Origin of the sequence: Corynebacterium sp. LK31, from assembly GCF_014335015.1 — a bacterium.
Classification (GTDB): Bacteria; Actinomycetota; Actinomycetes; order Mycobacteriales; family Mycobacteriaceae; genus Corynebacterium; species Corynebacterium jeikeium_D.
Map to the genome: position 1 here is coordinate 57,672 of NZ_PDGW01000006.1, position 115,343 is coordinate 173,014.

Sequence of the window (115,343 nt, forward strand, 5' to 3'; positions counted from 1 at the left end):
TGTTTTCCTTCAGCGCAAATGGCACACCTGCAAGCGGCAACTCCGAGAGTTTCTCGCTTTGCTCGAGTTCCCGCGCAGCCTGCAGAGCCCTATCCGCCCACACTTCGCGGAAGGCATGAATCCCTCCATCCAGTCTGGCGATAGCGTCGAGACTGCGCTGCACGCTGTCCACGGGGCTTAGCTTTCCCTCGCGGACCTGTGCGGCAATCTCGCGAACGGTTGGCAAATTCCTAATCGCGGAAGTGTGAGAGGCCATTGCGGATTCATCTCCTCAAATTATTTTCAGTGGCAAATGAATCTCAGTTTAGATATCCGCAAGGGCGCTCGCTGCCTTATCGGACGCAGCTCTTGCCGGCAACAGGCTCGCCTCGTTGGAAATCAGTGCGAACGTCAGCACCTGCCCCGACTTCGTCACCACATATCCCGCCAACGCCGAGGCTTTATTCAGCGTGCCTGTCTTCGCACGGACGATGCCCGCCCCGGACTGACCAGCAAAGCGCGTCGCCAGAGTGCCGGACACTGCCGCCACCGGCAGGCTGTCCAACAGTGGGCGCAACCGCAACGCAGTGCTTTCCGACGACTCCTGCGACTCCGCCAGTCCTCCCTGCTCAGCCGATTCCACCGGCCCCGCGGCGGAATTGAGCACCTCGGAGAGATGCTGCGGAGAAATACGGTTATCCGTGCTCAGGCCGCCGGAGTCCGACAGCACCGCACCATCGAGAGGAAAACCGTGCTCCGCGAGAGTGTCACGCACGGCACGTGCGGCCCCCTCAAAGGTCGGCGGCAGACCGCGAGAGATAGCCACCTCACGGGCAATGGACTCTGCGAGCACGTTGTCGCTGTAAATCATCATCTCGTGCACACGGGTAACTAGCGGAGCCGACTGCACGAGCGCAACAATGTCTGGGTCCAGAGGTAGTGACTGACCATCCTTGGCTGCATCCCTCAGGCTGCCTCCGTTTTCCGCACCAAGCGCCTTGGCCAGCGCATCAGCTGCATCCGCAGCGGGCGTGGCGCTGCGCTGCGATTCTTCATTCGTCGGATCGATACGACCGGCATCCATCATCACCGACTCCACCGGTGCGATGTAGCCGTCCTCCAACCCCTCGCGCTCCCAGGTCTCGTGGAAACTCTCGGTGAATAGAGAGTTGTCGAGATAAACCTTGCCGACCCCCTCCGGAATGACCACGGAAATCTTTTTCGCCAACTCAGCGATTGAAGCCGAGTCCTGGAAGAACCCTTCCCCGTCCTTGCTTAAGGTAGGGTCGCCCCCGCCGTGCAAAACGATGTCATTAGTCCCCGTAACCCGGGAGACGCGGGTGGAAACCCGATGATCTTCACCTAAGTCCAACAGTGCGGCAGACGCGGTGAGAATCTTCATGCTGGACGCCGGCAAGGCCACCGCGGTGTCATTGATCCCCCACAGTTTCTGGCCGGTAGTAGCATCGCTAACAATTCCATGCAGCTCACCGAAGGCTGGATCGGCCGCAGCAGCGTCCATGATGGCGCTGACTTTTTGGGCCAGAGCGCCGTCGTCAAGCGAAGACTGCGCCGCCGTCACAGGAGCAGAGACATGACTGACCGCGGGCGGTGCATCGACAACAATCTGACGATTGTTATTGACGACAACCGCTACGCCGCTGCCCGCTGCGATAACGAGAACACCGGCGATGGCACCGCCGATTTTCAGTCCGCGCGACTTCTTGGATTTGCCGGATTTTACGGAACTGGGCGATTTTTGCGTGCCCTTAGCGGCGGTTTTGGAGCTGTCAGAGTCGGTACTACCCACGGTCACAAACACCTTCTTCCTGAAAACAAAACCTCACTTAAGGTGCACAAATAAACGGTTTTGAGCGGGTTTCGCATAAGATAGCCGTCAGAGAAGTGTACACCGATTATAAGGAGTCATCGCCGTGAGCGTTGAGGTCACTATTGAGATCCCGAAGGGTCAGCGCAACAAGTACGAAGTCGACCACGAGACCGGCAAGGTCTACCTCGACCGCTACCTGTTCACCCCAATGGCCTACCCGGCCGACTACGGCTTCATCGATGAAACCCTCGGCGAGGATGGCGACCCGTTGGACGCTCTCGTGATCCTGCCGGAGCCGGTTTTCCCGGGCGTTATTGTCAAGGCTCGTCCGCTCGGCGTTTTCAAGATGACCGACGAGGCCGGCGGCGATGACAAGCTGCTGTGCGTCCTGGATGATGTCCGCTTCGACCACTACCAGGACATCGACGATGTTTCCCAGTTCACCAAGGACGAGATTGAGCACTTCTTCGTCCACTACAAGGACCTGGAGCCGGGCAAGGAAGTTTCCGGTTCGGGCTGGGGCAACAAGGCTGAGGCTGAGCGCATCCTGGCTGAGGCTATCGAGCGCCACAAGTAAGAGCCACAAGTAAGAATTGCGCTAGCCAATCTCCCTTCCTGGGGCTCGCACCTTTGACGCAGTTCCTGTGATTCAGCGCTACGGCCGTCGGAGTTTTCCTCCGGCGGCCTTTGTGCTTCCGGCGATAAGGTCAGATTGCGTATAGTGCGCACTATGGAAACCGTAAACGTATCTGAAGTACCCGAAGACGCACAGATCATTGATGTCCGCTCACAGATGGAGTGGGATGACGGCCACGCCACCGGCGCCGTTCACATCCCCATGGAAGAGATTCCGTCCCGCTACGGCGAGCTAGATTTGGATTCCGACATTTACCTGATGTGCCGCTCCGGTGGACGCGCCGCTCAGGTTTCTTCCTGGTTGGAGAAGAACGGTATCGACACCATCGTCATCACCGGCGGCATGATCGACTGGGAGCACTTCGGCCGCCCAATGGAGAAAGCCAACTAAATCAACTACAACTGCCCTGCCTACCTGCAGGGCAGTTTTTCATTTATTTACCCACCCCAAAGCACCGACCTTCTAACAATCCGCAGGCAAACATGGGCATTATTAGTTGGCCATGTCCCATTATTGATGGTTCCCCAGATTGTCTAGTATGGGAAGTATGTCTGATTCATCCGTACTTTCCTCGGCGGACTCAGCCGACACCAGCGGTGGTGTGGCAGCCGACGTAGACGCGAAGGTGCCTGCTGTCGACGCACAGAGCGGCACCAAGGCGAAGAAGGCTCGCAAGGGAGCGAAAGCCAAAAACAAGGCCAGCGCTAAGTCCAAGTGCAAGCCCGGCTCCGCAAGCGAACTCGCCGTCGCACCGGCCGCCCTGCGCAAATCCGCGTCCTGGTGCCTGGCGCAGCTCGATGCGGCTGTCCGCGCCAGTGTCAACGCGGCTCTTGGCCGCACTCAGATTGAGTCGATTTCCATCCGCGGTTATTGGGTTCTGGAGGCCATCGCCGATGGCGGCGACATGGCTCAAACCGAGCTGAGCGCGCTGCTCGGCATGGACCGCTCTGACATGGTTCGCCTGATTGACTCTCTGGAGTCGGCAAATCTAGTCGAACGCACCCGAGACTCCAAGGATCGACGCCGCCAGCTCATCGCGCTGACAGAAACGGGCAACACCACCCGCGCATCTCTGCGACGCTCACTCCGCAGAGCCGAACGCGCCGCCGTCGCCGAATGCGCACCCGAGGTACGCGCGCTGCTTGCATCGCTTGCCGACGACTCCGCTGCAAGCCCCGAAACCGATGCCGGCGCGAAGAACCCCGAGACCACTACCCCAGAGGTCACGGCCACTGAGACAGACACCAAGGACATGGCGGAGAATAAGACGCAGGCGACGTCGTCAAGCGATGCCCCGCGTCCTAAACGTAAGAAGTCGAAGAAGAAAAAGCGCAAGAAGAAGAATAAGAAGGGGTCTTCTAAGTGACAACCACTGAAGCGAAGTTCCTACGCGCTACGGAACAGCCGCTTGAGCGCACACTCATTGACATTGTCCGGGCGACCGCGCGAAGGTTCCCCGAGGCTGAGGCCATCGATGACGGCGAGGTTGTCGTCACGTATGCGGAGTTGATCAACGAGATTGATTCCACAGCTACGTGGCTCTACGAACAGGGCATCCGTCGCGGCGACCGCATTGGTGTGCGGATGCCGTCGGGAAGCCGCGAGCTCTACCTGGCAATCTTGTCCATCATGGCCGCCGGAGCCGCCTACGTTCCGGTGGATGCGGATGACCCCGACGAGCGTGCAGAAATGGTCTTCGGCGAGGCCGGTATCGCCGGTTACTTCGATGCTGAAGGCCTGCATTTGGCTGGCTCCACGGCACGTAATCGCCCCCGCCCGCTGGACTCCGATGCCGACTCCGACGAGGAAGAGACGGAACCGACACCGCCGAGCGCACGCGAGATCATCTCGCAGGAGCCCACTCCGGACGACGACTGCTGGATTATTTTCACCTCTGGCTCCACCGGCAAGCCCAAGGGCGTGGCGGTCACCCACCGCAGCGCCGCCGCTTTTGTCGATGCGGAGGCCCGCTGGTTCTTGGCGAACCACCCGGAAGGACCGCTCGGCCCGGATGACCGCGTTCTCGCCGGCTTGTCCGTCGCCTTCGACGCCTCCTGTGAGGAAATGTGGCTGGCCTGGCGAAATGGAGCTTGCCTGGTGCCAGCCCCGCGTTCACTGGTGCGCTCCGGCGTGGACCTGGGGCCATGGTTGATTTCCCGCCACATCACCGCTGTTTCCACGGTGCCGACACTGGCCGGCCTGTGGCCTGCCGAGGCGCTCGACAGCGTGCGCCTGCTCATCGTTGGCGGCGAGGCCTGCCCGCAAGAGCTGGTCGAGCGTCTGTCCACCCCAGAGCGCGAAATGTGGAACACCTACGGCCCCACCGAGGCCACCGTCGTGGCCTCCGGCATCGAGCTGAAGCCCGGCAAGCCCGTAACCATCGGTTTTCCTCTGGACGGCTGGGACCTCACCGTCATCGACGAAGAGGGCAACCCCGTCCCACCGGGCACCAAGGGCGAGCTGGTCATCGGCGGCGTGGGACTCGCACGCTATCTGGATCCGGAGAAGGACGCCGAGAAGTACGCACCGCTGCCAGCCCTCGGCTGGGAGCGTGCGTATCGCACCGGCGACCACGTCATCATGGACGAGGCCGGACTGTACTTCACCGGCCGCGTCGACGATCAGGTGAAAATCGGCGGTCGGCGAATTGAGCTCGGCGAGGTCGAGGCGCACCTGGCTGCCCTCCCCGGCGCTACTCAGGCGACTGTCGTGGTGCAGAAGACCGGTGCTGGCGATTCCATCCTGGTCGGCTACGTCGGCGCCGGTGGCGACGCCGCAGCCATGGACTATGACAAGTGCATGGACACTCTCCGCGATGCCATGCCAGCCGCGATGGTGCCACGCCTGCACATCATGGATGAGCTGCCGGTTCGTACCTCCGGCAAGGTCGACAAGGCGGCGTTGCCGTGGCCCCTGCCTGCGCGTGCGGGTGAGGGCGACGTCGACAAGCTGAGCCCTGTGGAGAAGTGGCTGTCCGACATCTGGGCGGACGTGCTGTCCGTACCTGCGCCCGGCGCGGCCTCGGACTTCTTCGCCCTGGGCGGCACGTCCTTGGCGGCGGCGAGCGTCATTGCGCGCATTCGCCAGCGCGCCCCACAGGTCGCCGTGCGCGATCTCTACGACCACCCGCGCCTGGGAAATCTCGCTGAAGAGCTGGTCGCGCGCGGTTTCATCAGCGACGACATGCTTGCCGACGACACCAGCGACCCCACCGCTCACCTGGAAAAGGTGCCCGAGCCGACGCCTGTCTCCCGCAAGACCCGTTGGGCGCAGGTCGGCCTCATGGTGCCTCTGCAGTGGGCACGTGGCATGCGCTGGGTAACGTGGCTTGCGATTATCAACTGGGTTATCGGCGGACCGCTGGCGCTACCAGGCTGGTTGGTGGCCGTACTGGCCGTGCTGTTCCTGACCCCGCTGGGGGTCATGCCCATCAACGCGGCGACGACACGCCTGCTCACGCGCAACATCACCGCGGGTGATTACCCGCGTGGCGGTTCGGTACACCTGCGGCTATGGGCGGCCGAACGCCTGGCGGAGAGCTCTGGCGCCCACTCTGTGGCGGGCGCTCCGTTCGTGCTGTGGTACGCCCGCATGCTGGGTGCCCGCATTGGTAAGGGTGTGAATCTGCACGCGCTGCCGCCGGTGACGGGTCTGGTCAAACTGGATGATTACTGCTCGATCGAGCCGGAGGTAGACCTGTCCGGATACTGGGTCGATGGCGATGTCGTCCACGTCGGCGAGGTCACTATTGGCAAGCACGCCCGCATCGGTGCCCGTTCAACGCTGCTGCCCGGCGCGCGTATTGGCAATGACGCTCACATCGAGGCGGGTTCCACCGTCACCGGCGAGAAGAAGGTCAAGGCTGGCGCGCGCTGGTCGGGTTCCCCGGCTCGCAAGGTCGGTCGGTCCAAGCACCGCTTCCCGGAGGAAGTTCCGCCGGCTCGCCGCCACTGGGTGGCTATCTACGGTCTCACCGCTGTCTTGCTGACATTGGTGCCGCTGTCCGCTGCGGTCGCGATGGCTGCTGTCATCGGTTGGGGCACGGGGCTTATCGACGGCACCACCGAGCTAGCCACCTCGAATCTCTGGTCAACGCTGGGCAGTGCCGTGCTGTGGACTATTCCCGCCACCTTCGTCGGTGTTGCGGTGTATGCCCTGCTGACGCTGATTCTCGTGCGCCTGTTCAGCATCGGTCTGAAGCCGGGAGTGTTCCCGGTGCGTTCGCGCGTGGGTTGGCAGTCCTGGGCGACAATTCGCCTGATGGACGCTGCCCGTCACGACCTATTTTTCATCTACGCCTCCATGCTGACGCCGCTGTGGCTGCGTGCACTGGGCGCCCAAATTGGTCACGACAGCGAAGTCTCCACCGCGATCGGTATTCCGAAGTTCTTGCACGTCAAGGACGAGTCCTTCTTGGCTGACGACACCATGGTCGGCAGCTACGAGCTCGGCGGTGGTTGGCTGCTGGTGGGCGACTCCCGCATCGGCAAGCGCGCCTTCCTGGGCAACTCCGGCATCACGCTTCCGGAACGCAAGCTGGCGAAGAACTCGCTGGTGGCCGTGCTGTCCTCTACCCCGAAGAAGACCAAGTCCGGCTCCAACTGGTGGGGTTCGCCGCCAGAGCGCATGCGCCGCGTGGGCACCGTCTCCAGCGATGAGTCGGCGCAGACCTACCGTCCGACTACGGGATTGAAGGTCGCCCGCGGCATCGTCGAGACACTGCGCGTCCTGGCACCGATGGTCTCTCTCATGCTGGCGACGATCACGCTGTTTAGCCTGCAGGGAATTGTTATGTTCACCGCGGAGCTGGTCACTGCAGGTGGCGTTGGCGCTGCCCTGCTCGGCCTGGTGGTTGCGTGGCTGCTCTCCCCTGCCGTGCTACTGATTGTTGGTGTGCTGGGGCTGCTCATCACGGTCGTGGCCAAGTGGGTGTGCGTCGGCAAGCACAAGCCGGGTGATCACCCGCTGTGGAGCAAGTTCGTCTGGCTCAATGAGCTGCAGGATACGTTCGTCGAAATGGTCGCCGCGCCGTGGTACCTGAACCCGGCGATGGCCACCGGCGGCATCGCACGCGCAATGCGACTGCTCGGCGCGAACGTTGGCCACGGGGTGTGGCTGGAGACGTACTGGCTGCCCGAGACCGACCTGGTCACCATCGCGCGGGGCGCCTCTGTCGGCCGCGGCTGTGTCGTCCAGACGCACCTATTCACCGACCGCGTGATGACGCTCGACACCGTCCACATCGGACACGGCTCCGTCCTAGGACCGCACTCAGTCGCACTGCCGGCATCTGTGCTTGACGACGGCTGCCGCGTCGAACCCGGTTCTCTCGTCATGCGCGGTGACCACGTTCCTGCGCACACCTCCTGGCGAGGTAACCCAATTGAGCCAGTAGTGGCCAAGAAGTAGCCCGGATTGAGTGGGGGGCTTAGGTAGGAGCCTGGTAGGCACAACGGGCTGCAAATGTGAAACTGTGAGAGTTTATGACACTTTCAAGCCATTTTTCGGGCAGTTTTTGCTATAAACGCAGTCAGTAACTCACATTGGCCCGCTGCCAGCCATAACCGAGGTCACTAACTCGCATTGGGGCTAAGTAGGGCTAAGTAGCAAAAGGTGCCCACCCGGCGACACGCCGAGCGGACACACTTTTTGCTACTTAACCCACTATTTATTTTGCGGCTATGCAGTTCGCGACTTACTCTGCTAGCTGCAACCGAGCCTGCTGAGCTGCGGCTACCAATACTTTCAGTGAAGCCGTAACCTCTTCCCAACCTCGGGTCTTTAGACCACAGTCCGGATTAATCCACAGCAGGTTGGGGTCAACGCTTTCAAGCGCATCTTCCACGAGCTGGTTGACTTCTCCGTCCGTCGGCACGCGAGGCGAGTGGATGTCCCAGACACCTGGACCAATCCCGCGAACGTATCCCTCATCTTTCAGCGCTGCGAGCACCTGCATACCGTTGCGAGCTGCTTCGATGGACGTGACATCGGCGTTGAGATCATCGACGGTGTCGATAAGCTCATTGAAGTCCGAGTAGCACATATGCGTGTGAATCTGAATGTCGTCAGCCACACCAGAGGTAGCCAGACGGAAGGAACCTACGGCCCACTTCAGGTAGGCGGGCTGGTCCGCTTCATTCAGGGGCAGCAACTCGCGAATGGCTGGCTCATCGACCTGCACGATTTGCGCTCCAGCGGCCACGAGATCTGCAATCTCATCGCGCAAAACCAGCGCAACGTTATCCGCAGTGTCACCGATGGGCTGGTCATCACGGACAAACGACCATGCCAACATGGTCACCGGCCCGGTGAGCATTCCCTTGACGGGAAGGTCAGTCATGTTTGCCGCTGCCTTGTACCACTGCACCGTCATTGGCTCTGGCCTGGTGATATCACCGTAGAGAATCGGCGGCCGCACGCAGCGGGAACCATAGCTTTGGACCCAGCCATTGGCGGTCGCGAGGTAGCCGTCCAGCTGCTCCGAGAAGTACTGCACCATGTCATTGCGCTCAGGTTCGCCGTGAACGAGCACATCGAGTCCCAATTCTTCCTGCTGCTCAATGGAGCATCGAATTTCAGCGAGCATTGCTGATTCGTAGTCGACTGGGGTGAGCTCTCCCGCGCGCAACTGCGCACGTGCACGACGAATGCTATTGGTCTGCGGGAAGGAACCGATTGTGGTGGTCGGCAGCGGAGGCAGGTTAAGGGCCTCAGCCTGAGCCGCCTGGCGAGCTGCAAACGAGGAACGAGTCCGGTCGCTCTCCTCGATTGCTGCCAAAGCTTCACGAACTTCAGGCTTAACAATCCGCTTCGATTCTGCCCTTGATGCCAGTGCTGCCCGGGACTCCCTCAACGCCTTCAAATCCGCGGCATCGAGTTGGCGGTCATTCAACCTGGCATCAAGCGCCCTCGCCAAGAGGGTCACCTCGCCGATTTTCTCATCCCCGAAGGCCAGCCACTGCAGCACCTCGGCATCTTCTTCGCTCGGGTTTTCCGAGGCCAGGGAGTACGGGACGTGTAGCAGCGAACAGCTAGTCGACACCGCGATGGGGCCTCGGACTGCCAGCTTCTCCAGCGTCGCCAGGGCTGCATCCAAGTCGGTGCGCCACACATTACGCCCATCAACAATGCCCGCAACCAGCAGTTCCTTGCCGGTCCAATGCGGCAACTCAAAGCTACCTGCTACCAGGTCGCAACCAATGGCCTGCACGCCTGTGCCAGAAAGGGTTTCCAGCGCCTGATCACCATCACCAAAGTAGGTCTGCACCCACAACTTGGTATTCGCAGACTCCGCCACGCCGGCCAACTTCTCGTAGGCCTGGCGAGTCCTAGCAAGAGTCACTTCATCGAGGTCAGTGACCAATACTGGCTCATCGAGCTGAATCCACTCAAAGCCCTTATCCCCCAGTTGAGCGATGATTTCCGCGTACGCATCGGTCAACTTTTCCAGCAGGCCGAGTGGGTTCGAACCATCGTCGGTACGCGACAGGCTCAAGTAGGTCACAGGACCAATCAAATGAGGGCGCAGCATCGTTGTGGCGCCATTGTTCAAGCTGCAGGAATCATCCAACCAGTCAGTGAGGTCAGAGGTAAATTCAGTATCGGCTGACAGCTCCGGAACGATGTAGTGGTAATTAGTGTCGAACCACTTGGTCATTGCGGATGCCGGTTGCGTCTTCGTACCGCGAGCGGTGGCGAAGTAGTGGTTGATCCATTCCGGCAGGTTGGAACCGTCCGTTTTCGGGACATCCTGAAAGCGAGCTGGAAGCACTCCGAGCAGCGCCGATGTATCCAGCATGGAGTCGTAGAACGAGCGCCCAATTGTCGGAACCGAGTCGATTCCTACCTTCAACGCTGCGCCAATGTAGCTATTGACAGTGTTGCGCGCCGTCGCGGCCAACAGGCCGCCGGTCGCCGGGTCGCGCCAGTAGTTTTCCAGAGCTCTTTTGAGCTCACGATTACGCCCTATCCGCGGAATGCCCGCGAGGGTTGCGTGAATTGCCATGATCTCGTGATTTCCTCGTCAGTCGTGATCAGCATCGGGTATGAAATTGCACAACCGGCAGGCATTCGGACTTGTCATCACTGAAAAGATTGGTTATCAACGCGTCGGATAAACCAAAGCTCTGGCAGTGATGCTTACCGTTGCGGGACAGTTCCGGACTTGCACCGGGATTCCCCTGCATAACTCGAAGGCCTTATGCGCGCTAGGCTCAAAACACACCTTGCGCGGAAAACGTGCGATATGCAGCACTTTCCTTAATGAACACCTTCGAGGCGGCTGTGGATGTGAAGTATATCGCAATATACAAATATCTCATTCACTTAGCCCCCTCCCCGAGCCTTTGCTTTGATGCTCTCCTGCTGGGACCAAAGTGATTAAGCTCGTAGTCATAAAAGCTATTTATTCTACCTCTTTTCAAGGAGTGACCTCGAGTGACACAGGCTTCCGGACCTTCCCTGAGGGGCGCCAAGATTCCGTTCGATGGCCCGGTCCAGTCAGGCGTTGAACAGCCCGGCCAAGCACATCTCCGCCTCGTCGCATTCGATTTGAAGGACGGCGTCGACGCAGCAGATCTGAAGGCACTGTTCTCCTCGCTTACCGACGTTGCCCGCCGCCTCACCCAAGGCCAGGACATCGAGGGGTATCTGGAACCGGAAATGGTTGCAGCCACTGCAAACCTGACCATTACCGCAGGTTTCGGTGAGCGCATCTTCGATGTGCTCGGCAAGCCAGAGCGCAAGCCGGCTGGTCTGCACGATATCCCGTCATTCCAGCATGACATGCTCCGCCCTGAGTGGGGCCAGTCTGACTTCGCTCTGCAGTTGTGTGGTGATGACCTCGTCACCGTTTCGGCCGCGTCCCGTCTACTGGAAAAGAAGGCGGCTCCGTGGGCTCGCGTGAAGTGGTTCCAGAAGGGCTTTTCCTACGCCTGGGGTTCGCAGCCTCACGGCGCTACCCCACGCAACCCGCTGGGCCAGCTCGACGGCACCGTCAACCCGTCCACTCCGGAGGAATGGTCCGAACAGGTGTGGATTGACTCCAAGGACAAGGCGATTAACAACTCCTGCGTGATGGTTGTTCGCCGTATTGCGCTCGACTTGAACAGTTGGGATGAGCTCAGCACCGACGAACGTTCCATCGTTATCGGTCGTGACTTCCACACCGGCGCTCCTCTTTCCGGCGGCAATGACGAGTTCGATGAAGAGGACATGGACGCCGTCGATGACCAGGGCGAGTATCTCATCCACCGCCAGTCTCACTTGGCGCTTTCCCGTGAGCAGGATGGTCAGCCTGACGACGCCCTGCGTCGCCGCGCCTATGCCTACGAAGACCAGCCCGGTGAGCCGGCCTTCCCGTTCGAAGGACCGAACGTTGGCCTGGTCTGGGTTGCATTCCAGAAGAACCCGGACAACCAGTTCAGCGCAATCCAGGCCCGTTTGGATCGCGGCGATTTGCTCAATGAGTGGAACCGTCACATCGGCTCCGCTGTGTATTGGATCGCCCCTGGCACTACCCCTGATTCTTACTGGGGACAGGAGTTGATTGAGGGGTAGCGGCTGCAAGCTGGCGGCGAAAAACTGACTTGGCGGGCTAAGGCCTGACGGACTAAAAGCTGACGGGCTGCAAATGTGAAACTGACCTAGTTTATGACACTTTCGGGCCAATTTTCTGGCCGTTTTTGACATAAACTCAGTCACTAACTTGCACTGGCCCGCCGTCGTCAGCCGTAAGGGCATCGCCCCGCCGCCGCCAGCCATAAGAAAACGCCCGCCGAGTGCCTGAGCACTCCTACGGGCGTTTCTTCTAGACAAGAACTTTGTCAGTCACGGACCACCGAGCTAGTCACCAATCTGGTCACGGCCACGCTTAACAATCTTCGGATCCGGAGTACCGACCAGCTCGTGGTCCTTCTCCGTGTACTCAAACTTGCTCAGCACATAACGCATCGCGTTGATGCGGGCACGCTTCTTGTCGTTGGACTTAATGGTAATCCACGGGGACTCATCGGTATCCGTGTAACGGAACTGCTCTTCCTTCGCGCGGGTGTAGTCACCCCAACGGTCCAGCGATGCGAGGTCCATCGGAGAGAGCTTCCACTGACGTACCGGGTCGACCTGGCGAATAGCGAAGCGAGTGCGCTGCTCCTTCTGGGTCACCGAGAACCACAGCTTGGTCAGCGAAATACCGGAGCCCAGAATCATGTTCTCCAGCATCGGAACCTCACGCAGGAACTCTGCATGCTGAGACTCAGTACAGAAACCCATCACGCGCTCAACGCCCGAACGGTTGTACCAAGAACGGTCGAAGAAGACGATTTCGCCAGCGCACGGAAAATGCTCAATATAGCGCTGGAAGTACCACGAGGTGGACTCACGCGGCGACGGCTTTTCCAGAGCCACAGTTCGAGCACCACGCGGATTCAGGTGCTCGTTAAAGCGCTTAATGGTACCGCCCTTACCAGCGGCGTCACGGCCTTCGAAGAGGATGATGTGCTTCTGACCAGTTTCCTTGGTCCAGTTCTGCCACTTCAGAAGCTCAATCTGCAGCTTCCTCTTAATAGACTCGTATTCCTTGCGCGTCATGCGCTCCTCGTACGGGTAGCCATCGCGCCAGGTATCAACCCGCTCACCGTCTGGAGTGACCAGTACCGGATCGTCCTCATCAGAATCATCGACGACGTAACCTTCGGTCTTCGCCAAATCGACGATGTGGAATTCCTCTTCATTCTTGTCAGCCATACCCCTTATCCTACTGAATTTCTCTACCACACGTCCCCCATGCGGGTGCCCTTACCTGCAATTTCCCAGCAGTTAACGTTCCGTCTTACCGAAATTGAGGGGGTGGGACTGCACGCAGCGACCGTCGATAAGCACTGCGCGTACAATAAATGCCATGTTGTTATCCGAGGCTCTTGCCGCACGATCCGAAGTTTCCGACCGGCTGGCTGAGATTAATCGCCGTCTCGCGCTGGTGGCGCAGGTGCAGGAAGGCGATACGCCTGATGAAGATCCGCAAGCGCTTATTGCCGAAGCCGAGCGTCTGATGGCGCGCTTCGAATGGCTGGTGCGCTCGATTAACGCAACGAATTCCGCTACTGCCTTCGAGGACGGAACGCTTAGCGACGCACTTGCGAAGCGCGACCACCTGCTAACACGGCGGCGGTTCTACACCTCCGCAGCCGATCAGGGCTCGGGTCGGCGGGATCGATACTCAGCTTCGGAGATTCGCTATGTCGCCACTGTGGATATCCGGTCGCTGCGCCAGAAAGCCGACAAGGCGGCGAAGGAATACCGGGACTTGGATACCCGTATTCAGCAGGCGAACTGGTCAACCGAGCTTATCGAGGCCGCGAATAAGCCGGCCGAATAGCAAAGTGGCAGGGTTCGGTAGCGAGACCAGAAGAATTTCACACTTTGATAAGTCGGTAGTTGCATCCAGATTGTCGGCGAGCGCGACGGCCTGTCCCTGGCCTTAAAGGGACTCCAAGGATCTCACCTCTGTACTGAGGCAGCAGGATTAATAACAGACAGTCCTCGGCATTGCGTACATGGGTACAGATCATCGGTTATTTTTCACTACCAAGCGCTGAGGCATCTGATGCGACGAGGGTGGGTTCGGGGACTTAAACTTTCTCAAGTTACAGAGCAAAATCGCCGCTGAGGGACACCCCTCAGCGGCGATTTTTAAGGCTAACTCAAGCAGTTGGGACCTCTTTTAGAAGCCCATGCCGCCCATCTCGTCGCCACCCGGCATTGCCGGCATAGCCGGTTCCGGCTTGTCAGCGACAACAGCCTCGGTGGTCAGGAACAGAGCCGCAATGGAAGCAGCGTTCTGCAGTGCGGAGCGGGTAACCTTCACCGGATCGTTGATGCCAGCTTCCATCAGGTCGATGTACTCGCCGGTAGCAGCGTTCAGACCCTCGCCCTGCGGCAGGGAAGCAACCTTCTCGGTGACGACGCCGGCCTCAAGGCCAGCGTTCAGAGCAATCTGGCGCAGCGGAGCTGCGAGAGCCGCACGCACGATGCGGACACCGGTTGCCTCGTCGCCGGTCAGACCCAGCTCGTCGTCAAGCACGTGCGAAACCTGCAGCAGTGCGGAACCGCCACCAGCGACGATGCCCTCCTCCACAGCAGCCTTTGCGTTGCGGACGGCATCCTCGATGCGGTGCTTGCGCTCCTTGAGCTCGACCTCAGTTGCGGCGCCAGCCTTGATAACTGCAACACCGCCGGCGAGCTTAGCCAGACGCTCCTGCAGCTTCTCCTTGTCGTAGTCGGAGTCGGAGTTCTCGATCTCAGCGCGGATCTGGTTGACACGGCCCTCGATAGCGGACTGCTCGCCAGCGCCCTCGACGATGGTGGTCTCGTCCTTGGTGACGACGACCTTGCGAGCGCGACCCAGCAGCGGCAGGTCAGCGGTCTCGAGCGACAGTCCGACCTCCTCAGAGATGACCTGGCCATCGGTCAGGATAGCCATGTCCTGCAGCATTGCCTTACGGCGGTCGCCGAAGCCCGGAGCCTTCACAGCGACAGACTTGAAGGTGCCGCGGATCTTGTTGACGACCAGGGTGGACAGAGCCTCACCCTCGACGTCCTCAGCAATAATCAGCAGCGGCTTGCCGGACTGCATGACCTTCTCCAGCAGCGGCAGCAGGTCCTTGATGTTGGAGATCTTGCCGGAAACCAGGAGGATGTACGGATCCTCCAGAACGGCCTCCTGGCGCTCCATGTCGGTGGCGAAGTAACCGGAGATGTAGCCCTTGTCGAAGCGCATACCCTCGGTCAGCTCCAGGTCGAGACCAAAGGTGTTGGCCTCTTCCACGGTAATGACGCCTTCCTTGCCGACCTTGTCCATAGCGGTGGCAATCAGCTCACCGATAGCCGGGTCAGCAGCGGAGATACCAGCGGTAGCAGCAATCTGCTCCTTGGTCTCGATGTCCTTAGCGGACTCCAGCAGCTTCTCGGTAACAGCCGCGACAGCCTTCTCGATGCCGCGCTTGATGCCCATCGGGTTGGAGCCAGCAGCAACGTTGCGCAGACCCTCGGAAACCAGAGCCTGAGCCAGAACGGTAGCGGTAGTAGTACCGTCACCAGCGACGTCGTCGGTCTTCTTGGCAACTTCCTTGACCAGCTCAGCGCCGATCTTCTCGTAAGGATCCTCAAGTTCGATTTCACGTGCAATGGAGACACCGTCATTGGTGATTAGCGGTGCGCCCCACTTGCGCTCGAGGACTACGTTGCGACCCTTCGGGCCCAGCGTAACCTTGACAGCGTCTGCCAGGGTATTCAGACCCGTTTCGAGACCGCGGCGGGCCTCCTCGTCAAATGCAATCATCTTAGCCATGAGGTTTGAAGAATCCTCCGTCTATTTATGTGGCACTTACATTGGAAGTTGACCCAGGCGCCCGCGACGGCATGTGATTCGAGGGAAGCGCCGCCCTCTCCATCACCGGAGTCAACACTGTACTTTTTAACGACTTTTCAACACTTGTTTCAGCACACGCATACACAAGGTGTGAAGTTGTTTTTATTAGCACTCAATTAGAGCAAGTGCTAATTCACTTTTCTAGCACTCAACCCCATCGAGTGCAAGGTTAAGCATTGTCACTCCTGGCGTCACTCCTTATGCCACTTCCAACGCCATCATGGTTGTGCGCCTACACTGTCGCACATGAGCATTATTAATAAGGAACTCACGGAGACCCTGCGAGACCACATCTCCAGCCAACGCGAGACCATCCGCACCCAGCTGACCGAGCTGGTGGCCTTCCCCTCCGTACACGGCACCGAAGAAACCAAGCAGGCCTGCATTGACGCAGTTAAGGCGGTTACCGACATGTACGCAGAGCTGGGCATCGAACTGGAGGCGCACCACACCGTCGACGGCTCGATTGCACTGTCGGGTTTCGTCCCCGGGTCGTCGGAAAGCGCGAAGACCGTACTGCTCTACTCCCATTACGACGTTCAGCCGGCGGGCGACGAATCCGCCTGGACCGCAGATCCATGGACGCTCGACGAGCGCGACGGTCGCTGGTACGGCCGTGGCACCGCCGACTGCAAGGGCAACGTGGTCATGCACCTAGCTGCGCTGCGCGCGCTGCGTGACGACGCGCTTGCGGGCCGCGTCGACATGCCAAACATCAAGCTCATCGTGGAAGGCTCCGAGGAGCGCGGATCGGCGGGCCTGAACAACCTCATCGCCACGCAGCCGGAGCTTTTCGACGCCGACGTCATCCTCATTGCGGATGTCGGCAATGCCGAGGTTGGCCAGCCGACACTCGTGACCACCCTGCGCGGCACCGCCGATGTGGAAGTTCGCGTCGATGCGCTGGAGCAGCCGGTGCACTCGGGCATGTTCGGCGGCGCAGCTCCGGATGCACTGGCGGCGTTGATTCGTATGCTCGACAGCCTGCGCGATGAAAATGGCTTTACCTCTATTGACGGCCTGGACTGCTCGCAGCGCTGGGAGGGGCTGGACTACGCGCCAGAGACTTTCCGCGCCGACGCAGGTGTACTCGACGGCGTGGACCTAATTAGCAACGAGGACGCTTCCGTCTCTGACCTGACCTGGGCTCGCCCGTCTGTGATTGTGACCGGAATCGACTGCCCACCAGCGACCAATGCTGTCAACGCAATTTCATCGACTGCTATGGCGCACATCAACTTCCGCATCCCAAGCGGCGTCGACCCGGCCGAAGCACAGGAGGCACTGGAGAATCACCTGCGCGCGCATGCTCCGTGGGGCGTGAAGGTGACGGTCGAGCGCGACGAGCTAGCGAACCCATTCCGGGCCAATGTTGAGGGCAAGGTTGTGCAGCTGGTTGCCGACAGCCTGTCGGCCGCCTACGGCAAGGAGACGGCAAGCATGGGCGAGGGAGCCTCGATTCCGCTGTGCGCCACTTTGCTGGAGGCCGTACCAGGTGCTGACATCGCACTCTACGGTGTGGAAGAGCCACAGGCCCGCATTCACTCGGCTGATGAATCGGTCGACCCGAACGAGATTCGCGACATCGCTATTGGCGAGGCGGTTTTCCTGGCCTCTGTCAACGGAATTTAACGGGGACAGCAAAGAATCCACCAAAGATATTGATTGAATGACTTGTGTCACATCTTTTACCTGTAGTAAGGTTCCACCCATGCAGCAGAACATTCTTATTCGAGTAGCGAAGGCTACGAACCCCGGTGGAGGCCGACAGGACTGACCCCTCCACACGGGGTCTCTGGCCGCAACTTCTCAAAGCACTTGGTTGGTCCGCCACTCACAGCAAAAGCAACTAAGCAAAGGACCAGAAAAGAATGTTTCCCACTCGCACCCAGAAGAACATGTCCACTTCGACGACGTTCACGGGCAAGCGCCCTTCGTTGGAGCACCAGGACGACGGCAATGTGCGAACTTATTCCGACGATCCATTTAGGGCTCGATTCGGACATCGCCTGCCTCGAGGCTTAAGGCAAGAAGCTCGTGGCATGAACTGGCAGAAGTTCAAGGACACCTACTCCCCCACGAGCGGCCCGGTTCAGATCAAGAATTTCGAGGCAACCCGCGGCACCCTGGGGCGCTGGAATTTCAACGCTGACTTAACACTGACCGACAAGGACGACCACACCCACACCTTCACCCAGGAGATTACCGCTATGGGGCCGGTGTCGGCTTGCACTAATCTGCTGGCTGATGCAGGTTACCGCGTGGAAATCGTGGAATTCCACCAGTTCGAAATCTTCGAAGCTACCGCTACCTTTGTCTATGCAGGTCACAACAATGACCATGTGTGGACCATGGGCTTCGGCCAGACTCCGGAGGCTTCCGTGCTCTCCGCTTTGGTCTGCGCTGCTAACCGCCTGCATGGGTAGGACGCGGATGCTGCTCGTTTAGTAAACGGGGGGTGTCCCTATGTTTTTGTCAAGTGCCAGACCGATGTTGACGAGCACAGTCTTGGGAGTAGTTTCTTAGGCGTGCCTAGGAGCCGGCCAGCGTGTGCTGGTCGGCTTCGTCTTTGGGGCTTTATGCGGCGACGGGGCGTGGCGGGATTTCGCGGAAGAACTCCTTGTTTTTCAGCATCGCGTAGATGACATTGCATCGGCGTCGTGCCAGGCAGATGACTGCTGCGTTGTGGCGTTTTCCTTCAGCGCGTTTGCGTTCGTAATACCGCCGTGACGGTTCGTGGCTGCGGATAACTGCGAATGCGGAGTAGAACAAGGCGTTTTTCAGTCGTTTATTGCCTGACCGTGCCGGGAATTCACCTCTGATCGACGAACCGGATCGTCTAGTCACGGGTGCTATTCCAGCATAAGCAGCTAAGTGGCCAGCACTAGCGAAGTCGGAGCCATCACCGATCGCAAGAAGGATCTGCGCTGCGGTCTTGATGCCGACTCCGGGCATACTCATCAAGACCTCACAAAGAGGGAAATCAGCGAGCATCTCTTCAACCTGCTCAGCAATGGTGTTTCGTTGCTCTTTGAGGGCCTGGATGTTTGCAGCCAGTTGAGGAATTACTAACTCGGCGGCATCGCTTCCAGGCACGGTGACTGTTTGAGCTTTCAGCGCTGTAAAAATGTCGTCTACCAGCGGGGTGGGGTCTTTACGTGTGCGCTTGATCATCCAGTTCAACACTCGTTGGTATCCGGCTCTTTTTAGCCCCTGCGGTCCCTTGTAATGGATCAATAATTCCAGGATCGGCGTGCGAGTCAGGGTGCTACCAGCAAAAACTCGTTCCAGGCTGGGGTAGATCTGGGTGAGGACACTGCGAAGCCGATTGACAGTGCGAGTGCAATCGCGGGCGATGTCATCATCGAAGCCGGACAGCATCTTTAGGGCGGAGAGTACCTCATCATTGCGGTCGACGGCACGTAGCGTGTGGGGCATTGTGCGGGCGGTGTCGGCGATGATGAATGCGTCGCGTTTGTCTGTTTTTGCACGTCCCGGATAGAGATCTGCAGCTTTGCGCATCGCAAGACCTGGCAGGTATCCGACTTCGCAACCGCAGTCCCGGGCTACAGCAATCGGTAGTGCGCCGATGGTGTTGGGTTGGTCGACGATCACGAGCACGGTGCCAAGCTTCTGAAGCTGGTGAAAAACGCCTGCTAGTTCGGATTCGAGTTGAGGCAACGGTTTGTCGAAGACCTTGTTGCCATCACGGTCTAAGGCGCAGGCGTGGTGTTCAGATTTGCCGACGTCTAACCCAAGGAATATGTCGATGGAATGCTCCGGAGACATGATGAGCTCCTAGAAAACGAGATGGGTATGGCGTTGTTCCAGTCGCTGGTGTCATGACCTTCGTTGCAAGCACCCACGTTACAAAGAGACCTAGTTTAAAACTGGCCGTGTCCCTATCAGCTGTCATCGAAAGTCCTGGCACCCGGCGGCAACACCCCCCCGGATTATGGAAACTACAGGGCAGGTAAGCCATACCGGGACCAGCGACTATCCCCATTATCGGGGACACTCACAAGGTAACGGGAATGCGACCGGGGAAGCCCAACGCATGTGGGCCTCGAGCATTCGCGTTTTAGCGCTTCAGCCCCGCGATCATGGTCTTCAAGTTGCTGCGCAGGAAATCCTCGTAGGTTCCCGCGACCGTGCCCGGCTTGCCGAGCTCATCGGAGTGCAGTGGCTCGTCGAAGATCGGAATCCCGGCCTCCTTCGAGACGGTCTTCATGGGGCGCGTATCCACGTTCGACTCCACGAACAGGTGCTTCGGGCGCTTGTCCTTCAGCTGGCGCACGAGGTGTCCGATCTGCGCGGGGGAGCCGTTTTCATCCGTGTCGATCTGCCAGATATACAGCTGCTCCATGCCGTAGGTGTCGACCATGTATTGGAAGGCATGTTCACTGGCCACGAGCACACGATCCTCCTTCGGCAGCGCACCGATCTGCTCGCGGTAGTCGGCGTCGATGCTCTCCAGCATGGCCTTGTACTCCGCCCCCTTCTCCTCGATGTGCTCGGCACGCTCGGGCAGGGCCTCGGCCAGCGCCGCGGTCACGTTCTCGGCCATCGCGATGCCGACGGTCGGGTCCAGGAAGGCGTGCGGGTTGATCTCCTGATTGCCCTTTTCGTCCTTGAGGTACTTCGGTTCCACGCCCTTGGTGGCCTCGACCATCTGGGAATCGTCCAGGCCCGCGGTGTTTTTCAGTTTCGCGAGCCAGCCGTGCTCACCGCCCTCGAGGTTCAGCCCGTTGTAGAACAGCAGGTCGGCGTCGCTCGTCGCATCCAGGTCCGCGGGCAGGGGGTCGTAGTCGTGCGGGTCCGTGCCGGTCGGCACGAGGTTATGGACGTCCACCGCCTCGCCGCCGATCTCCTCCACCAGGTCCGCCAGCAGCGTGAAGGTGGTGACGACGTTCAGCTGCTCACCGTCTGCCTTCTCCTCCGTCGAGAAGGTCACGGCCCCGAACACGAGGGCACCGCCCACCAGGAGGGCCAACAGCGCGGCCAGTGGCTTATTGCCCAGCGAGCGAGCAATCAGTCCCTTGCCTGGCGCGAAGAGGAAAGCCAGCAGGAACAGCGCGCTGGCGGTCAGCACGATCGTCACGCCGGAGGACACGTTGTAGCTATAGCTCAGGAACAGCCCCACTACGGAGCTGAGCGCCGAGATCGCCACTGAAAGCCCGATCATCACTCCCAGCCGGTTCGTCAGCAGGTACGCCGCCGACGCCGGAGTGATCAGCAGGGAGACCACCAGGATCACGCCCACCGTCTGCAGGGAAATGACCGTCACCAGCGTGAGCACCACCATCAGCCCGTAGTGGATTGCCCGCACGGGCACGCCAGCCGACTGCGCCATGACGGGGTCGAAGGTGCTGAGCTTGAGCTCCTTGTAAAAGACCAGCGTGAGAATCAGCACGGCAGCGGCAATACCGATCGAGAGGTTGCGGTCGGCGTCCTGAACGGTCAGGACGTTGCCGAAGAGGATCTCCGTCAGATCCGTCGCCGTCTGCGCTTTCGCCATGAGCAGCACGCCGATCGCGAAGAAGGTGGAAAAGACGATGCCGATCGCCGAATCGTTCTTCACAGTGGAGCGTTCGCTGATCAGCCCGATCGCCAGTGTGGCGAGTAGACCCGCGACCACCGCCCCGAGGAAGAGGTTCGTGCCGAGCAGGTAGGAGGCCGCGACCCCCGGTAGTACGGCGTGCGAGATGGCGTCGCCGATCAGGGCCATGCCGCGCAGCACGATGAAGCTGCCGACGATGCCGCAGGCCACGCCCACGATCACCGAGGTGATCAGCGCTTTTTGCAGGTAGCCGTGGCTGAGTAGTGAGTCGAGGAACTCCGCGATCATGCTGTCTCCTCCTGGAGGGCTGCCTGCCGTGGCGTGGGGTGGGCTGGTGCTGACGGCTCGCGGATGACGAGCGCGCCGAAGGCCTTCTGCAGCACGTCGGGGACGAAGACCTCCTCGGTGGGACCCGCCGCGACGAGCTCGCCGTTGAGGACGATGAGGTCGTTGTAGTAGCCGCGCACCGTGTTCATGTCGTGGTGCACGACGACGACGTGCTTGCCCGCGTCCGCCATCTGCCGCAGCAGGGTCACGATCGTCTTCTCGCTGGGGACGTCGATGCCGACGAAGGGCTCGTCCAGGAAGATGTACTCCGCGTCCTGGACGATGGCGCGGGCAAAGAGGACGCGCTGGAACTGTCCGCCCGAGAGTTCGCTGATGTGGCGGTGGCGAAAGTCCCACATGTCGACGTCCTTGAGAGCCTGGGTGGCTGCTTCGCGTTCGGCCTTGCCGGGGCGGTGGAAAAGACCCAGGCGCGGGTAAGTGCCCATCAGGACGGTGTCGAAGACGCTGGTGGGGAAGTTGCGGTCGAGGTCAGAGCGCTGCTCGATATAAGCGATTGCGCGGCGCTGCTCGGCGGGGGCCTTGCCGTCGAGGGTGACGGGGTAGCCGGCGGGGGCGCCGGTGGGGCCTGTGCCGTGGACGTTGTGTTTGTCCAGGATCTGGAGCATCGCCTTCATGAGGGTGGATTTGCCTGAGCCGTTGGGGCCGATGATGCCGTGCATGCCGGGGGAGTCGAGGGTGAAGCTGATGTTCCGAATCGCGGTGTTCGCGCCGTAGCTCACGCTCAAGTTCTGGACGCTAATACTCATGGCAGCCAAGAATAGTGGTCAGTTCAATGAATCACCAAGTTCAATGTATTGACCTTTGGGGTGGGGTGGTGTTGGGGGCAGTAATGGCACTGATTTGGGGCTTGAGCAGTCAGCCGCTCAAGCCCCAAAAAATGCCCAACTTCCGCCCCCCCACAACTCACCCCCAAATTTTCACTTTCCCAGAAACAATTGACCGTTTTCACACACTCGGTTAACACCGCTTCAAATGCTTAAGTCCCTAAAACGGGGTTGCATGAACTGGCGTGTTCCAATCATTATGGAATAGTGACTTCTCTCCTGTGCATCCTGTTCGTTACGGCAGCGCTTGCACCATGGACGATTAAGTGGCTCGGAACCCGCGGGTTCCTCGTACTCAGCCTCCCGCTGGCAGGCGGTGCCATCTACACCGGCACCCATCTCGTTCGCTTAGCTCTAGACAATGGCAACGGGGAAACTTCCGCACTCACGCAACCCGCCGTCACGCATTTTTCGTGGATGCCCATTATCCACTTGGATGTAAACCTGCGATTAGGTCCTATTGAATCGCTCTTCGGCACGCTGGTTTTGACCATCGGCTTTCTCGTACTGGTGTACTGCTCCGGTTACTTCATCAACCCGCCACTCGGCAAACGTCGCCGCGTAGGTTCCTTCGCAGCCCAAATGATCGCCTTCGCTGCGGCGATGTACGGCCTGGTCATCAGCGACAGCATCATGCTGATGTTCGTCTTCTGGGAAATTACCTCGGTTCTGTCCTTCCTCCTGGTGGGCTACTACGCCGAGCGCGCCTCCTCCCGTCGCGCAGCAGGCCAGGCGCTCCTGGTCACGACGCTGGGTGGCCTCATCATGCTGGTCGGTATCGTTCTGATGGGAGTGACCACCGGTTTCTGGAACTTCTCCGAACTCACCGCGCCTGGCGCTCTGACAGCGGCACAGCTGGACTCCACGGCAGTATCCACGGCCGCAATCCTGCTGGTCGTTGGTGCGCTGTCGAAGTCCGCTATCGCGCCCTTCCACTTCTGGCTACCCGGTGCAATGGCCGCCCCTACCCCGGTTTCTTCCTTCCTGCATTCGGCAGCGATGGTCAAAGCCGGTGTGTTCCTGGTTGCCCGGCTCGCGCCGACCTTCAATGACACCAACGCGTGGCAGCCAATCATCATCCCGCTCGGCCTCTTGACCATGATCATGGCCGGCTGGATGGCCCTGCGCCAGAAGGATCTCAAGCTGATTATGGCGTATGGCACTGTCAGCCAGTTGGGATTCATCATCACAGTCGCGTCGATAGGCACGCGTGCGACGATGCTGGCAGCCCTGGCACTGACGCTCGGCCATGCCATGTTCAAGGCCGCGCTGTTTATGGTCGCGGGCACAATTGACAGGCTGACTGGTACGCGCGATATCCGTGAGCTCTCTGGGCTCGGTAGAAAGTCGCCGCAGTTGCTGGTGATTTCGATTCTCGCCGCTGCATCGATGATGGGTGTGCCGCCGTTCTTCGGCTTCGTCGCCAAGGAAGCTGCGCTGGAGGCCACGCTCAATGCTGATCCGCTGCATGGGATGCCGTCGGTGTTTACCACCATTGGCCTCGTCGTGGGTTCGATTCTGACCGTAGCGTACTCGCTGTACCTGCTGCGCGCCGCGTTTGCGACCAAGTCCAGCACCCACGCCAGCGGCGGTGGCACTTCCCCTGCCGTGGCAGAGATGGATTCCCCGACGTGGGATCAGATTGGCCCGGCTTGGCTGTTGGCGCTGGCAGGTTTGGTTTTCGGCCTGGTTCCCCGCGTCCTCGACTCGATTATCTCGCCCTACCTCACCAGCGCATTCCCGAATACGGAAGCAGAAACGCACCTGGCGCTCTGGCACGGATTCACCCTTCCGCTGGCACTGACGGCCACAATTCTACTCGTGGGTGCCATCATGCATTGGCAGCGTAATCTGGTGCGTCAGCTGCAGTTTGATCAGCCGGCTCTCGGTAGTGCCGATGCGCTTTACGACGGAATCCTGGACTTGGCCCGCCGTCTTTCTCTCCGTGTCACTGCTGCGACCCAGCGTGGTTCCCTCCCGTTGAATGAAGCGGTCATTTTGCTGACCCTCATCGTGCTGTCCATCGGTGCGTTGTTGCTCGGCGAGCGCGATGAGCTGCGAATGGAACTGTGGGACTCTGCTCCGCAGGGTGCAGTTGCGCTCATCATGATTATCGCGGCGCTGGCCGCTACCCGGCAGAAGAACAGGCTTTCCGGGGTCATCCTGGTAGGCGTGACAGGCTACGGCTTGGCCATTATTTTCGCCATGTACGGCGCTCCTGACTTGGCCCTGACGCAGCTGCTGGTCGAGACGGTCTCAATGATTATTTTCGTGTTGGTGTTGCGTACGCTCTCCCCGCGGGCACCGGCATCGAACCCGAGGTGGACACGACACCGTGCTTGGTTGGCCATTGCAGTCGGTGTCACGGTTCCCGTGTTGGCCGCCTACGCCATGGGCTCCCGTCGTACTGAGCCAATCTCGGGCGACATTCCGCCGCTGGCGCACGATATTGGACACGGCCAGAATGCAGTCAACGTACTGCTTGTCGACATCCGCGCCTGGGACACCTTCGGTGAAATCACCGTGCTGGTGATGGTGGCTCTGGGGATTACCTCACTGGTCTTCCGCACGCATACCATGCATATGCGTTCAAAGATTAAGCCGCAGCGGAATCGAGCTCGCCGCACCAACCGTTGGTTGAACACTCTCGATGAGTCCGGTGAAGCCGAGCGGTTGCGCTACCCGATCATGGTGCTGGTGGCATCGCGCGTGCTCTTCCCCGCCATGATGGTGGTTTCCTTCTATCTCTTTTTTGCCGGCCATAACGATGTCGGCGGTGGCTTCGCCGGTGGTCTCGTGGCTGCGCTGGCACTGACCATGCGTTATCTCATCGGTGGTCGTCGTGAGTTGGCGGCAACTCTGCCGATTCCTAACGAGATGCTTCTCGGCGGCGGTTTGCTGGTGTCGGCACTCAGCGCGTTGTGGCCACTGTTTGTGGGGTGGGCACCGCTAACTTCTACGTATGGCTCGCGGGAAATTCCGCTGCTCGGAGATGTCACTGTTGTCTCCCCGATGCTCTTTGACCTGGGCGTATACATGATCGTGGTTAGCACGATTGTCTACATCCTCCGCAGTTTGGGCGGTGGCATCGACGCTCAGATAAACCTTCGCGCTGAGCGTGATCGTTCACGTCGTGTGAATCGAGCCGCACTCGGCCAGTCCCGCCAGCTGCGCAGCAAGTTGGCGGCGGCTAAGCCCGCAGGTGTTAAGTCCGCAGGCGCTAATCCCGCAAGCGTTAAACCTGCCGGCACTAAACCCGCAGACTCTGCCAACACAGCCACCTCAGAGGCTTCAGAACCGACAGCCCCAGCTAGGACCGAAGGAAAGGACACACACCCGTGATTCTCAATTTTGTTCTGCTAGCAACTGTCGGCACGCTGATTGCTACAGGGGTGTACCTGTTCCTCGATCGTTCGTTGACCAGGATGCTCATGGGACTGTTGCTGATGGGCAACGGTATCAACCTGCTCATCCTGCTTGGCTCTGGTTCGCCGGGACGGCCACCAATTTGGGATAGGGAATCGCTGGTCAGCGATGCTCAGGCAGACTCACTGCCCCAGGCCTTTATCCTCACCGCAATTGTTATTTCCATGGGCATGACCGCATTCCTGTTGGCTCTGCTCTATCGCCAGCACCGCTACCGCATCGGCGATCACGTGCAAGATGACCACGAGGACCGCAGCCTGGCAATGCGTCGGGCCAGCGACCCATCAGCTGCTCCGGACCACGACAAGTCCGACGATCCCACCACCGGTCGTCCCACAGAGGCCGGCGATAGCTTCGGTCCGGCCAGTTTCGAAAAGCCCGTGACCCCGCCATCAAACTCCCCAGGAGGTGACGACGATGACGACTGAGCAAATAATTCTGGCACTAATTCCGCTGCCTATCATCGTCCCCGCCGCCACCGCCGCAATTGCTCTGCTGCTGGCACGTTTTCCCAAAGCACAGCAGGCGATCGCGCTAATCTCGCTCGGCAGCCTGCTGGGAGTCGCCAGCGCCTTGGTGTATCTCATCTACGCGCACGGCGTCCACACGGTCCAGGTGGGCGGCTGGGACGCACCAATCGGCATCACGCTCGTAGCCGACAACCTCGCAGTGTTGATGATCACCGTCTCTCAGCTGGTCCTCTTTGCCGTGATGTGGTTCGGCATCGGCCAGGGTATTAGCGATGGTGACGAAGATGAGCCGATCTCCGTCTTCGTTCCGACGTACATGCTGCTCAACATGGGCGTCTCCATGGCCTTCCTGGCCGGCGATCTGTTCAACATGTACGTCGGCTTCGAGGTTCTGCTCGTAGCCTCCTACGTGTTGCTCACGCTGGGGGCATCGTCGTCACGCATTCGCGCAGGCGTGTCGTATGTGATGGTCAACATGTTGTCCTCGATGGTGTTCCTGCTGGCGATTGGCCTGGTTTATCAAGCGGTCGGCACGGTGAACTTCGCACACATTTCCCTGCGCATGGAGGACATCCCCGATGGCACCCGCACCGCGATCTTCGCAGTGCTGCTCGTCGCCTTCGCAGTGAAGGCGGCGGTGTTCCCGCTGTCGGCGTGGTTGCCAGACTCCTACCCCACCGCACCGTCGATGGTTACCGCGGTCTTCGCGGGGCTGCTGACGAAGGTGGGTGTCTACGCGATCATCCGCACGCGCAGTGTCGTTTTCCCAGACGGCAGGCTTGACGACGTCCTGATGTGGGCTGGCCTAGCGACAATGCTCATGGGCATTCTCGGTGCCATGGCCCAAAATGACATTAAACGTCTCTTGTCTTTTACGCTGGTATCCCACATCGGATACATGATCTTCGGTATTGCCGTCGGCAATACGCTGGGACTCGGCGGCGCGATTTTCTACATCGTCCACCACATTCTGGTGCAGACGGCATTGTTCCTGGTGGTCGGGCTTATCGAGCGCCAGGCGGGCTCGTCCTCCCTGCGCAGCCTCGGTAGCCTGGCCAAGACGTCGCCGCTGCTGGCGTTGCTATACCTCGTGCCCGCGCTCAACCTCGGTGGTATCCCACCGTTCTCAGGCTTCCTGGGCAAGGTCATGCTCATCGAGGCCGGCGCACAGAACGGATCCGCCACCGCATGGATTCTGGTTGCGGGATCTATCATCACCAGCCTGCTGACCCTCTACACCATGATTCTCGTCTGGTCGAAGGCCTTCTGGCGCGACCGTTCCGACGCCCCCGAGGGCGACACTGTGCTTGCGCAGCCAGCCGCGCTCCGGGAAAGGACTCAGATGGTTGCTATCGCAGAGCGTGACGACGTCGGCAAGATGCCACTCGGCATGGTGATGCCGACGGCTCTGCTGGTGATTGCTTCTGTGGGGGTTACCGTTCTGGCCGGGCCACTGTCCAATGTGGCTACCGAAGCGGCAAGCAACGTCGCGAATGTTGATGAGTACCGCGCAGCGGTCCTCGGTATCGACTCGGCCGATGACAAGGGCCTGGAGCAGCTGGAAAACCCAGGCCGCACCAAGAGCCCATGGAAGTCGGATTCGGCGACCGAACGTGCCACCAGCACGCTGGAAGGAGCAGGTGAAAGCTGATGAGTAAAACGCGCGCCAAGGTGGCTGCAAAGCGACCACCACGTATTTCAATCCTGCTCTTTTTATTCACAGTGATTATTTGGGTCATGCTGTGGGGCGAGGTGACATTTGCCAATGTGCTCTCGGGAATCCTGGTAGCCACGTTGCTGAACCTCGCCATGCCTATCCCGCCAAACAGCGCGCTGGATATCAACTTCGGTGGCATGGTGCGACTGTTCGGTTCTTGGACAATCGACTTTGTGAAGGCCTCTATCAGTGTCGCCTGGCTGGCCATCCGACGAGATGATCCGCCACCGACTGCCATTATCAAGGTCCCCATGCGGACCAATGACGATATTTCGCTCACGACTGCAATGGCACTAATTAATCTGCAGCCGGGCGGCATCATCGTGGACATCGATAAGCGAAAAAAGACGCTGACCATGCATCTTCTCGACGCTTCGTCGACAGGCAAGGTAGCTGAACAAATCAACCAGTTGACCCGAATCGAGCGACGGGTGATTCGCGCGTTTGAGAACCGCGATGTACATGAGCAACCGACTAAGCCAGGCTCTGGCGAAGAGCAGCCGAGCAGTGCGAAAAGCGGCGAGCAAGGCGAAACGAGCAGCGAAAAAGGGGAGAAAGGAGTAGCCGATGAACCCGGAAGTTTTTAACATTCTGCTCGGAGTGGCTGCCGCAGGCTATTTCATTGCGGTGATGATTACCCTCGGGCACATGATCGCAGGACCAAACTCGCTGGACCGCCTGGTGGCGCTGGAGTCCATGACTGCAATGTTGCAGGGCATGCTCGCTGCGTTCATGGCATGGAGTTTGGACACTTCGGTGGTCTACCCAATGCTCATCATTGCGCTGCTCGGTTTCCTGTCTTCGCTGGCAGTCGCCAAGTTCCGTGTCCCAGACGAAGGAAAGAAACCCGCGAAGAGCGCTCGGAAGGGCACGGGGAAAGCTGCAAGCAAGGTCGCCACAAAGAAAACCGCACAGAAAGCAGCGCCTAAGGCAACGCCAACAGCAGCTCCGACAACCATAAAGGGAGAGCCCAAATGATTCTCGTGGCAGGCATTATCGCCATCGCACTCATTATCACCGGAATGCTACTGTGCGTTGCAGCGTCCGTGGGATTAATACGCTTCCGCGACACCATCAGTCGCATGCATGCATCCTCCAAGCCACAAACGCTGGGGCTAATTCTGACGCTGTCGGGTTCGCTTTTGCACGTCGCCACGCACGCGTCAGCTCACACAACTACTAGTAGTGACTTGGCTCTGTTGACCCTGATTATCCTGTTTGCTCTGGGTACATCGCCAATTGTTAGTAACCGCGTTGGCCACGAGGCGTTCAAAGAGAGGCTCGTCGACGAGGACAGCCTCGCCCGCGATGACAGCCGGGAATAACGAGAGGACACTCCCCGTCAAGATTGGACCCCGACCTGGAGCGGAACCGGGTTCGACCGGGGCCGCCCAGGGGGGGCGCCTTTCTTCAGTTAGTGGCTAGGTTTATGCACCCCAAAAGTGCTATAGGCCTAGTCACTAATTTTTGTCTGGGCACACACCGCTTAACGACGGCTAGTCGTCTACTTGCTCGTGGAAATCTGCAGGCGCTATCGGATGCCCGGCGCGCAGTTCCTGCACCGCAAGATCCACGGCGGCACGCCACGGGGTGTGGCCAATGCGCTCTTCGTTCGCCCGTACGTCGTCCTCGGTAGCCATGGAAGGCAGCGCCCCGGCCGCATCCGCCACAGTGCGCTGCCGCTCGTATGCCGCGCCCATTTCCACGATGTTGTTGACGAATTCCAGTTCGGCTCGGCAACCCAGTTCGTCGGCAAGCGGGGCGAGTTGAACCACAAGTTCACGGAGTTCGTCGCGAACCCACCGCTCGTCGGTATCGCGATTGACGATGACCAGCGCGTCCATGCCGTAGCGGGCGGCGCGCCACTTGTTTTCGGCGATGTGCCAGGACTGCAGCGACGGTAGCTCCTCGCCAGCCTCCCACATGCGGTCGTAGTAAACCGTCAGACAGTGCGTCAATGCCACGATAGCGGCGAGTTCCTGCAGGTTAGAGGTAGCGTCAGCGACACGAATCTCAATGGTGCCGTACTTTGATGCCGGGCGAATGTCCAAGTGCATCGAGCCGGTGTGATTGATGACGCCGGAGCGGGACTGGTCGTGCATGTAGGACTCCCACTCGGGCCACGTGTAAATCGCCGGCGGCTGACCAGCGGTGGGAAGCTGCTGGTAGAGCAGGCTTCGGTTGGAAGCGTAACCCATGTCCTCACCGTTCCAGGCCGGTGAGGAGGCAGACAGCGCCAACATGTGCGGCAGCTTCGTTGCCAGGGCCTGAATGATCGGCCAAACGCGTTCGGAGTCCTTAATGCCAACATGGACGTGGACTCCCCAGATGATCATCTGGTTACCCCACCACTGAGTGCGGTTGATGATTTCGGAGTAGTGCCCCTTAGCGCTGACCTGCTGAGCAGTACCGCGGGCGAACGGATGCGAGCCCGATGACCACACATCCACCCCAACGCGATCAGCGGCCTCGAGAACCATGTCCAGCTGGCTTTGGAGCTCCGCTACGGCACCGGGCACGTTCGTGTGCACACCGGTGACGAGCTCTACGGTGTTGGCGAGGAACTCTCGCTGGAGCCCATGTCCGGGATGCTCCGCATCGATGATGTCGAGCACCTCGGCGGCAGCGGGGGCGGTGTCGCGCGTTCGTCGGTCAACGAACGCCACTTCCCATTCCACTCCCAGTGATGGCTGCGCCGATCCGGAAAATTGCTCAGTCATACCGCTATTTTTTCACACTAGGAGTCGTTTTCCTCAGTTGGCTCCGTCCAGGTGACGGTTTTTGCGCAGGAGGCAAGGTCACCGTTGGAATCGACAAGCGCAACTGTGGTGAAACTGTCTTCATCCACCTTGGACGGAACGTTCCAGACATCTGCATTCCGTTTGTCATCGACGTGCACTTCGCCGATGACACCCAACCCTTCGGTTGCGGGGCTGCCGATGCCACTGCAGCCAGATGCACCGCGCGCCTGCACTGTGTACTTGCCCTTATCCAAGGTAGTGAACTGACCTTTTTCGTCGGAAAGGCCCATCCATCCCTTGGCGCTCATGACCTGTACAGTTGCCAGCATTTTCATTGATCCGTCGTCGTTTGTTCGGATGAAGTTATAGGCGCTGACTCGCTCGGTCAGCTTCGGTGCAGCCGGATCTACGCTCACTGGCGCAGTGCTTGTCGACGCGCCTGCGTTCCCGTCCTTGTCGCTGCTGGATTCAACCCCCGAGCAGGACACCAACAGTGTTGCAGCACAACCCAACGCGGTGGCGACAGCAACACGACGACGCTTTACGGCGAACATAAAAACCTCACAGACCTCACTGGCTACTAGCAGAATACTAGTACCCCTTTTTCAGCCGTGATCTGTTTGAGACTGCAAAATATGCAAAAGCCCCGCGTAGGCCATGAAATGTGTGGCTTACGCGGGACTTGGAAAGCTATGGGGCTTCGCACCACGGCGGCAGGTTTTGAGACTTAGGCCGCAAACCTTAGTGAGAGACCAAAGCCTGGTGGGCCGGGAGTCTAGTGAGCCGGGTCAGTGGCGACCACGACGATTCCCGCCGGAGCGTCCCGGAGGCGGTCATCGCGAGGTGCGGCTTCCCAACCGTTGTCATGCGCGATCTGCTCAGCGGCGGCCTTTTCCTCTTCGTTCCTCGGGTCGAAGTAGACGGTGGTCTTCTCCCACACACCCATCTTCTCTTCAGGAGCATTGCCGGTCTCGCCGGCGCCCCAGCCCTGCTCGCCCATCTGCTTGGACAGGTCATCGGCGAGGCCCACGACCTCAGAGTTATTCAGGACACTGACCTTGACAGTCTTGCGGTCAATCTGGGGCGCTTCGTTGGCCTCATCCTGTGCCGGCGGATTCTCAGCGGGAGGAACCGGTTTGCCTGGCTCATTTGCCGGTGGCGGCGGCGGAACCTCGCCGTCACCATCTCCAACAGCACCATCCTTTGCCGGATCACTGCCGTTGGCCGAGTCAGCAGGCGCACCAGAGTCAACCGGAGCGGATGCCGAGGTGTCATTCTGGCCGGTGTTCTCGGCATCGTCGCCACGTGTGCTGAGTGCATAGGCACCGTAGGCGACCAGGCACACGCCGATAGCGAGCAGCACGATAGCGAGAACGCGCATGTAGCGGCCATCACCGGCACCGTCGCCGATGTCGCCGTCATCAACACCATCAGCAGCTGCGGAATTGCTAGCAGCCCCAGCGCTGGCACCGGTCGAGGCGGCGGTGGCACCAGCAGCAGCTGCACCAGCGGCGGGAGCCGCAGATTTTGGCGCTGTGTGTTGAGCATCCGACGGCTCGGAGTACGCATGGGCGCCGCCAGCGGCGGGAGCCTCCGCGTAATCGCTGTACTCATCGAAGTCGTCGAAGTCGTCATCGAGTCGATGACGGCCCGGACGCGGCGAATTCTGAGGGTTTAGTTGGTCAGACACATCCCACATCCTATATGTTCTGCCGCCGAACCGTGAAGTGAAACTTGAACCTTATGCGTCTTGGTTGTCCCGCACGGCGCGCAGCCGATGAACCAACACGGGTTCGGCCGCTTCGGCTGCCGGAGAATCGAGAAGTCGCGAAAGTACCTGGTGGTAACGGATTGTGTTGTTGCCGAAGTCCTCGGCAAAGCGACGCCGAATTGCCTCCTGCCGCGCACCGGCCATACGCGGCCCACGGCGGGCAACTTTCAGCCATTCCTTCTCAAAATCCAGCATTTTCTGCGCCAAAATGGGCTCAATGCCGCCGGTATCGCCCGCGAGTCCGGGATGCTCGGATGAGTCAGGCCGCAACTCAGTCTCAGGTTCGTGGCTGCCGCCTATGGGCTTCTTGCTCACCATTTTTCTGCACCCCGCTTTCCTTCTCAGTCGCCCTGATTTTCTATTCTGCACGACACTGCTTATGCAGATACTTAGTGAAGATACATAGTAAGGCTCAGCCACCCAGCCCTACATACCACTTCCGACATCGCCCAACGTCTCCAAGACCCCTGACATCACCAGGCGATTTAGAAAAGATGGACGCCGAGTAGAATCAGCGACATGACTATCCGTCCCATTGTGATTGCCGGAGACCCCGTTCTCCACACTCCTACCCAGCCGGTGACCGAGGACATCTCCGAGCTGCGTGAGCTCATCGAGGACATGTACGAAACCATGGACCGCGCCCACGGTGTGGGGCTGGCTGCCAACCAGGTGGGCGTCGGCAAGCGTCTGTTCGTCTACAACTGCCCCGATGATGACGACGTCTGGCACCGCGGCTGCGTCATCAATCCGGTGCTGACCACCAGTGAAATCCCGAAGACCATGCCTAACGACGACGGTTCCGATGACGAAGGCTGCCTCTCTGTACCCGGCCTGTCCTTCCCCACCAACCGCGCGGAGAAGGCTGTCGTCACCGGCCTGGATGAAAACGGCGACGAGGTCCGCATCGAGGCCACCGGTTTCCTCGCTCGCTGCATGCAGCACGAGGTCGGCCATCTGGATGGGTTCCTTTACACCGACTGTCTCACGGGCCGCTGGAAGCGCATGGCCAAGAAGGAAATCAAGCGTGCCGGTTGGACCGAGGGCGGCCTGACCTGGATGCCGGGCGTGGATCCCGATCCGTTCGGCCACGAGGATTAGATCGTGGCGGATAGGCAATTGGAGTCGTCGGCAAGCGAAAATGCAGCACAGAAGCTACCGATTTCCCGCTGGGGCGTCGGTGAAGTGGCGGTGGGACGTCGTGTCATTGTGCGGCACGCGCTGACCGATGAAGAAGCATTGGCCAGCGGCAAGAAGACTACGGACGTCATTGGGCATGTGCTCAGCATGGATCCGTTCGTCGTGCGTCCGCAGGTTCGTGCTGGCGTGCGTGCCGACGAATCCGTGGCAGCGGTGGACTTTAGCGATAAGCACATTTTGATTGTGAAGGCCCTGCCGGATCATCCGGTGCGCAATTCGGATATTCGCGCCGTGGAAACTGCGACAGCGAAGGCCTTCCCGGGTATCGCGCATGTGGTGGAGTCGGGCTGGCTGCTGCGAGCCGGCGATGGCATTACGGAGCGTTCCAACTCCGCGCTGCCGCTCGAACCCGGAGCCAGCACTCAGCCGGTGCCGTTGGAGAAGATTAAGTCGTTTTACGATTCCCACGATTTGCCGGTGCGGATTGCGATTCCGGATAGAATCGCCAAACCTGCACAGGCGCTGGTCGCGGGGCCGGAGTGGACGGTCGGGCCGGACATTGTGGTTATGACGCGCTCACTCGATGGGGATTTGCCGCCTGCTGAATTGGCAGCTGAATCGCACAGCGCCGTACAGGTGCTTGATGAGCACAGCGCCGTACAGGTGCTCGATGAGCACAGCGTCGAGCTTGCAGACGTGCAGGTGGATATCGCTGATCAACCTGACGACGACTGGCTGGGGCTCTACCATTTCCGCGGTACCACGCTGCCCGAGCATGCACTACAGCTTCTGCGCAATGAAATTGATGGCCGCATGTGCTTCGGACGCCTGCAAGTGCCTGACAACAATGCGCCTGAAGGCATACGCACGGTAGCCATTACGCGCGGCACGCTGACCGAATCGGACGACGGCCGTGTGTGGCTCGGGTTCTCCGCTGTGGAAGTCGCAGCCGATATGCGCCGCCGAGGACTTGGCACCCTACTGGGAATTCACATGATGCACTGGGGCACACAACACGGGGCAGATTCTGCATATCTGCAGGTATTGGGCTCAAATGAGGCTGGCATTGCGCTGTACCGGACACTCGGTTTTACCGAGCACCACCGGCACCGCTACGCGGAGCTGACAGGGGCTTAGGGGCCGGGGGTTACGTTTCGGCCCTGCGCTGCTCGCCCTGATTGCCCTACTTCCCGCGCTTAACCCTTTTAATCCGCTTCAGCTGCTTGCCCTGCTGCTCTTTGCTACCCATGCGATTGCCCATGCGGCGCTGCCCACGCGGCAGCTCGCGCGTCTCCGGCTTTTCCACCACACGGGTGTGGACCGAGAGTTCATGACGACCTCTCCCCAGCGGATCGCGTGAGGCAGCCATTGCAATCCAGCCGGCCAGGCCCGCAGAGACAAACCAACCGGCGACCGGAATCATCGACGGCAGAATCCAGGCATTGCGCACAAAACCATCGCGGGCTGAGACTGGCATCCCGTGTGCACCTTCGATTTTCATGCCCATGGCGTGTTTACCCGGCGACCCGTCGAAGATGGAGTCCCCCGCCACGCGGTAGAGGTAAAAACCACCGGGACCGAGGAAGAGGCTGATCAGCATCACCATTACGCCGCTGTCCGATGTCCCCACGATGCTAGTGAGAACTGCAATGGAGGCAATCAATGCAGTGTAGATGACAGAATCCACCAACAGCGCACCACCACGACGTGCCACTGAGCCATTGGCCAGATTGGGGTCAAAGCCCAGGTGTACTGCCATTTGAGCGGTCAGCGGCGCGACTTTGGGATTGGCACTGAGCTCACCGAAGGAAGACACCCCATAGCTAGCGGGGTACCCGCTTTCATAGCCGACCGGAATGTTTGCTACCGGATATGGCACTTCCTGATACGGCATTGCCGCATCGTACGCCGCATATGCGTCGTGTTCCCGATAAGCGTTCCTGCCACTACTACCCAGGTAATCCGTCGGACTGTACTCGCCGCCGTAACGGCGATCGTCCCAGTTAGCCAACCTCGAAACTCCCTTTCCTACCGGGCTTCCGCCCACCTTATCCGTTTTTGTCCGCCTATTTTGTCACTGCTTTGTTCAACGCATGAGGCCGCCGTTTCGTTCCCCTTTTACAATCGTTGATATGCGAATCTGTGTCTGGAACGTCAATTCGGCTCGAACTCGCCTCGACCGAATGGTGGAAATGCTGCGCCGGAATGACATTGATGTCCTGGCCGTCCAGGAAACCAAGTGCAAGGACGACCAATTCCCCACCGCTGCTTTTGAAGAGCTGGGATACCAAGTCGCCCACCACGGCCTGAATCAGTGGAATGGCGTTGCCATCATCTCCCGCGTCGGCCTTGAGGACATCCAGGCAGAGTTCCCCGGTCAGCCGGGTTTCAACAAGGACCCCGACGCAACTCCCGCATTGGAGGCCCGCCATATCGCCGCTACCTGCGGTGGCGTGCGCGTCCATAGCCTCTACATCCCGAACGGCCGCGACATCACCGACCCGCACTTCGAGTACAAGCTCGAATTTCTGGAGCGGCTCCGTCAGCACATCATCGCCACGCTTGACGACGACCCGGAGGCCACCTTCATGATGGGCGGCGACTTCAACATTGCCCCGACCGACGGCGATGTCTGGTCAATGGCAGCCTTCGCAGGGAAAACACACGTCACACCGCCTGAACGCGCAGCTTTCTATGCGCTGGAGCAGGCGGGCATGAAGGAAGTAACTCGCCAATTCACCCCAAACCAGTGGACCTACTGGGATTACAAGGCTGGCCGCTTTTTCAAGGATGAGGGCATGCGCATCGACTTCCAGCTCGCCTCCCCCGACCTCGCGGCAAAGGCGTCCGCCGGATTCATCGACATCGAAGAGCGTCAGGGCAAAGGCGCATCCGACCATGCTCCGGTGATTGTGGATTACGAAGTGTAGATAAACGGGCGGAAAAGCGCGTAGGCCTAGTTCCTACTAGGGGGTGTCGCTGGGGCCGTCGTAAAGCGGAGTCTTTGCTGCCAGCCCCTAAAATCAGGGGCAGAAATGGGCGATAAAGCACCCGCACAACACTTATGAGTCTAACTTTTTGTTCAATCTACAAATTTTCACCACAGAAAGTTATTTCGACGATATAAGGTGTTTATTCAGAACATCAATTCATTACGTCGGGAAGGAAGATCATGACTTCTGCACGCTCCCCTCAGCGCACCACTACCCCGGAGCCAGCGAGCGGCTTCCCCACCGCGGATGACTCAACTGAGTCCGATGAATCCCTGCGCGAAAGCGTGCAGAAGATTTCCATCGGCCTGTATGACTTCCTTGCGTCGACTCGCCGCCTCGGTGAGCGCCCGAATGCCAGGATGGACATTTCCCAGTCGGAAATGGAAGTACTGCACTTTATTTCGACCCACCCGGGCTGCGGCGTATCCGACATTGCACGCCTGCGTTTCCTGCGCCCGTCCAACGTTTCGGCAACAGTCCGCCGCCTACTCGACAACGGGCTGATTGAACGCGAGAACAATGCAAAGGATCGCCGTGCGCAGAACCTCTATGTCTCCAGCGATGGCGAGACCCTGCTGGAGCAGCTTATCGACCACTGGGGTGCGCTGGTGTACGAAATTGTGCGGACAATGTCGCAAAAGGACGTGCGTGCGCTAATTAAGGCACTGCCTTCGCTGCTGAAGCTGGCGGAGCACTCGGAAAGCTATGTTGAGGAGCACCAGCGCCGCCAGGAGCCGTTCTAAAAGCGCGCCGCTAAACCCTTCTTACTAGGTACGATGATGCTCATGGCTATTACTTTGAAGAAGGCAAAAGACGTAAAGACCGCTCCATTGGTGGCCACCGGCCTCATCGGCGGCTGGCTCACCGCTCGCGAAACAGGCATTCGCCCGCTCGGTGGCGTCATCTTGGGCGCCGCCGGCGCATATGCAGCACGCACCTGGAACGCAAAGACCGGCGCCCTGGGAGCCACTGGTCTGGTGGCCGCCTACCTCGGCGCTTTCGGCCTCTCACACCCGCTGGCTAAGAAGATTGGCGCATGGCCGTCCGTCCTGACCGTCACCGCGCTGGCTGCTGGCGCAGCAGCAGTTGCCGACTCCAAGTAAGCAACAAGTAGACAAGCCGCTCTCCCGACTTAAAAGTCGCGCCGGGGAGCGGCTTTGGTGTGCCAAATCTCAGCGTGCAGCCTCAATGGTCGGTGTTAACCTCAGACCTTAGCCACCTAGCCAAGGGCCTCCAACAATTTCTCGAGGTGCGCGCGCACCCGGGGCCACGATTCCACGAAAGGCGGCAGCAGATTGAGGCTGTCGACGTCGTCAAGCGGAATCCAGCGCAGCTCTAGAGACTCTTCGTTCGGATTCGTCTCCAGCTCTTCGGCAGCTAGTGCGTAGACCGTGTGGTACTTCCAGCCGCCGGCGAGCTCGGGGCGGTCCGGATCGGCCGGGAAGGGCCCGGTGGTGACCTGCGTGTCGAGGATGCGAAGCTGATGCTCCAGCAGCCCAGTTTCCTCAGCCGTTTCACGCAGCGCGGTCGCCTCAGGAGTCTCATGAGAATCACAAGCCCCACCAGGAACACCCCACGTTAGGGGGAACGATGTCCAGTCAGCTCGATACTGCATAAGCACCGTGCGCTGAGGGCTCACAATCAGCAGCCCTGCAGCTCCGAAGCGTCCCCAGCAGCGCGTACCGTTGGGGCCGGCTGCCCAACCATTTCCATCCTGAAGCATGTCTCCACCCTACGCCAGATACCCTTGTGTTTTCCGTCACAAGCCCGAGCGACTAAGATTTGCAAGGAACTAACGTTGCTCTGAGCGGAGAGATCGTCGCAGGCGACTTCGGTCACGTCGGAAGGACACGTGCACATGGGTGAAACCACTTCAAGTGCGCCTCATTCCCGTGCCCACGACAAAAACCGAAACCCATTCCACCGCAAGAATCGTGCTCCACGCCGAACTCGTTTCAGCGGTCGCACCACTCCCGGTGGCGAAAGCTTAGACATACACACTGCGGCTCAGGCGGCAAAAGAATCGAAAGATACTCCCGACACCACCCCGGCTACCGAGAGTGCGGCACCATCAACTGCTCTGGAAACTACAGAGTCCTCGGCTAATGCCCCAGCAACGGCCACAACCCCAACAGCCCTAGCAGACTCTCCGCGCGATACAGACTTGCGCGTGGATGCCCTGGAGATTGGCCCGCGCAACCGGAGATTGACACGTTTTCTCGGTGAGCGCCTCTACGACAAGCTCGGCCCGTCGGCCACGTATGTGCGCCGGTCAGCGTCATTTTTGATAACGTCGCCGGGCCGATTGACCATAGTCGCCCTCATCCTCATCGTCGCAATCCTGGCCGCCGGCCTATCCATGTGGCAAACAACCTCGCAACGCCAGCAGCAGCTCACCCGCATTTCGCAGCTGAGCGAGCCGATGGCCAATGCCTCGCAGAATCTCTATGCCTCGCTGACGATTGCCGATGCGTCGGCCAACACCGCTTTTTCCCGCGGCACGCTCAACAGCAGCCAGGACTTGGTCAGCAACTTCGACGATGTCATCGCACAAGCATCCATGTCCGCTACCCGCGCAGCTACGGGCATTGAAAACGTCGATGATCCAGAGATGAAGGATGTCGCGACTGTACAGCGACTGTTGCCGGTCTACACCGGCATGGTCGAGACAGCTCGCGCGAATGCGCGCCAGGGCAACCCCGTCAGTGTCGCGTACCTCGCCTCTGCCTCAAACTTGATGCAGGTCCAGATTCTGCCAGCTGCAAAATCGCTCTACGAACGCACCAGTACCACCACTAATGAGGAGCAGCGCGAACTATCGAAACCACCTCTTTTCCCGATGTCAGGCCTGGCAGCGGCAATTTTGATGCTGCTAATCACACAGTGGTGGCTGACTCGCCGCACCGGTCGACTATTCAACGTCGGCCTGTTTGGTGCAACCATGCTGATGGCCATCGCACTTGTCGGTGTGGGAATCGCCACCACTCAGCCGTGGCAGTCTAACTCCCTCTTCGGAGAGCAGCGCCCGGACGTTCATGCCCTAACCCAAGTACGCATTGATGCCCAGCAGCTACGCGCCAGCGAAACCCTCGGCTTAGTGCGCCGTCAGCCCGCGGATGCGGAGTCCTTCTCGCAGTCGGTGCGCACCCTGGTCGGCGAGCTGGAAAGAGTGGACGCCAACGCGCCGGACGACGATGTCAGAGCCGCCATCCACGGTATCTACAGCTGGGAGTCCGGCCACAACCTGATGATGGGGCACTTGAGTTCAGGAGACTACGCCGGTGCGGTTCGCATCGCGACCGATGTGGATAATGCCAGCTCGTCGGCGACTGCGTTCAACCAGGTCGATGAGTCGCTACAGAATTCCATCGCCGAGTCCCGCCTGACCGCCCGTGAGAACCTCGACCAATCCCGTCGCGCTATCGCGGCACTGTCCCTCGCCACGGTTACGCTGACCGTCATCGCGGCAGTTCTGGTTGTTTTCGGCTTCCGACACCGGCTTCTGGAGTACCTATGATCGTTTCGTTCTCCCCGTCGCTCCACAGTCTCGCCGGTTGGCGGCGCAGGGCCGTCCTTGGTGCACTCGCCATCGCCGGGCTCACCGTCAGTGCCTGCGCGACCGATTCGCTTGCCGACGATCCCTACTCGCGCACAATCCTGGAGGCCACCGGTGACTTCCCCCTGCCACCGGGCGCGTTCTACGACAAAGCCTCCTCGAGGAAGCCTGCGGCAGAAGCCAACACCCCAGATCTGTCCACACTCGCCCCCGATGACCAAACACCGGAAGAGCGAATCCCGGAGATTTACCAGCGCGGCCGCATCATCGTTGGTGTTGACCAATCATTGAACCTGCTCAGCTTCCGCGACTTCAGCAGCGGAGAGCTCTCGGGGTTTGAAGTATCCCTGGCACAAGAGATTGCCCGGGACATCTTTGACAATCCCGATGCTGTCGAGTTTCGGTTCGTCGACAGCAACGAACGCACTGCCGCACTCGAAGACGGCACTGTCGATGTCGTTTTGCGCACTATGACGGTCACCGATGCCCGGCGCGAAAGGGTGCTGTTCTCCACACCGTATTTGACAGCACGAGCTGGAGTTCTAGTCTCTTCGCCGGGTGGCGATGCTTCCCCCGAGGACGTCGAGGACGGTCGCATCTGTGTCTCCCGGGGATCCACTACCGAGGATTTGATTCGACGGCTCTCGCCGAACAATACGCTGCTGTTGGTCGGTAACTGGTCGGATTGCCTCATTTCACTTCAAAACAGCCAGGCAGAGATTGTCGTTGCCGATGACACCATCCTCGCTGGTATCAACGACCAAGATCCGGCTACCGCCATTGTCCAGCGGGGCTTGAACGAGGAAAGCTACGCGGCCGGTGTATCCAAGGGGAACCCAGGCCTAGTTCGCCAAATCAACGCGACCCTGGAGCGTATGGCGAGCGACGGCACCTGGCAGTCCCTCTACGACACTTGGTTCGGCCCCTTCCTGCCAAGCGGTACACAGCCATCGCCACAGTACAGCGACGACGAAGACATACTTGGAATCTCCCCCACACCGGAAGCTGCTCCAGAAGGCGAGGTGGATAACCGATGAGCGACGAAAACCAGTACTCCGAGCATGCCCAGCAAGCCCAGCATCCCCAGTACACGCCGGAGCCCCAGGAGGATGCTCACGCAGAGGCAGAGGCAGCTGCCACTCAGGCCGTCGCCTTCGACCCATTCGCCGATGAAGACGACGAACAAGAGCCCGGCACTGCCGCTGTCGCCTTCGACCCTTTTGCGGACGATGATGACGATGACGAAGAGTTCGATATCGCCGAATTGTTGGGGCGCGGGGGCTCGTCGTCAAGCGCGACGACCCAACCCGGCGCCCAGACGCCAGATCCGTCGATGGCCTCGCACCGGAAAGCGTTGGAGGACTTCCGCCGGAGGCGATCGAATGCACACCGCGGACGCACTGTCGCCGACGGCATGGTGCACCTGCCGTACATCACAACGCAGGATCCGCGCGATGCAGTAATGAGTGATGAGAAGATTCGAGCGACGAATAAGCCGGCGCCGAGCCTGAAAGCCGGCGATATCGTGGCGGATCAGTACGAGATCGTGGGCCCGATTGCCCACGGCGGGCTCGGCTGGATTTACCTGGCGATTGACCACAATGTCTCGGATCGTTGGGTCGTGCTCAAGGGCATGATGGCAGCGAAAAACGAGAAGGATTTCGCCGTAGTCCAGGCGGAACGCGAGTTCCTCGCGGAAATCTCGCATCCGGGAATTGTGAAGATTATCAACTTCATCGATGAGACGGACGCCAACAGCGCCACCGGCTTCATTGTGATGGAGTACGTCGGCGGCCCGTCGTTACGCAAGCAGCGACGGAGCTACCCAGACGGCGTCATGCCCTGTGACCTAGCGATTGGCTACATCCTGGAGCTGCTCCCCGCGCTGGATTACCTGCACTCGCGCGGCGTTGTCTACAACGATTTGAAGCCGGACAACGTGCTGCTCAGCGAAGACCACGTCACGCTTATCGACGTTGGCGCGGTCACCGGCATCGGCGCCTACGGCCATATCTACGGCACGCCCGGTTTCCAGGCGTCGGAGATTGCCACGACGGGACCAACGATTGCCAGCGATATCTACACAGTCGGCCGCACGCTGGCCTCGCTGATTCTGAAGTTGCCGGCGACCAACGGCATCTACGACCCGGGGCTACCCTCACCTGTCGAAGAGCCTCTATTCCGCCGTTTTTACTCGCTCTACCGCTTCCTACTACGCGCTTGCCACGAGAACCCGGAGGCTCGCTTCGGTTCTGCCGAAGAGATGAGTGTGCAGCTCATCGGCGTATTGCGCGAGATTCTGGCGGTGCGCGACGGCGTGCAATTCCCGCAGGCGGTGTCGAATTTCTCGCCGCAGCGTTCCACGTACGGCACCAAGCACCTGGTGTTCCGCACCGATCAGCTTGTCGACGGCATCACCCGCGGCGTGGAAATCACTCCGCAAGAAGTGACCTTCGCGCTGCCTGTACCACTGATTAACCCGACAGATCCGGGTGCGCGCATCTTGAGTGCCTCGTCGTTTACAGAGCCCAACGAACTTATCGAAACACTGACCAATGCGCTGTCCGAACCCGAGTATGGCTCTTCCGTGGAAATTCCACTGGGCATCGTGCGTGCGAAACTGGACCTCGGATTAATTGATGAGGCCCGCGACAGCCTCCGCGATGTCTCTGAACGTTTGCAGCGCGATTGGCGTTACCACTGGTACGAGGGCGTGACTTATTTGCTTCTCGACCAATTCAACGATGCCCTCGCCTCGTTCCACCACGTGCTGACGATGCTGCCCGGCGAGCCCGCCCCGAAGTTGGCGCTGGCAGCGACTCTCGAGTTGATTCAACAGCGCTTGGGCATCGCCAACGCATCTCTCCTCGAGCCCGCTGTCGCCCGCGCCGCCGCGAACTTGAGCAGCGCGCTGGATAATGTCGCTGCCGATACGCCCGAGATCTTCTCCCCCGCCTGGGCCAGCGAGTCCCTGTCGCCTCAGACGATTCGTTTCAACACCCTGCGTCTCTACGCCGTCGTGTGGGCGGCCAACCCGACGACGGTATCCTCCGCCTTCGGGCTAGCTCGTCAGCTGGCCTCTGAGCGCCAACACGAAATGGCTATCTCCCAGCTTGACCGCGTACCCGGTAACTCCCGTCACCATCGCATGGCACGTTTGACGACGATTCTGATGCTCACCTCAGGGATGCCCTCCGAGTTAACTGAATCGAGAATTCGCCGTGCTGCGCGTCGTCTGGTGGAGCTGCCGACGAATGAACCGCGCATGCCACAGCTGCGCATCGCCGTGATGGCGTCCGCGCTGAACTGGTTGCGCAGCTCGAACCTCGACCATGCAGCTAGCTCCAATGGTCTTTTCGATGCGCCCTTTACCGTGGCCGGCCTGCGTGAAGGATTGGAAAAAGACTTACGGATGCTGGCACGCTCTTCGCAGTTTCCGCGACACCGCTACAACTTGGTGGATATCGCAAATCTCATTCGGCCACGGACTTGGCGTTAGCTCTCTAACAGCTCCTTACCGAACCTGGTCAAACATGCTGTTGTGGGCCTGAGCGCCACCCCAGAATTGGTGAATAAAGAGAGAATTGCCTTTCGTGGTTTAAGATATCCTCTATGTTTGCCTCTTCGAAATCCTCTCTCCGCAGCGCTAAGCGCGTAATTATCAGCGCTGCAGCCCTCACCACCGCCTTTGGTATTGGGGCCGGCACTGCCGTTGCCCTGCCGGTTTCTCCAGACCTGCAGTCGCTTAGCCAGAGTGTTCGGGACCTCAAGCTGCCGGAGATCTCGACTCTGAATTCGGGCGACCTTGCCCCTGAGCTCTCTGAGGTACTGGATTCCTCTTCGGTGAAGCTGCCGGATTCGGTCGTCGCTCTGATTAATGAAAACTTCAAGTTCGCTGAAAACAACAAGCAGGTGGCGGACAAGGTCAAAACTCAGCTGCTGAACGCCATCGACAGCCTGCCGTTGCCAGCTGCACAGAAGGCCGAAGCCACCCGCGTCGTCAACGAGATTTTCGGTTTGCTGGGGGGCCAGGACGAGCCGTCGCAGCCTGAGCCGGCGCCTGCCCCTGCTCCACAGCCAGAGCAGAAGCCACGCCCTGAACCACGCCCAGAGCCAAACAACCCGTGCCCGCCGAGCGCCCGCGCATGCGTTGACCTGGCTAACCAGAAGACCTGGCTGCAGGAAAATGGCAACATCACCTACGGTCCGGTGCCAATGTCCTCCGGTATGCCAGGTTACGAAACCACCCGTGGCCACCTGAGCGTTACCCGCAAGGTCCGCGATGAGTGGTCCCGTCCTTACAACGGTCCGATGCCGTTCTCGGTGTACTTCACCAACGACGGCGAAGCTTTCCACGAGGGCTCTGTTAATCAGATGTCCCACGGCTGCATCCACCTGAACCACGATGATGCTGTGAAGTACTTCGATACCCTGCAGGTCGGCGACGGCGTCTACATCTGGTAGTTAGCTGCGCTGATGCGTTGAAACGATGACCGGGTGACTGAGCCTGTTGAGGCATAGGCGCAGTCGCCCCGGCGGTGAAAAATGAGCTCGCCCCACTAGGTTCTTCCAGTTTGGAAGACAGTGGGAGCGAGCTCATTTTTGTTGGGTCACAGCTGCGGATTCAACAGATGGGGCATCTAGCAGCCGTCGATTACGGAGGGTTACAGGGGGTCCTGCCTACTCGCCAGGGCCCCTGCCCCAAAACCTACTCCACGAAGCTCATTGCGTAGCGAGCAATGGCCAGTTCCTCGTTGGTCGGTACCACGAAGACCTTGACCTTCGAGTCCTCCGCCGAAATCAGACGCGGGCCGTCATTCGGCTGGGAGTTGAGCTCGTCATCAATCTTGATACCGAAGTTCTCAAGCTCAGCCATCGAATCACGGCGGATACCGACATGGTTCTCACCGACACCGGCGGTGAAGGTGATGGCATCGAGGCGGCCGAGAATCAGCATGTAAGAGCCAATGTAGCGGCGCAGCTGGTGGACATACATCTGGTACGCAGCCCAAGCATCCGGGTCGTGGTCATCCATGCGCTCCTGCAGGACTCGGAAGTCATTGACACCAGAGACACCCTTCAGACCGGACTGGCGGTTACACAGATTGTCGATCTCGTCGATGCTCATGCCGTTGCGGTAGAGGTGGAAGATGACGCCCGGGTCAATGTCACCGGTACGGGTACCCATCATCAGACCAGCCAGCGGGGTCAGCCCCATCGAGGTATCCACCGCCTGGCCACCTCGGATAGCCGCACACGACGCACCATTACCCAGGTGCAGCGTAATCTGGTTGATTTCCTCTGCCGGCTTATTCAGAAGGTCCGGCACCTGCTTGGAAACAAACTCATGCGAGGTGCCGTGGAAGCCGTAACGACGGATATCAAACTTCGATGCGACCTCTGCGTTGAGCGGGTACAGAGCAGCAGCTGGCGGCATGGTGTGGAAGAAACCAGTGTCGAAGACGGCGACGTGAGGCACGTCCGGAAGCAGCTTGCGAGACTCTTCGATGCCTACGATATTGGCCGGGTTGTGCAGCGGCGCCAGCGGAATAAGGTCGCGGATCATGCCGACGATTTCGTCGGTAATCAGCTCCGGTCCAGAGAACAGGCGACCACCGTGAACGACGCGGTGACCGACGGCCGCAATATCCACCGACTCCGGACCAACACCGTGCTCATCCATCAGCTCGAACGCGCGGTCAAGACCACTGGCGTGGTCAGCGATCGGCTCAGTGATTTCAATCTTCTGTCCGGAGAACTTCAGATTAATAATGCCGTCTTCTTCACCAATGCGCTCCACCAGACCTGAGACATACGGCGGCTGCGTTGAGTCCTTCTCCGGATCTACCAGCTGAAACTTGATAGAGGAGGAACCGGAGTTCAAAACAAGTACGTGACGGGACATAATAATTAGTTTCCTCCAGCCTGAATAGCGGTAATTGCAACCGTGTTGATGATGTCCGGCACCGTGGCGCCACGGGAAAGGTCGTTGACCGGCTTGTTCAAGCCCTGCAGAATCGGGCCGATTGCCAATGCACCACCACAGCGCTGGGCAATCTTGTAACCGATGTTACCGGCGTCCAGATCCGGGAACACGAAAACAGTTGCCTTACCCGCAACGGAGGAATCCGGCATCTTCTTCGCAGCCACAGACGGGTCAATAGCAGCATCGAACTGCAGCGGACCATCGACAGCGAGCTCCGGAGCCAGCTCCTTGGCCTTGGCCAGACCCGCCTTCACACGGTCCACATCCTCACCTGTGCCGGATGCTCCAGTGGAGTAGCTCAGCATGGCGACGCGGGCGTCGATGCCGAAGGAAGCTGCAGTCTCGGCGGATACTACCGCGATTTCACCCAGCTGTTCCGGAGCAGGCTTCGGCAGCACCGCACAGTCCGCAAAACCCCACAGCGAGTTGTCCATAACCATGAGGAACAGTGACGACACCGTGGAAGCCGACGGCTTGGTCTTAATGATTTGCAAGGACGGACGAATGGTGTGCGCAGTTGTGTGGGCTGCACCGGACACCATGCCGTCGACAAGCCCATTGTGAATCATCATCGTCGCGAAGTAGGAGATGTCCCGCATCGTCTCACGGGCCTGCTCCAGCGTGACCCCCTTGGCCTTGCGCATCTCTGCGAACTGTTCCGCGAACTGCTCAACATATTCGGAGGTCTGCGGGTTCCAGAGATGGGCGGCGTCGATGTCAAAACCCAGTTCGGCGGCGCGTGCCTTCATCGCATCCGGGTCGCCGAGGATAGTGAGCTCACAGATGTCCTCGCGCAGGAGGTAATCAGCGGCTTCAAGAATGCGGTCATCGTCCCCCTCTGGCAGCACAATGTGGCGTTTATCAGCCTTGGCGCGCTGCAATAGCCACCACTGGAAACGCTGTGGAGTCATCACTGCGGTGACCTCGCGGCTTACGACCTTGCGCAGCCCCTCAGCATCGTCAACGGCAACAACGGGAACGTCGAGCTCGAGAGTCTTAGCAGCCTCAGCTGCCTCCTCCCCTGTAAGGACAACTGCGAGTACCTCGCTGTGACGCTGAGCTGCACTGCTGAGAGCCAAACGAACGCGAGCCTTTGCGGCCTCTGTGTGGCAGCCCTCGCCGCCAGCGACAACGATGACACCGGCGCCGGCGACGGTGGCAATGCGGAAGTCAAAATCGAGGTTGCCGGAGCCGGTCAGAACAGCCGCCCCCTCGTTAGCAGCGCGGTCAGCCTCAACAGCACTGACGATGGTGTCAAGCGCGGATTCCGGATCCACAACAACCTGATCCACGGTGGCGCCGTGCGCCCCACCGACAGTGTGGAGGCAACGTGCCCCACCCAGTGCCTCAGACAATGCCGTAATGACATCTTGCAGATTGTCTGCGCGGTCCACTGAAGTAATCAGGACTGCGGAGTTGTTGGTGGACGCTTGGGCGTTCTTATCGCTCACCGACGTTCCTTTCTCGCACTGCGCTTAATCGTTGACTTATTTAAACGTTGACTTGGCTCGAGCCGTTGGACTGCCGGAGGCTCAAGATCATGCTGAGCTTCTAATCCTGCTGAATCTAATCCCGCTGAGTCCCAAATCATTATTTTCATCTTATTGTGAGTCACCTTACATCTCACGGCGGACTCAAACCTCTTTGGTTACCCCTGGTAGCCACACTTTTCCCCGCAGATTCCAACAATTTTCCCGCATAATCGCGGGTTTTATGCGGTTTTTCTAGTGAACTAGCCCAAATTCCCACATTAGACGTGACTAAGGTCACATTTAGTTTTGTATGCCTTCAAAAGCATCTCACCGATGATGTGATGCTCGCCTCTCGATTTTTCGTAAGTTATCGCTACGATTGGGGGCGCTACCATTGGGAATGTCGAATAAACCGATAGCTCACCAATAACTCCTTTCCCCCACGAGGTCACCGCTGGCAGCTACTTACGCCGCGGCCTCGTGGCCGTCGTAAAGCATTAGAGAAAGAAGGACACACTTCATGAATCGCCCGCTCCGCGTTGCCGTAATTGGCTCTGGCCCGGCCGGTGTTTATGCTTCCGATGCACTGATGAAATCCAGTACTGACGTGGAAGTCGATCTGTTTGAAAAGATGCCGGCTCCATTCGGTCTAATCCGCTACGGCGTCGCCCCCGACCACCCACGCATCAAGGGCATCATCATGGCCTTGCACCGCGTGATGGAAAAGCCGGAGCTGCGCCTATTTTCCAACGTTGAGTTCGGCAAGGACATCACACTCGACGAATTAAAGGAGCATTACGACGCCGTCATCTTCGCCACCGGTGCCGTCGGCGACCGCGCACTGCCAACGCCGGGAGCGGACCTGCCGGAGCACTTCGGCGCAGGCGAATTCGTGGGCTTCTACGACGGCAATCCACTCTTTGAGCGCACCTGGGACCTTTCGGCGGAGTCCGTGGCCGTCGTCGGTGTCGGCAACGTCGCGCTGGATGTCTCTCGAATCCTGGCGAAGACCGGTGAGGAACTGCACGTCACAGAGATTCCGGACAATGTCTACGAGGTTCTGAAGACAAATAAGGCCAAGGAAGTCCACGTCTTCGGCCGCCGCGGCCCGGCACAGGCAAAGTTCACTCCGCTGGAGCTCAAGGAGCTCGACTACTCACCGAACGTCGAGGTCGTTGTCGATCCGCGCGATATTGATTACGACTCCGCATCCGAGATTATGCGTCGCAACTCCAAGATCACTGACCAGGTCTGCACCATCCTGGAGAACTACGCCATCCGTGAGCCAAAGAACGCACCGCACAAGCTCTACATTCACTTCTTCGAGTCGCCAGTGGAAATCCTCAGCGAGGAGGGTACCGACGGCCAGCAGCATGTGACAGGCTTGCGCACTCAGCGCATGGAATACGACGGTGCTGGCGGGCTGCGGCCGACCGGCGAGACCACCGACTGGAAGGTCGGCGCTGTCTACTCCGCCGTGGGCTACCGCTCTGATGCGCTGCCGGGTATCCCGTTCGACAACGTGAAGAATGTCATTTCCAACGTCGGTGGTCGAGTCATCGAATCCGACAACACCGAGGATGAAGCAGCCGAGGCCATCACTGGCCTCTACACCACCGGTTGGGTTCGCCGCGGACCGGTCGGCCTGATTGGTAATACCAAGGGCGATGCCAATGAGGCCGTAGCCAATCTGCTGGCCGATGCCGCTGAGGGCAAGAAATTCAACCCGTCGAAGCCGGAGTTGTCCGCTGTCAACGAGCTGCTGGAGTCCAAGGGTATCGACTACCTGGACTGGGAAGGTTGGCACAAGCTCGATGCTGCCGAACGCACCGCCGGCGAGGCCGAGGGTCGCGAACGCAAGAAGTACGTCGAGTGGGATGAGATGGTCACCCACTCCAAGGGCGAGTAACGGCGAGTAACTAGGACGGATAAAAAGCGTCGGCTACGCCACTACCTTCACGTCCGTGTACGCGGCGCGCGAGTCCCAGCGGCAGCACACAATCGGCGCCAACAGCTCGGCCAATGGCTCACCAAAAGCCACCTGACCAGCACCGTCGGCAGCGCCTGCATCGATGACTCGATCCCACAATAGGCCCGGCGCGGTAAACAGCGGCACCACTACGAGTCCGCGTCCGCGCTTGGCCGCGCGCTCCTGCGCCGCGGCCACAGCATCGGCTCCCTTGATTTTCTCAGGACCGACCACGAATGCCGCGCTCACATGTCCCGGCAGCATCCCGCCAAGGTTTGCCGCAAACTGGTGCACCGCCGCATTGGCATCCTCATCAGAGGAGCCGACCCCCATCACCAGCGCATCGACCGGCCAGGAAAAAGATGCATTCTCCGCCGCTTCGATGATTCGCTTTACGACGGCGCGCTTCGTGCCGTCGCCAAGCCCGAGTCCTTCAGCCACTGTGATGTCAACACCATGCCGATCGCAGAGTCGAACCTGCTCGGGAACGTCGACTCGCGAGTGGAACGCATCGGTGAACAGCAGCGGTACGGCCAGTGCCTGAGTCTCGCCGGCAGCGGCGAGCTCGGCACAGACGGTATCCAGTGAGGGCTCGTCAAGGTCCAGCCAGGCGAGGCGAATCTGAGAGGGCGCATCCAGACGGGTGAGCGGCATCTTCTCGCGCACGAGCGCGACCACGTCTTCGAGCACCGGTTTGGTCTCTGAGTGCCGAGAACCGTGCGCAAGCAGAATCAGTGCGGTCATCGATGGTCTCCTCAGGCTCGCTAGCTGTGCTTTCTGGTTTCTCTACCTGGCAGCTCTACTGGGCAGCGCCACGCACGAGGCCTGCGGTGAGGGTGTCACCGGTGCCCGGCTCGATGAGCAGGAATGCACCGACACGGCCACCGACGCGGTAGGCATCGACCGGCAGCGGCTGTGCGACCTCGACGGTGATCTCCGCGACGTCGTTGACTGCAAGCTGATCAGCCACACCGGTGGGCTCACCGGTTTCGATATCGATGAGCGCATCGACGGAAGCGATACGACCACGCACCAGTGCGGCACCATAGCGCACCTCTACGACGCGACCGACTGCCAACGGCTTGTCTGCAAGGTGGACGGCCACGGCGGAGAAACGGCGCACGTCTTCCGGGCGCGTGCCACTGATGAGGTCGCCACGGGCGAGGTCGAACTCGGCATCCAGGCTGATGGCCACCGACTGGCCGGCCACGGCCTCAGTGACATCCTCAGCTGCCACGGTGATCTTCGTGACCGTAGCCTGACGGTTGGCGTCTACGGAGACAACATCGCCCACACGCACGCTACCTGCGGCGATACGGCCGGCGTAACCACGGTATTCAGTGGCGTGATCGCGAATGACATAGTCGATGGGCAGGCGCAGGTCAGCCTCGGCATCGGTTTCCAGGTCGGCACCGATGTTGAGGTTTTCCAGCAGCTCCAGCACGGTCGGCCCCTCGTACCACGGAGTGTGCTCAGAAGAATCGACAATGTTGTCGCCGACCAGAGCCGACACTGGAACAACGAAGGTGTTCTGCAGACCCAGGCGCTCTGCTAGTGCTGCCACATCCGACTCAATGGCGCGGAAGGCCTCTTCGCTGTAGTCCAGTAGGTCAATCTTGTTGACTGCGAAAATCACGTGGCGAACGCCCAGCAGACCGGCCACCGTTGCGTGACGCTTGGTCTGCGTCACGACGCCGTTGCGCGCGTCGATAAGCAAAACGACGGCCTCGGCGGTGGACATACCGGTGACGGTGTTTCGGGTGTACTGCTCGTGACCTGGGCAGTCGGCGAGGATGAAGGAGCGGACGTCGGTGGCGAAGTAGCGGTAGGCGACATCGATGGTGATGCCCTGCTCACGCTCGGCCCGCAGACCGTCGACCAGCAGCGACAGGTCCGGGTTTTCCTGACCGCGCGCCTGTGAGGAGGCGACGACGGCCTCGTACTGGTCAGCGAGGATATTCTTCGTGTCGTGCAGCAGGCGACCGACGAAGGTGGACTTACCGTCGTCGACGGAGCCAGCGGTGCACAGGCGAAGAGTGCGACGAGCGCGAGTGGCGCGGTCAGCGGAAATCAGGGTAGCTGGGGAATTTGGCTGGCTCATCAGAAGTAACCTTCCTTCTTACGGTCTTCCATGGAGGATTCGGACAACTTGTCATCTGCGCGGGTAGCGCCGCGCTCGGTGAGCTTGGATGTGCGAAGTTCCTCCATGACCTCCGCAATAGTGGTGGCAGTCGATTCGACAGCGCCGGTGCAGCTCATGTCACCGACAGTGCGGTAGCGGACAGTGCGAACCTCGAGGGTCTCGCCGTCGCGGGGGCCACCCCACTCGCCCGGTGCCAACCACATGCCGCCGCGGTTGAACACCTCACGCTCGTGGGCGAAGTAGATGGGAGGCAGTTCGATGTCACGGGCTTCGATATAGGCCCAGACGTCGGCCTCGGTCCAGTTCGAGATCGGGAAAACGCGAACGTTCTCTCCGGCGGCGTGGCGACCGTTGTAGAGGCCCCACAGCTCAGGGCGCTGACGGCGTGGATCCCAACCGCCGAAGGAGTCGCGGACGGAGAACACGCGCTCCTTTGCGCGGGCCTTCTCCTCATCGCGGCGGGCGCCACCGAGAACGGCATCGTAACCGCGGTTGGCAATGGTCTCCACCAGCGGCACGGTCTGCAAGGGGTTGCGGGTGCCGTCGGCACGCTCGGTGAGCACGCCGCTGTCGATCCAGTCTTGGACCTTGGCTACGTGCAGCTTGATGCCCGGCTGAGCGGCAATCTTGTCGCGGAATTCAATAACTTCGGGGAAGTTGTGGCCGGTGTCGACGTGGAGCAGCTCCAGCGGGATACCCGCCGGTGCGAAGGCGCGCTTGGCCAGCTCGAGCACGACGACGGAATCCTTTCCGCCGGAGAAAAGTAGTGCCGGACGCTCGAACTGACCGGCGGTCTGGCGAATAATGTCGATGGCCTCGGCTTCCAGCTCGGCAAGCCGCGGGTCGAGGCGGTTTTGTACGGAAACGGTGGTTGAGCTAGTCATGGGGGTTCTTTCTGTTGGGGCTGTGTTGGCTGTTGTAACTGCGCTGTTTTAGCTGATATCGGTTATCGGCGGGCGGCTAGTGGCTGGCGGCAAGTAGCTGTCTGCTAGCCGCTCGAACTAGAGGTGCAATCCGCACTCAGTCTTCTCGGAGCCCGCCCAGCGACCCGAGCGCGGATCCGCGCCCTCTGCCACTCGCGCGGTGCATGTCGCGCAGCCAATCGACGGGAACCCCTGTTGCGTCAGCGGATGCACAATGAGGTCGTTGTCCTCGATGTACTGGGCAACATCCTCATCTGTCCAGGTGGCCAACGGGTTGAGCTTGATGCGACCAGTCTTGTCGATTTCCAGTACCGGCGTGTGTGCGCGGGTCGGCGCGTCGACGCGCTTCAGACCTGTGACCCAGCCCTCGTAGGGGCGCTTCACGGCAGACAGCGGCTCGACCTTCCGCAATGCGCAGCATCGCGTCGGGTCGGTCTTGTACAGATCGACGCCCTCTTCGGCGTCCTGCTCGGCGCGGGTGCGCTTCGGCTCAATCGACAGCAGTCGGTTGTCGTAACGCTGTGCGACCTGCTCTGCCACGTCGAGGGTCTCCGGGAAGTGGTAACCCGTATCCAGGAAAACCAGGTCGGCTTCCGGCGCGTGCCGAGCAGCCAGTTCCGCCAATACCGTGTCCTGCATCGACAGGGTCACAGCCAGTGGCGTGTGCAGGTGCTCCGCACCCCATTCCAGTACTTCCCCGGCAGTGGCAGTCTCCAGCTTGGAGCCCCACTCCAGCGCGAGCTCGATCAGACGACGAGCGGTCTCCGGATTGTCCAGCACATCCTGACGCGCGAGCGCCTCCTGAGTCTTAATGACTTCAGCGGTTTTCAGTCCCGTGCTCATGACGCCACCTTCCTATCAATATGACCATGCAGTTTCACCGTGAATACCCGGCAGCATTCGCGGCATTGCCAGGCGTAATCGGTTTCCAGGTCGGGCCACAGATCATCACCGCCGCAGTAAGGGCAATGCATCACCGCACCCCGGTTCGGATTGGGGTGTGCGCTTCGGCCACCGATTCCCAGTCGCGCTGGCGTCTCGTCTTTTTCGCTTGACGACGGCCCCTGCGACCGAACCCCATTGGGAGATTCACTCACTTCAGGTCCTCCTCATCAGCGCGGACAATCCACTCGCGGAACTGTTCACCCTCGTGGCGCTGCTCCTTGAAGTGATTGACGACGCGCTCGATGTAGTCACCCAGTTCTGCCGAGGTGACCTTGTGTCCGCGAACCTTGCGGCCGAAGTTGGCATCGAGCCCCAGCGAACCACCGAGGTGAACCTGGAAACCCTCGACACGGTTGCCCTCGTCGTCGGTGACAATCTGCCCCTTGAGTCCGATGTCGGCAATCTGCGTGCGGGCGCAGGCATTCGGGCAGCCATTGAGCGCAATGGTGATTGGGACGTCGAGGTCACCGAGGCGTTCCTCCAAGTCGCCCACCAAATCAATTGCGCGCTGGCGCGTGGTGACAAGTGCGAGCTTGCAGAACTCTAGGCCGGTGCAGGCCAGGATGCCCCGTCGGAAAGCAGAAGGCTTGGCAGACAGGCCAATTTCGTCGAGTTCTGCGAGCAGGGAGTCGACCTGGTCGTCGGCGACGTCGAGGAGAATGAGCTCCTTCATCACGGTGGTGCGGACGCGGGAAACACCGTGGCGCTCGGCGATGTCGGCGAGCTTGACCAGGTCAGAGCCCGGAACACGGCCAACAGCGGGCTTAACACCGACGTAGTTGAGACCGTCGGCCTGCTTGTGCACGCCGATGTGGTCCCGGTCGCCCTCGAAAGGTTCGGGTGCGGGGCCGTCGATAAGCTTGCGGTTGAGGTAGTCGTCTTCGAGTACCTGGCGGAACTTCTCCGCGCCCCATTCGGCAACGAGGAACTTCAGACGCGCACGATTGCGCAGGCGACGGTAGCCGTAGTCCCGGAAGATGCGGCACACGCCCGCCCATACCTCGGGAACCTCGTCCTCTGGGATCCAGGCGCCGAGACGCTGGGCGAGCATCGGGTTGGTGGAGAGACCACCACCGACCCAAACGTCGAAACCGGGGCCGTGCTCTGGATGATTGACACCGACGAAGGCAACGTCCTGGACCTCGTGGGTGACATCGAGACGCGGGGAACCGGAAACTGCCGACTTAAACTTACGCGGTAGGTTGGAGAACTCGTCGCCGGAGAGGTACTCCTCCTTGATGCGGCGGATGGCGTTGGTGCCGTCGACAATTTCATCGGCCGCAACACCGGCAACCGGGCTGCCTAGAATAACGCGGGGAACGTCGCCGCAGCCAAAGTTGGTGTCGAGACCAACTCGCTCAAGGCGGTCCCAGATCTCCGGCATATCTTCGACGCGAATCCAGTGCAGCTGGACGTTCTGGCGGTCGGAGAAGTCCGCAGTGTCGCGGGCGAAGTCGCGGGAAATCTCGCCGATGGTGCGAATGCCCTCGGTGGTGGTCTGGCCACCGTCGAGGCGGACGCGGAGCATAAAGTACTTGTCCTGCAGCTCGGCGTTGGTCTTCACGCCGGTGTGCTCACCGCTAAGCCCCTGCTTGCGCTGGGTGTAGAGGCCAATCCACTTAAAGCGAGGCGCTAGGTCCTCCGCGGGGATGGAGTCAAACCCCTGCTTGGAGTAGATGTCGATAACACGCTGCTTAACGGCGATGCCAGCATCTTCTTTCTTAATGCGCTCGTCGTCGTTAAGTGGCTCGCGGCCGTCGATAAGCCACTGCCCCTGTGGCTTCGGTGCGCGCTTCTTACGTCGGGTAGCCGCTGCGGAAGCTGGACGCTCGGCGGTTTTCGTAGGAGAGCTCATGGGGAATCTACCGAATCACTTTCGTTTTGTTCTCGTTGACCGAATTAGTTTCTAATCTTTATAGACCGTTTGGTCTACGTTGCATTGCAGGCAACATTAGACCGACCAGTCTGGCTAGTGCAAGCCGGGACACGCTCGGATACCTAGCGGACTTCCGCTTCGCCCACGCGGACACCGTTTTTCGCACCCACTTTGACACCTTCAGAAGCATCCTCGGCCCCGGCATCAACCGAAGCGGGTGATGGAGATCCAGAACTAGGCACATCAGCCGAGGAAGACTGAGAAGTCGGCTCAAGTTGGACCCGCTGACGCAGCCCCGGAAGAGTGTCGTGCGAACGCGCCCACAGCACCAGCACAACGACAACAAAAGCCCACACGAGCAGCGCTGTCGTCAGTACGCCCCCAGAAACCAGCGACGAAAACAGAGTGCGAATATTCAGCCCCACCAACACGCCGCCGATCGCAATCCCAAGCAGCCGCGGATTAATGCGCCCCACCAGGTACGCAGCCAAGGGTGCCGCAATCACACCACCGCACAACAAACCAATTACCGGTGCGGCATGCTGAGTGAATTCCTCCCGCAGCTTGGGCAAAAAGCCCAGTACAGCCGCCAAGGCAACGAGAAATTCCGCCGCAGAGACAGTACCGATAATCTTGCGCGGCTGGTCAGCCTCAGCGCCGAGCAAAGTTGAGGTGGTAACAGGCCCCCAACCACCGCCTCCAGTGGAATCAAGCAGGCCACCAAAGAGCCCCAGCGGAGCGAGCTTCTTCGCCCCCCAGGCCTTCTTCTTGCGCTTAACATTGGCCAAAAAGGCGAAGCGGATAATCACCCACAGACCGAGGAAAAGCAAGATTGTCGAGGTCACAGGCGTCGCGGCATCACCGTCGAGATTCGCCAAAAAGGTCGCACCAATAAAGGCACCGATAGCACCCGGCACGCCAAGACTCAGCGCGCGTCGCCAGTCGACATTGCCGAATCGCCAGTGTGAAATACCGGAGGCCAGTGTCGTACCCACCTCTGCTACGTGAACCACCGCCGACGCAGTGGCAGCACTACTACCAGCGACAATAAACAGCGAAGTAGCGGTGACACCGAAAGCCATCCCCAGAGTGCCGTCGACTAATTGCGCGCCAAGGCCGATTAGCACGAAGACTATGAGTTTTTCCATGACAAGCCCTTCCCCGCTTACCCAACCAGAGCCTGCCGTTGCCACGATGCTCGCACGACGAGCCCCTTTCAGAGCTCATTCAGCAGAAGCGATGCGCAGCAAAACCCTCTCAAGCCAAAGCAGTGATTCTTGCGGTGTTTTGTGTTTGCTTTTTGTAGACCAGTTTGTCTATATTCTGTTTCAGCAAGCATAGACCGGTTGGTCTACGATAAGCAATCGCGACAAAGAAAACGTAGAAAAAGGATTCCACCCAATGACCAACGACCAGACTGCAGCCCAGAACACGGCCGCTTCCTCACTGCCCGATCTCGCCAACTCCACCACGCCACTGCGTGTAGCCGTGGTTGGCTCGGGCCCGGCCGGCATCTACGCCTCCGACGCGCTGATGAAGTCCGGCCGCGATGTCGCCATCGACCTCTACGAGCGCCTTCCAGTGCCGTTCGGCCTCATCCGCTACGGTGTTGCGCCAGACCACCCGCGAATCAAGGGCATCATTAAGTCCCTCCACCGAGTGCTGGACAAGCCGCAGGTTCGACTGCTGGGCAACGTGGACGTCGGCAAGCAGGTCAGCGTTGATGAACTGCGCCAGTTCTACGACGCCATCATCTTCGCCACTGGCGCGACCGGCGACCGCGATCTGAACATCCCGGGCTCGGATCTGCCGGAGCACTACGGCGCCGGTGAGTTCGTAGGTTTCTACGACTCCCACCCGGAGTTTGCTCGCGAATGGGACCTCTCTGCTGAGTCGGTCGCTGTGATCGGCGTCGGTAACGTGGGTCTCGACGTCGCCCGTATTCTCGCCAAGACTGCCGATGAGCTGCACGTCACCGAAATCGCCGACAACGTCTACGACGGCCTGGCAAAGAATGCCGCCCGCGAAGTCCATGTCTTTGGCCGTCGCGGTCCGGCTCAGGCAAAGTTCACTCCACTGGAGCTGAAGGAACTGGACCACTCTGACACCATTGAGGTTGTCGTGAATCCGGAGGACATCCAGTACGATGCCGCCTCCGAAACGTCCCGTCGCGAGTCCAAGATCACCGATCAGGTCTGTACGATTCTGGAAAACTACGCCATCCGCGAGCCAAAGGGCGCCCCGCACAAGCTCTTCATCCACTTCTTCGAGTCCCCGGTCGAAATCATCGGCGAGACCGGTGAAGATGGAGTACAGCACGTCAGCGCTATCCGCACCGAACGCACCGAACTCGACGGCGAGGGTGGCGTCCGCGGCACCGGCAAGTTCACCGAATGGCCGGTCGGTGCGGTCTACCGCGCAGTCGGCTACCGCTCCGACGCAGTCACCGGCGTACCGTTCGACACCGGCACGCACACCATCCCAGATGCCGGCGGCCGCGTGCTTGACGACATCGACGGCAACCACATCCAGGGCCTGTACACCACCGGCTGGATTCGCCGTGGCCCGGTCGGCCTAATCGGTAACACCAAGGGCGATGCCAACGAAGCTGTCGGCAACCTCATCGCCGACTGGGAGGCAGGTCGCCTGGCCGCACCTGCAAAGCCCACGCATAACGACGTCGACGAGTTCCTGGCCGACAAGGGCCTCCAGGTCACCACCTGGGAGGGCTGGCACGCACTCGACGCCGCCGAGCGTGCCGCGGGCGAAGCCGAAGGCCGCGAGCGCAAGAAGCTGGTCGAGTGGGCTGACATGGTTGCGGCCTCCACGGTCGTCGCAAAGCAGCCAGATGCCGATGACGTGGCCGAAGCTGTGCACGAAGCTGTTGTGGAGACCGTCGCGAGCTAGCGCATCGGGTCTAACCGGACAGTTGATTGTGCACGTCAGTCGATCTTCGGATTAGAGTTAATACATGGCTTATCATGCAGACTCATCCAACCTGGACGTCAAGGAAGTTCTGACCTGGGAAGGCTTCGGCGTCGCCTCCCGTGAACTGGCACAGCAGATTGTCGACTCGGACTTCGACCCGGAGATTATTATCGCCGTGGCCCGCGGTGGCCTGCTGCCAGCAGGCGCACTCAGCTACACCATGGGCGTCAAGCTCTCTGACGCCATCAACGTCGAGTTCTACACCGACGTGGCGGAGACCCTGCCGGATCCGGTTCTGCTGGAGCCGCTGCTGGACATCGAATCGATTTCCAACCGCCGCCTGCTGGTCGTCGACGATGTGGCTGACTCCGGTCGCACGCTGCATCTGGTGCTCGACCTGCTCAAGAAGCACGGCGCTGAAGTCCGTTCCGCTGTGCTCTACGGCAAGTCCCGCTCGGAGATTGCACCGGACTACGTCTGGAAGCACACCGATGACTGGATTGTCTTCCCCTGGTCGGCCGAGCCACCGGTACAGAAGTCCAAGTAGATTAAGTAGCTTACGCACCACAGCGGGCACACAAAAAGTGCGCTGCGGAGCCAGTTAAGGCCGTACCGCAGCGCACACTAGGTCGTCGAACTAGCCCAGTTCGACGACCTTAATCTTTGATGCCGCCTCCGATGCGCGCTCACGAGCAGCATCGACAGAATCCGCGGTCGAAACAGCAACACCCATGCGGCGACGCGGGCCAGCAACCGGCTTACCAAAGATACGAATATCGGTCTCCGGAATAGCCATGGCCTCCGTCAGCCCGGTGTAACCCGGCTGCTCGATGTCAGCACCGCCGTAGACGACAGCGGAGGCTCCCGGGGACACCAGCGTGACGTCGATAGGCAGACCCAACACTGCGCGCGCGTGCAGCTCGAACTCGGAGAAACGCTGCGTACCCATGGTGACCATGCCGGTGTCGTGCGGACGCGGGCTGACCTCGGAGAACCACACCTCATCGCCGCGGACAAACAGCTCGACGCCGAAGATACCGCGACCGCCCAGCGCGTTGGTGATGCGCGCGGCGACAGAGCGAGCATTGTCCAGGGCGTTTTCGCTCATGGCAGCCGGTTGCCAGGACTCAACGTAGTCACCATCCTGCTGACGGTGGCCGATGGGCTCACAGAACCACGTTGCCCCCTCGCCGGTCTCCGGATCAACGGAGCGCACGGTCAGCAGCGTGATCTCATAGTCGAAATCGACGAAGCCCTCCACGATGACGCGACCGGACTCAACGCGACCGCCACTCATGGCGTAATCCCACGCGGCCTGGACATCTTCCGGCGAACGCAGCGTGGACTGTCCCTTGCCCGAGGAACTCATGACCGGCTTGACCACGCATGGGAAGCCAATCTCATCAACAGCTGCGGTGAACTCATCAAAGCTGGAGGCGAAGTGATAGCGGGAAGTCGGCAGCCCCACCTCTTCCGCAGCCAGGCGGCGAATACCCTCTCGGTTCATGGTCAGCTGAGTCGCCCGTGCGGTCGGAATAACGGTGACGTCCAGCGTCTCATCTTCCTCGACCTCTGCCAGCACCTCGGTTGCCAGAGCCTCAATCTCAGGGACGATGAAGTGTGGCTTGACCTGGAGAATCAGGTCCCGCAGTGCGCTAGGGTCCGACATATTCAACACGTAGGCGTGGTGAGCTACCTGGTGTGCCGGTGCATGCTCGTAGCGATCGGCAGCGTGCACCTCAACGCCAAGACGCTGGAAAGCAATGGTCACCTCCTTGCCGAGCTCGCCAGAGCCGAGCAGCAGAACTCGCGTTGCTCCCGGCTGGTACGGGGTTCCGGTGACTTCAGGGGTGAACATCGAGATAAATTCGCTTTCGTCTACGGCACATACGCTGCGCAACCAGCAGCTGTTAAATTGATTGCCTCCAGCATACGACAGCGAGCTGATTCACCGCGGCGGGCACGGGCGGGAACCTAGCGCGGGAACACCCGCTGGAACTCAGCCAGCGCCACCTCACGGTCAGCGGCCAGGACAACATTCGCCACCGCTCCGGCTGAATCCTCCACCACCTGGCCGCGGCGTGCTGGCTCATCTGCAAAGGTTCGCTTATCGACGCCCACGAGACGCATCTTCTCCACTTCCCCGGTCACCGCACCGACGGCCACCATCGCGGCAAAGAGGTCATGAACCTGCGCCTTGTAACCGACTCCAACTCCCTGGTGGAACTCAAAGTAGAACTTCAGTGAGCGACGCAGAACACGCAGTAGCTCCGGGTTCATACCGGCATCTCGCCAGGATTCAATCTCAGTATCACTAATGGTGATGGTCTCGGTGACATTGAGCGGAACCAGCGTCGGCACCGGCGCGCCTGCGGCGGTGGCGATGCTGCGCACGGCATCCTCCGGGCGCTCGACGGCCACAGCGCCCGCGGTGCCGAAGACCTCGATGACCGCGGTGGGGTCAACCCAGAAGTTCCATTCCGCAAACTCGGTAACGTTACCGTGGTACTCCACAGCACCACCCATAATGGTCACGCCGTCGAGCTCCCGCATGAGTTCCGGGTACTTCTTCAAAGCGGCCACGTAGGTGGTCATAGGGCCAGTGACCAGCAGGTGCACCTTCTCCCCCGTCGACCGTGCCTGCTCGATGACCTGGCGCCACAGCGCCAGCGGATCCGCCGCTCCTGCGCGCCCCGGTTCGTAGATGACGGCCGGTGGCGCCAGGTTGTAGCCCAGCCCGTACGGGCCATGAGTCTCAGGCGTGGTGGTCAGCTCACGGTCAGCGGGCCCCTCGAAACCGCTGACGACCGGAACCTCCGGACAACCACAAAGATTCAGCATGTACTTGGTATTACGGGCAGACCATGCCGCAGTGGTGTTACCACCTGCGCAGGTCACACCCACCAGCTCGATCTCGCCTGCGGTATGCAACCCCGCGAGGTAGACGAGAGCAAGACTGTCATCGATACCCGTGTCAACGTCGGCAAGCACTTTCAAACGCGTCATAAGGTCAAGTGTGACACGAAACACGCTCGGCCCGCAGAGCTAAACATGGGCAAAACAGGGATACAGACGAGTTTCCGCTGGTGCTGGCCGGGTTTACTAGTTCGTCGACATCGCTGCATCACCCACCGGAGCAGGCTCCGGCAGCGGCATATTCAGCTCGGCCAAGACCTCGCGCAGTCGCGTCGGGTAGTCGGTGATGATGCCGTCGACACCAGCGGCAATCTGCTCGCGCATGGTCTCCTTTTCGTTCACCGTCCATGGCACCACCTTCATGCCGGCCTCATGCGCACGGGAGATTAGCTCCGGCGTGGCGACCGGGTGGTAGTCAGCATCCGACGGTGTCTTGCCGTAAGGAATGCTGTGCGTCGGCGAGAGCACCTGCACGCCGAGCTGCTTGGCGGCCTCGATGATGTCGCCATTGACCTCGTCGTAATTGACATCGCCAATCCAAGGAGAATCCTTCTTCCAGGTGGTTTCGTCCCACAGCATGACCAGCGGAATCTCCGGGTTCCGTTCCGCGACCAGCGGCAACGAGCGCCAATCGAAGGATTGAATCATCACACGATCAGCCACACCCGCGCGGTCAATCTCGTCGAGAATCACATCGACGAACTCCTGCGGTTCTGCCGAGTCAGCGCGCTTTTCGCCCTCGATCTTGGTCTCAATGTTGAAGTGGATGTCCTGGTTATCCTTAGTCAGCTCGAACAGCTCCGGCAGGGTCATCATCCTATTGCCCTTGATTGGCTCCGCATCCGGGAAGTCCTCGAGCTTCTTGTCACAGACCAGGGTTTGTACCTGCTCATAGGTGAGATCATGTACGAGCTTGCCGACGTACGGGTACTGCGGGTCCCCCTCCGTCACTGGCTCGGTGTCCGAGCACTTGTCGTCTTGGATTTCCGGATCGTGCCAGACCATAGGCACGCCATCCTTCGTCAGGACGATGTCCAGCTCCAACGTCGTAACGCCCAGCTCCAACGAGTTGATCATCGCCTGCTTGGACTCCTCCGTCCACTCACCGCGACCACCACGGTGTGACTGCAGATCAAAACCCTCCGGCAGCTTAGCCATCGCAGCCGGCCGCACATTCGCGGCCGCATTCAGCTCAGCGACCTGCTGCTTTTCAAAGGTCTTCTCTTCGCTCGACGTAGTGCTAACCGCGCTTGCACTGCTTGACGACGATGCCGCGTCGTTGTCCGCATCATTGCTGCATGCTGCAATAGGAGAAATAGCAAACGCGCCCATAGCGATGGCCGCGATTGCGCGACGCGTGCCGTGGACGCGTGAATTCTGAGGCTGCTCGCTCTGCTTGGTCCGTTCGTCAAACATGGAGTCAGATGAGTTGCGAGAAGACATGGCCGGTGATTTTTCCTCTTTGGGCGTAGTATTAGCGACTTCATAGCGACGGCATAGTACCGACAACACAGTGTCGACAAACTACCGTCGGAGGTTTACGGAACACAGAAATCTGGGTGAAAACTGTGTGGTGCGCCACTACTTTAAAACGGCCTGACAGCACTCGCATCTGGAGCGAGTGCTGGGTGAGCGTTTAATTTCCCTCTGCCTTTGGAATCTCGCCGTCTTGAGCGACCTCTGACCCATCCCAGGAGTACGTAACGGGAGCATTGTACTGGTCTTTAAAGGCGAAGGCACCGCCGTCTTCGATCATTTTATTGACATCGAAGAAATTGACGGTCACAGTTTTGCCATCGCCTTCGACCGAGTTGATTGTCTGCGGACCACCGGCGGTACCCACGTACTCGCCCTTATGAAACAGCAGCACTGCACCAGCGGTAGTTGAATGCGTAATTTCATTCTGTACTGCTGAGGCAAAGGTCAACTCGCTGGTGGTATCCCAGTTCGTATCGTCCGTGACTGTCCAACCGCTGCCATTGCCACCTTCCATTGAGTTCAGGTCGGCAACCGCTTCTTCGAAAGCCTCTTCCTGAGTTGGCGCAGAAGAACCCCCATCGGAGTCGTTGTCATCGACATCCGGATTGGGGGTATCTGCACTTTCACTGTCATCCTCGACAGTGGTGGTCGTAGTGATGGTCGTCGTTTCTTGATCTACCTGAGAAGCAGAGGTCGGTGCTGCGGTCTCATCAGTGGAGCAACCGGACAAAGCCACTACACCTGCGACCGCCGCGCTAACCAGCATCGACCCGCGACGAACTGAATGACCACTCATGGCTGGAACCTCTTCTGTTCTCTCAAGTTTTCTCAAGCACTGCGCTACGACGGAGCATTACTTTCTCATGTCCGACTCGGAATTGAGTTTACTTGGGAAAACTCAAGAGACCCCGGGAGTGTCCAAGAATTTTCGAAAGCTCTCGAAAATTCTCGGGAGTCCTTAGGAAGCGGGTGTCGCGCCGCCGGGAATCTTGCCCTCGTGGACAACGTGATCTCCGTTCCAGAAGAAGTGAACATTAGAGGTGAACTTGGCCGCATCAGCGTTCGGCGCACCTGCGGCCTCCTGGGCCTCCCAGTCGTGGTAGATCACTGAGATGTTCTTACCATCGGGGGTCGGCGTCACCTTGTTGATGTGCTGAGGCCGGTCAGAGTCCGTACCAATGAACTCACCCTTGTGGAACATCAACAGCACAGTGGAGGACTGAGCGTTTCCCTGCTTGGCCTGATCTGCGAGAGCAAAGCTCAAATCGCTACACGGGCTGAAGTTGGAGGTGCCAGTGTACTTCCACCCATCATGGTTGTTCGGACGCTCCCTGTTGACCTTATCCAGGGCCTCTTGGATTTCAGGTGCAGCCGGGTTCGGGGTACAGCGATCCGCCTTCGCGGGAGCTGGAGCCGGCGCCGGTGCTGGGGCCGGTTCCGCCTGAGCCGCAGGAGCTGCAACGGCTCCACCTACTGCGGAGAAAATCATCGCGCCGGAAAGTACGGCGGAACTTGCCAGTCGTTGTACTCGGTGTCCTGTGTTTTGCATGAAAACCACACGCCTTCTGTCGTTTGGACTTCTGTCGTTGGACCACGCGGTGAGGCCTACGATACAAAAATGACTCTGGGATGCCAGTGTCAACTGACAATTCCCAGAGCCTTCTCGTGGTTAGCAAATGTTCTTTTTTACAGCAGCCAGCGGTTTCGACACCGAAGATTTTTTATCTAACAGTTCGATAAAGTCGGGTCGAAAGCCGGACTATTTTCCGGCTAGTTCGCCACTGTCCCCAGACTAAGTGTCCAGCGCTAGTTGTCCAGCACGTCGTGGACAACGATAGTCTGGTCACGACCCGGGCCAACACCGATGTAGGAAATGCGAGCGCCAGAGAGCTCCTCCAGGCGGTTCAGGTAATCCTTGGCCTTGTCCGGCAGCTCATCGAAGGTGCGGCAGCCAGTGATGTCTTCGTCCCATGCAGGCATGGTCTCGTAAATCGGGACAGCGTGGTGGAACTCCGACTGGGTGAGTGGCATTTCGTCGTGACGCACGCCATCAACGTCGTAAGCGACACAAATCGGAATCTCGCCGATACCAGTCAGGACATCCAGCTTGGTGATGAACAGATCCGTGAAACCGTTGACGCGCGCGGCGTAGCGAGCCAGCACCGAGTCGTACCAACCACAGCGGCGCTTACGGCCGGTGTTGACTCCGACCTCACCGCCGGTGGTCTGCAGGTACTCGCCCCACTTGTCGAACAGCTCCGTCGGGAACGGGCCAGCACCGACGCGGGTGGTGTAGGCCTTCATGATGCCCAGCACCGAAGTGATCTTCGTCGGGCCGATGCCGGTGCCCACGCAGGCACCACCAGCGGTTGGGTTCGAGGAGGTCACGAACGGGTAGGTGCCGTGGTCGACGTCGAGCATGGTGGCCTGGCCGCCCTCCATGAGGACGTGCTTGCCGGCATCCAAAGCCTGATTGAGCTCAAACTCCGAGTCGATAATCATCGGGCGCAGACGATCGGCGAAGCCCATGAAGTAATCAAAGACTTCATCCGGGTCGATAGCGCGGCGGTTGTACAGCTTGACCAGAATCTGGTTCTTCTGAGCCAGCGAAGACTCAATCTTCTGGCGCAGAATCGACTCATCCAGAATGTCCTGGACACGCAAGCCCGTACGGCCGACCTTGTCGGCATACGTCGGGCCGATACCGCGGCCAGTGGTGCCGATAGCGCGCTTACCCAGGAAGCGCTCGGTCACGCGGTCCAGCGTCTGGTGGTACGGAGCAACCATGTGGGCATTGCCGGAAACGCGCAGGCGGGAGGCTTTTGCACCGCGAGCTTCGAGGCCATCAATCTCGTCGAAAAGCGCCTCGAGGTTGACCACACAGCCGTTACCGATAATCGGCACAGCGTTTTCCGACAGCACACCCGCCGGAAGCAGCTTCAGCTCGTACTTCTCACCGCCGACGACAACGGTGTGGCCGGCGTTATTGCCACCGTTGGGCTTGACGACGTAGTCGACGCGGCCACCGAGAATATCGGTTGCTTTGCCCTTGCCCTCGTCGCCCCACTGGGCACCGACGATAATGATTGCGGCCATAGTCCTACTTCAACTCCTGGGATTGCAGACGACGCATTAGAGTGTAGTCCTATGCGTATTGTTGTGCTGCAGTGTGGCCCCGATGTACCCGCGTTTTCCCAATTGCTCCGCCAATCATGGTCTACATCAGCACCGTCCACACCATCAGCACCAGCTACTCCGGCACCACCCGCCTATGCGCTTCACGACGTCGCGATGATCCCCACCCGCAAGGAGCTGGCTTTCATCGACGACCTGGCCAAGGACGTACTGCCTGTCGATACAGCTCCGACGCCGGAGGAAATCTCCAAGCAGAAGAAAGTCGACCACTTAGGCGCTCCGCAACCCGCTCCGCAAAAGCCGAGCGAGCCGTTACGAATTGTGGTCGTTGGCACCGACGCGGCACTGGCTACCGTGGCAACCTACCTGATGCGCAAGAACCTCCTGTGGATTGAAGTGGCACATGTCCCCACCGCGCCCTCGACCGCGGCCAAAAACTGGGGCATCGAAGGAGGAGAAGGGCTCGATGCGGCGGCCGCGCTCACACGCCCGACGACGCCAGTGCCGCTGATTCGCGACGACACCGGCCACGCAATTGTTGGTTACGCCCTACTGACAGAGCCGGGAATTACCGGAGTGTCCTCGGCAAACGGGTTTACTGGCGAGGTCTATGTCGACGAGCATCAGATGTTCTCCGGCACATCCACCGGCCTGCAGATTCGCCCTACCCCCGATGCCCCGGGCATCGTTGCGGCCGAAGTTCCGGCGCCGGATGCGGAAAACGGTAACGAGGGTGAGAGCGGCAAAGGCCTGCTGAGCCGACTCGGATTGGGGCGCGGTGGCCGTCGTAAAGCGAAAGAAGCCCCGGCCCGCGAGCTACACCGTCCGATGACGGGTCGGGCAGTTCAAGTTGGTGGCCTGGGCTTCCGATATGTGCGCGATGGCGTGGAGTCACGAAAGCCGAGAGAGAAGACAACTCTGTACCGACACCTTCGCGACTTGCAGATTGTGCACTAACTGCGGCGGGCAATAGCCACGGTCTGCCTGTGCGAAAGTGGCGTGCATGAAAGTGACCTGCGCGAAAGTTCGAGTACAGATAACATTTGGGTGTTAAAGCCACTGCCCGCCACTGCCTCGATAGGACAGCATCATGACTGACAACACCCCACGGCTACGCGCTGGCGACCAAGCCCGCCACACTGCGCTGGAACGCTTGGAATGGGCATTCCGCGATGGCCAGATTGACTTTGCGGAATTGCAGGAGCGCACCGAGAAAGCCCAAAAGGCGACGTACATCGATGAGTTGCCCGCATTGACACAGGACTTGTCGCTGCCCGCGAACCTGGCCGAGCCGACTCCACATGCGCACCCAAACCCTAACCTGCGCCCGAACCTACACAGCGTCCCGGACGAGCACCATTCGGTGGCACCGAATGCAGCCAACAATCATCAACCAGCTCGGATTGATAGCTCCGCCGCGGCAACTGGTTCGAAGCTCTCCATCGGCATCTTCGGCGGCACCGACAAGAGAGGCCCGTGGACGTGCGCTCCCACGCACACCACGGTGGCGGCCTTCGGCGGGACTGGCTTGGATTTCCGCGAGGCCATCCTGACCGCGGAAACCACTGTCGTCAACATTGGCTGCGCCTTCGGTGGAGTCGACGTCATTGTCCCCGACCACTACCAGGTTGATGTCGACGTGCTGCCCATCTTCGGCGGCACGGATGTTACTGGAAACCCGGGACGTAACCTTCCTGCTCCTGGCGCAGGACAGGCTCCGAAGATTATTGTGCGCGGCTTTGTCGCTTTCGGCGGCGTCGAGGTCAAGCGCGTACCGCACTAGAGCATGCTGCAATAGCACGTGGGCAGTAGCATGTGCGCCGGAGCACGTGGGCAGTAACCGACGGGCGCCTGGCGAGCCACTACTCGCCCACGCCTCACCGGCTACTCGTCCCATACCTCCGGTGGCATTGCTGGGAACGGCGTCGTCGGCGGCAGCGTTGCCACAGCTGAACGTCTGGACAGGCCACACACCTGCAACAGGTCCACCACCAAGGAGCGGGACTGCGCAAACACAACCTGTTCCGACAGCGTTGCGTCCTCGATCACGCGCGGGTGCATTTTCGCCGCTAGACGACGCAAGTACCGAACCACGTCTTCAAGCTTGACCTCTCCGGATCCCTCGGAAAGCTGAGCGATAGCGATGTCGCCGGATTCGAAAGGCAACTCGCCCCACTCTGGGATTCGGCGCACGGCGGCTTCGTCGTCAAGCACATGACTGACCAGGCGCGTACCTTCAGACACGCCGAGAACAAGTGCGCACAGTTCGGACGAGAAGTCGATGTGATCCTCACGTGCGGTGATAGCGCGACGCGCGAGCACACGGATGTTGCGCATGGCGTTGTCGACGGGATGAACCATACGTGACAGCGAGTGGATTCGATCCCGGGAGCGCCAGAGCAACGGCGAGATACGGACCTGCTCGCCCGCGTCGGCGACAGTGCGGTCCATCAGCGAGACTTGCGCCTGCATGGAGCGCACCACGCTCAGTGCGGTGCGGATGCGATCGGTGTCGCCCTCTTTCATGCCGATGCCGATGTCATAAAGTACATCTGCACCCATGTCGAGGACCTTGGCCACCTTGCGGCGAGCACCCGCCAGCGGGCTTCGCGGCAATATCATGAGCACAATAATGCCCACCACACCACCGACGAGAGCATCGATCATTCGGTAATAAGAACCAGCGGTGCCCGGCGGAATAATGGTGGCGATGAGCACGGCTGAAGATGCCGCTTGGTTGACCACAAGCGGTCCTCGACCGACAAACACACCGATGACCATGGCGACGAACACACCGACGGTCAGCTGCCAGATACCCGAGCCGAGGATGGAGATAATCACATCACCAATGCCGACTCCCAACGAGGCACCGAGCACCAACTCCACAGAGTGCTTTAAGCGAGGACCTGCGGTCATCACGTTGAGGCTGATGAAAGCGGCCATCGGCGCGAAGAACGGGTTGGGGTGCCCCAGTACCTCAAGTGCGAACCAGTAGGCCAACCCAGCGGCTAACGTGGCTTGGACAATGAGCATCCAACGGGAGCGCACACGGTCAATCGCATGGAGGAAACGCGTGCGGGGCCTCACTTTCTGACGCAACTTGTTTGCTGCGCGGGAGGCCGGATGTAGGTACGTATTGCGAAAATCTTGGAAATCCGGGCGCGGATTATCCTCGACGAATTGCGTTTCCTTAGCTTCGACGAGGTCGTCGACATGCGCGGGAGCAAGGTCCTCTAGATTCCTGGCAGCTGCGGCATCCTTATCTTCCCCACCAGCTATGCCAGCCATGCCGAAGTCACCATCCTCATGTAAAAAACTGTGCGCTTTTTATGTACCCGTTGTGCTGTTGTGCACTCTTATGTGCCCGCTGAATCTCTGTGCGCGATTAAAGACCCAGTTCTGGCAACGCGGATTCATCACTGTCACGCAGCAACGCCATCATGCGATCGAATTCATCATCCTCGCCGATAGCCTTAGCAGCCTTAGCCAACGCTGCGAAGGCGCGGAGCACACCACGATTCGGCTCGTGCTCCCACGGAATGGCTCCGAACCCCTTCCAGCCGTTTCCACGCAGCAGGTCCAGACCGCGGTGGTAACCAGTGCGAGCGAAGGCATAGGCCTGAATCTCCTGGCCCTCGGACAAGGCGCTTTCAGCCAAATCCGCCCAAGCCTGGGAATCGCGCGGGCATGCGCGAACCACGGCCTCCGGGCTTGCGCCACCGTTGCGGGCAGCAACGGCCTCGTCAAGAACGGGGAGCTTCACGGGAGCAGGAGCCATCATGTCATTGAGTTTCATGCGTCCTATTGTGCCAGGCATCACGTGGCGATGGCAGGGGCTCAGTATGTGACTCTCTGTTGGCAACGGCGGGCACAGCGTGGTGGTGCGACGTCGGCAAGCGCCAGATGACGACCAACTAGCGTTCCCCGACTACTCCGGGCAGCTCGGCTTCGTCGAATCCAACGACTCACCATTTTCCAGCTTGGTCGCAACAAAATCGGCCACTCGGGCGCACGCTTCCATCAGCATCCAACCCGACAGCTGGACAGAGAGGTCACGCTCCTTAATCGCCGAACCGCGAACCGCGCCACCGACTGATTGCGCAACCGAACCGCCCTGTGGGAACTGAGCATTGTCGTTCCAATCTGCGGGGAAAAGCGGCAGGCCATCAACCTCGAGGCGGTGGTACCAGCACTTCTCCCCCGACGCCAGAACCAGTCGGCGAGCAATGCGGGCCGCCGCGCGATTCATGCGATTGTCTCCAGGCAAACGCACCGCCGCATCGGCGAGGTATCGCACGAGGATGCCGTTGAACAGACCACCATCGCCGCCACCGGCACCGGCGATGACATTGTCGGTGGTCGCCAAATCCTTTGCCACCGCGTGGATGAGGTTTTGCACGCGCGTGAAATACTTCGTCGCCTGTTCACGCTGGCCGTGCGCCCGAAGCGCAAGTCCCACTTCGAGGCAAGCGCCAATCATGACACCCTGGTTGTACGTAAACATGCCCTTCTGTACGACGGCACCTGCCATGGACAAGCGAATGCCGTCGTAGAGCAGCCCTGAGTCCGCCAGGAGGTTGGCGTAAACCCAATCGATAAGTTCCTCTGCCTCCTTGATACGACCAGCCCGGGCCAGAGCGATGGCTGCAGGACCGTTCGAGGGAACGTTGAAGAAGAGGTCCTGCTCACGCCACGGCAGCACACCCGTGGACTCCTGCCGACCATCACCCAAGCATGAAATCAGCCGTGCTGTCGTCTTCTTGGGCACCGATGCGCCGAGGACCGCGTCGGCACGCCCGAGCGCCAACGCCATCCACGCGCGATCGTCGTAGTACTTGTTCTTGGTCAGCAGCGTGAGGTTGCGAATGCGGATACCCCGAGTGGTCTGGCGGATAGCGCGGTACTTCTCCTTAGAAGGCACGCGCTTGGCTGCGTCTACCAGGCAGTCGAGATACTGCGCCTGCCACCAGTAATGCCAGTTGATGAAGACCTTATGTCGAAGCGGCGCGGGCCAGGAAGCCATTGCCAAATTCGTGCCCGGAAGACCCCACAGCTTCGCCGCATGACGGTTGCGAATCGCCTGTTCAGCCACGTCCGCACGATAGGCCCACGTTTCGGCCTCCGGACGCGACATTTTTAGAACCACTGGCTCTCCTTAAAACGGCTGTGAAACAGCTCTAAAACAGCCTTCGAAATAAAACACCTAAGCAGACAATTACCAGGCCGCGGTGATATCTGCATGAGTACGAATCCAAGAGTGCATGGCAATACCCGCCGCTACCCCCGCATTTATCGAACGCGTCGAGCCAAATTGGGCAATCGACACCGTCAAATCCGCCGCCTGCTGTGCTTCTTCAGTCACTCCCGGCCCCTCCTGGCCGAAGAGCAAAAGACAACGCTCGGGCAACTCAACGGTTTCGATGGGTACGGAGCCCGGCACATTGTCCACGGCCACGACAGCCAAATCATGCTCGCGCGCCCAGCTAATGACCTCCGACACCGTCTCGTGGTGCAGCAAGTGCTGGTAGCGGTCAGTCACCATCGCGCCGCGACGATTCCAACGCTTGCGCCCCACGATGTGCACGGCCTCCACCAGGAAGGCATTTGCGGTGCGTACCACGGTGCCAATGTTGGAGTCATTCTCAAAATTCTCGATGGCGATATGCAACGGATGACGACGCTTATCCAGCTCCGCGACGATAGCCTCCATCGTCCAGTAGCGGTAGGCATCGACGACATTACGTCGGTCGCCCTCATCCAGAAGCTGCTCATCGTATTCTGGGCCGGTCGGCCGGGGTTCGTTCGGGTGCTCCTGCTCCCACGGCCCCACCCCGACACGAGCCTCAAACCATTCCGTCGGCCCCTTCCCGGGCTCAGGCGCGGTCAAGAGCCAACAGCCCCTCGACCAGGAACAACTGCGCCACGGTGTAGGTGTCCATCACTGCCGCATTCAGAAGCTTGCCGACGACGCCCTCCTCCGCAAACATCTTTCGAGCCATCAGTAGCGTGTCGGAGACGAGGAACAGGTTGCCACCGTGGCCGAGGCCGTAGGCGGCATCGGCAATCGGCAGGCCGGTCTGCTCATCAGTACCGACAGCACCGGCACCCTCCAGCAGCGCCGGGTCATCGGCCAGTGCGGAGGTCACAGCCAGCAGCGGACCGTAGCCAACAGCAGCGGGCAGCGCCTCGGGCTTTACAGCACCGACCAGCGGTACCGAACCAGCCCACAGTGGGAAGCGAATGGCAGCACGCAGCGCGCTAATCCGAGCTCCGGCACGCCACAGCAGCACGTGGTAGGCAACCTGGTTAACTGCGAACGGCACAGAACCGCGGTTCAGGTTCGGCTTATTCGGCATGAGAATCAAGTCGCCCAGCCAACCGCCGGCGAGGCCGATGAGCAGGGTGGTCGTCGTAAAGCGAGACGTCTCGTGGCGACGGCGCCAAACATTGGCCGCCAACAGTGGCATGAGGACAGTCTTGGAAACTCGACGTGGAGTCTCCCAGCCGAAGGCACTGGAGACAACGTTGACCGCACTGGCGGCGATATAGCCGGCACGTTCTGGGGCACGGCGGGTGTCGGAGCTTGCGCTGGCGATACCGACGAGTGCGCCGAGGCCCTCGCCCGTGCGACGCACAAACATGTCAGCGACGGTTTCCTTGGTGCCGGGAAGTTTGGTCGTGGTGAGCTTGGACAGGAGTCCTGCGCGCTTGGTGGTCATGGGGATGTTCCTCTTTCGTGGGACTGCGTTGGGGCGGTGAGCTGGGTGAGGCTCGGCGAGCAGGGTGAGGCTCGGCGAGCAGGGTGAGGCTCGGCGATAGCTCTAGCGCTCAGATTCTTAGGCCAGACCCAAGTCATCCAAACCGAGCAGATAACGGTACTCCAGGCCTTCAGCCTTGATGACCTCGCCGGCACCCGTCGCGCGGTCAACCACCGTGGCGACACCGACAACCTCAGCACCGGCCTCACGTAGGGCAGCGACGGCGGTCAGCGGAGAGTTGCCCGTCGTGGTGGTGTCCTCAACAACCAGGACCTTCTTGCCCACAATGTCCGGCCCCTCGATGCGGCGCTGCATGCCGTGCTTCTTGGCTTCCTTACGCACCACAAAGGCATCAATTGGGCGCCCTTCGGCGTGCATGACAGAGGTAGCCACCGGGTCCGCGCCAAGCGTCAGACCACCGACGTGCGCGTAGTCCCAGTCTGCAGTGAGCTCCCGTAGCAGGGAACCAATCAGACGCGAGGCCTCATGATGTAGGGTGGCGCGGCGCAGGTCAACGTAGTAGTCAGCCTCACGTCCAGACGACAGCGTGACCTTGCCATGGACAACCGCCAGCTCCTTGACCAACTCGGCCAAACGCTGCAGCTTCTCCTGATTGACATTGCTCGTGTGGATGCTCATCTGAGGTTGTCTCCTAAATAAACGACTGTGTGCTCAAGGATATGTCTGGTTCTACTCGTCCGCGGAATCAGGGGTTGCGCCCTTGTCCTCGGATACAGATTCGGTGGGGTCGTCGCTGCTGTCGAGGTCTGGGGCGGCGTCGGTAAAAATACTGGCGGGCTTCACAATTGATCGCACCACACGCCCCTGGCTCGAGCGCATCCGGCTATGTTCGGGGTCCTCACCAAGCGCAGGAATCTGCTGGCCAGAATCCCCAATGTCCTCCGACTCACCAACGTTTGCACCCATCTTTCGTGCCGTTGACCGCGAAGGCAGCGCCGTCGGATCCAGCGGTATATCCCGCGTAGGGCGCCACGACGAACCGTCAATCGCCTGCACCACCGTGGGTTGTGCATTGCTTTGCGACGGCCACTGCGAATCATCCGTGGTTGCATCCGCGGTAGCAGCGGACGAGGACGAAGGAGAATCTGCGTAAACAATTTCCTCAACGTCCAGCGGCTCTTCGCCCTTGCTATTCTGCGCGCTGTGACTCTGGGCATGCCCGTTCTGTGAGCTGTGATCCTGCGATTCGTGGTTAGCAGAACCGTTGCGACGCTGATCTGGTACCGCGTGCAAGTGCCCACGCCCGGTTCCATCCGAAATCAAGGAACCAGAGTCAACGGACTGCTCGGTGAGCTGCAAACGAGTGGGATCCCACTGATTAGTGTCCGGAGCGACGGTTTCGCCTTCCGCCGGTGGCAACCTGCGCGCAATGTCGGAGAAGTCCGACAGCGATGCCAGTGCACCGTCCCAGTCCTCTGGCACTGAATTATCAATCAGCTGAGCCAAGGACCAGGAGTTTTCGGACCACATGCGGGTAATGGCCGGGTGTACGTCGGCAAGCATGCGGGTTGCACGGTCGTCGAAGATGCGATGAATGAGCTCTGGGTCGGTAGCTGCGACTACCAGGCCGGCTTCGGTAGCTACGTGAGGCAGCGTCGTGCCGCCGCTGCGGCGCAACTCGAAAACCTCATCGCTGGATACAGAGCGGCGGATGGCGATGGTGGTGATGCCGCCGACATCGGCGAGGTGCATTTCCCGGCCAAAGGCGAAACCGGAGACCACGGCCTTGGCATCGCCGTCCGGCGTACGCTGCCAGTACGACGGCAGCTCATGGTCCACACGGTTATAGACAGAATTACGTTCCTGCGCCCAGGCCTTCCGCAAGTGACGCACACGGCGACCGCTGATACGTCGACGGATAGGGGCCACTGATTGCTGCTGAGCGCGCTGCGGTTGCGCGGGCTGGGTGGGCTCAGTGTGCGGGGTGGCCTGGGTGGCCTGGGTGCGCGCCGCACGATCGGATGATTGCGGCACTTCGTCAGTCTCGGCATTTTCGCCGGCTGCAGCCCGGAATTCTGTACCCCCAACAGTTCCAGTGCGAGCGTCAGCAGCGGTGGTGCTGTCGGCCCCTGTGGCAACGGCATCGCCCACTAAACCTGTCTCGGGCTCATCCGCGGTATCGGTATCTTCAGCAGTCACCGACTCGGCTGGCTCCGCGCCAGGCCCTGCTCCAGATTCTGTGCCAGACTCCGCGCCGCTTCGGAGAGTCACGTCCGTTCCCGCATTCAGATCAGCTGCTGCTTCCGATGTTTCGGCAGCACCCGCGTCTTCTGTTGCTTCGGGCATTTCAGCAGTGGCCGCCGGCTCGATTCCCGAGACAGATTCAGGCTCCGTCGGTGTCTTTTCTACAGCTGAAGTCCCCAGTTCTGTCGTCGAAACCTCAGTTTCAGAATCAACTTCAGCGGCGCTATCAGTCTCAGCGGCAACCTCAGAGTGAGAGTCAGCATCAGCTGCGATATTCGGTCTCGCCACAGAAGCTGTCTCGGAGCTTCCTTGCTCTGAAGAATCCGGCAGTTCGGGCACAACATCTTCTGCCGCCACACCGGTTACTTCGCCGGTGAAGTCCGAGGGCTCGTCGTAAAGCGATGGCGATGACGGAGACGCCACAGCAGTCTCACTTATGCTGCGACGGCGGCGGTCGACAACGAACAGCGCGACTGCGGCGATGATGAGAATCGCTGCGAGGGTGAATACTAGGGGAATCATTAATCTCCTAGCTTAAGCCAGAAGCAGTTCTATTTGGTCAGCGACAAGATGCCGTCCCCCGTCTGGCGCAATGCCAATGCCCGAGGAGAGAGCGTACGGGACTCTCTAGGACGGTAAAGGGCGAGGGGCAAAAGCCACATGGACGGCACATCAAGGGCCCCGGGGCGGTCGCCCTGGCCCGGGCCCGCTTAGAAGCGGACGATAGGCAGGCTCGGATCGCCAGCCCACTGGGACCAGCCGCCGACATACAGAGCGGCGCCCGTGATGCCCGCTTCTTCCATAGCCTGAATGAACAGCGAGGAATGAAGACCGGAACCGGAGTAGACCGCTACATTGCGACCGTCTTCGATACCGACGGAGGCAAAGCGCTCACGGAGCTGCTCAACAGGCAGGAAGGAGCCGTCGGCATTTTGCAGACTGCGAGCCGCCAGGTTCACGGCACCCGGGATGTGACCTGCCTGCAGATCGACGCGCTCACTACGACCTTCAAAACGGCTGGGCTCACGCGCATCCACCAAAATTCCACGCTCAGACCAGGTGCGCACGTCATCGAGGCTGGCAACAGGCATATTGCCTTCACTCACCGCAATCGTTCCAGGCCGCGGCAGATTTCCGGGCCCGAAGGCAGTCTCGTTTCCATCTGCTTCCCAAGCAGCTAACCCACCGGTGAGGACACGCACATTCTCCAAACCTGCCCAGCGCAAAATCCACCAAGCACGTGACGCGAACAGTCCATCGCCCGCGTCGTAGACGATCACCAGATGCTCCGAGCGGACTCCCCATCGACGGACGGCATCGCGCACACGCTCGATATCCGGCAACGGGTTGCGACCAGCTTCTCGGCTTGGAACACCTGCTAGGTCCAACTCGGGATCACAGAACACGGCCAGTGGGATGTGAGCCGTGGCGTAGGAGTCATATGGTTTTTTAGCACGCGACCAGCGTGCGTCAACGACGACGATACGACCGCCGCCGGCAATCTTGTCACGAAGCTCTTGTACCGAGATGGATGTTGTCATAATTCCGGATTCTAAATCGATTGACTTGGTAGCGCGATATGTACGTTATTAAAACTAGGAGCTTGGGAAGGTGCCTGAAGATGCTGCCCACCTGGCCGTTTTCATCTCAGGCACAGGCCATGGAATCGGCTGTGCCACCGCAGAAAAACTGCTGCACTATGCCGCCAGCATCGGCACCCCCTTTCCTCAACCGCTTTATTAACACAAAGCTGACTACGAAACGGAAGATCAGCCTCTAAGCCAGGCCTCGGTCTCCCAATCCGACTACCCACCGGGATCCGGCCCCATCTCGTCATTGCCATCCACTGTGTCCCCCGCCCGTTTCTCTCGCGCTTTACGACGCAACCAGCGCCCCGGGCTATCGAACGTATCGGGGTCCTCATTGGATTCCGCTTTCCGGTTTCCTTCCTCGTCTTTCGGGGGCACCCAGACCACACGATCAGTAGAGGCCTGCTCACACTCCCCGCTAACCCCGTCCCCTTCGTCAGTTCCTAGAATCTCCGCCACCTCATCCGGCCGGAGCGTCCACCAAGCATTTTCATTACATCGAGCATCGTCGATCTTTCGATGCGTACCCGGATCCACCAACGTGAGATTATCCAGGTCAGTGCCACCACCGGAAGCCCACGACTGCACATGGTGAACATCGCACATAGCTCCCGGAGTGCCCATGCCCGGCGCGGAGGAACCTCCTTCCTCTCCAAGAAGGGCCAGATACTGCGGCAAAGTCCCCAGCCTGCGGGATCGACCAAAGTACAAGGTCTGCCCCTCATTCCCCAAGACTTGGAGGAACGAATTTCTATCGACCATCTGTTGCACGGCCTGACTAATGGAAATTCGCACTCCCGCGTCTGAGACCGCTTTACCCGATCCAGGAAGTACAAAATCTTCCCCCTCAGGCAGGGAGACTCCAGCTAACGCTGCCACATCTGCGATATGCGCGACGGTGACCACCGATGTCGTCCCCCGCGCCGGCTGAAGCTCACCGCCCGGTTGAAAGCCCCCATTCACCGCCGCTTCCACGGCATCATGGAAACGCTGCTCCGGATTCCGCTGGTCATCGGCGCCTTCTTCGAGTAACCCACCAGGCCGCGCATGATCTGCCTGCAGCCTTTTGAGCACCGCCGCAAACGAAGGCGTAACCACACCGCTCAACCGGCTCATGCCGTCCGGCCCCTGAGCACCGATTTTTAGGCTTCGTTTCCGAGAACGGTCCTCATCCGTATACGGGTCATCAACCCCCAGCATCGCCCGCAGACGGTTCGGCAATTTATTGAGATCATCAACACGGATTTTGTCCACTAAATCTGCAATGTGCTTGTCCAGCAGCCTAGACAGCTGTGCATGCTCCGTTGCCGGCAGCTCGCGAACGGCTTTGTCAATCTTCGCAACAGCATCCGCACCGACAACACCTTCCTCAACTTTCTGACGAAGGTTCGGCATTCGCACATCCTCATTCGCCGGAGCAAACGGATCAACATTCCTACTCAGACGTCCGACGACATTGATACGCTGCCTCGCTTCTGCTCGCGAGATTCGCATCTCCTGCGCTAGCCACGCGATCCTTCGGTGCTCCGCGCTGGGCATCCGCCCTTTCATTGTCTCCACATAAGTCGCATCAATTACTGCGAGTCGTTTTCGCGCTTTCTCAATCGACTTATATGCGTCGTGCGCATGATCCGGTGCAAGTACTTCGAAGTTCTCCACGATGACTGTCGACAGAGCTTCAAACTGTGCAACCGCATCTAAAACCTGCGATGTCGAAAGCGGTCCACCGCCGTTTGACGCCGATGATGTAGACATTTCCCCACCCCCTTTTAAAACGCTAGCAATCCGAATCCCCAAATGGACTAACTAATTTCCCTCCTCCACATTATCGCACACCAATTCGACACACCACAACCCCCTACGTCAACTTTTCGAATCTTTTTCCGAAAAACTGCCACGCTCCCGACCTAAACACCCCACCAACCCGCGCAGTCCCCCCCCCACCATCCGCCCTGCCCCACCAACCCGCGCAGCCCCCACCAAAAACTGCACGCCGAAAACCTAAAACCGCACCACCATCACATCGTGGTCCGGGAAGCTCGAGCGCCCCACTAGCTCAAATCCCGCCTTCACATAGGCTTTCGCCGCCCGCGGGTTGGCATCATGGACAGCCAGACTAACCCCCGGATACCCCAGCTCACGCGCATACTCAAGGAGTCCTGCAATCATCGGCTGCGACAGCCTGCGCCCGACAACGCCCGGACGCAGCGCAATCGCTACCTCAGGAATCCCATTTTCCACAAATCCGTACCCCGGATCGTCCTGCGTAAACGTACGCAGCCAGGCCGCCCCCACCGGCACTTCATAGCTCTCGTGCTCTTCGCTTGACGACGAATCCCCGCGCTCCAACCATTCCTTCTTAATGGCGGCCGCACTGTAGGTAGCCTCGCGAGAAACCCTCGGTTCAAATGGGTCAGTGCGGGTCATGTCGCTACTGAGCGACTCGAGGTCAGCGTCGTCAAGCGAAGTGGCGAAAAGGATAACCCCGCCCTGACTCGCGTCCCACTGGTCGACGTATTGACGCCTCGTGACTACATAATCTTCCGGCAGTGGCTGACTTTCATCTCCGAATGTTTCCGTTAGTTCGTCCATCCAGGCAATGAAGGGGAGGTCGGAGTCTGTCGCTGGTCGCCACTGAAAGTTAGTCATATTTGCGCACTATACCGGCGCACTCCAGACTGACCGGAATGCAACAAGCCCACACGGTCGGTCACAAGACACATAAATCTGGACAATAAAAGCACAAAAAGGGCGGTTCAGGAGAAAACTCTCTCAAACCGCCCCAACAAACAGACAGCCTGCTCAGCAGTTATCGCCCTGAGTATCAGGCGCCCTAGATTCGGGCTACGCCATCCTCGTCATAGCCGACAACCTTCAGCGACTCGCCATCGTCAGCAACCGTGACCTCTACGCGGTCACCATCGCGAACATCACCAGCGAGCAGTCGACGTGCCAGCTCATCGCCGATTGCCTTCTGCACCAGACGACGCAACGGACGGGCGCCGTAGGCCGGGTCGTAGCCGCGCTCCGACAGCCAATCCAGTGCCTCATCGGAGACATCCAGCACCAGACGACGTGCCTCCAGGCGTTCTGCCAGGTTGCGAACCTGAATGTCCACAATGCCGCGCAGCTGCTCGGAGGTCAGCGGATCGAAGATCGCTACATCGTCGAGACGGTTGATGAACTCCGGCTTGAAGGCCATCTTGACCGCATCCATGATCTGCTCATGCGTACCACCAGCACCGAGGTTGGAGGTCAGAATCAGAATCGTGTTTCGGAAGTCCACGGTTCGGCCCTGACCATCGGTCAGGCGACCCTCATCGAGCACCTGCAGGAGCACATCGAACACGTCCGGGTGAGCCTTCTCGACCTCGTCGAAAAGCACGACGGTGTACGGACGGCGACGAACAGCCTCGGTGAGCTGACCGCCAGCGTCGTAGCCGACGTATCCAGGAGGAGCACCAATCAGACGAGCGACAGAGTGCTTCTCGCCGTACTCGGACATATCGATGCGCACCATCGCACGCTCATCGTCGAAGAGGAACTCCGCCAGCGCCTTGGCCAGCTCTGTCTTACCAACGCCAGTTGGACCGAGGAACAGGAAGGAACCAGTCGGACGGTTCGGATCGGCAACACCCGCACGCGAACGGCGGACAGCATCGGAGACAGCCTCCACAGCGGCAGTCTGACCAACAACGCGACGGCCGAGGTTAAGCTCCATTTCGAGCAGCTTCTCGGTCTCACCCTGCATCATCTTGCCAGCCGGGATACCCGTCCAGGCGGAGACAACTTCAGCGACTTCCTGAGGCGTGACCTCCTCCTTGAGCATGGAGTTTTCCTCTGCGTCAGCGACCGATTCCTCGGCGGCCTCCAGCTTCTTCTCCAACTCAGGGATGCGTCCGTAACGCAGCTCTGCGACGCGCCCGTAGTCACCTTCGCGCTCAGCCTTTTCGGACTCAGTGCGCAGGGCATCGAGCTCTTCGCGGACGGAGCGGACATCATCAATCGAGGACTTCTCGTTCTGCCAGCGAGTCTTCAGAGCGTTGAGCTTCTCGCGCTCATCTGCAAGTTCCTCACGGAGCTTGTCCAGGCGTTCCTTCGACGCGATGTCAGTTTCCTTCTCCAGGGCCATTTCCTCGATTTCGAGGCGGCGCACGATGCGTTCCGCGGAGTCGATTTCCTCCGGCGAGGAGTCAATCTCCATACGCAGACGCGATGCGGCCTCATCAACCAGGTCGATAGCCTTATCCGGCAGGAAGCGGGATGTGATGTAGCGGTCCGACAGCGTTGCTGCAGCCACCAGCGCGGAGTCCTGGATGCGAACACCGTGGTGGACCTCATAGCGCTCCTTCAGACCACGCAGAATACCAATGGCGTCCTCAACGCTCGGCTCACCGACAAAGACCTGCTGGAAACGACGCTCCAGCGCAGCATCCTTCTCGATGTACTTGCGGTACTCATCCAGGGTCGTCGCACCGACCAGACGCAGCTCACCACGAGCCAGCATCGGCTTGATCATATTGCCCGCATCCATCGAGCCATCACCCGTGGCGCCAGCGCCAACGATGGTGTGAATCTCATCGATGAAGGTAATAATCTGACCGTCGGATTCCTTAATCTCGTCCAGAACCGCCTTCAGGCGCTCCTCGAACTCACCGCGATACTTCGCACCGGCGACCATAGAGCCCAGATCCAGGCTCATCAGCGTCTTGCCCTTCAGAGATTCCGGCACATCACCTGCAACAATGCGTCGTGCCAGCCCCTCTACAATGGCCGTCTTACCAACGCCCGGCTCACCAATGAGCACCGGATTGTTCTTGGTACGACGACTCAAGACCTGTACCACGCGACGAATCTCCGCATCGCGGCCAATAACTGGGTCAATCTTGCCCTCACGTGCCCGCGCGGTTAAGTCCGTCGCATACTTTTCCAGAGCCTGGTACTGCTCTTCTGGATTCTCCGTTGTTACCTTCCTCGATCCACGCACACTAGTCAGCGCACCCTTTAACGCCTCGGCAGTAGCACCCGCCGACTGCAGCACAGTTGCCGCCTCCGACTGGCCAGTTGCCACACCGATAAGCAGAATTTCCGTGGAAACGTACTCGTCTCCCAGCTCCCCCGCCAGCTCCTCGGCGGCGTTCAGAGCATTAACGGCGTCCCTATTAAACTGTGGGTTCGCCATATTCGCCCCGCTTGCCGACGGGTACCCCGCGACCAACTCCTTAGCGCGGGTCAAAACCCCGGAAGGATTAACGCCCGCTGCTTCAAGCAGTGGAGCCGCAATACCCCCCTTTTGCTCCAGCAGTGCTACCAGAATGTGCCCAGGCCGGATATCCGGGTTACCCGCGCTGGTCGCGGCCTTCATAGCTTCCTGGAGAACTTCTCCAGTCTTAGTTGTTGGTGTAAAACTCATAACTTGCGCCCCTTTGGCTCAACTTTGTCATTCACTACCCATAACGCATTCAACCTTGAGTCTGTTCCACTCAACTTCAAGTTTTTCAATTTCCCGACCGTGATTCACACCACACCTATAGCAAAAAGGATTGAGCTCGGCAGCGTCGTTAAGCGTAGTAGCACGCCGGAAAGCACTAGAAAACGTTGGAAAGCTCCAGAAACCACGTGCGAACACACTCCGACACACCGCCCGACGTCCTCACCAGCACACTCCCGCCGGATTCAACTTCCCCCATGTGAGTGATGGGTGGACAGCGCACTCATACTGTTTTGGTTACCCTGGTAGGTGACATTCCTTCATTCTCACGAAAGGACTCGAATGAACATCGAGCAGGCACGTCAGATGACTGAGGGCAAAGGCTTCATCGCCGCTCTCGACCAGTCCGGTGGATCTACCCCGAAGGCTCTGCGCCTGTACGGCATCAACGAGGATCAGTACTCGAACGAAGATGAAATGTTCGACCTGGTTCACGAGATGCGTACCCGCATCATCACTTCCCCGTCCTTCAACTCTGAGCAGATTATTGGCGCGATTCTCTTCGAGCAGACAATGGATCGCGACATCGAGGGAATCCCGACCGCTCAGTACCTGTGGGAAAAGAAGGGCATCGTCCCGTTCCTGAAGACTGACAAGGGCCTGGCAGACAAGGAAAACGGCGTTCAGCTTATGAAGCCGTGCCCGGGCCTGGATGAGCTGCTGGAGCGCGCTGTCGCTAAGGGCATCTTCGGTACCAAGATGCGTTCCTTCATTGCTGAGGCAAACGAAGAGGGCATCAAGGCCAACATTGCTCAGCAGTTCGAGTTCGGCAAGCAGGTTCTGTCCCACGGTCTGGTTCCGATCCTGGAGCCGGAGGTCGACATCAACGCTGCTGACAAGGCAGAGGCTGAGGACATCGTCCTGCGCGAGCTGCTCGCTGGCCTGGATGACCTGGCTGATGACCAGAAGGTCATGATCAAGGTTTCCATCCCAACCAAGGATGACCTGTACAAGCCGCTGATTGAGCACCCGAAGGTCATGCGCGTTGTCGCCCTGTCCGGTGGCTACGAGCGCGAGGACGCCAACGAGCGCCTGTCCCGCAACCACGGCATGATTGCTTCCTTCTCCCGTGCACTGTCTGAGGGCCTGTCCGCTCAGCAGTCCGACGAAGAGTTCAACGCAACTATGGCTGAGTCCGTCAAGGGCATCTACGAGGCTTCGATTTCCTAATCGTCCGTGCTGTGCATCTGCGCTTGTGCGCACCTCTAGGTAGTCGCTAGCGCAATTAAAAACTCCCGCACCAGGTTTTCTTGGTGCGGGAGTTTTTCTGTCGGCGCCTCTGCCCTTACGACAGCACCGTCCTACACCGAGCGCTTCGCAACAGCTGCTTTACGACGCGCATTCACACCACCAATGACAACCGGTAGCACGGAAATTGCAATGACCAGCAACATGATCTTGTCGATGGAACTGGTGATTCCCGGAATGTTGCCCAGCAGCACACCAACAGCGACCATACTGGCGACCCAGCCAATCGCACCGGTGACATTCCAGCCGATGAACTTTCCGTAGGGCATATTCGCAGTGCCCGCCGCCAGCGGAACGTAGGTGCGCACAATGGGAACAAATCGCCCCAGCACCAACGACAGTGGTCCGTACTTGGCAAAGAACTTCTCGGCCGCTTCCAGCCGATTAGTTCGGAGCACCTTGGCATTGTCGCTGAACAGTTTGCGGCCGAAGGAGTGGCCTAAGAAGTAACCGACTTGATCACCCAGCACCGCGGCAATAATACCGATAACCAGCACCTGCCAGGTGTGGACATCTAGCTCTGACCTTAAGACGGCAGCAGTGACCAACAGCGAGTCACCGGGCAGAAAAGGAAAGAGCACACCGGACTCAATAAAGATGATGAGTCCAAGCCCCGCAAGCACCCAAGGGCCAAACCCCTGGAGTAGAGCTTCGGGGTCTCCGATACCGGAGAGGAATCCAGAAAAATCCATAACGGCAATCTTTTCAGCAACAACTATCGATTCTGCTGAGCTAATTAGAGTATTTTGCTGAGAGTTTTTCTGGGTACTGTGTTTTAATCGCGCCCCTGATAGTCAAATACCGGCAGCGACCAGCCACGCCAAAGCGCCGCTAGTCGAATGAACAGTGCGGACAGCACCGCACAGATGATGTTGATGTTCTCGTGCAGGCCAACCATGTCGAGCACGTAGTAAAGCGTCGCCGCGACGACTGCGATGGAGGCATAGAGCTCCTTTTGAAACACCAGCGGGACGCGGTCACACATCAGGTCGCGGAGCACACCTCCAAACGCACCGGTAAGAACGGCGCCGACAATAGCGATGATGACGCCGTGCCCCATTTCCATGGCCACGCGGGCACCAATGATGGAAAACGCCGACAAGCCGATTGCGTCAGCGACCAAGAACACGACCCGAAAGTGCTTCATCAGGAAGTCGGCCAACAGCACCGTAATCAGTGCTGCACCGACGATAACCAGCAAATATTGCGGGCTTGCAACCCACACCAACGGATAGTGACCGAGAATGACATCGCGCAGGGTACCGCCGCCGATAGCAGTCATGCACGCAATTGTTGAAACTCCAAAGAGATCCATGCGCATTCGACCGGCCGCTAGTGCGCCGGTGACGCCTTCAGCCGTAATTCCGATGACCCAGAGGATGTGGAGCAGCATGATAAGAAATATAAATGACTTCGCCCGAATCGGTAGAACTATAGGCTAATATCCCGCAATCTTCGCCCCCTCGACTCGGCCCGCTTCATTGCTTCCCGGCTAGCCCTGATCGCGAATTTCCAGCACCGGAATCGAGCGACGAATCCGCTCCACCTCCGCTATATCCACATCGGCCACAAGCAACTGCGGGTCGTAGCCCGCCGAGGCAATAACTCCGCCGTCCGCATTGACCAACATGGAGTGCCCCGCGCCGGTCGGCCCCTCATCTTTCCCCGCGGCCTTCGCCCCACCAGGCCGGGCTGCATCGACTGCCGCAATCACACAAGTGCTATCCAGTGCGCGTGCCGACACCAGCGTCTGCCACTGCCTTACCTTGCCCGGGCCGTCATTCCACGATGCAGGCAGCGCGATGACCTCTGCGCCCAGGTTGGCCAGTTGAATGAATTGCTCCGGGAACCTGATGTCAAAGCATGTCGCAAGACCGAGGGCGACCGACGATCCGTCGGCAAGCGGGACATCACAGACCACGTGCGCGTTGCCCGGCGCGACAGTATCCGATTCGCGAAACCCAAAAGCGTCGAAGAGGTGGAGTTTGTCGTAGAACTCGACACCGGGGCCGTCCTCATCACGCCAAGCCAGAAGCAGCGAATTGAAGACGCGGTGCATCGTCTTACCGTCGCGCTCCACTTCATCTGCCGGCCGGAACATGCCGACCACCACGCTGATTCCGGCATCGTGAGCGGCCTGCGAGACCTCCGCTACGAACCTATCGCTGCTGGACTCCGCCACGACATCCAGGCGACCGGAATTGAACGCCTTCATCGTGGCCTCGGGGAAAACCACCAAATCGGCGTTGTCCTGTGCTGCCCGCGCGATAGTCACCTTCACCGCGTCCAGATTCTCTTCAACCGACGCTGACAATTCCAACTGAGCCAATGCAATACGCATGCCTAAATGCTACCGACTACCCCGGATTGACCGCCCTGAAGTTATCCACAGCGCGGCTTCCTGCGTTGCTTCCGCTCAGAGTTATCCACAGTTCGCTGAAGATGGTCTTCCGCTGCCTTTCGCCACCCAGCAGAATCAAAAACATGGCCGAACACATCACAGTCAACCCAGCTCAACTATCCGCCTTAAGCCGTTCCTACCAGCAGATTTCCACTCGTATTGATGGTCTTTCCACCATCGTCGCAGCTGCCCCGGGAAGCGCCGAGCTCACCTCTGCCCTGCCCGGCTCACGGATCGTCCCCGCTGCCTCCACTACCTGTGGGAAGTGGTCGGAATCATTGCTTGCTGCGTGCACAAACATCGACGTTATTGCGCAGGCTGCCGATGCCCTCGCTGTCAGCGCTCTCGCGCACGAGCATGACCAGTCCGCCGCCTTGGAAAAGCTGTCATGGTCACGGTAGGCGAAGCGCTGCTGTGGCGTGTGGATTCGCTGGAGACGCTTGCCCGGGCACTGCGTTCCGGGGCGCGCGCCCTCACCGATTCCGCCGACAGTTCCCAGGCCGCACTCAACGCGCTTTCAGAGGATGACTTCGCCGGCGACAATCGCAGCGCCGCCGAGGTTTCTGTCACTCACAGCTCCACGCGTCTGCGCCGGAGCAGCGTCGCGCTCGAACGTCTCGCCGCCTGCTGCAGCGACACCGCCGCCATGCTTAACGACGTCATCCGCGAACTTACCGCCGCGGTAAACCAGGCAACCAACCTGGGGTTTCAGGTGAACCTGGTTTCTGGTGCGGTGACTCCGCCGGAGGGCATGCTGTCTGCGATTGCGCGCAGCCTCGTTCATCCCAAAATTCCTTCCGGGCCTTTCACCATGGCCGAATGGCGTGCAACCTCGCAGCTTCGGATTCAGTCGGCTTTGGCTGAACTCAACCGACTCGATGAGAAGGCGGCGGGCGCAATATCAGCTCTTTCACCACTGGTGGCAAGCGAAGTTAGCGGCTCGGGTAGATTGCAGCCATCACAGGCTGGCAGTGGTACTGGCAACCCTGCTGACAGAGGGCTTGACGGTGGTTGGGACTTGGAAGTTGGGAGCGGATTGACTGGGGCGTATTCGAGTAGACCGCTATCGGAGATAGACGCTGCCATGTCCGCTCGCGCCCGGGCTTTGGGGCTGCCTCCTGGACAACTATTGGAGTCCTCGCCTGGACATTCTGCGATTGCGTTCGGTGACGTTGAGCGAGCATCGACTGTGATTACTCTCGTCCCCGGCACCAGCTCTAGCGCGGAGGACGCTAGCAGGCAGTTCGAGCGCGTAGCCGCGACCTTCCACGCCGCCGGTGAAGATCCGGAGGATGTGGCGGTGGTGTTGTTTTCCTATGACGCGCCGCCCGACCTCCGTGAGGCCATACGCACCGAGTATCACAATTTTGCCGCTGAGCGCCTGCAGCACTTGCAAGCTGGTTTGATTGAGCGTTCCGGTGGCGTCGATAGTGGTGACACTGCGATCGCCGGTGGCCTTACTAGCCACGGCACGTCTTCTACTCAGCGGCACGTTGTCGCCGGCTATAGCTATGGGGCGACGGTGGTCTCGCAGGCTTCCCTTGGTAGTGGCCTCTACGCGGATAGGGTGCTGCTCATAGCTCCGCCAGGCGTTGGCCCCGGACTGGAGCGCGCAAACGACATGAAACTACTCAAGCCGGACGGCACAGTCCGACCCGAAAATGAGAATAGCCACCGTGTGGCAGTGGCGACGTCCCCGATGGACCCCATTCGTATTCCTGCCGAACTGGGGATTCATGGGAAAAACCCAGCGGATAAGGATTTCGGCGCGTACACACTCAACCTGAGTGAGCATGGCCTGTCCATGCGAGATTTGACCGATTTCATGGTCACTCCCGTGCAGGATATTCCTCAAAAGTATCGGCACGTTCAGGGCAACCCGCACATCGAACACTACTTTGACGACGAAGTTTTCACCCGCGAGACCAACCGGTGGCTAACTGACAGCTGACCGGCGTCTCAGATCGGCGGTTGCGAATCCACGGCCCAAATTAACAAGCCAAAAGAAAACGGACTAACCAGGCGACGCTGGTTAGTCCGTTCACTCAGCCGTGTGGGATTACCTTTCCCCACCGCGGTTGTCTTTGTGCCGGCGTCGTGTGCGCGGCTCCCACATCACCACTGCCGTAGAGCGTGGGACGTGAACCAGTTCGCCTCGCGAACGACGAGCCTGTGCCTTTGCTTGATAGAGCTGCTCTCGCAGTTCTGCATTTTCCTGCTCAAGCGAATCCACCCGCTCAGTCAGGTCGATGATGGCCTTAATACCGGCCAGGTTGACGCCGTCTTCCTGACTCAGACGCTGAATCTCACGCAGCAGCGCCACATCGCGTTTGGTGTAGCGCCGACCTCCGCCGGAGGTTCGCTGCGGAGTTACCAACCCGAGTCGGTCATAATTGCGCAGCGTCTGCGCATGCATGCCCGCGAGATTCGCGGCTACGGATATGACATAGACCTCAGTGTTGTCGGACATTATTTCGCACCTGCCCAACCCTCACGAGGATTGAACCCGCTGGCACGTTCCGCTTCGACGTAGGAGCGCAATGCCGAAGTGGCATTGTCGTCCAAATTGGTCGGCACCTTCACACGCACGGTTACCAGCAGGTCACCCGGAGTGCCATTGCGCTTCGGGATTCCTCGACCGCGCACACGCAGTGTTCGGCCATCGGCTGTGCCAGCCGGGACACGCACGCGAATCTTGTCACCCAACGTCGGCACGGTAATGGTGCCGCCGAGTGCGAGCTCGCCGAAGCTCACGGGCACCGTGACCTCAAGGTCGTTGCCGCTGCGGGTGAAGACTTCATCCGGGCGAACATGAACGGTGACAAAGAGGTCACCGGCCGGACGTCCCCGCAGTCCCGCTTCACCTTGGCCCGCAAGACGGACCTTCTGGCCGTCCACCACACCTGCGGGGACGCGAACGGTGATGGTACGACGGCGGGTGGTCACACCGGTGCCGTTACACTGCGAGCAAGGGTTCTCGATACGAGTGCCCTGGCCACCACAGTCCGCACACGGACTGGAGAAGCCGAAGGCCCCCTTTTGCTCCTTGACATATCCCGAACCATGACAGGTGGTACACGTCACCGGTGAGGTTCCCGGCGCTGCACCCGAACCATTGCAGTTCGTGCATGGCGACGGGTTGGTGAGCTGCAGCGGGATGGTGACACCTTGGGCAGCCTCGCGGAAATCGAGCGTAATCTCTGTCTCCACATCCGCACCACGGCGGGCCTTCTGCCGCCCGGCAGCACCAGCGCCACCATTGCGGTTTACGAAGCCGCCCAGGAAATCACCTAGGCCACCTGCACCACCAGCATTGCCACCGAATCCGGCACCTCCGCCGAAGAGATCCGACACGTCGAAGTCGAATCCACGTGCACCGGCAGCACCGGCTCCGCCGGCACCTGCGGCACCGGGGAATCGGAAACCACCTGCGAGAGCTGCACGCAGCTCATCGTATTCGCGGCGCTTGTCCTCGTCACCGACCACCGAGTATGCCTCGGAGATTCGCTTGAACTTATCTTCAGCGGCCTTGTTACCCGGGTTCTTGTCCGGGTGGTTCTCCCGGGCTAACTTGCGGTAGGCCTTTTTAATCTCGTCGAGTGACGCAGACTTAGAGACGCCCAAGTCAGCGTAATAGTCCTTATCTGCCCATTCCCGTTGAGTCATGGTGCATCTCCTCCTTTCAGAAAAACTAATTCAAAGAAATCTGCGTCACTTGTGTCTCCGCTACTGCGGATCGCCGATGATTACCATCGCCGTACGAATGACACGGTCATTAATTCGGTAGCCCTTGCGCAGCACATTGGCTAGAACCTTGTCATCCCCTTCAGAGAGATCCTGGACAGCCTCGTGGATGTCCGGGTTGAACTCCTCTCCTGCGGCACCAAATTCCTCAACACCCTGTGCGGTCAGCACGCCACGGAATTTATCCGCGAAAGCCTTCAGCGGCGTGCCGTCTGCCAAGTCGCCGTGCTCTTCAGCCCGGTCGAGGTCATCAGCCAAAACCAGCAGTTCTCCAGCCAGCTTTGCCTTCGCCTGTACGCGCTCGGCTTCACGGTCTCGGTCAACTCGACGACGGTAGTTTGCGAACTCCGCCGACAGGCGCTGCAGGTCCTCCGTGCGCTCATCCAACTCACGCTGGATGGCTGCAACTGGGTCTGCAGCTTCCTCCGCGGCGGTGTCGCCGGCGGCACCTTCGGTCGCCGGCTCCACGTCGTCGTCAAGCTTGGCCTGCTCGAAGACCTCGTTGACCTGATCGGCCAGGTTGGCCGGCTCCTCCGGGGTGGGCTGGTTTCCCTGATCCTGGTCAGTCATTCTTACTTGTCCTTCTCGTCCTCGTCGACGACCTCAGCGTCAACGACGTTGTCGTCAGCGTCAGCGGCCTCAGCACCCTCGGCTGCGGTTGCACCCTCAGCTGCCTGAGCCTCGTAGATAGCCTTACCCATCTCCTGGCTCTCGGTGGACAGCTTCTCGACGGCGGACTTGATGGCCTCGATGTCGGAGCCCTTCAGAGCCTCGTCGACTTCCTTGGCGGCCTCTTCAACGCGGTCGCGGATGTCCTGGGAAACCTTGTCCTCGTTCTCCGATGCGAACTTGCGGGTCTGGTAAGCCATGGACTCAGCCGAGTTGCGGACTTCCTGCTCCTCGCGGCGCTTCTTGTCCTCGTCAGCGTGCTTCTCAGCGTCCTTGATCATCTGGTCGATCTCCTCCTTGGAGAGGCCGGAGCCGTCCTGGATGGTGATCGTGTTTTCCTTACCAGTGCCCTTGTCCTTAGCGGTGACGTGGACAATGCCGTTGGCGTCGATGTCGAAGGTGACCTCAATCTGCGGGACACCACGCGGTGCCGGAGCGATACCGCCCAGCTCGAAAGAGCCCAGCAGCTTGTTAGCTGCAGCCATCTCACGCTCGCCCTGGAAGACCTGAATCTGAACGCTCGGCTGGTTGTCTTCAGCAGTGGTGAAGGTCTCCGAACGCTTGGTCGGGATAGTGGTGTTGCGTTCGATCAGCTTGGTCATGACACCGCCCTTGGTCTCAATACCCAGCGACAGCGGGGTGACGTCGAGCAGCAGCACGTCCTTGACCTCACCGCGCAGAACGCCGGCCTGCAGAGCAGCACCAACTGCGACAACCTCGTCCGGGTTAACGCCCTTGTTCGGCTCACGACCACCGGTCAGTTCCTTGACCAGCTCGGAGACTGCCGGCATACGGGTGGAACCACCGACCAGCACGACGTGGTCAATGTCGGAAACCGAAACATCAGCGTCAGCAATGACCTGCTGGAACGGCTTACGAGTGCGGTCAAGCAAATCAGAGGTGATGCGCTGGAACTCAGTACGGGACAGGGTCTCGTCCAGGAACAGCGGGTTCTTGTCAGCATCAACGGTGATGTACGGCAGGTTGATAGATGCCTGCTGCGAGGAGGACAGCTCAATCTTGGCCTTCTCAGCAGCCTCACGCAGACGCTGCAGAGCCATCTTGTCCTTGGTCAGGTCAATGCCGTTGCTGGACTGGAACTTCTCAACCAACCAGTCAACGATGCGCTGATCCCAGTCATCGCCACCGAGCTTGTTGTCACCAGCAGTTGCGCGAACCTCAACAACACCGTCGCCGATCTCCAGCAGGGAGACGTCGAAGGTACCGCCACCGAGGTCGAAGACCAGAATGGTCTGCTCCTTGTCGGACTTCTCCAGACCGTAAGCAAGTGCAGCAGCAGTCGGCTCATTGACAATGCGCAGGACGTTCAGGCCAGCAATCTGACCCGCTTCCTTGGTTGCCTGACGCTCAGCGTCGTTGAAGTAAGCCGGAACGGTAATAACCGCATCAGTGACGTCGTCACCCAGGTAAGACTCAGCGTCGCGCTTCAGCTTCATCAGCGTACGAGCGGAAATCTCCTGCGGAGTGTACTTCTTGTCATCAATCTCGATGCTCCAGTCAGTACCCATGTGGCGCTTGACCGAACGAATAGTGCGATCAACGTTAGTGACAGCCTGGTTCTTAGCGGACTGGCCAACCAGGACCTCACCATTCTTTGCAAATGCAACCACCGACGGAGTGGTGCGCGAACCCTCAGCGTTTGCAATCACCTGAGCCTCGCCGCCCTCGAGGACGGAGACACAGGAGTTCGTCGTACCCAAGTCAATACCAACAGCGCGTCCCATGATGAACACCTTTCTAGAAGAGTAAAAGAATTGCCCTTAAGTCTTACGCGCTCAAGTCTGCATTGCCGTAGAAAATCTGTCAAGCAAACTTGAGTGTGTCCGACTCAATGTTTGTCATGCTATGCAACGGACTATGGGACAAAGTTATTCCAACCCGACTCAACTTTTCTAAAAAAACCGTCATCACCGCAGGTCACCGCGATAAAAGATTTTTACAAGACTATGCTCTAAAGCCACTCACGGTAGCCGACAGCGCAATTTTCTATACAGAATCCTGCCTCTGGACTCCAGGGGGACAAAGAATTTCCTAGCACTAGCCCTGGGAACTTTCCTGCACAGCGAACCGACTAATCCCCTGACGTGTTTTGCAGCCACCGGCTCATCAACAGGCCATGCCCTTGTTACCCCATGGCCTGACACCGAATCAGCTCTGGCGGCTCCACTAATACATGTCTAAATTCTCCCCATTTACGGGGCGATTGAGCCAAGAATTCATCCCACTTATTTAGGAGTTTTTCGTGCCTCAGAATGCACAGCGACACCATTTCCCCTTTTTCCGTGGGCTCGCAGTAGCGTCGGCAAGCGCCGCACTAACCCTCGCCTTCCCTGCCATTGCATCCGCACATGTGCATGCAACCCCGTCGTCTGCCCCGATTGGCGGCTACGCGGATCTGGCTTTCGGGGTCGGCCATGGCTGCGACGGTTCGCCGACGACGAAGGTCGAGTTCACCATCCCGGAGGAGTTCGAAAAGGTTACGCCGAACGTGAACGCGAACTGGGATGTCACCAAGGAGTCGACCGGCTCTGGCAAGAATGAAAAGGTGCAGAAGGTCATCTACACCGCAAAGACTCCACTGCCGTCGGACCTGAAGGATTCTCTGACGCTCAGCGTGAAGGTGGCTGATGACGCAAAGCCGTCGACAGTTGAGGTGCCGACGCTGCAAACCTGTGAAAAGGGTTCGATGAACTGGGCTGAAAAGGACCACGATAGTGACTACCCGGTTCCAACTGTGGAGCTGATTGAGAAGTCGGAAGACAATGAACATAGCCACGGTCACGACCACAGCCACAACCATGGCACCAGCGAGACAAACCACGGCGATAGCCGCTCAGACGACGTGGAGCATTCCGCAGCTGCTACCAGCGAGGATTCGAGCAGCACGCTTGGCGGCTGGGGCCTGGGGCTCGGCCTCGTGGGCGCGCTGACCGGTATTGCCGCATTGGTAGTTTCACTGCGTAAGCGAGGTTAAGACCACAGGCGGATTGCCACTCGGGAATCCGCCTTCACCGCGGCACTGCCGCCCATGCCTTCACAGAGCTCACCCCATGCGAGCACATAGAGCCGGCCGATCTTGACAATGCACGCCGGAGGATAATCCGTGCTGTCGGCTCGTCGTTTCGGTCGACGCAGTGAACGGACAATGCAAAGCTCTCAAACAATGACGGCTGAATCACGCATCTAGGCTCGGATTGAGTTAGGCGAAGCTTTATGGCGTATTCGAAAACCGTTCGAAGGCAGTGGGAGGATTACACTGGCAAAACAGCAAAAACTCGAGCTGGGAACCCCGTCCCATCCTTTGGCTTCGGCCAGGAGGCAACCACGAGAGCCCCCGTTTCCGGCACCTGGTCGAGCCCAGCCAGAAGTTCAATCTGCCATCGGTCACGCCCTAATAGATAGAGTTCCGTCGGCAAGCTGCCACCATGAGCCACGATGCCGGGGTCCGTATCAGTGGTCTCGTGCCCAATCGCCACAACGCCACGGTTGTCTATCAACCATTCGACAACCTCAACGTTCCATCCTGGGTAGTGAGTCACGCCCTCTTCATCCGCATTGGCCATTGCCTCAGCGTCAGGCCACCGCTTTGACCAGTCACTGCGAAATGCGACAAATGCACCGCCCGGAATCAAACCATTGCGTTCCTCCCACGCCTCGACATCAGCAATCGAAGGGGAGAAATCATTATCCCGAGCGACTTCAGCAGTGAAATCTAGGACGACCAAAGGCAGGATCATCTGCTCGACGCCAATATTGTCAAGAGTTCTCGTCTCTTGGACGAAATGCACAGGCGGATCCACATGCGTACCCCACTGGCCAACAAACTGATACTGGTCGATTTCAAATCCATGCTCAGCAACGGTGAAAAGCCGTGTTCGCTGTTCGTCGGGAAGCGCAGGGAATTTCGGCTGACCGGCGTGAAACGCGTGAGTCAAGTCAACATAGGTGTGGTTTTCCCGAAGCTTGCGAGCAATGTCCCATAGTTCGTGCGTGTTTGCGGTGTTCTTGTTCGACATAAAGCGAAGTATATAGACAAAGCTGTCTAGTTAGCCAATATGGCCACCGGCACATCGAGCACTAAAAGACACCAACTCGCCCCACCCTGCACCTATCAGCTCAAACAGCCTGACGACACCCGCTACCGCAGGTACCCTCGCATACAGGAAAGACTTTTCAAGCCGCAGCCACGTTCTTCAGATTTTGGAATTGCGGGCTACATACACAACTTTCACCAAACTCAAGCCATCCCAAAGGAGTATCTAATGACCACCTACGAAAACATCCTTACCGAAACCCGAGGTCGCGTCGGCATTATCACCCTAAACCGCCCGAAGGCACTGAATGCCCTGAACCACAAGACCATGGAAGAGGTCGGCGCCGCAGCTACCTCCTTCGACCGCGACTCCGGCATCGGCGCGATTATCATTACCGGCTCCGAAAAGGCCTTCGCCGCAGGTGCGGATATCAAGGAGATGGCGGAGAAGTCCGGCACCGAGATGTACGTCTCCGACTGGTTCGCACGTTGGGACGTTCTAACTTCCGTCCGCACTCCAGTTATCGCCGCCGTCAATGGCTATGCCCTGGGCGGTGGCTGCGAGGTCGCTATGATGGCGGACTTCATCATCGCTGGCGCTAAGGCCAAGTTCGGTCAGCCTGAAGTCAACCTCGGTATCTCTCCGGGCATGGGCGGCTCGCAGCGTCTCACCCGCGCAATCGGCAAGGCTAAGGCAATGGAGATGTGCCTCACCGGCCGCATGATGGGCGCCGAAGAAGCTGAATGCGCGGGTCTGGTCGCCCGCGTCGTCGAGCCGGAAGCGCTTCTCGACGAGGCCCTGAAGGTCGCCGACACCATTGCGTCGAAGTCGCTGGTTGCCACTACCCAGATTAAGGAACAGATCAACCAGGCCTACGAAATGACGCTGTCGCAGGGACTGCTCTTTGAGCGTCGCACCTTCCACTCCCTGTTCTCCTCCAATGACCAGAAGGAAGGCATGGCCGCTTTCACTGAAAAGCGCGAGGCAAACTTCACCAACTCGTAAGAGCGCGCGGCGGCGTTGGGTGCGAGGCGCGGCGGCGCGACCCAAGTACTTTTTGCCAGCTTTTTGTAGGAAGTAACCGCGAATTCGGCGCTACTTCCTACAAAAAGCTGGCAAAAATGTTTCTGGGGGGGCAGGCGAGGCCACCCCGGGGCCAAGAGCGCCACCACCCCCTGGGAGGCCACCGGAACCGACTCCCCAGAGTCCGTAACAACGGCGGACCTCGCCAAGCGATTCCCAGGGGCCCACATCGCCAAGACACTAAACCACGTCTCTTACGAGGAACTGATTAGCGATTACCGAACCCCGGAAGAGATCGCCGAGGGCGCACCGCGCCGAGCGATTGCAGTCATGTCGACAGACCCTGCGGCCCTCGAGGCCGCACGAGCAACAGTCGAAGCCTTCGGATTTGAACCGGTGCCCGTTGACGTGAGCGTCGGCAAGCGATTCAGACCCGACGGCGACCTTTTCGGAGTATGGCTATCTGCGGACCAGATGAGACGGGCGGTCGAGAAATAGAGGCGCCGACTAGAGCCTAGGACTAGTAGCGAATGGCCATGCGACCATCAATCTTGCCCTGCCGCATCAGCTCGAAGACATCGTTAATTTCGTGCAGCGAGCACTCCTTAACTGTCGGCTTGACCAGCCCGCGGGCGTAGAAGTCGAGAGCCTCGGCCATATCCTGACGCGTGCCGACGAGCGAACCACGAATAGTGAGATTGCGGAAGACAATGTCGAACACGCTCGCTGGGAACTCCCCCGGCGGAAGGCCATTGAAAACAATGGTTCCATCGCGGCGCGCCATGCCAAGCGCCTGGCCGAACGCACCCCTATGGACAGCAGTGACCAGAATGCCGTGAGCCCCACCATCGGTATAGGCCTGAACCGCCTGGACCGGATCCTCATCCTTAGCGTTCACAACGAACTCGGCACCCCACTCCTTTGCGTGGTCGAGTTTGTCTTCCGCGATATCCACGGCAATTACGCGCATACCCATCGCCTTGGCGTATTGGACCGCCAAATGCCCCAATCCACCGACGCCAGAAACCACCATAAACTGCCCCGGCTTCGTCTCGGAAACCTTGAGGCCCTTATATACAGTCACGCCGGCGCAGAGAATCGGCGCGGCCTCCAGGTAGTCCACGCCCTCCGGTATGCGAGCAGCATACCGCGTGTCGACCAGCATGTACTCGCCAAAGGAACCGTCCTGGGTATAGCCGCCATACTCGGCGTCGTTGCACTGAGTCTCGCGGCCGGTCCGGCAGTACTCACAGTCACCACACGCGGACCACAGCCATGCATTGCCGACAATGTCACCCACGCTGACCGAATGCTTTCCAGGGCCAAGCTCGACCACCTCGCCGATTCCCTCATGCCCCGGAATGAAAGGCGGCTCCGGCTTGACCGGCCAGTCCCCCTCTGTCGCATGCAAGTCAGTGTGACAGACGCCGGAGGCAATCAACTTCACGAGCGCCTGATTCGGCCCCGGCTTTGGCAGATCGACATCGCGAACATTGAGGTTTGGCCCAAATTCATCAACAACTGCGGCGGTGAACTGGGAGGATTGCCCGGAACGGACACGGTCTGACTGCACGGAGGTCATGATCAATCAACTCCTTGATTAGTCGGAAAACAACTGACGTACAACCCCACACTTTTTGAAAACAGTTTGCATTAGCGTATTTCGTTTCGTTTGTAAAACTGTGGAGCGCAAAAGTCAGCATAAAGTGACGCACGCCACCCTGTACACCCTTATTTTTCTAATGGAATATATTTAGAGCATGATCAGCGGGCGGAATTAAGAAACCCATTCGTTGCGAAAATCGCCGAAAATGCGCAGGTTACACCACATAGCCATGATTTCAGCACTAATTACGGCGTTAGTTATGTACGCGTCCGTGGCTCGTGATACAACTCACAAGAGAACTATTTTCACTCAGCCATCACCCTGGCTGAGCCAGCCTAGAAGGAACATTATGAGCGTGCTCAACCTCGCCGCGGCGACGGCTGACACGGCGATTCCGGAATCTACTGGATTCACCGTCGCAGTCGGCGTTATTGGCGTCCTGTTGTCCCTGCCCTGCTGGTTCATCTTTATTAAGGGATTCACCCATATGGTGAAGACCATCATGGTGGGCCAAAAGACGTACGGTCACACCGGTGAATGGGGAACCCGTATTTGGACCATGATCCGAGAGATCGTCGGTCACACCAAGATGGCCAAGAAGCCCGGCGTTGCTGTGGCTCACTGGTTCGTCATGGTGGGCTTCCTCCTCGGTTCCCTAGTGTGGTTCGAGGCGTACATTCAGACCTTCTGGCCCGCTGGCGGTTGGCCTCTTCTGAAGGACTGGACGGTCTGGCACTTCATTGACGAAATCCTCGGTCTGGGCACCACCCTGGGCATCCTGGCACTGATTCTCGTCCGCCAGACCAACCTGGGCAAGGAGCGCCTGAGCCGCTTCTACGGCTCCAACGCCAAGGCTGCCTACTTCGTTGAGACTGTCGTCCTCATCGAGGGCCTGGGCATGATGTTCGTCAAGGCTGCCAAGCTGGCTACCTACGGCGACCACGGTAACACTGGCGCCGAGGTCTGGACCTGGGCGAACTTCGTCACCGGTGGTATCGCACAGATTCTGCCGGCCTCCGAAGTCATGGTGTCCATCTTCGCGCTGATTAAGCTGCTGTCCGGTATGGTCTGGCTCTTCGTTGTTGGCCGCAACCTCACTTGGGGTGTCGCATGGCACCGCTTCCTGGCGTTCGCCAACATCCTGCTCAAGCGCAACGCTGACGGCTACAACGCCCTCGCTGGGGCTAAGCCGATGACCTCTAACGGCGAAATCCTGAACCTGGAAGAGGCTGACCCGGAGGTTGACTCCATGGGCACCGGCGTAGTCACCGACCACTCCTGGAAGGCTCTGCTGGACTTCACCTCCTGCACCGAGTGTGGTCGCTGCCAGGAGCAGTGCCCGGCATGGAACACTTCCAAGCCGCTGTCCCCGAAGCTGCTGGTTAACCAGCTGCGTGACCACGCTTACGCTTCTGCCCCGTACCTGTTGGCTGGCGAGACCATCGAAACCGCTCGCGAGGGCGAAGGTGCTGGCGCAGCACTCCTGACCAAGCCGCTGGTTGGCGACGGCGACGAGGGCATCATCGACCAGGACGTTCTGTGGTCCTGCACCAACTGTGGTGCCTGTGTTGAGCAGTGCCCGGTTGACATTGAGCACATCGACCACATCGTTGATATGCGTCGCTACCAGGTCCTGGTGGAGTCGGACTTCCCGACCGAGCTGGCTGGCCTGTTCAAGAACCTTGAGACCAAGGGCAACCCGTGGGGCCAGAACGCTTCCACTCGCGCCGACTGGATCAATGAGGTCCGCAAGGAAGGCGTCGTTGTCCCGATTTGGGGCGAGGATGTCGAGAGCTTCGACGATACCGAGTACCTGTTCTGGGTCGGTTGTGCCGGTGCTTACGACGACAATGCGAAGAAGACCACCAAGGCTGTTGCAGAGATGCTTTACACCGCAGGTGTGAAGTACGCTGTGCTCTCCCAGGCCGAGGGTTGTACTGGCGACTCCGCTCGCCGTGCTGGTAACGAATTCCTCTTCCAGATGTTGGCTGAGCAGAACATCGAGCAGCTCGACGAGGTCTTCGACGGTGTGCCGCCTAAGCAGCGCAAGATTGTCGTCACCTGTGCGCACTGCTTCAACACCTTCAAGAACGAGTACCCGGAGCTGGGCGGACAGTACGAAGTTGTCCACCACACCCAGCTGCTGAACAAGCTGGTTCGTGCTAACCGCCTGCAGCCGGTTGCTTCGGGTCAGGGCCGCCAGGTCACCTACCACGACCCATGCTTCCTGGGCCGCCACAACAAGGTATTCGAAGCTCCGCGTGAGCTGATTGGCGCGTCCGGCGCCAACCTCGTCGAAATGCCACGTAATAAGAACACCGGCTTCTGCTGTGGTGCTGGTGGCGCTCGCATGTGGATGGAAGAGACCATCGGTCAGCGCATCAACGTAAACCGCACCGAAGAGGCTGTCGGAACCGGCGCTGAGGCAATTGCCATCGGCTGCCCGTTCTGTAAGACGATGATGAACGATGGCGTCAACAATGTCATCGAGGACGACGAGAAGAAGCCGGAGGTCCTGGACATCGCCCAGATGCTCCGCGACTCCGTGAAGGTCGACGGCGAGCTGCCGCAGGCACGCGAACCGGAGTGGATTGAGCAGCCGGAGCGTGGCTGGGTCGATCCGAAGAAGGCTGAAGAGGAAGAGCGTCAGCGCCTCGAGGAAGAGGAAGCTAAGCGCAAGAAGGCTGAGGCTGCCGAGAAGAAGAAGGCAGAGAAGGCTTCCGCTGCCGGCGCTGGTGCCGCAGCTGCTGGTGCTGCTGCAGGCGCTGCCGCCAAGGGTGGCGCTCCGACTCCGGGTGGTGCTCCGAAGCCGGGTGGTGCCAAGGGCGGCGCACCGACCCCAGGTGGTGCCAAGAAGGGCGCTCCGACTCCGGGTGGTGCTCCAAAGCCAGGCGGTGCCAAGGCCGGCGCACCAACTCCGGGTGGCGCCAAGAAGGGTGCTCCTGCTCCGGGTGGCGCTCCGAAGCCAGGCGGCGCCAAGGCCGGCGCCCCGGTTCCAGGTGGTGCAAAGGGCGGCGCCCCGACCCCAGGCGGTGCCAAGAAGGGTGCTCCAGCTCCGGGCGGCGCTCCGAAGCCAGGCGGAGCAAAGGCCGGCGCACCGGTTCCAGGTGGCGCTAAGAAGGGCGCTCCAGTTCCGGGCGGCGCCAAGGCCGCTAAGCCGGCCGCGCAGGCAGAGCCAGCAGCTGCAGAAACCGAAGCTCCGGCTGAGGCTCCGAAGGCAACCAAGGGCGCTCCGATTCCGGGTGGCGCACGCAAGGGTGCCCCGGTTCCAGGTGGTGCTAAGAAGGCAGCCCCGGCCGCCAAGCCGAAGGCCGAGGAAACCGCTCCCGCCGAGGACACCGCTGCTGAAGTAGCGGCCACCGAGTCCGAGCAGCCAGCAGCTGACCAGCCAGCAGCTGAGCAGCCGAAGACCGCATCCGGTGCTCCGGTTCCGGGCGGCGCACGCAAGGGCGCTCCAATCCCGGGTGGCGCACGCAAGGCCAAGCCAGTCGCTAGCACCCCTGCCCCGGCAGCAGAGGAAACCGAAGCTCAGGAGGCTCCTGCTCAGCCAGTGGCAGAGCAGGCTCCGGCGCAGCCAGAGGTTACTGAACAGCAGTCGGCGGAAGATGCCGCCTCCACCGAGCAGGCCACTGAGGCCCCAGCCGAGGAGACGCAGGCGCCGTCGGCAAGCGCTAAGAACCTTCCGCGCAACCAGCACGGAGTTCCGCTGCCAGGATCGGCGCGTCGTAAGTAGCACTCGCTAAGTAAGCAAAAATCCGCCCGAGAGGTTATTCTTCCCGGGCGGATTTTTTGTGCTTTACGACGACCCCTGCGCCACGGCATTAATCATGCAAATGGCACTCTCAACCGCACTGACAATATATTGATTACTGCATATTGATTACTGCATCCCGTTAGAGATGACCGCGTTGTGGTGTGGAAAGAGGTCTTGGCGTAGTGATTAAGAAATCGCTGTCACAGATAAGGGGCTTTCTGAGGACTCCGGGGTCAGTGGAGATGGTCATTGCGCTGATCCTCACTGCTCTCGATGCGCTAATTTTCCGCGAGAGCAACTCTGATCTATTGTTGCCGACCATTATCGGTGGCCTTCAGGTCATTCTTGTTGCAGTGGCGACGTATTTGCCGCTCTTTGCCATGGTGGTTGTCCCAGCGAATTTCTTGGCGTTGACTTTCCTTCCCACAGAGCAGGCTCCAATGCAGATTTTCTGCGCGCTTCTCATCGTGGAAGTGATGCGTGCTAACAACAACAAGATGCCGGCGAGAATCACTGCGTTGCTGTTGTTGGTGATTTCAAACTACGACGTAAACACAAGTACTTTCGCACGCGACCATGTCGCGACCTTTGTGACAACACTGCTTTTTGTGATTGCCTACGCCATCGGCATGATGCGCAGCCGCTACAAAGAACAACGCCGGCGGGCAACGATTGAATCTAACCGCGCTCTGGAAGAACAACGCCTTGAGTTGGCGACCGTACTGCACGACTCCACCGCCAAGTCCTTTACTCGCGTAACCATGCTGGCGCAGGCGCTCGCCATCGAGCGAGAAGGGTCCGATGAAAAACTTGAAGAATCCCTGGAGGACATCGCAGAGACCTCCCGAGAAGGCCTGCTACAGCTTCGCCAGTTGCTTTCATTGCTGAAATCAGCTGACGACGAGAGTTCTTTGACCTCAGCTATCGGCCAGGATGAGCGAGTTCCCAGCATGAACAAGGTGCTCCAACAGGCCAAGGATGAACTGCAGGAAGCTGGGTTTAACGTTTCGCTGGCCACGAAGATTGAAACCGAGCCCTCTTTGACGCAGATTTCAGAGGTTATCTCGCCGGCGCTGTCGGAGTTCTGCACGAACATTCAGAAGTACGGCGAACCGCAAACGAACGTTCACATTCTGGCGCTGAGCAATGAGGAAGATGGCTTCACGCTCGACATCAGCAATCAGATATCGAAGGCGCTACCGCATTTTCTGCCGCGGGCGATGCTCTCGAGCGGTTTGGGGCTTTCCTCACTGCATCGGCGAGTGCGACCGTGGGACGGTTCCATCACGTCAGAACGAGAAGGAAATGTGTGGAATTGCAAACTCCACATGCCACCTACCAACCAGTAGGTTACGCTAGCGTAAGATTGATGTAGTAGCCGCCTGTGACGAAGATATCTCTCGAAAAGTCCTGGTTAGCGTAGTAATATCACACGATGACAGATATTGTTCGGTTTTTATAACTTCTATGAAAGGTTCGCGGATGTCTGACATTAAGGTTCTCATTGTCGACGACGACCCACTCGTACTCTCGACGCTGCGAACCTATTTCAAGAAGGCACCGCATATCACCGTGGTCGATGAAGCCAGCGATGGCCACGAGGCTCTCAACATTATTGCCCGTGGTGGCGTTGACGTAGTTTTGACCGATATTCATATGCCCAACATGGACGGCGTTGAGCTACTTGAGCGCATTAAGAAGGTGGAGAATCCACCGAAATTCATCGCTATCACCTCATTTGATACCGATGAAACAATGCTGAAAATCTTGAGTCTCGGCGGAAATGGCTACATTCTCAAAACTGCCCGCCCGGAATCTGTCATTGGCACAGTTGAAGATGTCTTCCAGGGTGGCACCGTCATCTCGCCGATATCTGCGACTCGGCTGATTAAAACTCTGCCGTCCCGCAACATTTCCTCGTACAAGATCACTCAAGCCGAGCGAGAGGTTCTCGGCCTAATCTGCCGCGGTAAGTCAAACCACGACATCGCCAAGGAACTCGGCAAGTCGCCGGGCACTATCAAGAAGCACCTCTCCAGCATGTTCAATAAGTTTGGAGCTACCTCTCGCCTGGACCTGGCGCTGAAAGCAATAGACGCAGGCTTCCACCCGCCGGCATCCGCTGCCGCAGAATAACCAGGGGCTCTGAGATTTGGCCGGTTAGCGGCTCTGAATTGAGCCTTTGCAGGCCCGAGATAGATAGCAAAAAGGGGCATATTCACTTTCGCGAATATGCCCCTTTTACCCGTGCTGAGTGTGGAGAGAGAACTGTGTAACTACTGGATCGTCACCTCGACATGTCGCTCGCGCGGAGCCACACCGAAGTAGCTGCGCCCAATTGGCTCCCACGTCTTCGAGTTGGCGTTGCAGCGAACTGTCTGTCCGGCGAACTCGTCAACCAGGAATCCCCAGCTCAGACGACCAGTTTCACCCTTGCGCACTTCGTATGGTCCGATCTTCTGCCCGAGGCTCCAAACCATCTCTCGGGAGTATTCCCAGGAGTACTTGCGGTTGAGCTCCTTGCTGACCTTCACACTGACAGAGATATTGGTCCACCACTTCTTGGTCTTGGACTCCTTGATGGTCTGCGTCAGCGGAATCGGCTCATCACCGATGTCATTCTTCGTAGAGACAACGCCCTCAACGTCGTAGCGAGAGCCGGTGATTTCCACGAACTCAGCCACCGAACCCGGAGCTTCACAAGTGGTTCCCGGTGCCGGACCGCGGTCAACTGCCGCCGGCTTGGGCACTGGTACCCACTCCTCCGGCGCGAACGGTTCACCGGCTCCTGGATTCGGGGCAGCCACCGCTGTCGGAGCACCGAGTCCGAGCGCAAAGACCGTCGTCAAGCACATGGCGACAACACGCTTTTTCATAACTGCTCCTAGTCGTTAATCGTGGCGGATGCCGGGCCGCCGTCACCGGAGTTACCGCTGACAGGCGCCCACTGCTGACGGTGCTCGCCCTCCTTGGTGGTCTTGTGCCAGACCACGAAGCGAGTCGACGGCCCCTTGCCGTTGTACTCACCGAAGTAGGGCTCACCGCGCCACAGGCCGGTCTTCTGGTCACAGGTGCGAACACGGCCAATGAAGGACTTCATGTGCACGCCGTAGTCTGCGCGAACGGTCTCACCGGGATTGACGGTCACCGGGCCCAGCTTGTCGCCAACCGACCACTGACTGACCTCGACGATGCCGTACTTGTTCTTCACCCCGTGGAGGAACACGTCCCACATATTTCCGGAGCTCATGGCCTTTACGGACTCGTTGACTCCCTCTGTCACCTCGAGGGTGTACTGAATCGGGCGGTCAGTGCGGTTGGTGAATGAGTTAGTGCCGTTGTAGCGGTCCCATTCGTCGGTAATCCACTGTTCCCAGGGGTGACGCTTGGCATCCTTGACCGGGTCACATTTATCCGTATTGGTGAAACCGGTGTGGTGCTCATCCTGGTCAGGGGTCTGGGTCAGCGGGGTCGCCGCGGCCTGTCCGACGATGCCTGGTGCAAGAAGACTTGCACCCATCACCGCGCAGGCCAGGGCCTTCTTTTTCAGGCTCAACATGGAGAAACTTCCTTCTGCTTCGAGGCTTTAGGGGCTCTGGCCGCCTTAAACGGCGTACTCCTTGACCTGCGGAGCAGCACCGTCCACGGAGCGATCAGCTTCGTTGGCGCGCATGGAAACGCGAATGTGACGCTCCTTCGGGATGGTGCCCCAGTACGGACGACCTGCGTCGATCCACTTTCCGCCCTTACAGGTCAGGTGAGTGCCTTCGAAGGACTGGTTCAGGAAGCCATACTCCAGAACACCGGTGTAGCCAGGCTTGACTGGGTACGGGCCGAGGGTCTGGCCAACTTCCCAGGTCTGAGTGGACTGGTAGCCGGCACTGAAGGTGACGTGGAAGAGCTTGAGCAGATCAAAGTCGACCGAACCGCCGACGTTCCAGGACTTGGTCTTGCCTTCCTTCAGGGTCTGGGTCAGCGGCAGGTCGGTGTCGCCGTAGTTAGCGACAGTCGCAGTACCTTCGACCTCGAACTTCGAGCCGGTGATCTTCAGGGACTGGCCGGACTGGCCTTCAACGGAGCAGGTGCCACCGACGGTACCCGGGGTAGGGGCTGGGGCAGCTTCGGCCATCGGGGCGACAGCCAGCGAGGACATGGTAACCAGGGCTGCAATGGAGCCGGAGAGCAGGGTCTTCTTCACGGCGAAATCCTTTCAGGATGTGACGAGCAACTCGTAAGGAAATACTTGAACTGACACCTGCAAAGGTAAGTCGAAATTCAGCGTTTTGTAATGGAAAATTTTCGACGCGCTTTACGACAGCCACAGCGATTATCCACATAGCAAAAATGGAATCCCACCGATTTCTGTCACGCGAAAATACGGCATCCAATTGCCGTTGACCAGCAATTATGGGCACCACAATAAGATTTCGGCGATTAATTTAATCGCACCAGAACTACACCTTTTGAACCAATTCAAAAATGCCTCGGTCGGCCACTTGGTACTAGACAATCAACATTTCGGCCACTAGCCCACCTACATAAAGACACCAGAGAGTAGCCGAATGGCCACCCCCAGGCGCGGGCAGGTAGAGAGACCTCCACACTTCACACTCTTGATTAAATAGTTATGATTTCTTTATTAATCACTGGCGAAGTCCGGCAGTCCACAAAGCCCTGACACTTTGCCGAGGCAGATATCTTTCGGAGTACTACCTAATGTTTCGACGCACTTCTGTTCTTGCTACCACCATTGCATCCGCAGCACTTTCCCTGGGCGCGCTGACCGGCGCCCCGACCGCTACCGCAGCACCGACAGCTACGACCAGCAGCGACGACCTGCAGGTTAAGGAATACGCTCTTTCCGATACCTTCTCTTGCGACTACTACAACCTCCCGTGGTGCCGCTAAAGAGCGCTGACCCCCTACCCCTCCTCTGCCGCCCCTTCACGTGAGCGCGGCTACTTCGCGGTGCCGTCGAGCCCCTCTAGAAGTGTGGCAAAATCCGTGACGTTAGTATCCACCCGCGTGTTTGTACTGCGTCGCCTGTTCGGCGCGCTGGCACCCTGATTCCCCTCGCTGGCCCCGCCCGCTGAATGCGCTGCACCCTTTTCTTCAGCTTCGTTCCCAAAATCTGGACCAAAACCGACTACTGCCGAGCGAACACCGACAAGGTACTCGGCAAGCTCACGAGCTGCACGCACGACGCGATTGCTCATCTCCGCGCCGGATACTCCGCCGGCACCATCGCCAGCGCCAAAGTCCTCAGTGGCTGCAAATACAGCAGTCGGCATAACGGTGCCGCGAAGGTAGCTAAACAGCGGACGCATCGCATACTCCAGCACCAATGAATGCCGCGCTGTGCCAGCCGTCGCAGCAATAATGACCGGCATGGAGGTCAGCGCATCCTTATCCAGGGCGTCGAAAAACATTTTGAACAGCCCCGAGTAGGATGCTGCGAACACCGGGGTCGCGGCAATCAATCCATCAGCACCGCTGACAGTATCGAGGGCGGCGCGCAATTTTTCGTCGTAAAGCCCTGTGGACATCGCCGTGCCGAGGCTGACAGCGAGTTCGCGCAGCTCGACGTACTCGATCTCGAGGCCTTCGCCGCGCTTGGAGACCTGCACGTTAACAGCTTCCGCGATGCGATTGGCGAGGATGCGCGTGGTCGATGGATCGGAAACGCCAGCGCTTACGACGACGAGGTTTTTCACTGCTGATTCCTTTCCGCCGGGCGGACCAGCAGGTGCGGGGAATCTGCGCCTTCGGCGACGAGCGAGGCGTGCGTCGGCGGGTCGGAGGGCACGTGTGCCGGACGGCGGCGCTCGAACTCTTCACGCAGGACCGGAACGATTTCGGTTCCCAGGATCTCAACCTGCTCCAACGCGATCTCCAGCGGCAGGCCGGCGTGATCGATGAGGAAAAGCTGGCGCTGGTAGTCACCAACGGCATCTGCATAGCCCAGGTAACGTTCGATGATTTGCTCAGGCGTGCCGACGGTCAGTGGAGTGATGTTCTCGAATTCTTCCAACGATGGCCCATGTCCATAGACCGGGGCATTGTCGAAGTAGGGGCGGAAAATTTCCTTGGCTTTCTTTTCCGTCTCAGCGGCGAAGACCTGCCCACCAAGTCCGACAATTGCCTGATCAGCAGCACCATGACCGTAGTGCTCATAGCGCTGGCGGTAGAGATTGACCATGGCTGTGGTGTGCTCGATATTCCAGAAAATGTGATTATGGAAGAAGCCGTCCCCATAGAAGGCGGCCTGCTCAGCAATCTCAGTGGAGCGGATTGAGCCGTGCCACACGAAAGGTGCTACACCGTCGAGCGGGCGCGGTGTGGACGTAAATGACTGCAGCGGAGTGCGGAATTGACCTTGCCAATCCACATTCTCCTCACGCCAAAGGGTGCGCAGTAGGTGATAGTTCTCGATGGCCAGCGGAATTCCCTTGCGAATATCCTTGCCAAACCACGGATAAACAGGCCCGGTGTTGCCGCGGCCCATCATGAGATCAATGCGACCTTCGGAAAGGTGCTGGAGGTAGGCGTAATCCTCGGCGATGCGCACGGGGTCGGTGGTGGTAATCAGCGTTGTCGAAGTCGACAGAATCAGATTTTCGGTCTGTGCTGCGAGGTTGGCTAATAAAATCGGCGGATTCGCCGGTGCCACAAACGGTGGATTGTGGTGCTGGCCAGTAGCAAATACATCGAGGCCGACCTCTTCGGCCTTCTTCGCTAGGGCGACAGTTGCCTTAATGCGCTCATGTTCAGTAGGGATTTGTCCAGTCGTGGGATCTTTTGTGACGTCGCCAATTGTAAAAATTCCGAATTGCATAATTCTCAATCCTAAATAGCAGTTGTTGACATGTCAACGCCTGTTATGCTGGGCATAAGCACTTAAAACGACTCCATATGAACCGCCTCCAACCAAAGGAGCCTCGCCCAGCCATGACAAAACCCCGAACCGATCGCCCGACCGGATGTGCGCTTCTAAAAAATATTCGGCATTTTCTTTGACCTTTGTTGACACATCATCACATCTAGAGTTATCGTTGACACGTCAACACCGGAAGTTGGTTCCGGCGGACAAAAATACTTCGAAACATTCGAGATACTTTTAACTTTTAGGAGATTCACTATGGCTCTTCAGTCTGGCAACTACGTTCTTGATGCACAGCACTCCACCGTTGGATTCACCGTTCGTCACGCAATGATCACTAAGGTCCACGGTCAGTTCACTGAGTTTGAGTCCGTTATTAATTTTGATGCCGACAAGCCGGAGAATTCCACGGCAAAGGCGACCATTCAGGCGAACTCCATCAACACCAACAATGAAGAGCGCGACAACCACCTGCGCTCGAAGGACTTCTTCGGCACCGACGAAAACCCGACCTTCGAATTCGTTTCCACCGCTATCGAGCTCCAGAGCGAAGAAAAGGCCACCGTTACCGGCGACCTAACCATCAACGGCATCACCAAGCCGGTCACCCTGGATGTCGACATTTTCGGCTCCGCTGAAGACCCATGGGGTCAGACTCGCGTTGGCTTCGAGGCAGCCACCAAGATTGACCGCACCGATTTCGGCATCGATTACAACGCTCCTATTAAGACTGGCGGCCTGCTCCTTGGCAACGAGATTTCCCTGCAGATCGACGGCTCCGCAGTTAAGCAGTAACTAGCAGCCAGAACCCCAGCTGCCCGCACCCCAGTAAAGCGTCCTGCATCCTCATGCAGGGCGCTTTTGCGCAATCAATGTGCAATTAATCTGCCCCCGCTGTGAGAAAAGCATGGTGCGGGAGCAAAAAAGTGGCATGCTTAGACAGGTGAGTTCCAGTAAAGACACTTCCCAGGGCACCGAAACCACCAACGAGACAACGCAGGACGCTCAGACTGCGCAGGCCGCTCAGGCCGAGCAGTCCCGCGCCGCCCGCGTTGCCGCCCGTCGTGGAAACATCAAGGCACCTCGCCGCACTCCGCTGAAGACACTGGACCAATCCTCCAAGCTGCAGAACGTCCTCTACGACATTCGCGGTCCGGTGACTACTCTCGCCGAGCAGATGGAGGCCGACGGCCACCGCATCATGATGCTCAACACTGGCAATCCGGCGAAGTTCGGCTTTGATGCACCTGACACCATCGTGCAGGACATGGTCCGGGCCCTCCCCCACGCACAGGGCTACTCCGAGTCCAAGGGTATTTACTCCGCACGCCGTGCCGTCGTCACGCGCTATGAGATGGACCCGGATTTCCCCCGTTTCGACGTCAACGACGTCTGGCTGGGCAACGGCGTCTCCGAGCTGATTTCCATCACCACGCAGGCGCTGCTCAACGAGGGCGATGAGGTCCTCATTCCAGCTCCGGATTACCCGCTCTGGACTGCAGCAACCACCCTCGCCGGCGGCAAGGCCGTCCACTACACGTGCGATGAGGAGAATAACTGGGCCCCGGATGTCGAAGACATTCGCTCGAAGGTGACGGATCGCACGAAGGCTATTGTCATCATCAACCCGAACAATCCGACCGGCGCGGTCTACACACGCCAGACGCTCGAAGCCATCGTCGATATCGCTCGTGAGCACTCACTCCTGCTGCTTTCCGACGAAATCTACGACCGCATCCTCTACGACGATGCAGAGCACATTTCCACTGCCTCCTTGGCCCCGGATTTGCTCTGTATCACCTTCAACGGCTTGTCCAAGACCTACCGTGTGGCCGGTTACCGCGCGGGCTGGATGGTGCTGACTGGCCCGAAGCGCCACGCAGAGGGCTTTATCGAGGGCATCAACTTGCTGGCCAGCACCCGTCTATGCCCGAATGTCCCTGCTCAACACGGCATTCAGGTGGCACTCGGCGGCTACCAGTCCATCGAGGACTTGATCTTGCCAGGCGGTCGCCTGCTGGAGCAGCGCAATGTCGCCTACGAGGGACTGACCTCAATTCCGGGCGTAAGCTGCGTGAAGCCGATGGGAGCAATGTACGCATTCCCGAAGCTGGATCCGAACGTCTACGAAATCCACGATGACGAGAAGCTGATGCTCGACATCCTGCGTGAAGAGAAGATCCTGATGGTCGGCGGCTCTGGCTTCAACTACCCGACGCCGGATCACTTCCGAATTGTCACCCTGCCGTGGGCACGCGACCTGAAGGAAGCTATCGAGCGCCTAGGCAACTTCCTGGTCAGCTACAAGCAATAGCAGTACTTAAGGTTGCGCACGCTACTGGTTCTGCCCTTCTCACATATCGATGCGCTATTCACTTATGGACACACTGGAGCGCATCGATGAGTGAGTATTGCATCGATAGGTGGGCCATAGCGCTGATGACTACGGCTCGGCGCGCCGGAATGGCGGTACGCCTTCCGGTGCTGGTGCAGCGATTAGGTTATTAAGGGTGGGCAGGCATTCAAAAGATTCAATGAACTCTGACAACCAGCAACCTTTTCGCGTTGCTCCGGGTTCCGACATAGGTGCGCATCTCGACGTACTGAAGAACTCGAACAACGGCTCCCCTACCGGCCGGTTCCGGGCTGTCAATGCCGCGAATCAACCCAACTCTGCAACTTCGGCTGCCCCAGCACGACATGCAGAGCCTGCCGCACATTCAAAACCAGCACCGGCACGGCAAAACGAACCTGCGCAAGCCAAACCAAAACCAACGAAACCGCGGCACAACCCCACAAGAGCACGTCGCTTGCTGGCCACAGTTCTCACAGTTGCTGGTATTGCCACTTTCCTCGCAGTGATTGGGCTCTGGCCATCGGGTGAAGCTCCGAGCCCAGGGCCGGGATTCCTGCAGTCACAGACGTCAGCTGCAGAGACGGTTAAGGGAACCGTCGTAAAGCACAGCGTCGGCGCGTGCAATTCGCCTGACAACGGACGCGTCTTCGATGACCAGCCGCGGCCAGGACTGGCGGCCTCCCTCAATGACCCCGCGGCGCCGAAGTGCCAGCTCTCGGTCATTGAGCTGACCTCGGGTCCAGACGAGGGCAAGAAGACTCTTTTGGAGGCATCCGGCCTGCCCGGCGAGATTGAGCTGGCGGAGGGCGACAAGGTCGTCCTGGCAATTCACCGCCCAAACGCGGCCGGTACCGGAGCTGTCGACAATGGTGCCGTGCCGGATCCGGGGTTGATGACACCAGCTCCTGGCGTTGTTCCCGCGCCTGCCCCTGAGGGAGCAGAGGGGGAGCCTGCTCCTGATGCTGAGGCTCCGGCACCGACTCCGGCACCAGCTCCGGCACCAGCTCCGGCCCCGGAGCAGGAACCAGCACCTGAATCCGGCGCAGAAGCTCCTGCTGCTCCTGCTCCACCCGCACCACCTGCCCCCGAGGCTCCCGCGGCCGACACTAACGTCGTCGATCTCGCACCTCATCAGGTTGTCGACACCGCTAGCATCGGGAACACCTACACCTTCCTGGACATGGATCGCACCACGACAATCTGGTTGTGGCTCGGCGCGGCAGTACTTCTCATCATCCTCGTCGGCATGACTCGCGGGGTCTTGAGCCTCATTGGTCTTGGCATCACGCTGGCCGCAGTGATGGGATTCCTGGTTCCGGCACTGCTACGCGGTGGCGATCCTGTGGCCTTGGCTATCACGGCGGGCGCGGCGATCCTCTTCCCGGTGCTCTTCCTCGTACATGGCATCAATTGGAAGTCAGCTTCCGCACTGGCGGGAACACTCACCACGATGGTACTGGCGGCGGGCCTGGCCAACCTCGCTATCTCCACGTCGCAGCTACGTGGTCTCGGCAACGAGGACAACCTGCTCATTCAGCTTTACCTGCCTGACGTCTCCGTCACAGGTCTGCTTCTGGCGGGATTCATCATCGGCGCGTTGGGCGTGCTTAACGACGTCACCATCGCCCAGGCCTCGACCGTCCAGGAGCTTTACGAAGCAGCTCCGCGGTCGCGGCCTATGGAGGTCTTCCGCTCGGCAATGCGCGTCGGTCGCGACCACATCGCGTCGATGGTCTACACACTGGTACTGGCGTACCTCGGCACCGCACTGCCGCTATCGATTTTGTTAAGCGTCTCCGACCGGCCGCTGATGCAGTCGTTGACCTCCGATGTCGTGGCCACAGAGCTGCTGCGTTCCACCATCGGTGCGGTGGCTTTGGTACTCGCAGTGCCGATTACCACCCTCATCGCCGCCTATACCGTGGCCCCGGAGGGTATGAAGTTTCCGAAGCGCTCGAGGGCAGCTAGCATTTAGCCGCGGCCGAGGCAGGTGACATCCCAGCCTGCGGCACGCCACTGATCTGCTGGCAGGCAGTTGCGGCCGTCGAGCACCGCTGCGCGCTTGACCAGCTTCTTCGCAGCCACCGGGTCGATGTCGCGGAACTGCTGCCACTCGGTAGCGACGACAACCATCTCCGAGCCTTCCAGAGCTGCTTCGATGCTCGGTGCGTACTCCAAGGTCGGGAAATTCTTCTTGGCGTTCTCCATGGCCTGCGGGTCGTAAACGCTTACCGAAGCGCCCGCCAGAGACAGCGAACCGGCAATCGACAGCGCCGGGGAGTCACGCACATCGTCAGAGTTCGGCTTGAAAGCCGCACCCAGCACGGTCACGGTGTGGCCGAGCAGCGAGCCGCCGAAGCTACCGCGTACCAGGTCAACGGTCTTTTCACGGCGACGCATGTTGATTGCATCGACCTCACGCAGGAAGGTCAGCGCCTGGTCAACGCCCAGCTCACCGGCGCGGGCCATGAATGCGCGGATATCCTTCGGCAGGCAACCGCCGCCGAAGCCCAGACCCGCGTTGAGGAAGCGGCGACCAATTCGGGCGTCCATACCGATGGCGTCGGCAAGCGTAGTGATATCCGCACCTGTGACCTCACAGATTTCAGAGACCGCGTTGATGAAGGAAATCTTGGTGGCGAGGAATGCGTTCGCCGACACCTTCACCAGCTCTGCGGTGGCAGTGTCCGCGACGATAAGCGGCGTCTCGCGCTCGAAGATAGGACCGAAGCACTCGCGCAGGCTGGCCTCGGCAATCGATTCGACCTCCTGACCAGCACCATTGAGGATCATGCCCGGCTTCTGGGTGCCCAGCACCACACGGTCCGGCTCGAGAGTGTCCTTTACTGCGAAGCCCTCACGCAGGAACTCCGGGTTCCAGGCGATTTCGAGGCTGGTGTTTTTCAACTGCTCATCACCAGCTGCTGCGCGCTCACTGATCATCTTCGCAGCCAGCTCCTGCAAGCGCGGTGCGGTACCGACGGGCACAGTGGACTTACCAAACACTAAATGCTTGCCGACGACGCGCTTGGCCAATTCGGTAACAGCTGCGTCCACATAGCGAACATCGGCTGCGTACGAGCCCTTGACCTGCGGAGTTCCGACACCTACGAAGTGGACGTTCGCAAATTCAACAGCCTCGTCGTAGTTAGTGGTGAAACGTAGTCGCCCCGACTCAACGTGCTTCTTTAGCAGTTCGGGCAAGCCGGGTTCAAAGAAAGGAACTTGGCCTGCGGACAATGCCTCAATCTTGGCGGGATCAACATCTACGCCGAGAACCTCGTGGCCTAACTCCGCCATCGCCGCGGCATGAGTGGCGCCAAGGTAACCCGTACCAATAACCGTAATACGCATAAGGGCTATTATTTATCGAAAGATAAAAGGCCCTCAAGCCGATTTAACCCTTAAATGGTGTGAACTAAAGGCCCATATTTAGGCTTTTCACCTGCGGAAACTCTTTATTGAACAATTGTTTCCATTTCTTCACCGAGAATTCACTCGGGGCTATTCACAATTCATTTATATTCCGAGTTCATATCCCGAGTTTCAGGTGCCTTATTCCTCATCACGGAAGTTCAGGTACGCACGCGACGGCGTCGGGCCGCGCTGCCCCTGATACTTCGAACCGAGCTTGCCGGAACCGTAAGGCACTTCTGCCGGCGAGGACATCTTGAACAGTGCCAGCTGGCCGACCTTCATATTTGGCCACAGTGCGATAGGCAAGTTCGCCACATTGGATAGCTCCAGCGTGATGTGACCTGAAAACCCTGGATCAATAAAGCCGGCGGTCGAGTGCGTTGCCAGGCCCAGACGCCCCAGCGAAGACTTACCTTCCAGGCGGCCTGCCAAGTTCGGAGGAATAGTGAAGTACTCCAGGGTCGATGCCAGGACGAACTCGCCCGGGTGAAGAATGAAGGGCTGCCCTTCTGGAACCTCGTGCGGGGACGTCAGTTCTTCCTGCGGCAACTTCGGATCGATGTGCGTGTACTGCGAGTTGTTAAAAACTCGGAAGAACTTGTCCAGACGCACGTCGATGGACGAAGGCTGAATCATCTTCGGGTCAAAAGGATCAATGCCGAGATGGCCGGAGCCTTCGGCATCGATAGCGGCACGAATATCACGATCTGAGAGCAACACATAGACCAGCTTAACCGCTCTGTAATGCACAGCGTGCGCGGGTTGCAGGATATGCCCGCGATAAATTCAGCGGAGCTGCTGCCAACCAATTTTTTCGACGCGAATCGAGAGTGCTACATTGAAGTTACAGAGGGCGACTGATTTCCTGCATGCCACACCTACTGTGCCAATCCCGTGGCGTGCTTTTAATCATTCCGCCTACTGTGTGCCGATGTAGTTCAATGGTAGAACTCCTGCTTCCCAAGCAGGCGGCGCGGGTTCGATTCCCGTCATCGGCTCCACTTAGACGTCGAAAATGATAAGTAGGCGTTTGCGTTAGCGAGTATGCCCCAAGGGGGTCAAGAAAATCGCTTGCGTTAGCGAGTGTATAGCGCGTTAACTCTGACCTGTAGAAACACTTTCCTCTCTTTCGGCTGAGTGAGCGTTTGCGTTAGCAGGCGTTGATTTGGTCGAGGTGGATAGCGTGGTCGGCGACCTCGGTAACGAGTTCAGCATCGTGGGTGATGACGATGACGACGGCACCAGTGTCAGCGAGTTTACGCATTACTCGGGAAATCGCGACAAGGTGTTTGTAGCCAACACCGGACGTGGGCTCGTCGAAGATGTAAACTTTCTTGTTCGCAGCAAGCGCTGTAGCAATAACCAGACGTTGACGTTGCCCGCCAGAGAGTGCTTGCGGATGATCAGCCTCGTGGTCGGCAAGGTCGAGTTCTTCAAGGATCGCGTGGGCATCGATGTGTTGCTTTTCGGCTTTGGTCGTGCCGAGCGTGACTTCGTCGATGACGGTATCTGAGAACAACTGTCGGGTAGGGTCTTGCATCACAAGGTAGGCGTCGCGGCTGGTGAATTTTTGTCCGCCGAGTGTGATGGATGCATGTTTGGCTTTTTCTAGTCCGCAAACAATGCGTGCCAGTGTTGATTTGCCTGACCCGCACGGGCCGAGGAGTGCCGTGATTTTCCCTGCCGGAAACAACACGTGGTTAATATTGAGGACTGTGTTTCCGTGGCGGTAGGCAAAGGCGAGGTTGTCGATTGTGAGCCCTTCACCTTCTGGTTCGGGCAGGCTCGGCATGGATACGGGCACTAGGGATCGCAGCCCAAGCTGTTTGCGCTCCTCATCCGAGGTAGCGTAGAACTCTTCGCCGGTTGCGGTGAGGACAATCTTGCCTTTGTCGAAGCAGTAGACACGGTCGACGATCCCGGAAAGGAAACTTAGCCGGTGTTCAGCAATGATGA

Annotated in this window: 98 protein-coding genes, 1 tRNA gene and 1 riboswitch (2 of these 100 cut by a window edge); of the genes, 43 read left to right on the forward strand and 56 right to left on the reverse strand. The window is 59.3% G+C overall.

All coding sequences use genetic code 11. From position 1 onward, the window contains the following. Together CRD18_RS00690 and dacB are read right to left on the reverse strand one after the other, a co-directional pair. On the reverse strand, nt 1-256 hold the beginning of the coding sequence (locus tag CRD18_RS00690) for an amidase family protein (RefSeq protein WP_070653285.1). 1,025 nt of this gene lie to the left of the window's left edge; 256 of the gene's 1,281 nt are visible here — the first part of the coding sequence; its start codon is at nt 254-256; its stop codon lies off the left edge, out of view. Between the two features lie 48 nt (nt 257-304). Continuing rightward, nucleotides 305-1,789: a D-alanyl-D-alanine carboxypeptidase/D-alanyl-D-alanine-endopeptidase gene (gene dacB, locus CRD18_RS00695; protein ID WP_242458651.1), complete on the reverse strand. Its 1,485-nt coding sequence runs from the start codon at nt 1,787-1,789 to the stop codon at nt 305-307. 124 nt (nt 1,790-1,913) lie between these two features. Between dacB and CRD18_RS00700 the strand changes: the two genes are divergently transcribed. The 4 genes from CRD18_RS00700 (at nt 1,914) to CRD18_RS00715 (ending at nt 7,856) form a co-directional block, all read left to right on the forward strand. Further along, complete coding sequence (locus CRD18_RS00700) at nt 1,914-2,387, forward strand: inorganic diphosphatase (protein WP_172954623.1); 474 nt, start codon at nt 1,914-1,916, stop codon at nt 2,385-2,387. 153 nt (nt 2,388-2,540) lie between these two features. Next, the gene (locus CRD18_RS00705; protein ID WP_016421494.1) at nt 2,541-2,837 is read left to right on the forward strand and encodes a rhodanese-like domain-containing protein; all 297 of its coding nucleotides are present in this window, start codon (nt 2,541-2,543) and stop codon (nt 2,835-2,837) included. 157 nt (nt 2,838-2,994) lie between these two features. After that, nucleotides 2,995-3,813 carry a MarR family winged helix-turn-helix transcriptional regulator gene (locus CRD18_RS00710; RefSeq protein ID WP_070653281.1) on the forward strand — a complete coding sequence of 273 codons (819 nt, stop codon included), beginning with the start codon at nt 2,995-2,997 and terminating at the stop codon, nt 3,811-3,813. After that, a complete protein-coding gene (locus CRD18_RS00715) occupies nt 3,810-7,856 on the forward strand; it encodes a Pls/PosA family non-ribosomal peptide synthetase (RefSeq protein WP_187400232.1) in 4,047 nt (1,348 codons plus the stop codon). The genes CRD18_RS00710 and CRD18_RS00715 overlap by 4 nt, the downstream gene beginning before the upstream one ends. A 286-nt stretch (nt 7,857-8,142) precedes the next feature. On the opposite strand, the gene metE is transcribed toward CRD18_RS00715, so the two are convergent. Continuing rightward, on the reverse strand, nt 8,143-10,452 hold the full coding sequence (gene metE, locus CRD18_RS00720) for a 5-methyltetrahydropteroyltriglutamate--homocysteine S-methyltransferase (protein WP_187406435.1): 2,310 nt from the start codon (nt 10,450-10,452) through the stop codon (nt 8,143-8,145). Between the two features lie 38 nt (nt 10,453-10,490). Next, nucleotides 10,491-10,674, reverse strand: a riboswitch (cobalamin riboswitch). Between the two features lie 209 nt (nt 10,675-10,883). Here metE and CRD18_RS00725 point away from each other — a divergent pair. Then, complete coding sequence (locus CRD18_RS00725; protein WP_070767237.1) at nt 10,884-12,005, forward strand: Dyp-type peroxidase; 1,122 nt, start codon at nt 10,884-10,886, stop codon at nt 12,003-12,005. Between the two features lie 285 nt (nt 12,006-12,290). On the opposite strand, the gene ppk2 is transcribed toward CRD18_RS00725, so the two are convergent. Next, nucleotides 12,291-13,190: a polyphosphate kinase 2 gene (gene ppk2, locus CRD18_RS00730; protein WP_005510168.1), complete on the reverse strand. Its 900-nt coding sequence runs from the start codon at nt 13,188-13,190 to the stop codon at nt 12,291-12,293. 154 nt (nt 13,191-13,344) lie between these two features. On the opposite strand from ppk2, the gene CRD18_RS00735 reads away from it, so the two are divergent. After that, nucleotides 13,345-13,821, forward strand: coding sequence for a DIP1984 family protein (locus CRD18_RS00735; RefSeq protein WP_049190643.1), 477 nt, complete (start codon nt 13,345-13,347; stop codon nt 13,819-13,821). Between the two features lie 345 nt (nt 13,822-14,166). Here the strand turns inward: CRD18_RS00735 and groL are convergent, their stop codons facing one another. After that, a complete protein-coding gene (gene groL, locus CRD18_RS00740) occupies nt 14,167-15,792 on the reverse strand; it encodes a chaperonin GroEL (RefSeq protein WP_016421501.1) in 1,626 nt (541 codons plus the stop codon). 327 nt (nt 15,793-16,119) lie between these two features. On the opposite strand from groL, the gene CRD18_RS00745 reads away from it, so the two are divergent. Then, a complete protein-coding gene (locus CRD18_RS00745; RefSeq protein WP_070429048.1) occupies nt 16,120-17,505 on the forward strand; it encodes a dipeptidase in 1,386 nt (461 codons plus the stop codon). Between the two features lie 239 nt (nt 17,506-17,744). Next, a complete protein-coding gene (locus tag CRD18_RS00750; RefSeq protein ID WP_048731724.1) occupies nt 17,745-18,299 on the forward strand; it encodes a hypothetical protein in 555 nt (184 codons plus the stop codon). Nucleotides 18,300-18,450: 151 nt separating this feature from the next. On the opposite strand, the gene CRD18_RS00755 is transcribed toward CRD18_RS00750, so the two are convergent. The 3 genes from CRD18_RS00755 to CRD18_RS00765 form a co-directional block, all read right to left on the reverse strand. Then, nucleotides 18,451-19,662 carry an IS110 family transposase gene (locus CRD18_RS00755; RefSeq protein ID WP_011273191.1) on the reverse strand — a complete coding sequence of 404 codons (1,212 nt, stop codon included), beginning with the start codon at nt 19,660-19,662 and terminating at the stop codon, nt 18,451-18,453. A gap of 292 nt (nt 19,663-19,954) precedes the next feature. Beyond that, nucleotides 19,955-21,721, reverse strand: coding sequence for a metal ABC transporter solute-binding protein, Zn/Mn family (locus CRD18_RS00760; protein ID WP_222865187.1), 1,767 nt, complete (start codon nt 21,719-21,721; stop codon nt 19,955-19,957). Further along, a complete protein-coding gene (locus CRD18_RS00765; RefSeq protein ID WP_035006260.1) occupies nt 21,718-22,527 on the reverse strand; it encodes a metal ABC transporter ATP-binding protein in 810 nt (269 codons plus the stop codon). Before CRD18_RS00765 ends, CRD18_RS00760 begins: the two co-directional genes overlap by 4 nt. A 282-nt stretch (nt 22,528-22,809) precedes the next feature. Here CRD18_RS00765 and CRD18_RS00770 point away from each other — a divergent pair, with 282 nt between their 5' ends. Genes CRD18_RS00770 through CRD18_RS00795 form a run of 6 tightly spaced genes read left to right on the forward strand, consistent with a single transcriptional unit; the run spans nt 22,810 to nt 29,543 of the window. Further along, a complete protein-coding gene (locus CRD18_RS00770; protein ID WP_049193803.1) occupies nt 22,810-25,947 on the forward strand; it encodes a Na+/H+ antiporter subunit A in 3,138 nt (1,045 codons plus the stop codon). Continuing rightward, entirely contained in the window at nt 25,944-26,459 is a 516-nt protein-coding gene (locus CRD18_RS00775) for a Na(+)/H(+) antiporter subunit C (protein ID WP_048760372.1), read from the forward strand. Before CRD18_RS00770 ends, CRD18_RS00775 begins: the two co-directional genes overlap by 4 nt. Next, nucleotides 26,449-28,152, forward strand: a complete 1,704-nt coding sequence (locus CRD18_RS00780; protein WP_049193797.1) for a Na+/H+ antiporter subunit D — start codon at nt 26,449-26,451, stop codon at nt 28,150-28,152. The genes CRD18_RS00775 and CRD18_RS00780 overlap by 11 nt, the downstream gene beginning before the upstream one ends. Then, nucleotides 28,152-28,805 carry a Na+/H+ antiporter subunit E gene (locus CRD18_RS00785; RefSeq protein WP_070601049.1) on the forward strand — a complete coding sequence of 218 codons (654 nt, stop codon included), beginning with the start codon at nt 28,152-28,154 and terminating at the stop codon, nt 28,803-28,805. The genes CRD18_RS00780 and CRD18_RS00785 overlap by 1 nt, the downstream gene beginning before the upstream one ends. Continuing rightward, nucleotides 28,786-29,196, forward strand: coding sequence for a monovalent cation/H+ antiporter complex subunit F (locus CRD18_RS00790; protein ID WP_070601047.1), 411 nt, complete (start codon nt 28,786-28,788; stop codon nt 29,194-29,196). Before CRD18_RS00785 ends, CRD18_RS00790 begins: the two co-directional genes overlap by 20 nt. Further along, nucleotides 29,193-29,543 (forward strand): monovalent cation/H(+) antiporter subunit G, encoded by a 351-nt coding sequence (locus tag CRD18_RS00795; protein WP_187404492.1) that lies wholly within the window; start codon nt 29,193-29,195, stop codon nt 29,541-29,543. The genes CRD18_RS00790 and CRD18_RS00795 overlap by 4 nt, the downstream gene beginning before the upstream one ends. A gap of 171 nt (nt 29,544-29,714) precedes the next feature. Here CRD18_RS00795 and CRD18_RS00800 read toward each other — a convergent pair whose 3' ends face one another. From CRD18_RS00800 to CRD18_RS00815, 4 genes are all read right to left on the reverse strand, one after another. Beyond that, a complete protein-coding gene (locus tag CRD18_RS00800) occupies nt 29,715-30,938 on the reverse strand; it encodes a glutamate--cysteine ligase (protein ID WP_049193794.1) in 1,224 nt (407 codons plus the stop codon). 17 nt (nt 30,939-30,955) lie between these two features. After that, complete coding sequence (locus CRD18_RS00805) at nt 30,956-31,513, reverse strand: hypothetical protein (RefSeq protein WP_049169906.1); 558 nt, start codon at nt 31,511-31,513, stop codon at nt 30,956-30,958. Nucleotides 31,514-31,734: 221 nt separating this feature from the next. Continuing rightward, nucleotides 31,735-32,649, reverse strand: a complete 915-nt coding sequence (locus tag CRD18_RS00810; RefSeq protein ID WP_049169916.1) for a LytR C-terminal domain-containing protein — start codon at nt 32,647-32,649, stop codon at nt 31,735-31,737. 51 nt (nt 32,650-32,700) lie between these two features. After that, nucleotides 32,701-33,048: a DUF3263 domain-containing protein gene (locus tag CRD18_RS00815; RefSeq protein ID WP_016421513.1), complete on the reverse strand. Its 348-nt coding sequence runs from the start codon at nt 33,046-33,048 to the stop codon at nt 32,701-32,703. 201 nt (nt 33,049-33,249) lie between these two features. Here CRD18_RS00815 and CRD18_RS00820 point away from each other — a divergent pair, with 201 nt between their 5' ends. Together CRD18_RS00820 and CRD18_RS00825 are read left to right on the forward strand one after the other, a co-directional pair. Continuing rightward, the gene (locus CRD18_RS00820) at nt 33,250-33,831 is read left to right on the forward strand and encodes a peptide deformylase (RefSeq protein WP_049193793.1); all 582 of its coding nucleotides are present in this window, start codon (nt 33,250-33,252) and stop codon (nt 33,829-33,831) included. A 3-nt stretch (nt 33,832-33,834) separates the two neighbouring features. Continuing rightward, on the forward strand, nt 33,835-35,007 hold the full coding sequence (locus CRD18_RS00825) for a GNAT family N-acetyltransferase (protein ID WP_049193790.1): 1,173 nt from the start codon (nt 33,835-33,837) through the stop codon (nt 35,005-35,007). Between the two features lie 46 nt (nt 35,008-35,053). Here CRD18_RS00825 and CRD18_RS00830 read toward each other — a convergent pair whose 3' ends face one another. Next, nucleotides 35,054-35,881 (reverse strand): RDD family protein, encoded by an 828-nt coding sequence (locus CRD18_RS00830; protein WP_222865185.1) that lies wholly within the window; start codon nt 35,879-35,881, stop codon nt 35,054-35,056. Nucleotides 35,882-36,002: 121 nt separating this feature from the next. On the opposite strand from CRD18_RS00830, the gene CRD18_RS00835 reads away from it, so the two are divergent. The 3 genes from CRD18_RS00835 to CRD18_RS00845 all read left to right on the forward strand — a co-directional run bounded on the left by CRD18_RS00835 (nt 36,003) and on the right by CRD18_RS00845 (nt 37,966). Next, on the forward strand, nt 36,003-36,800 hold the full coding sequence (locus CRD18_RS00835) for an exodeoxyribonuclease III (protein ID WP_038626705.1): 798 nt from the start codon (nt 36,003-36,005) through the stop codon (nt 36,798-36,800). Nucleotides 36,801-37,042: 242 nt separating this feature from the next. After that, nucleotides 37,043-37,606 (forward strand): MarR family winged helix-turn-helix transcriptional regulator, encoded by a 564-nt coding sequence (locus CRD18_RS00840; RefSeq protein WP_016421518.1) that lies wholly within the window; start codon nt 37,043-37,045, stop codon nt 37,604-37,606. Between the two features lie 42 nt (nt 37,607-37,648). Continuing rightward, complete coding sequence (locus CRD18_RS00845; RefSeq protein ID WP_172620224.1) at nt 37,649-37,966, forward strand: hypothetical protein; 318 nt, start codon at nt 37,649-37,651, stop codon at nt 37,964-37,966. 116 nt (nt 37,967-38,082) lie between these two features. Here CRD18_RS00845 and CRD18_RS00850 read toward each other — a convergent pair whose 3' ends face one another. Beyond that, nucleotides 38,083-38,586, reverse strand: coding sequence for an NUDIX hydrolase (locus CRD18_RS00850; protein ID WP_016421520.1), 504 nt, complete (start codon nt 38,584-38,586; stop codon nt 38,083-38,085). Between the two features lie 135 nt (nt 38,587-38,721). On the opposite strand from CRD18_RS00850, the gene CRD18_RS00855 reads away from it, so the two are divergent. From CRD18_RS00855 to CRD18_RS00870, 4 genes are all read left to right on the forward strand, one after another. After that, nucleotides 38,722-40,380, forward strand: a complete 1,659-nt coding sequence (locus CRD18_RS00855; RefSeq protein WP_187406436.1) for a hypothetical protein — start codon at nt 38,722-38,724, stop codon at nt 40,378-40,380. Further along, entirely contained in the window at nt 40,377-41,456 is a 1,080-nt protein-coding gene (locus CRD18_RS00860; RefSeq protein WP_049193784.1) for a glutamate ABC transporter substrate-binding protein, read from the forward strand. The genes CRD18_RS00855 and CRD18_RS00860 overlap by 4 nt, the downstream gene beginning before the upstream one ends. Continuing rightward, nucleotides 41,453-43,918, forward strand: coding sequence for a serine/threonine protein kinase (locus CRD18_RS00865; protein WP_187406437.1), 2,466 nt, complete (start codon nt 41,453-41,455; stop codon nt 43,916-43,918). Before CRD18_RS00860 ends, CRD18_RS00865 begins: the two co-directional genes overlap by 4 nt. Nucleotides 43,919-44,031: 113 nt before the next feature. Beyond that, nucleotides 44,032-44,883 (forward strand): L,D-transpeptidase, encoded by an 852-nt coding sequence (locus tag CRD18_RS00870; RefSeq protein WP_016421524.1) that lies wholly within the window; start codon nt 44,032-44,034, stop codon nt 44,881-44,883. 244 nt (nt 44,884-45,127) lie between these two features. Here CRD18_RS00870 and CRD18_RS00875 read toward each other — a convergent pair whose 3' ends face one another. Both CRD18_RS00875 and pta read right to left on the reverse strand, forming a co-directional pair. Beyond that, nucleotides 45,128-46,324 (reverse strand): acetate kinase, encoded by a 1,197-nt coding sequence (locus tag CRD18_RS00875; protein ID WP_069358955.1) that lies wholly within the window; start codon nt 46,322-46,324, stop codon nt 45,128-45,130. Between the two features lie 5 nt (nt 46,325-46,329). Then, nucleotides 46,330-47,655: a phosphate acetyltransferase gene (gene pta / locus CRD18_RS00880; protein WP_241482374.1), complete on the reverse strand. Its 1,326-nt coding sequence runs from the start codon at nt 47,653-47,655 to the stop codon at nt 46,330-46,332. Between the two features lie 742 nt (nt 47,656-48,397). Here pta and CRD18_RS00885 point away from each other — a divergent pair. Continuing rightward, the gene (locus CRD18_RS00885) at nt 48,398-49,786 is read left to right on the forward strand and encodes an FAD-dependent oxidoreductase (protein ID WP_049169886.1); all 1,389 of its coding nucleotides are present in this window, start codon (nt 48,398-48,400) and stop codon (nt 49,784-49,786) included. A 33-nt stretch (nt 49,787-49,819) separates the two neighbouring features. On the opposite strand, the gene CRD18_RS00890 is transcribed toward CRD18_RS00885, so the two are convergent. The 4 genes from CRD18_RS00890 to CRD18_RS00905 all read right to left on the reverse strand — a co-directional run bounded on the left by CRD18_RS00890 (nt 49,820) and on the right by CRD18_RS00905 (nt 53,755). Further along, nucleotides 49,820-50,590, reverse strand: coding sequence for a sirohydrochlorin chelatase (locus tag CRD18_RS00890; protein ID WP_049169883.1), 771 nt, complete (start codon nt 50,588-50,590; stop codon nt 49,820-49,822). A gap of 55 nt (nt 50,591-50,645) precedes the next feature. Continuing rightward, nucleotides 50,646-51,947 carry a sulfate adenylyltransferase subunit 1 gene (locus tag CRD18_RS00895; protein WP_049189478.1) on the reverse strand — a complete coding sequence of 434 codons (1,302 nt, stop codon included), beginning with the start codon at nt 51,945-51,947 and terminating at the stop codon, nt 50,646-50,648. Then, nucleotides 51,947-52,873: a sulfate adenylyltransferase subunit CysD gene (gene cysD / locus CRD18_RS00900; RefSeq protein WP_049189477.1), complete on the reverse strand. Its 927-nt coding sequence runs from the start codon at nt 52,871-52,873 to the stop codon at nt 51,947-51,949. The genes CRD18_RS00895 and cysD overlap by 1 nt, the downstream gene beginning before the upstream one ends. 117 nt (nt 52,874-52,990) lie before the next feature. Then, complete coding sequence (locus tag CRD18_RS00905) at nt 52,991-53,755, reverse strand: phosphoadenylyl-sulfate reductase (protein ID WP_049193776.1); 765 nt, start codon at nt 53,753-53,755, stop codon at nt 52,991-52,993. A gap of 20 nt (nt 53,756-53,775) precedes the next feature. Here CRD18_RS00905 and CRD18_RS00910 point away from each other — a divergent pair, with 20 nt between their 5' ends. Beyond that, nucleotides 53,776-53,967: a hypothetical protein gene (locus tag CRD18_RS00910; protein WP_187406438.1), complete on the forward strand. Its 192-nt coding sequence runs from the start codon at nt 53,776-53,778 to the stop codon at nt 53,965-53,967. Between the two features lie 38 nt (nt 53,968-54,005). Here CRD18_RS00910 and CRD18_RS00915 read toward each other — a convergent pair whose 3' ends face one another. Next, a complete protein-coding gene (locus CRD18_RS00915) occupies nt 54,006-55,712 on the reverse strand; it encodes a nitrite/sulfite reductase (protein ID WP_016421533.1) in 1,707 nt (568 codons plus the stop codon). A gap of 143 nt (nt 55,713-55,855) precedes the next feature. After that, nucleotides 55,856-56,881 carry a sulfite exporter TauE/SafE family protein gene (locus CRD18_RS00920; RefSeq protein ID WP_049193775.1) on the reverse strand — a complete coding sequence of 342 codons (1,026 nt, stop codon included), beginning with the start codon at nt 56,879-56,881 and terminating at the stop codon, nt 55,856-55,858. Between the two features lie 253 nt (nt 56,882-57,134). On the opposite strand from CRD18_RS00920, the gene CRD18_RS00925 reads away from it, so the two are divergent. After that, the gene (locus CRD18_RS00925; RefSeq protein WP_049189473.1) at nt 57,135-58,640 is read left to right on the forward strand and encodes an FAD-dependent oxidoreductase; all 1,506 of its coding nucleotides are present in this window, start codon (nt 57,135-57,137) and stop codon (nt 58,638-58,640) included. Nucleotides 58,641-58,704: 64 nt separating this feature from the next. Then, entirely contained in the window at nt 58,705-59,208 is a 504-nt protein-coding gene (locus tag CRD18_RS00930) for a phosphoribosyltransferase (RefSeq protein ID WP_048734520.1), read from the forward strand. A gap of 90 nt (nt 59,209-59,298) precedes the next feature. On the opposite strand, the gene purT is transcribed toward CRD18_RS00930, so the two are convergent. The 6 genes from purT to CRD18_RS00960 all read right to left on the reverse strand — a co-directional run bounded on the left by purT (nt 59,299) and on the right by CRD18_RS00960 (nt 66,152). Then, nucleotides 59,299-60,519, reverse strand: coding sequence for a formate-dependent phosphoribosylglycinamide formyltransferase (gene purT / locus CRD18_RS00935; RefSeq protein ID WP_048734516.1), 1,221 nt, complete (start codon nt 60,517-60,519; stop codon nt 59,299-59,301). Between the two features lie 116 nt (nt 60,520-60,635). Next, nucleotides 60,636-61,667 (reverse strand): nucleoside hydrolase, encoded by a 1,032-nt coding sequence (locus CRD18_RS00940; protein WP_049189472.1) that lies wholly within the window; start codon nt 61,665-61,667, stop codon nt 60,636-60,638. Nucleotides 61,668-61,763: 96 nt separating this feature from the next. After that, nucleotides 61,764-63,020, reverse strand: coding sequence for a glycerophosphodiester phosphodiesterase family protein (locus CRD18_RS00945; protein ID WP_049169869.1), 1,257 nt, complete (start codon nt 63,018-63,020; stop codon nt 61,764-61,766). A 193-nt stretch (nt 63,021-63,213) separates the two neighbouring features. Next, the gene (locus CRD18_RS00950; RefSeq protein ID WP_049193773.1) at nt 63,214-63,852 is read right to left on the reverse strand and encodes an LppP/LprE family lipoprotein; all 639 of its coding nucleotides are present in this window, start codon (nt 63,850-63,852) and stop codon (nt 63,214-63,216) included. 162 nt (nt 63,853-64,014) lie between these two features. Continuing rightward, a complete protein-coding gene (locus CRD18_RS00955) occupies nt 64,015-64,605 on the reverse strand; it encodes an LppP/LprE family lipoprotein (protein WP_049193802.1) in 591 nt (196 codons plus the stop codon). A 257-nt stretch (nt 64,606-64,862) separates the two neighbouring features. Continuing rightward, nucleotides 64,863-66,152, reverse strand: coding sequence for an adenylosuccinate synthase (locus tag CRD18_RS00960; protein ID WP_016421542.1), 1,290 nt, complete (start codon nt 66,150-66,152; stop codon nt 64,863-64,865). Between the two features lie 51 nt (nt 66,153-66,203). Between CRD18_RS00960 and CRD18_RS00965 the strand changes: the two genes are divergently transcribed. Both CRD18_RS00965 and CRD18_RS00970 read left to right on the forward strand, forming a co-directional pair. Next, nucleotides 66,204-67,148, forward strand: coding sequence for a hypothetical protein (locus CRD18_RS00965; protein ID WP_224433541.1), 945 nt, complete (start codon nt 66,204-66,206; stop codon nt 67,146-67,148). 133 nt (nt 67,149-67,281) lie between these two features. After that, the gene (locus CRD18_RS00970; RefSeq protein ID WP_049193771.1) at nt 67,282-67,974 is read left to right on the forward strand and encodes a DUF1707 domain-containing protein; all 693 of its coding nucleotides are present in this window, start codon (nt 67,282-67,284) and stop codon (nt 67,972-67,974) included. Between the two features lie 101 nt (nt 67,975-68,075). Here CRD18_RS00970 and CRD18_RS00975 read toward each other — a convergent pair whose 3' ends face one another. The 8 genes from CRD18_RS00975 to CRD18_RS01010 form a co-directional block, all read right to left on the reverse strand. After that, nucleotides 68,076-69,479, reverse strand: a complete 1,404-nt coding sequence (locus tag CRD18_RS00975; protein WP_005510217.1) for an aromatic acid exporter family protein — start codon at nt 69,477-69,479, stop codon at nt 68,076-68,078. A gap of 97 nt (nt 69,480-69,576) precedes the next feature. After that, a complete protein-coding gene (locus tag CRD18_RS00980; RefSeq protein ID WP_016421545.1) occupies nt 69,577-69,987 on the reverse strand; it encodes a DUF3151 domain-containing protein in 411 nt (136 codons plus the stop codon). A 132-nt stretch (nt 69,988-70,119) separates the two neighbouring features. After that, nucleotides 70,120-71,337: a glycoside hydrolase family 76 protein gene (locus CRD18_RS00985; RefSeq protein WP_005510131.1), complete on the reverse strand. Its 1,218-nt coding sequence runs from the start codon at nt 71,335-71,337 to the stop codon at nt 70,120-70,122. A 69-nt stretch (nt 71,338-71,406) separates the two neighbouring features. Continuing rightward, complete coding sequence (locus tag CRD18_RS00990) at nt 71,407-72,078, reverse strand: RNA methyltransferase (protein WP_038626765.1); 672 nt, start codon at nt 72,076-72,078, stop codon at nt 71,407-71,409. Then, a complete protein-coding gene (locus CRD18_RS00995) occupies nt 72,065-72,910 on the reverse strand; it encodes a lysoplasmalogenase (protein ID WP_016421548.1) in 846 nt (281 codons plus the stop codon). Before CRD18_RS00995 ends, CRD18_RS00990 begins: the two co-directional genes overlap by 14 nt. A gap of 117 nt (nt 72,911-73,027) precedes the next feature. Continuing rightward, nucleotides 73,028-73,588 (reverse strand): orotate phosphoribosyltransferase, encoded by a 561-nt coding sequence (gene pyrE / locus CRD18_RS01000; protein ID WP_049189439.1) that lies wholly within the window; start codon nt 73,586-73,588, stop codon nt 73,028-73,030. Nucleotides 73,589-73,639: 51 nt separating this feature from the next. Further along, nucleotides 73,640-75,676 carry a hypothetical protein gene (locus CRD18_RS01005; protein WP_070439018.1) on the reverse strand — a complete coding sequence of 679 codons (2,037 nt, stop codon included), beginning with the start codon at nt 75,674-75,676 and terminating at the stop codon, nt 73,640-73,642. Between the two features lie 188 nt (nt 75,677-75,864). Further along, nucleotides 75,865-76,695, reverse strand: a complete 831-nt coding sequence (locus CRD18_RS01010) for a sulfurtransferase (RefSeq protein WP_016421551.1) — start codon at nt 76,693-76,695, stop codon at nt 75,865-75,867. A 70-nt stretch (nt 76,696-76,765) separates the two neighbouring features. Here CRD18_RS01010 and CRD18_RS11145 point away from each other — a divergent pair, with 70 nt between their 5' ends. Then, complete coding sequence (locus tag CRD18_RS11145; RefSeq protein ID WP_255456206.1) at nt 76,766-76,897, forward strand: hypothetical protein; 132 nt, start codon at nt 76,766-76,768, stop codon at nt 76,895-76,897. Between the two features lie 62 nt (nt 76,898-76,959). Here the strand turns inward: CRD18_RS11145 and CRD18_RS01015 are convergent, their stop codons facing one another. The 3 genes from CRD18_RS01015 to clpB form a co-directional block, all read right to left on the reverse strand. Continuing rightward, on the reverse strand, nt 76,960-78,498 hold the full coding sequence (locus CRD18_RS01015) for an HNH endonuclease signature motif containing protein (protein WP_070601031.1): 1,539 nt from the start codon (nt 78,496-78,498) through the stop codon (nt 76,960-76,962). 246 nt (nt 78,499-78,744) lie between these two features. Further along, the gene (locus CRD18_RS01020) at nt 78,745-79,392 is read right to left on the reverse strand and encodes a GNAT family N-acetyltransferase (RefSeq protein ID WP_016421554.1); all 648 of its coding nucleotides are present in this window, start codon (nt 79,390-79,392) and stop codon (nt 78,745-78,747) included. A 184-nt stretch (nt 79,393-79,576) separates the two neighbouring features. Next, nucleotides 79,577-82,156: an ATP-dependent chaperone ClpB gene (gene clpB / locus CRD18_RS01025; RefSeq protein ID WP_187406439.1), complete on the reverse strand. Its 2,580-nt coding sequence runs from the start codon at nt 82,154-82,156 to the stop codon at nt 79,577-79,579. A gap of 360 nt (nt 82,157-82,516) precedes the next feature. Here clpB and CRD18_RS01030 point away from each other — a divergent pair, with 360 nt between their 5' ends. Beyond that, nucleotides 82,517-83,404 (forward strand): fructose bisphosphate aldolase, encoded by an 888-nt coding sequence (locus CRD18_RS01030; protein WP_038626781.1) that lies wholly within the window; start codon nt 82,517-82,519, stop codon nt 83,402-83,404. A gap of 131 nt (nt 83,405-83,535) precedes the next feature. Here the strand turns inward: CRD18_RS01030 and CRD18_RS01035 are convergent, their stop codons facing one another. From CRD18_RS01035 to CRD18_RS01045, 3 genes are all read right to left on the reverse strand, one after another. Further along, nucleotides 83,536-84,174 (reverse strand): DedA family protein, encoded by a 639-nt coding sequence (locus tag CRD18_RS01035; protein ID WP_016421557.1) that lies wholly within the window; start codon nt 84,172-84,174, stop codon nt 83,536-83,538. Nucleotides 84,175-84,257: 83 nt separating this feature from the next. Further along, complete coding sequence (locus CRD18_RS01040; RefSeq protein ID WP_016421558.1) at nt 84,258-84,875, reverse strand: trimeric intracellular cation channel family protein; 618 nt, start codon at nt 84,873-84,875, stop codon at nt 84,258-84,260. A gap of 99 nt (nt 84,876-84,974) precedes the next feature. Further along, nucleotides 84,975-85,823 (reverse strand): carbon-nitrogen hydrolase family protein, encoded by an 849-nt coding sequence (locus CRD18_RS01045; protein WP_049193760.1) that lies wholly within the window; start codon nt 85,821-85,823, stop codon nt 84,975-84,977. 143 nt (nt 85,824-85,966) lie between these two features. On the opposite strand from CRD18_RS01045, the gene CRD18_RS01050 reads away from it, so the two are divergent. Both CRD18_RS01050 and CRD18_RS01055 read left to right on the forward strand, forming a co-directional pair. Continuing rightward, nucleotides 85,967-86,284, forward strand: a complete 318-nt coding sequence (locus CRD18_RS01050; RefSeq protein WP_016421560.1) for a hypothetical protein — start codon at nt 85,967-85,969, stop codon at nt 86,282-86,284. Continuing rightward, on the forward strand, nt 86,272-87,834 hold the full coding sequence (locus CRD18_RS01055; protein ID WP_070605323.1) for an alpha/beta hydrolase: 1,563 nt from the start codon (nt 86,272-86,274) through the stop codon (nt 87,832-87,834). Before CRD18_RS01050 ends, CRD18_RS01055 begins: the two co-directional genes overlap by 13 nt. Before the next feature lie 108 nt (nt 87,835-87,942). Here CRD18_RS01055 and CRD18_RS01060 read toward each other — a convergent pair whose 3' ends face one another. From CRD18_RS01060 to dnaK, 4 genes are read right to left on the reverse strand one after another with little or no spacing between them, the layout of a single operon-like run. Beyond that, nucleotides 87,943-88,353, reverse strand: a complete 411-nt coding sequence (locus tag CRD18_RS01060; protein ID WP_016421562.1) for a heat shock protein transcriptional repressor HspR — start codon at nt 88,351-88,353, stop codon at nt 87,943-87,945. After that, complete coding sequence (gene dnaJ, locus CRD18_RS01065) at nt 88,353-89,549, reverse strand: molecular chaperone DnaJ (RefSeq protein ID WP_005511752.1); 1,197 nt, start codon at nt 89,547-89,549, stop codon at nt 88,353-88,355. Before dnaJ ends, CRD18_RS01060 begins: the two co-directional genes overlap by 1 nt. Nucleotides 89,550-89,609: 60 nt before the next feature. Then, nucleotides 89,610-90,197, reverse strand: coding sequence for a nucleotide exchange factor GrpE (grpE, locus tag CRD18_RS01070; RefSeq protein WP_016421563.1), 588 nt, complete (start codon nt 90,195-90,197; stop codon nt 89,610-89,612). A 2-nt stretch (nt 90,198-90,199) separates the two neighbouring features. Next, complete coding sequence (dnaK, locus tag CRD18_RS01075; protein WP_048734453.1) at nt 90,200-92,041, reverse strand: molecular chaperone DnaK; 1,842 nt, start codon at nt 92,039-92,041, stop codon at nt 90,200-90,202. Nucleotides 92,042-92,559: 518 nt separating this feature from the next. Between dnaK and CRD18_RS01080 the strand changes: the two genes are divergently transcribed. After that, on the forward strand, nt 92,560-93,291 hold the full coding sequence (locus CRD18_RS01080) for a YcnI family protein (RefSeq protein WP_049171733.1): 732 nt from the start codon (nt 92,560-92,562) through the stop codon (nt 93,289-93,291). A gap of 277 nt (nt 93,292-93,568) precedes the next feature. On the opposite strand, the gene CRD18_RS01085 is transcribed toward CRD18_RS01080, so the two are convergent. Continuing rightward, nucleotides 93,569-94,333, reverse strand: coding sequence for a cyclase family protein (locus CRD18_RS01085; RefSeq protein ID WP_049171735.1), 765 nt, complete (start codon nt 94,331-94,333; stop codon nt 93,569-93,571). Between the two features lie 246 nt (nt 94,334-94,579). Between CRD18_RS01085 and CRD18_RS01090 the strand changes: the two genes are divergently transcribed. Further along, nucleotides 94,580-95,356: an enoyl-CoA hydratase gene (locus CRD18_RS01090; protein WP_101687927.1), complete on the forward strand. Its 777-nt coding sequence runs from the start codon at nt 94,580-94,582 to the stop codon at nt 95,354-95,356. Between the two features lie 538 nt (nt 95,357-95,894). On the opposite strand, the gene adhP is transcribed toward CRD18_RS01090, so the two are convergent. Continuing rightward, nucleotides 95,895-96,956: an alcohol dehydrogenase AdhP gene (adhP, locus tag CRD18_RS01095; protein WP_070767112.1), complete on the reverse strand. Its 1,062-nt coding sequence runs from the start codon at nt 96,954-96,956 to the stop codon at nt 95,895-95,897. A gap of 373 nt (nt 96,957-97,329) precedes the next feature. Between adhP and CRD18_RS01100 the strand changes: the two genes are divergently transcribed. The 3 genes from CRD18_RS01100 (at nt 97,330) to CRD18_RS01110 (ending at nt 102,870) form a co-directional block, all read left to right on the forward strand. Further along, nucleotides 97,330-100,713: a heterodisulfide reductase-related iron-sulfur binding cluster gene (locus CRD18_RS01100; protein WP_070767111.1), complete on the forward strand. Its 3,384-nt coding sequence runs from the start codon at nt 97,330-97,332 to the stop codon at nt 100,711-100,713. Nucleotides 100,714-100,976: 263 nt separating this feature from the next. Further along, nucleotides 100,977-102,083, forward strand: coding sequence for a histidine kinase (locus CRD18_RS01105; protein WP_222867644.1), 1,107 nt, complete (start codon nt 100,977-100,979; stop codon nt 102,081-102,083). Nucleotides 102,084-102,216: 133 nt separating this feature from the next. Further along, a complete protein-coding gene (locus CRD18_RS01110) occupies nt 102,217-102,870 on the forward strand; it encodes a response regulator transcription factor (RefSeq protein ID WP_016421571.1) in 654 nt (217 codons plus the stop codon). 140 nt (nt 102,871-103,010) lie between these two features. Here the strand turns inward: CRD18_RS01110 and CRD18_RS01115 are convergent, their stop codons facing one another. The 3 genes from CRD18_RS01115 to CRD18_RS01125 are packed head-to-tail and all read right to left on the reverse strand — an operon-like array spanning nt 103,011 to nt 104,932. Then, on the reverse strand, nt 103,011-103,610 hold the full coding sequence (locus tag CRD18_RS01115) for a hypothetical protein (RefSeq protein WP_005511781.1): 600 nt from the start codon (nt 103,608-103,610) through the stop codon (nt 103,011-103,013). A gap of 8 nt (nt 103,611-103,618) precedes the next feature. Then, nucleotides 103,619-104,293 (reverse strand): hypothetical protein, encoded by a 675-nt coding sequence (locus tag CRD18_RS01120; RefSeq protein WP_005511744.1) that lies wholly within the window; start codon nt 104,291-104,293, stop codon nt 103,619-103,621. Between the two features lie 45 nt (nt 104,294-104,338). Then, nucleotides 104,339-104,932 (reverse strand): hypothetical protein, encoded by a 594-nt coding sequence (locus CRD18_RS01125; RefSeq protein ID WP_016421574.1) that lies wholly within the window; start codon nt 104,930-104,932, stop codon nt 104,339-104,341. A gap of 518 nt (nt 104,933-105,450) precedes the next feature. Here CRD18_RS01125 and CRD18_RS01130 point away from each other — a divergent pair. After that, nucleotides 105,451-105,642, forward strand: a complete 192-nt coding sequence (locus CRD18_RS01130; RefSeq protein ID WP_049171743.1) for a hypothetical protein — start codon at nt 105,451-105,453, stop codon at nt 105,640-105,642. A 50-nt stretch (nt 105,643-105,692) separates the two neighbouring features. Here the strand turns inward: CRD18_RS01130 and CRD18_RS01135 are convergent, their stop codons facing one another. Together CRD18_RS01135 and CRD18_RS01140 are read right to left on the reverse strand one after the other, a co-directional pair. Further along, a complete protein-coding gene (locus CRD18_RS01135; protein WP_070605314.1) occupies nt 105,693-106,448 on the reverse strand; it encodes an FMN reductase in 756 nt (251 codons plus the stop codon). Next, the gene (locus CRD18_RS01140) at nt 106,445-107,569 is read right to left on the reverse strand and encodes a CE1758 family FMN-dependent luciferase-like monooxygenase (protein ID WP_187406441.1); all 1,125 of its coding nucleotides are present in this window, start codon (nt 107,567-107,569) and stop codon (nt 106,445-106,447) included. Before CRD18_RS01140 ends, CRD18_RS01135 begins: the two co-directional genes overlap by 4 nt. A 303-nt stretch (nt 107,570-107,872) precedes the next feature. Here CRD18_RS01140 and CRD18_RS01145 point away from each other — a divergent pair, with 303 nt between their 5' ends. The 3 genes from CRD18_RS01145 to CRD18_RS01155 all read left to right on the forward strand — a co-directional run bounded on the left by CRD18_RS01145 (nt 107,873) and on the right by CRD18_RS01155 (nt 111,945). After that, nucleotides 107,873-108,409 carry a YceI family protein gene (locus tag CRD18_RS01145; protein WP_016421578.1) on the forward strand — a complete coding sequence of 179 codons (537 nt, stop codon included), beginning with the start codon at nt 107,873-107,875 and terminating at the stop codon, nt 108,407-108,409. Between the two features lie 148 nt (nt 108,410-108,557). Continuing rightward, nucleotides 108,558-109,928, forward strand: a complete 1,371-nt coding sequence (locus CRD18_RS01150; protein WP_269667829.1) for a pyridoxal phosphate-dependent aminotransferase — start codon at nt 108,558-108,560, stop codon at nt 109,926-109,928. 496 nt (nt 109,929-110,424) lie between these two features. Beyond that, the gene (locus CRD18_RS01155; protein WP_187406442.1) at nt 110,425-111,945 is read left to right on the forward strand and encodes a YibE/F family protein; all 1,521 of its coding nucleotides are present in this window, start codon (nt 110,425-110,427) and stop codon (nt 111,943-111,945) included. Here CRD18_RS01155 and CRD18_RS01160 read toward each other — a convergent pair. Both CRD18_RS01160 and dcd read right to left on the reverse strand, forming a co-directional pair. After that, on the reverse strand, nt 111,942-113,324 hold the full coding sequence (locus CRD18_RS01160; RefSeq protein ID WP_088611761.1) for a UDP-glucose/GDP-mannose dehydrogenase family protein: 1,383 nt from the start codon (nt 113,322-113,324) through the stop codon (nt 111,942-111,944). The two genes, CRD18_RS01155 and CRD18_RS01160, sit on opposite strands and share 4 nt — an antisense overlap. Nucleotides 113,325-113,525: 201 nt before the next feature. Beyond that, nucleotides 113,526-114,107 carry a dCTP deaminase gene (gene dcd, locus CRD18_RS01165; RefSeq protein ID WP_038626826.1) on the reverse strand — a complete coding sequence of 194 codons (582 nt, stop codon included), beginning with the start codon at nt 114,105-114,107 and terminating at the stop codon, nt 113,526-113,528. Between the two features lie 207 nt (nt 114,108-114,314). Between dcd and CRD18_RS01170 the strand changes: the two genes are divergently transcribed. Further along, a tRNA-Gly gene (locus CRD18_RS01170) sits at nt 114,315-114,388 on the forward strand. A 149-nt stretch (nt 114,389-114,537) separates the two neighbouring features. Here the strand turns inward: CRD18_RS01170 and CRD18_RS01175 are convergent. Continuing rightward, nucleotides 114,538-115,343, reverse strand: partial view of an ABC transporter ATP-binding protein gene (locus CRD18_RS01175; protein ID WP_070602388.1) — the 3' portion only. The gene runs 586 nt beyond the window's last position; only the last 806 of its 1,392 coding nucleotides appear in the window; the start codon falls outside the window, past its right edge; its stop codon occupies nt 114,538-114,540.

Bases quoted from the DNA above. Each gene is read 5' to 3' on its own strand.
- CRD18_RS00705 (WP_016421494.1), top strand. From the start codon at position 2,541: ATGGAAACCGTAAACGTATCTGAAGTACCCGAAGACGCACAGATCATT.
- CRD18_RS00710 (WP_070653281.1), top strand. From the start codon at position 2,995: ATGTCTGATTCATCCGTACTTTCCTCGGCGGACTCAGCCGACACCAGC.
- metE (WP_187406435.1), bottom strand. From the start codon at position 10,452: ATGGCAATTCACGCAACCCTCGCGGGCATTCCGCGGATAGGGCGTAAT.
- ppk2 (WP_005510168.1), bottom strand. From the start codon at position 13,190: ATGGCTGACAAGAATGAAGAGGAATTCCACATCGTCGATTTGGCGAAG.
- CRD18_RS00735 (WP_049190643.1), top strand. From the start codon at position 13,345: ATGTTGTTATCCGAGGCTCTTGCCGCACGATCCGAAGTTTCCGACCGG.
- groL (WP_016421501.1), bottom strand. From the start codon at position 15,792: ATGGCTAAGATGATTGCATTTGACGAGGAGGCCCGCCGCGGTCTCGAA.
- CRD18_RS00745 (WP_070429048.1), top strand. From the start codon at position 16,120: ATGAGCATTATTAATAAGGAACTCACGGAGACCCTGCGAGACCACATC.
- CRD18_RS00750 (WP_048731724.1), top strand. From the start codon at position 17,745: ATGTTTCCCACTCGCACCCAGAAGAACATGTCCACTTCGACGACGTTC.
- CRD18_RS00755 (WP_011273191.1), bottom strand. From the start codon at position 19,662: ATGTCTCCGGAGCATTCCATCGACATATTCCTTGGGTTAGACGTCGGC.
- CRD18_RS00760 (WP_222865187.1), bottom strand. From the start codon at position 21,721: ATGATCGCGGAGTTCCTCGACTCACTACTCAGCCACGGCTACCTGCAA.
- CRD18_RS00765 (WP_035006260.1), bottom strand. From the start codon at position 22,527: ATGAGTATTAGCGTCCAGAACTTGAGCGTGAGCTACGGCGCGAACACC.
- CRD18_RS00780 (WP_049193797.1), top strand. From the start codon at position 26,449: ATGACGACTGAGCAAATAATTCTGGCACTAATTCCGCTGCCTATCATC.
- CRD18_RS00785 (WP_070601049.1), top strand. From the start codon at position 28,152: ATGAGTAAAACGCGCGCCAAGGTGGCTGCAAAGCGACCACCACGTATT.
- CRD18_RS00790 (WP_070601047.1), top strand. From the start codon at position 28,786: ATGAACCCGGAAGTTTTTAACATTCTGCTCGGAGTGGCTGCCGCAGGC.
- CRD18_RS00795 (WP_187404492.1), top strand. From the start codon at position 29,193: ATGATTCTCGTGGCAGGCATTATCGCCATCGCACTCATTATCACCGGA.
- CRD18_RS00800 (WP_049193794.1), bottom strand. From the start codon at position 30,938: ATGACTGAGCAATTTTCCGGATCGGCGCAGCCATCACTGGGAGTGGAA.
- CRD18_RS00805 (WP_049169906.1), bottom strand. From the start codon at position 31,513: ATGTTCGCCGTAAAGCGTCGTCGTGTTGCTGTCGCCACCGCGTTGGGT.
- CRD18_RS00815 (WP_016421513.1), bottom strand. From the start codon at position 33,048: ATGGTGAGCAAGAAGCCCATAGGCGGCAGCCACGAACCTGAGACTGAG.
- CRD18_RS00820 (WP_049193793.1), top strand. From the start codon at position 33,250: ATGACTATCCGTCCCATTGTGATTGCCGGAGACCCCGTTCTCCACACT.
- CRD18_RS00835 (WP_038626705.1), top strand. From the start codon at position 36,003: ATGCGAATCTGTGTCTGGAACGTCAATTCGGCTCGAACTCGCCTCGAC.
- CRD18_RS00840 (WP_016421518.1), top strand. From the start codon at position 37,043: ATGACTTCTGCACGCTCCCCTCAGCGCACCACTACCCCGGAGCCAGCG.
- CRD18_RS00845 (WP_172620224.1), top strand. From the start codon at position 37,649: ATGGCTATTACTTTGAAGAAGGCAAAAGACGTAAAGACCGCTCCATTG.
- CRD18_RS00850 (WP_016421520.1), bottom strand. From the start codon at position 38,586: ATGCTTCAGGATGGAAATGGTTGGGCAGCCGGCCCCAACGGTACGCGC.
- CRD18_RS00855 (WP_187406436.1), top strand. From the start codon at position 38,722: ATGGGTGAAACCACTTCAAGTGCGCCTCATTCCCGTGCCCACGACAAA.
- CRD18_RS00860 (WP_049193784.1), top strand. From the start codon at position 40,377: ATGATCGTTTCGTTCTCCCCGTCGCTCCACAGTCTCGCCGGTTGGCGG.
- CRD18_RS00865 (WP_187406437.1), top strand. From the start codon at position 41,453: ATGAGCGACGAAAACCAGTACTCCGAGCATGCCCAGCAAGCCCAGCAT.
- CRD18_RS00870 (WP_016421524.1), top strand. From the start codon at position 44,032: ATGTTTGCCTCTTCGAAATCCTCTCTCCGCAGCGCTAAGCGCGTAATT.
- CRD18_RS00875 (WP_069358955.1), bottom strand. From the start codon at position 46,324: ATGTCCCGTCACGTACTTGTTTTGAACTCCGGTTCCTCCTCTATCAAG.
- CRD18_RS00885 (WP_049169886.1), top strand. From the start codon at position 48,398: ATGAATCGCCCGCTCCGCGTTGCCGTAATTGGCTCTGGCCCGGCCGGT.
- CRD18_RS00890 (WP_049169883.1), bottom strand. From the start codon at position 50,590: ATGACCGCACTGATTCTGCTTGCGCACGGTTCTCGGCACTCAGAGACC.
- CRD18_RS00895 (WP_049189478.1), bottom strand. From the start codon at position 51,947: ATGAGCCAGCCAAATTCCCCAGCTACCCTGATTTCCGCTGACCGCGCC.
- cysD (WP_049189477.1), bottom strand. From the start codon at position 52,873: ATGACTAGCTCAACCACCGTTTCCGTACAAAACCGCCTCGACCCGCGG.
- CRD18_RS00905 (WP_049193776.1), bottom strand. From the start codon at position 53,755: ATGAGCACGGGACTGAAAACCGCTGAAGTCATTAAGACTCAGGAGGCG.
- CRD18_RS00910 (WP_187406438.1), top strand. From the start codon at position 53,776: ATGACCATGCAGTTTCACCGTGAATACCCGGCAGCATTCGCGGCATTG.
- CRD18_RS00915 (WP_016421533.1), bottom strand. From the start codon at position 55,712: ATGAGCTCTCCTACGAAAACCGCCGAGCGTCCAGCTTCCGCAGCGGCT.
- CRD18_RS00920 (WP_049193775.1), bottom strand. From the start codon at position 56,881: ATGGAAAAACTCATAGTCTTCGTGCTAATCGGCCTTGGCGCGCAATTA.
- CRD18_RS00925 (WP_049189473.1), top strand. From the start codon at position 57,135: ATGACCAACGACCAGACTGCAGCCCAGAACACGGCCGCTTCCTCACTG.
- CRD18_RS00930 (WP_048734520.1), top strand. From the start codon at position 58,705: ATGGCTTATCATGCAGACTCATCCAACCTGGACGTCAAGGAAGTTCTG.
- purT (WP_048734516.1), bottom strand. From the start codon at position 60,519: ATGTTCACCCCTGAAGTCACCGGAACCCCGTACCAGCCGGGAGCAACG.
- CRD18_RS00940 (WP_049189472.1), bottom strand. From the start codon at position 61,667: ATGACGCGTTTGAAAGTGCTTGCCGACGTTGACACGGGTATCGATGAC.
- CRD18_RS00945 (WP_049169869.1), bottom strand. From the start codon at position 63,020: ATGTCTTCTCGCAACTCATCTGACTCCATGTTTGACGAACGGACCAAG.
- CRD18_RS00950 (WP_049193773.1), bottom strand. From the start codon at position 63,852: ATGAGTGGTCATTCAGTTCGTCGCGGGTCGATGCTGGTTAGCGCGGCG.
- CRD18_RS00955 (WP_049193802.1), bottom strand. From the start codon at position 64,605: ATGCAAAACACAGGACACCGAGTACAACGACTGGCAAGTTCCGCCGTA.
- CRD18_RS00960 (WP_016421542.1), bottom strand. From the start codon at position 66,152: ATGGCCGCAATCATTATCGTCGGTGCCCAGTGGGGCGACGAGGGCAAG.
- CRD18_RS00965 (WP_224433541.1), top strand. From the start codon at position 66,204: ATGCGTATTGTTGTGCTGCAGTGTGGCCCCGATGTACCCGCGTTTTCC.
- CRD18_RS00970 (WP_049193771.1), top strand. From the start codon at position 67,282: ATGACTGACAACACCCCACGGCTACGCGCTGGCGACCAAGCCCGCCAC.
- CRD18_RS00975 (WP_005510217.1), bottom strand. From the start codon at position 69,479: ATGGCTGGCATAGCTGGTGGGGAAGATAAGGATGCCGCAGCTGCCAGG.
- CRD18_RS00980 (WP_016421545.1), bottom strand. From the start codon at position 69,987: ATGAAACTCAATGACATGATGGCTCCTGCTCCCGTGAAGCTCCCCGTT.
- CRD18_RS00995 (WP_016421548.1), bottom strand. From the start codon at position 72,910: ATGACCACCAAGCGCGCAGGACTCCTGTCCAAGCTCACCACGACCAAA.
- pyrE (WP_049189439.1), bottom strand. From the start codon at position 73,588: ATGAGCATCCACACGAGCAATGTCAATCAGGAGAAGCTGCAGCGTTTG.
- CRD18_RS01005 (WP_070439018.1), bottom strand. From the start codon at position 75,676: ATGATTCCCCTAGTATTCACCCTCGCAGCGATTCTCATCATCGCCGCA.
- CRD18_RS01010 (WP_016421551.1), bottom strand. From the start codon at position 76,695: ATGACAACATCCATCTCGGTACAAGAGCTTCGTGACAAGATTGCCGGC.
- CRD18_RS01015 (WP_070601031.1), bottom strand. From the start codon at position 78,498: ATGTCTACATCATCGGCGTCAAACGGCGGTGGACCGCTTTCGACATCG.
- CRD18_RS01020 (WP_016421554.1), bottom strand. From the start codon at position 79,392: ATGACTAACTTTCAGTGGCGACCAGCGACAGACTCCGACCTCCCCTTC.
- clpB (WP_187406439.1), bottom strand. From the start codon at position 82,156: ATGAGTTTTACACCAACAACTAAGACTGGAGAAGTTCTCCAGGAAGCT.
- CRD18_RS01030 (WP_038626781.1), top strand. From the start codon at position 82,517: ATGAACATCGAGCAGGCACGTCAGATGACTGAGGGCAAAGGCTTCATC.
- CRD18_RS01035 (WP_016421557.1), bottom strand. From the start codon at position 84,174: ATGGATTTTTCTGGATTCCTCTCCGGTATCGGAGACCCCGAAGCTCTA.
- CRD18_RS01040 (WP_016421558.1), bottom strand. From the start codon at position 84,875: ATGCTGCTCCACATCCTCTGGGTCATCGGAATTACGGCTGAAGGCGTC.
- CRD18_RS01045 (WP_049193760.1), bottom strand. From the start codon at position 85,823: ATGCGTATTGCATTGGCTCAGTTGGAATTGTCAGCGTCGGTTGAAGAG.
- CRD18_RS01050 (WP_016421560.1), top strand. From the start codon at position 85,967: ATGGCCGAACACATCACAGTCAACCCAGCTCAACTATCCGCCTTAAGC.
- CRD18_RS01055 (WP_070605323.1), top strand. From the start codon at position 86,272: ATGGTCACGGTAGGCGAAGCGCTGCTGTGGCGTGTGGATTCGCTGGAG.
- CRD18_RS01060 (WP_016421562.1), bottom strand. From the start codon at position 88,353: ATGTCCGACAACACTGAGGTCTATGTCATATCCGTAGCCGCGAATCTC.
- dnaJ (WP_005511752.1), bottom strand. From the start codon at position 89,549: ATGACTCAACGGGAATGGGCAGATAAGGACTATTACGCTGACTTGGGC.
- grpE (WP_016421563.1), bottom strand. From the start codon at position 90,197: ATGACTGACCAGGATCAGGGAAACCAGCCCACCCCGGAGGAGCCGGCC.
- dnaK (WP_048734453.1), bottom strand. From the start codon at position 92,041: ATGGGACGCGCTGTTGGTATTGACTTGGGTACGACGAACTCCTGTGTC.
- CRD18_RS01085 (WP_049171735.1), bottom strand. From the start codon at position 94,333: ATGTCGAACAAGAACACCGCAAACACGCACGAACTATGGGACATTGCT.
- CRD18_RS01090 (WP_101687927.1), top strand. From the start codon at position 94,580: ATGACCACCTACGAAAACATCCTTACCGAAACCCGAGGTCGCGTCGGC.
- adhP (WP_070767112.1), bottom strand. From the start codon at position 96,956: ATGACCTCCGTGCAGTCAGACCGTGTCCGTTCCGGGCAATCCTCCCAG.
- CRD18_RS01100 (WP_070767111.1), top strand. From the start codon at position 97,330: ATGAGCGTGCTCAACCTCGCCGCGGCGACGGCTGACACGGCGATTCCG.
- CRD18_RS01105 (WP_222867644.1), top strand. From the start codon at position 100,977: ATGGTCATTGCGCTGATCCTCACTGCTCTCGATGCGCTAATTTTCCGC.
- CRD18_RS01110 (WP_016421571.1), top strand. From the start codon at position 102,217: ATGTCTGACATTAAGGTTCTCATTGTCGACGACGACCCACTCGTACTC.
- CRD18_RS01115 (WP_005511781.1), bottom strand. From the start codon at position 103,610: ATGAAAAAGCGTGTTGTCGCCATGTGCTTGACGACGGTCTTTGCGCTC.
- CRD18_RS01120 (WP_005511744.1), bottom strand. From the start codon at position 104,293: ATGTTGAGCCTGAAAAAGAAGGCCCTGGCCTGCGCGGTGATGGGTGCA.
- CRD18_RS01130 (WP_049171743.1), top strand. From the start codon at position 105,451: ATGTTTCGACGCACTTCTGTTCTTGCTACCACCATTGCATCCGCAGCA.
- CRD18_RS01140 (WP_187406441.1), bottom strand. From the start codon at position 107,569: ATGCAATTCGGAATTTTTACAATTGGCGACGTCACAAAAGATCCCACG.
- CRD18_RS01145 (WP_016421578.1), top strand. From the start codon at position 107,873: ATGGCTCTTCAGTCTGGCAACTACGTTCTTGATGCACAGCACTCCACC.
- CRD18_RS01160 (WP_088611761.1), bottom strand. From the start codon at position 113,324: ATGCGTATTACGGTTATTGGTACGGGTTACCTTGGCGCCACTCATGCC.